101 protein-coding genes and 1 tRNA gene (2 of these 102 running past the window's edge) are annotated in these 115,343 nt (G+C 57.6%); 76 read left to right on the top strand and 26 right to left on the bottom strand.

Annotated features, from left to right (window positions below; genetic code table 11):
* Positions 1 to 240 carry the start of an FMN-binding glutamate synthase family protein gene (locus tag H0484_RS06285; RefSeq protein WP_226953678.1) on the bottom strand. It extends 1,434 nt beyond the left edge of the window, so the window shows 240 of its 1,674 coding nt (coding positions 1-240); the start codon lies at positions 238 to 240; the stop codon falls past the left edge of the window.
* 190 nt (positions 241 to 430) lie between these two features.
* Here H0484_RS06285 and H0484_RS06280 point away from each other — a divergent pair, with 190 nt between their 5' ends.
* The 9 genes from H0484_RS06280 to H0484_RS06240 all read left to right on the top strand — a co-directional run bounded on the left by H0484_RS06280 (position 431) and on the right by H0484_RS06240 (position 8,275).
* A complete protein-coding gene (locus H0484_RS06280) occupies positions 431 to 760 on the top strand; it encodes a DMT family transporter (RefSeq protein WP_226953677.1) in 330 nt (109 codons plus the stop codon).
* Positions 761 to 1,002: 242 nt separating this feature from the next.
* Positions 1,003 to 2,931, top strand: a complete 1,929-nt coding sequence (gene thrS / locus H0484_RS06275) for a threonine--tRNA ligase (RefSeq protein ID WP_226953676.1) — start codon at positions 1,003 to 1,005, stop codon at positions 2,929 to 2,931.
* A gap of 49 nt (positions 2,932 to 2,980) precedes the next feature.
* On the top strand, positions 2,981 to 3,538 hold the full coding sequence (infC, locus tag H0484_RS06270; RefSeq protein WP_226953727.1) for a translation initiation factor IF-3: 558 nt from the start codon (positions 2,981 to 2,983) through the stop codon (positions 3,536 to 3,538).
* 64 nt (positions 3,539 to 3,602) lie between these two features.
* Complete coding sequence (gene gshB, locus H0484_RS06265; RefSeq protein ID WP_226953675.1) at positions 3,603 to 4,559, top strand: glutathione synthase; 957 nt, start codon at positions 3,603 to 3,605, stop codon at positions 4,557 to 4,559.
* Between the two features lies 1 nt (position 4,560).
* Positions 4,561 to 5,007 carry a PTS sugar transporter subunit IIA gene (locus H0484_RS06260; RefSeq protein WP_226953674.1) on the top strand — a complete coding sequence of 149 codons (447 nt, stop codon included), beginning with the start codon at positions 4,561 to 4,563 and terminating at the stop codon, positions 5,005 to 5,007.
* Between the two features lie 17 nt (positions 5,008 to 5,024).
* Positions 5,025 to 5,300 (top strand): HPr family phosphocarrier protein, encoded by a 276-nt coding sequence (locus H0484_RS06255; RefSeq protein ID WP_226953673.1) that lies wholly within the window; start codon positions 5,025 to 5,027, stop codon positions 5,298 to 5,300.
* Between the two features lie 97 nt (positions 5,301 to 5,397).
* Positions 5,398 to 7,101, top strand: coding sequence for a phosphoenolpyruvate--protein phosphotransferase (gene ptsP / locus H0484_RS06250; RefSeq protein ID WP_226953726.1), 1,704 nt, complete (start codon positions 5,398 to 5,400; stop codon positions 7,099 to 7,101).
* A 433-nt stretch (positions 7,102 to 7,534) separates the two neighbouring features.
* Positions 7,535 to 7,957 carry a hypothetical protein gene (locus H0484_RS06245; RefSeq protein ID WP_226953672.1) on the top strand — a complete coding sequence of 141 codons (423 nt, stop codon included), beginning with the start codon at positions 7,535 to 7,537 and terminating at the stop codon, positions 7,955 to 7,957.
* 60 nt (positions 7,958 to 8,017) lie between these two features.
* On the top strand, positions 8,018 to 8,275 hold the full coding sequence (locus tag H0484_RS06240) for an accessory factor UbiK family protein (protein WP_226953671.1): 258 nt from the start codon (positions 8,018 to 8,020) through the stop codon (positions 8,273 to 8,275).
* 16 nt (positions 8,276 to 8,291) lie between these two features.
* On the opposite strand, the gene H0484_RS06235 is transcribed toward H0484_RS06240, so the two are convergent.
* Positions 8,292 to 9,191 (bottom strand): recombination-associated protein RdgC, encoded by a 900-nt coding sequence (locus H0484_RS06235; protein WP_226953670.1) that lies wholly within the window; start codon positions 9,189 to 9,191, stop codon positions 8,292 to 8,294.
* A gap of 504 nt (positions 9,192 to 9,695) precedes the next feature.
* Here H0484_RS06235 and recA point away from each other — a divergent pair.
* Positions 9,696 to 10,778, top strand: a complete 1,083-nt coding sequence (gene recA / locus H0484_RS06230) for a recombinase RecA (RefSeq protein ID WP_226953669.1) — start codon at positions 9,696 to 9,698, stop codon at positions 10,776 to 10,778.
* Complete coding sequence (gene recX / locus H0484_RS06225; RefSeq protein WP_226953668.1) at positions 10,765 to 11,307, top strand: recombination regulator RecX; 543 nt, start codon at positions 10,765 to 10,767, stop codon at positions 11,305 to 11,307. The genes recA and recX overlap by 14 nt, the downstream gene beginning before the upstream one ends.
* Positions 11,308 to 11,320: 13 nt before the next feature.
* Here recX and H0484_RS06220 read toward each other — a convergent pair whose 3' ends face one another.
* Entirely contained in the window at positions 11,321 to 12,247 is a 927-nt protein-coding gene (locus tag H0484_RS06220) for a LysR family transcriptional regulator (RefSeq protein WP_226953667.1), read from the bottom strand.
* 160 nt (positions 12,248 to 12,407) lie between these two features.
* Here H0484_RS06220 and metE point away from each other — a divergent pair, with 160 nt between their 5' ends.
* The 28 genes from metE (at position 12,408) to H0484_RS06085 (ending at position 43,729) form a co-directional block, all read left to right on the top strand.
* Entirely contained in the window at positions 12,408 to 14,705 is a 2,298-nt protein-coding gene (metE, locus tag H0484_RS06215; RefSeq protein ID WP_226953666.1) for a 5-methyltetrahydropteroyltriglutamate--homocysteine S-methyltransferase, read from the top strand.
* A gap of 95 nt (positions 14,706 to 14,800) precedes the next feature.
* Positions 14,801 to 15,397 carry a DUF2889 domain-containing protein gene (locus H0484_RS06210; protein ID WP_226953665.1) on the top strand — a complete coding sequence of 199 codons (597 nt, stop codon included), beginning with the start codon at positions 14,801 to 14,803 and terminating at the stop codon, positions 15,395 to 15,397.
* Between the two features lie 60 nt (positions 15,398 to 15,457).
* Entirely contained in the window at positions 15,458 to 16,618 is a 1,161-nt protein-coding gene (sucC, locus tag H0484_RS06205; RefSeq protein ID WP_226953664.1) for an ADP-forming succinate--CoA ligase subunit beta, read from the top strand.
* A 22-nt stretch (positions 16,619 to 16,640) separates the two neighbouring features.
* The gene (sucD, locus tag H0484_RS06200) at positions 16,641 to 17,534 is read left to right on the top strand and encodes a succinate--CoA ligase subunit alpha (protein WP_226953663.1); all 894 of its coding nucleotides are present in this window, start codon (positions 16,641 to 16,643) and stop codon (positions 17,532 to 17,534) included.
* Between the two features lie 135 nt (positions 17,535 to 17,669).
* Positions 17,670 to 18,371: a TerC family protein gene (locus H0484_RS06195; protein ID WP_226953662.1), complete on the top strand. Its 702-nt coding sequence runs from the start codon at positions 17,670 to 17,672 to the stop codon at positions 18,369 to 18,371.
* A gap of 5 nt (positions 18,372 to 18,376) precedes the next feature.
* Complete coding sequence (locus H0484_RS15150; RefSeq protein WP_255644552.1) at positions 18,377 to 18,508, top strand: hypothetical protein; 132 nt, start codon at positions 18,377 to 18,379, stop codon at positions 18,506 to 18,508.
* 42 nt (positions 18,509 to 18,550) lie between these two features.
* The gene (hemC, locus tag H0484_RS06190) at positions 18,551 to 19,498 is read left to right on the top strand and encodes a hydroxymethylbilane synthase (protein WP_226953661.1); all 948 of its coding nucleotides are present in this window, start codon (positions 18,551 to 18,553) and stop codon (positions 19,496 to 19,498) included.
* Between the two features lie 8 nt (positions 19,499 to 19,506).
* Positions 19,507 to 20,313, top strand: a complete 807-nt coding sequence (locus tag H0484_RS06185; protein ID WP_226953660.1) for a uroporphyrinogen-III synthase — start codon at positions 19,507 to 19,509, stop codon at positions 20,311 to 20,313.
* Positions 20,314 to 20,340: 27 nt separating this feature from the next.
* On the top strand, positions 20,341 to 21,657 hold the full coding sequence (locus H0484_RS06180; protein ID WP_226953659.1) for a uroporphyrinogen-III C-methyltransferase: 1,317 nt from the start codon (positions 20,341 to 20,343) through the stop codon (positions 21,655 to 21,657).
* The gene (locus tag H0484_RS06175; protein ID WP_226953658.1) at positions 21,654 to 23,189 is read left to right on the top strand and encodes a heme biosynthesis HemY N-terminal domain-containing protein; all 1,536 of its coding nucleotides are present in this window, start codon (positions 21,654 to 21,656) and stop codon (positions 23,187 to 23,189) included. Before H0484_RS06180 ends, H0484_RS06175 begins: the two co-directional genes overlap by 4 nt.
* A 33-nt stretch (positions 23,190 to 23,222) precedes the next feature.
* The gene (gene ppa / locus H0484_RS06170; RefSeq protein ID WP_226953657.1) at positions 23,223 to 23,759 is read left to right on the top strand and encodes an inorganic diphosphatase; all 537 of its coding nucleotides are present in this window, start codon (positions 23,223 to 23,225) and stop codon (positions 23,757 to 23,759) included.
* Positions 23,740 to 24,219, top strand: a complete 480-nt coding sequence (locus H0484_RS06165) for a hypothetical protein (protein WP_226953656.1) — start codon at positions 23,740 to 23,742, stop codon at positions 24,217 to 24,219. Before ppa ends, H0484_RS06165 begins: the two co-directional genes overlap by 20 nt.
* Before the next feature lie 199 nt (positions 24,220 to 24,418).
* Positions 24,419 to 25,942, top strand: coding sequence for a YifB family Mg chelatase-like AAA ATPase (locus tag H0484_RS06160; protein WP_226953655.1), 1,524 nt, complete (start codon positions 24,419 to 24,421; stop codon positions 25,940 to 25,942).
* Between the two features lie 69 nt (positions 25,943 to 26,011).
* On the top strand, positions 26,012 to 27,064 hold the full coding sequence (locus H0484_RS06155) for a hemin-degrading factor (RefSeq protein ID WP_226953654.1): 1,053 nt from the start codon (positions 26,012 to 26,014) through the stop codon (positions 27,062 to 27,064).
* 17 nt (positions 27,065 to 27,081) lie between these two features.
* The gene (locus H0484_RS06150; protein ID WP_226953653.1) at positions 27,082 to 27,939 is read left to right on the top strand and encodes a heme/hemin ABC transporter substrate-binding protein; all 858 of its coding nucleotides are present in this window, start codon (positions 27,082 to 27,084) and stop codon (positions 27,937 to 27,939) included.
* A gap of 92 nt (positions 27,940 to 28,031) precedes the next feature.
* Positions 28,032 to 28,970: a FecCD family ABC transporter permease gene (locus H0484_RS06145; RefSeq protein ID WP_226953725.1), complete on the top strand. Its 939-nt coding sequence runs from the start codon at positions 28,032 to 28,034 to the stop codon at positions 28,968 to 28,970.
* Positions 28,967 to 29,761, top strand: a complete 795-nt coding sequence (locus H0484_RS06140; RefSeq protein WP_226953652.1) for a heme ABC transporter ATP-binding protein — start codon at positions 28,967 to 28,969, stop codon at positions 29,759 to 29,761. Before H0484_RS06145 ends, H0484_RS06140 begins: the two co-directional genes overlap by 4 nt.
* A gap of 154 nt (positions 29,762 to 29,915) precedes the next feature.
* Positions 29,916 to 30,584 carry a response regulator transcription factor gene (locus tag H0484_RS06135; protein ID WP_226953651.1) on the top strand — a complete coding sequence of 223 codons (669 nt, stop codon included), beginning with the start codon at positions 29,916 to 29,918 and terminating at the stop codon, positions 30,582 to 30,584.
* A 37-nt stretch (positions 30,585 to 30,621) separates the two neighbouring features.
* Complete coding sequence (locus H0484_RS06130) at positions 30,622 to 32,031, top strand: sensor histidine kinase (protein ID WP_226953650.1); 1,410 nt, start codon at positions 30,622 to 30,624, stop codon at positions 32,029 to 32,031.
* Positions 32,032 to 32,214: 183 nt separating this feature from the next.
* Complete coding sequence (locus H0484_RS06125) at positions 32,215 to 34,314, top strand: TonB-dependent receptor plug domain-containing protein (RefSeq protein ID WP_226953649.1); 2,100 nt, start codon at positions 32,215 to 32,217, stop codon at positions 34,312 to 34,314.
* Positions 34,315 to 34,357: 43 nt separating this feature from the next.
* The gene (locus tag H0484_RS06120) at positions 34,358 to 35,611 is read left to right on the top strand and encodes an HmuY family protein (protein ID WP_226953648.1); all 1,254 of its coding nucleotides are present in this window, start codon (positions 34,358 to 34,360) and stop codon (positions 35,609 to 35,611) included.
* Positions 35,612 to 35,626: 15 nt separating this feature from the next.
* On the top strand, positions 35,627 to 36,436 hold the full coding sequence (locus H0484_RS06115) for a hypothetical protein (RefSeq protein WP_226953647.1): 810 nt from the start codon (positions 35,627 to 35,629) through the stop codon (positions 36,434 to 36,436).
* 26 nt (positions 36,437 to 36,462) lie between these two features.
* A tRNA-Leu gene (locus tag H0484_RS06110) sits at positions 36,463 to 36,547 on the top strand.
* A gap of 104 nt (positions 36,548 to 36,651) precedes the next feature.
* Positions 36,652 to 37,962: a trigger factor gene (tig, locus tag H0484_RS06105; protein WP_226953646.1), complete on the top strand. Its 1,311-nt coding sequence runs from the start codon at positions 36,652 to 36,654 to the stop codon at positions 37,960 to 37,962.
* Between the two features lie 2 nt (positions 37,963 to 37,964).
* Positions 37,965 to 38,621, top strand: coding sequence for an ATP-dependent Clp endopeptidase proteolytic subunit ClpP (gene clpP / locus H0484_RS06100; protein ID WP_226953724.1), 657 nt, complete (start codon positions 37,965 to 37,967; stop codon positions 38,619 to 38,621).
* Between the two features lie 69 nt (positions 38,622 to 38,690).
* Positions 38,691 to 40,007, top strand: coding sequence for an ATP-dependent Clp protease ATP-binding subunit ClpX (clpX, locus tag H0484_RS06095; RefSeq protein ID WP_226953645.1), 1,317 nt, complete (start codon positions 38,691 to 38,693; stop codon positions 40,005 to 40,007).
* Between the two features lie 265 nt (positions 40,008 to 40,272).
* Complete coding sequence (lon, locus tag H0484_RS06090; RefSeq protein WP_226953644.1) at positions 40,273 to 42,747, top strand: endopeptidase La; 2,475 nt, start codon at positions 40,273 to 40,275, stop codon at positions 42,745 to 42,747.
* Positions 42,748 to 42,925: 178 nt separating this feature from the next.
* Positions 42,926 to 43,729, top strand: coding sequence for a GntR family transcriptional regulator (locus tag H0484_RS06085; protein WP_226953643.1), 804 nt, complete (start codon positions 42,926 to 42,928; stop codon positions 43,727 to 43,729).
* 64 nt (positions 43,730 to 43,793) lie between these two features.
* Here the strand turns inward: H0484_RS06085 and H0484_RS06080 are convergent, their stop codons facing one another.
* Together H0484_RS06080 and H0484_RS06075 are read right to left on the bottom strand one after the other, a co-directional pair.
* The gene (locus H0484_RS06080) at positions 43,794 to 44,951 is read right to left on the bottom strand and encodes an ABC transporter substrate-binding protein (protein ID WP_226953642.1); all 1,158 of its coding nucleotides are present in this window, start codon (positions 44,949 to 44,951) and stop codon (positions 43,794 to 43,796) included.
* 37 nt (positions 44,952 to 44,988) lie between these two features.
* Positions 44,989 to 46,029: an aromatic ring-hydroxylating dioxygenase subunit alpha gene (locus H0484_RS06075; RefSeq protein ID WP_226953641.1), complete on the bottom strand. Its 1,041-nt coding sequence runs from the start codon at positions 46,027 to 46,029 to the stop codon at positions 44,989 to 44,991.
* 377 nt (positions 46,030 to 46,406) lie between these two features.
* Here H0484_RS06075 and H0484_RS06070 point away from each other — a divergent pair, with 377 nt between their 5' ends.
* The 4 genes from H0484_RS06070 to H0484_RS06055 are packed head-to-tail and all read left to right on the top strand — an operon-like array spanning position 46,407 to position 50,755.
* Positions 46,407 to 47,423 (top strand): TRAP transporter substrate-binding protein, encoded by a 1,017-nt coding sequence (locus H0484_RS06070; protein WP_226953640.1) that lies wholly within the window; start codon positions 46,407 to 46,409, stop codon positions 47,421 to 47,423.
* Positions 47,424 to 47,428: 5 nt separating this feature from the next.
* The gene (locus H0484_RS06065) at positions 47,429 to 47,959 is read left to right on the top strand and encodes a TRAP transporter small permease (protein ID WP_226953639.1); all 531 of its coding nucleotides are present in this window, start codon (positions 47,429 to 47,431) and stop codon (positions 47,957 to 47,959) included.
* Positions 47,956 to 49,260 carry a TRAP transporter large permease gene (locus H0484_RS06060; protein ID WP_226953638.1) on the top strand — a complete coding sequence of 435 codons (1,305 nt, stop codon included), beginning with the start codon at positions 47,956 to 47,958 and terminating at the stop codon, positions 49,258 to 49,260. The genes H0484_RS06065 and H0484_RS06060 overlap by 4 nt, the downstream gene beginning before the upstream one ends.
* Before the next feature lie 10 nt (positions 49,261 to 49,270).
* On the top strand, positions 49,271 to 50,755 hold the full coding sequence (locus tag H0484_RS06055; protein ID WP_226953637.1) for a 3-hydroxyacyl-CoA dehydrogenase: 1,485 nt from the start codon (positions 49,271 to 49,273) through the stop codon (positions 50,753 to 50,755).
* Positions 50,756 to 50,811: 56 nt separating this feature from the next.
* Here the strand turns inward: H0484_RS06055 and H0484_RS06050 are convergent, their stop codons facing one another.
* On the bottom strand, positions 50,812 to 51,654 hold the full coding sequence (locus tag H0484_RS06050; RefSeq protein ID WP_226953636.1) for an IclR family transcriptional regulator: 843 nt from the start codon (positions 51,652 to 51,654) through the stop codon (positions 50,812 to 50,814).
* 144 nt (positions 51,655 to 51,798) lie between these two features.
* Between H0484_RS06050 and H0484_RS06045 the strand changes: the two genes are divergently transcribed.
* The 3 genes from H0484_RS06045 to H0484_RS06035 are packed head-to-tail and all read left to right on the top strand — an operon-like array spanning position 51,799 to position 54,979.
* Positions 51,799 to 53,328, top strand: coding sequence for a class I adenylate-forming enzyme family protein (locus H0484_RS06045; RefSeq protein WP_226953635.1), 1,530 nt, complete (start codon positions 51,799 to 51,801; stop codon positions 53,326 to 53,328).
* Positions 53,325 to 54,134: an enoyl-CoA hydratase/isomerase family protein gene (locus H0484_RS06040; RefSeq protein ID WP_226953634.1), complete on the top strand. Its 810-nt coding sequence runs from the start codon at positions 53,325 to 53,327 to the stop codon at positions 54,132 to 54,134. Before H0484_RS06045 ends, H0484_RS06040 begins: the two co-directional genes overlap by 4 nt.
* 47 nt (positions 54,135 to 54,181) lie before the next feature.
* Positions 54,182 to 54,979, top strand: a complete 798-nt coding sequence (locus H0484_RS06035; protein WP_226953633.1) for an enoyl-CoA hydratase-related protein — start codon at positions 54,182 to 54,184, stop codon at positions 54,977 to 54,979.
* Positions 54,980 to 55,045: 66 nt separating this feature from the next.
* Here H0484_RS06035 and lexA read toward each other — a convergent pair whose 3' ends face one another.
* Positions 55,046 to 55,711: a transcriptional repressor LexA gene (lexA, locus tag H0484_RS06030; RefSeq protein WP_226953632.1), complete on the bottom strand. Its 666-nt coding sequence runs from the start codon at positions 55,709 to 55,711 to the stop codon at positions 55,046 to 55,048.
* A 164-nt stretch (positions 55,712 to 55,875) separates the two neighbouring features.
* On the opposite strand from lexA, the gene rplS reads away from it, so the two are divergent.
* The 3 genes from rplS (at position 55,876) to H0484_RS06015 (ending at position 58,967) form a co-directional block, all read left to right on the top strand.
* Positions 55,876 to 56,250 carry a 50S ribosomal protein L19 gene (gene rplS, locus H0484_RS06025; protein WP_226953631.1) on the top strand — a complete coding sequence of 125 codons (375 nt, stop codon included), beginning with the start codon at positions 55,876 to 55,878 and terminating at the stop codon, positions 56,248 to 56,250.
* An 84-nt stretch (positions 56,251 to 56,334) separates the two neighbouring features.
* Positions 56,335 to 57,072 carry an NUDIX hydrolase gene (locus H0484_RS06020; RefSeq protein ID WP_226953630.1) on the top strand — a complete coding sequence of 246 codons (738 nt, stop codon included), beginning with the start codon at positions 56,335 to 56,337 and terminating at the stop codon, positions 57,070 to 57,072.
* Between the two features lie 200 nt (positions 57,073 to 57,272).
* The gene (locus H0484_RS06015) at positions 57,273 to 58,967 is read left to right on the top strand and encodes a tannase/feruloyl esterase family alpha/beta hydrolase (protein WP_226953629.1); all 1,695 of its coding nucleotides are present in this window, start codon (positions 57,273 to 57,275) and stop codon (positions 58,965 to 58,967) included.
* Positions 58,968 to 59,041: 74 nt separating this feature from the next.
* Here H0484_RS06015 and rsgA read toward each other — a convergent pair whose 3' ends face one another.
* Together rsgA and H0484_RS06005 are read right to left on the bottom strand one after the other, a co-directional pair.
* The gene (gene rsgA, locus H0484_RS06010) at positions 59,042 to 59,992 is read right to left on the bottom strand and encodes a ribosome small subunit-dependent GTPase A (protein ID WP_226953628.1); all 951 of its coding nucleotides are present in this window, start codon (positions 59,990 to 59,992) and stop codon (positions 59,042 to 59,044) included.
* The gene (locus tag H0484_RS06005) at positions 59,982 to 61,244 is read right to left on the bottom strand and encodes a M48 family metallopeptidase (protein WP_226953627.1); all 1,263 of its coding nucleotides are present in this window, start codon (positions 61,242 to 61,244) and stop codon (positions 59,982 to 59,984) included. The genes rsgA and H0484_RS06005 overlap by 11 nt, the downstream gene beginning before the upstream one ends.
* A gap of 72 nt (positions 61,245 to 61,316) precedes the next feature.
* On the opposite strand from H0484_RS06005, the gene orn reads away from it, so the two are divergent.
* From orn to H0484_RS05920, 17 genes are all read left to right on the top strand, one after another.
* Positions 61,317 to 61,862, top strand: a complete 546-nt coding sequence (gene orn / locus H0484_RS06000) for an oligoribonuclease (RefSeq protein WP_226953626.1) — start codon at positions 61,317 to 61,319, stop codon at positions 61,860 to 61,862.
* A gap of 21 nt (positions 61,863 to 61,883) precedes the next feature.
* A complete protein-coding gene (gene paaG, locus H0484_RS05995; RefSeq protein WP_226953625.1) occupies positions 61,884 to 62,672 on the top strand; it encodes a 2-(1,2-epoxy-1,2-dihydrophenyl)acetyl-CoA isomerase PaaG in 789 nt (262 codons plus the stop codon).
* Positions 62,673 to 62,676: 4 nt separating this feature from the next.
* Complete coding sequence (acpS, locus tag H0484_RS05990; RefSeq protein ID WP_226953624.1) at positions 62,677 to 63,129, top strand: holo-ACP synthase; 453 nt, start codon at positions 62,677 to 62,679, stop codon at positions 63,127 to 63,129.
* 55 nt (positions 63,130 to 63,184) lie between these two features.
* Entirely contained in the window at positions 63,185 to 64,249 is a 1,065-nt protein-coding gene (gene nagZ, locus H0484_RS05985; RefSeq protein WP_226953623.1) for a beta-N-acetylhexosaminidase, read from the top strand.
* Positions 64,212 to 66,038, top strand: coding sequence for an excinuclease ABC subunit UvrC (gene uvrC / locus H0484_RS05980; protein WP_226953622.1), 1,827 nt, complete (start codon positions 64,212 to 64,214; stop codon positions 66,036 to 66,038). Before nagZ ends, uvrC begins: the two co-directional genes overlap by 38 nt.
* A gap of 10 nt (positions 66,039 to 66,048) precedes the next feature.
* The gene (gene pgsA, locus H0484_RS05975; protein ID WP_226953621.1) at positions 66,049 to 66,627 is read left to right on the top strand and encodes a CDP-diacylglycerol--glycerol-3-phosphate 3-phosphatidyltransferase; all 579 of its coding nucleotides are present in this window, start codon (positions 66,049 to 66,051) and stop codon (positions 66,625 to 66,627) included.
* A gap of 79 nt (positions 66,628 to 66,706) precedes the next feature.
* A complete protein-coding gene (locus H0484_RS05970; protein ID WP_226953620.1) occupies positions 66,707 to 67,990 on the top strand; it encodes an MFS transporter in 1,284 nt (427 codons plus the stop codon).
* A gap of 287 nt (positions 67,991 to 68,277) precedes the next feature.
* Complete coding sequence (gene aceA / locus H0484_RS05965; protein WP_226953619.1) at positions 68,278 to 69,579, top strand: isocitrate lyase; 1,302 nt, start codon at positions 68,278 to 68,280, stop codon at positions 69,577 to 69,579.
* A gap of 130 nt (positions 69,580 to 69,709) precedes the next feature.
* Positions 69,710 to 70,681, top strand: coding sequence for a P-type ATPase (locus H0484_RS05960; protein WP_226953618.1), 972 nt, complete (start codon positions 69,710 to 69,712; stop codon positions 70,679 to 70,681).
* A gap of 35 nt (positions 70,682 to 70,716) precedes the next feature.
* Entirely contained in the window at positions 70,717 to 70,941 is a 225-nt protein-coding gene (gene ccoS, locus H0484_RS05955) for a cbb3-type cytochrome oxidase assembly protein CcoS (RefSeq protein ID WP_226953617.1), read from the top strand.
* A 202-nt stretch (positions 70,942 to 71,143) separates the two neighbouring features.
* On the top strand, positions 71,144 to 72,643 hold the full coding sequence (gene ccoN / locus H0484_RS05950) for a cytochrome-c oxidase, cbb3-type subunit I (protein WP_226953616.1): 1,500 nt from the start codon (positions 71,144 to 71,146) through the stop codon (positions 72,641 to 72,643).
* 13 nt (positions 72,644 to 72,656) lie between these two features.
* On the top strand, positions 72,657 to 73,313 hold the full coding sequence (gene ccoO, locus H0484_RS05945; protein WP_226953615.1) for a cytochrome-c oxidase, cbb3-type subunit II: 657 nt from the start codon (positions 72,657 to 72,659) through the stop codon (positions 73,311 to 73,313).
* Positions 73,313 to 73,516 carry a cbb3-type cytochrome oxidase subunit 3 gene (locus H0484_RS05940; protein WP_226953614.1) on the top strand — a complete coding sequence of 68 codons (204 nt, stop codon included), beginning with the start codon at positions 73,313 to 73,315 and terminating at the stop codon, positions 73,514 to 73,516. Before ccoO ends, H0484_RS05940 begins: the two co-directional genes overlap by 1 nt.
* A complete protein-coding gene (gene ccoP / locus H0484_RS05935; RefSeq protein ID WP_226953609.1) occupies positions 73,509 to 74,438 on the top strand; it encodes a cytochrome-c oxidase, cbb3-type subunit III in 930 nt (309 codons plus the stop codon). Before H0484_RS05940 ends, ccoP begins: the two co-directional genes overlap by 8 nt.
* A 10-nt stretch (positions 74,439 to 74,448) precedes the next feature.
* Positions 74,449 to 75,942, top strand: a complete 1,494-nt coding sequence (gene ccoG, locus H0484_RS05930) for a cytochrome c oxidase accessory protein CcoG (RefSeq protein WP_226953608.1) — start codon at positions 74,449 to 74,451, stop codon at positions 75,940 to 75,942.
* A gap of 31 nt (positions 75,943 to 75,973) precedes the next feature.
* The gene (locus H0484_RS05925; protein ID WP_226953606.1) at positions 75,974 to 76,195 is read left to right on the top strand and encodes a FixH family protein; all 222 of its coding nucleotides are present in this window, start codon (positions 75,974 to 75,976) and stop codon (positions 76,193 to 76,195) included.
* Entirely contained in the window at positions 76,192 to 76,440 is a 249-nt protein-coding gene (locus H0484_RS05920) for a hypothetical protein (RefSeq protein ID WP_226953604.1), read from the top strand. Before H0484_RS05925 ends, H0484_RS05920 begins: the two co-directional genes overlap by 4 nt.
* Positions 76,441 to 76,493: 53 nt before the next feature.
* On the opposite strand, the gene H0484_RS05915 is transcribed toward H0484_RS05920, so the two are convergent.
* Both H0484_RS05915 and H0484_RS05910 read right to left on the bottom strand, forming a co-directional pair.
* Positions 76,494 to 77,222 (bottom strand): helix-turn-helix domain-containing protein, encoded by a 729-nt coding sequence (locus H0484_RS05915; protein ID WP_226953600.1) that lies wholly within the window; start codon positions 77,220 to 77,222, stop codon positions 76,494 to 76,496.
* 48 nt (positions 77,223 to 77,270) lie between these two features.
* Entirely contained in the window at positions 77,271 to 78,215 is a 945-nt protein-coding gene (locus H0484_RS05910; protein WP_226953599.1) for a LysR family transcriptional regulator, read from the bottom strand.
* A 79-nt stretch (positions 78,216 to 78,294) separates the two neighbouring features.
* Between H0484_RS05910 and clpB the strand changes: the two genes are divergently transcribed.
* On the top strand, positions 78,295 to 80,883 hold the full coding sequence (gene clpB / locus H0484_RS05905) for an ATP-dependent chaperone ClpB (protein WP_226953598.1): 2,589 nt from the start codon (positions 78,295 to 78,297) through the stop codon (positions 80,881 to 80,883).
* A 64-nt stretch (positions 80,884 to 80,947) separates the two neighbouring features.
* Here the strand turns inward: clpB and H0484_RS05900 are convergent, their stop codons facing one another.
* The 3 genes from H0484_RS05900 to glnE form a co-directional block, all read right to left on the bottom strand.
* A complete protein-coding gene (locus H0484_RS05900; protein WP_226953597.1) occupies positions 80,948 to 83,353 on the bottom strand; it encodes a hypothetical protein in 2,406 nt (801 codons plus the stop codon).
* A gap of 129 nt (positions 83,354 to 83,482) precedes the next feature.
* The gene (locus H0484_RS05895; RefSeq protein ID WP_226953596.1) at positions 83,483 to 84,148 is read right to left on the bottom strand and encodes an epoxyqueuosine reductase QueH; all 666 of its coding nucleotides are present in this window, start codon (positions 84,146 to 84,148) and stop codon (positions 83,483 to 83,485) included.
* 65 nt (positions 84,149 to 84,213) lie between these two features.
* The gene (gene glnE, locus H0484_RS05890; RefSeq protein ID WP_226953595.1) at positions 84,214 to 86,985 is read right to left on the bottom strand and encodes a bifunctional [glutamate--ammonia ligase]-adenylyl-L-tyrosine phosphorylase/[glutamate--ammonia-ligase] adenylyltransferase; all 2,772 of its coding nucleotides are present in this window, start codon (positions 86,983 to 86,985) and stop codon (positions 84,214 to 84,216) included.
* An 84-nt stretch (positions 86,986 to 87,069) separates the two neighbouring features.
* Between glnE and H0484_RS05885 the strand changes: the two genes are divergently transcribed.
* On the top strand, positions 87,070 to 90,699 hold the full coding sequence (locus H0484_RS05885) for a YhdP family protein (RefSeq protein WP_226953593.1): 3,630 nt from the start codon (positions 87,070 to 87,072) through the stop codon (positions 90,697 to 90,699).
* 10 nt (positions 90,700 to 90,709) lie between these two features.
* Here the strand turns inward: H0484_RS05885 and gdhA are convergent, their stop codons facing one another.
* The 11 genes from gdhA to H0484_RS05830 form a co-directional block, all read right to left on the bottom strand.
* Positions 90,710 to 92,053, bottom strand: coding sequence for an NADP-specific glutamate dehydrogenase (gene gdhA / locus H0484_RS05880; RefSeq protein ID WP_226953591.1), 1,344 nt, complete (start codon positions 92,051 to 92,053; stop codon positions 90,710 to 90,712).
* A 132-nt stretch (positions 92,054 to 92,185) separates the two neighbouring features.
* Positions 92,186 to 93,442: a transcription termination factor Rho gene (gene rho / locus H0484_RS05875; RefSeq protein WP_226953589.1), complete on the bottom strand. Its 1,257-nt coding sequence runs from the start codon at positions 93,440 to 93,442 to the stop codon at positions 92,186 to 92,188.
* 93 nt (positions 93,443 to 93,535) lie between these two features.
* On the bottom strand, positions 93,536 to 93,862 hold the full coding sequence (trxA, locus tag H0484_RS05870) for a thioredoxin TrxA (protein ID WP_226953587.1): 327 nt from the start codon (positions 93,860 to 93,862) through the stop codon (positions 93,536 to 93,538).
* Between the two features lie 172 nt (positions 93,863 to 94,034).
* Complete coding sequence (locus tag H0484_RS05865; protein ID WP_226953585.1) at positions 94,035 to 94,937, bottom strand: shikimate kinase; 903 nt, start codon at positions 94,935 to 94,937, stop codon at positions 94,035 to 94,037.
* Between the two features lie 47 nt (positions 94,938 to 94,984).
* Positions 94,985 to 95,410: a MaoC family dehydratase gene (locus H0484_RS05860; protein ID WP_226953584.1), complete on the bottom strand. Its 426-nt coding sequence runs from the start codon at positions 95,408 to 95,410 to the stop codon at positions 94,985 to 94,987.
* Between the two features lie 10 nt (positions 95,411 to 95,420).
* Positions 95,421 to 96,959, bottom strand: coding sequence for a class I adenylate-forming enzyme family protein (locus H0484_RS05855; protein WP_226953582.1), 1,539 nt, complete (start codon positions 96,957 to 96,959; stop codon positions 95,421 to 95,423).
* A gap of 22 nt (positions 96,960 to 96,981) precedes the next feature.
* Positions 96,982 to 97,689: an ABC transporter ATP-binding protein gene (locus H0484_RS05850; RefSeq protein ID WP_226953580.1), complete on the bottom strand. Its 708-nt coding sequence runs from the start codon at positions 97,687 to 97,689 to the stop codon at positions 96,982 to 96,984.
* On the bottom strand, positions 97,682 to 97,750 hold the full coding sequence (locus H0484_RS15240; protein WP_226953723.1) for an ABC transporter ATP-binding protein C-terminal domain-containing protein: 69 nt from the start codon (positions 97,748 to 97,750) through the stop codon (positions 97,682 to 97,684). The genes H0484_RS05850 and H0484_RS15240 overlap by 8 nt, the downstream gene beginning before the upstream one ends.
* Positions 97,740 to 98,138: an ABC transporter permease subunit gene (locus tag H0484_RS05840; RefSeq protein ID WP_226953578.1), complete on the bottom strand. Its 399-nt coding sequence runs from the start codon at positions 98,136 to 98,138 to the stop codon at positions 97,740 to 97,742. Before H0484_RS05840 ends, H0484_RS15240 begins: the two co-directional genes overlap by 11 nt.
* Entirely contained in the window at positions 98,138 to 99,022 is an 885-nt protein-coding gene (locus tag H0484_RS05835) for a branched-chain amino acid ABC transporter permease (protein ID WP_226953576.1), read from the bottom strand. The genes H0484_RS05840 and H0484_RS05835 overlap by 1 nt, the downstream gene beginning before the upstream one ends.
* 46 nt (positions 99,023 to 99,068) lie before the next feature.
* Positions 99,069 to 100,175 (bottom strand): ABC transporter substrate-binding protein, encoded by a 1,107-nt coding sequence (locus H0484_RS05830; RefSeq protein WP_226953574.1) that lies wholly within the window; start codon positions 100,173 to 100,175, stop codon positions 99,069 to 99,071.
* Between the two features lie 231 nt (positions 100,176 to 100,406).
* Here H0484_RS05830 and H0484_RS05825 point away from each other — a divergent pair, with 231 nt between their 5' ends.
* From H0484_RS05825 to H0484_RS05800, 6 genes are all read left to right on the top strand, one after another.
* Complete coding sequence (locus H0484_RS05825) at positions 100,407 to 102,368, top strand: DNA topoisomerase IV subunit B (protein ID WP_226953572.1); 1,962 nt, start codon at positions 100,407 to 100,409, stop codon at positions 102,366 to 102,368.
* A gap of 87 nt (positions 102,369 to 102,455) precedes the next feature.
* Positions 102,456 to 104,765: a DNA topoisomerase IV subunit A gene (gene parC, locus H0484_RS05820; protein ID WP_226953571.1), complete on the top strand. Its 2,310-nt coding sequence runs from the start codon at positions 102,456 to 102,458 to the stop codon at positions 104,763 to 104,765.
* A gap of 43 nt (positions 104,766 to 104,808) precedes the next feature.
* Positions 104,809 to 106,062, top strand: coding sequence for a D-amino acid dehydrogenase (locus tag H0484_RS05815; protein ID WP_226953569.1), 1,254 nt, complete (start codon positions 104,809 to 104,811; stop codon positions 106,060 to 106,062).
* A 6-nt stretch (positions 106,063 to 106,068) separates the two neighbouring features.
* Entirely contained in the window at positions 106,069 to 107,385 is a 1,317-nt protein-coding gene (locus H0484_RS05810; protein ID WP_226953568.1) for an extracellular solute-binding protein, read from the top strand.
* A gap of 2 nt (positions 107,386 to 107,387) precedes the next feature.
* A complete protein-coding gene (locus H0484_RS05805) occupies positions 107,388 to 108,125 on the top strand; it encodes a glutathione S-transferase N-terminal domain-containing protein (RefSeq protein ID WP_226953564.1) in 738 nt (245 codons plus the stop codon).
* 19 nt (positions 108,126 to 108,144) lie between these two features.
* Positions 108,145 to 109,029: an EcsC family protein gene (locus tag H0484_RS05800; protein WP_226953563.1), complete on the top strand. Its 885-nt coding sequence runs from the start codon at positions 108,145 to 108,147 to the stop codon at positions 109,027 to 109,029.
* A gap of 19 nt (positions 109,030 to 109,048) precedes the next feature.
* Here the strand turns inward: H0484_RS05800 and xerD are convergent, their stop codons facing one another.
* Positions 109,049 to 109,954, bottom strand: coding sequence for a site-specific tyrosine recombinase XerD (gene xerD, locus H0484_RS05795; protein ID WP_226953561.1), 906 nt, complete (start codon positions 109,952 to 109,954; stop codon positions 109,049 to 109,051).
* 97 nt (positions 109,955 to 110,051) lie between these two features.
* Between xerD and H0484_RS05790 the strand changes: the two genes are divergently transcribed.
* A complete protein-coding gene (locus H0484_RS05790) occupies positions 110,052 to 112,700 on the top strand; it encodes a PD-(D/E)XK nuclease family protein (RefSeq protein WP_226953560.1) in 2,649 nt (882 codons plus the stop codon).
* Positions 112,690 to 115,343, top strand: the 5' portion of a protein-coding gene (locus H0484_RS05785; RefSeq protein ID WP_226953559.1) for a UvrD-helicase domain-containing protein. It continues 661 nt past the right edge of the window; only the first 2,654 of its 3,315 coding nucleotides appear in the window; the start codon lies at positions 112,690 to 112,692; the stop codon falls past the right edge of the window. Before H0484_RS05790 ends, H0484_RS05785 begins: the two co-directional genes overlap by 11 nt.

The raw sequence follows: 115,343 nt of genomic DNA, 5'->3' as shown, positions 1-115,343 counted from the left end.
CTGGCGGATCTCGGGGCGGATGAACTCGAAAAAATAACGCAGGTTGCCGATGATAGGGTAGTTGCGGAGTACGGCGTGCCGAATCTGGTGCAGTTCGTACATGCCGCGCAGAGTCAGGGCCAAACATATCAAGGCCAACAGCCACCACCACCCACCTTGAGACAAAGCCAGGCCCAGAAAAACAAGGGTGCCCAAACAGGCCAGATAAAACGCAGTGTGGCGGGTGAGCAGATTATCCATGGGTTAAACCTGGTGGGAAAAAAGCAAAGGGCGAGTCAGACAGAACCATAACAGAACTTGATGTTCAGTTGACAACTGGCTGTATATGAACCGGTAGGTATAATTATGAGTGCACGAGTGGTGCCAGGGACGGCCCGGGCAACTTGCCATGTTTATTCCGGGGACGACCTCGGGTTTCCGGAGTCATCTCATGTCAACTACCACCGCTTGGGTTGTATTGTTTATTGCCGGTCTTTTCGAAACCGGCTGGGCCATAGGCTTGAAATACACCGAAGGGTTTACTCGCTTATGGCCGTCGCTTGCTACTGCCGCCTGCATGATCATTAGCATGGGCCTGCTGGGCTTGGCGCTTAAAGTGTTGCCTGTTGGTACCGGCTACGCCGTATGGGTGGGCATTGGGGCCGCGTTTACCGTGGCTCTGGGTATCGTGCTATTCAGTGAGCCCATGAATGCCGGGCGTTTGCTTAGTGCGGGCCTGATTGTTGCGGGTATCGTGGGGCTTAAACTAACTTCGGCTTAAGCACTTGCAAGGTAGGCGCGTATCCAGGTTCTGCCGTGTGATACGTTATTAGGTGTTACACTAACAGACTATAAAATATTTTTGCAAGCGGATGCGCGCCTTCAGTCTATTTGCCCCTACCGAGCGAACGTGCCTGCTGGTTTGACCGCAGTCGCGTTGCCCCTGGGCCTTGCTTTCATCAAGCTCGCATCAAAACAGTGTCAACGCGGCCCCGGCCGCGTTTTTGCATTTCAGGACAACACATGGTTCAGATCACCCTGCCCGATGGTTCCCAGCGTAGCTACCCAGCTCCGGTGTCAGTGCACGACATCGCGAGCTCCATTGCTACAAGTTTGGGCAAAGCTGCCTTGGCAGGGCGGGTAACAATTGCCGGCCAACAAGAGAGCCGTCTGGTGGATACCAGCTTCATCGTCGATCAAGACGCTCAGGTCGCCATCGTTACCGCAAAAGACCCAGACGGGCTCGACCTCATACGCCACTCTACCGCGCATTTGTTGGCTTACGCGGTCAAATCCTTGTTCCCCGAGGCCCAGGTCACGATAGGGCCGGTCATCGACAACGGCTTTTACTACGACTTTGCCTACAAGCGCCCGTTTACGCCTGAGGACCTGGAAGCCATAGAAAAGAAAATGGCCGAGCTCGCCCGTAAGGATGAGATTGTCGTGCGTGAAGAGTGGTTGCGGGATGATGCGGTTGCGTTCTTCAAGAGCATAGGCGAAACCTATAAGGCCGAGATCATCGCTTCAATTCCCAGCAACGAAGCTATCAGCCTCTACCGAGAGGGTGAGTTCATCGACTTGTGTCGTGGGCCCCACGTACCTTCTACTGGCAAGCTCAAGGTATTCAAGTTGATGAAGGTGGCCGGCGCATACTGGCGCGGCGACAGCAACAACGAGATGCTGCAGCGTATTTACGGCACGGCTTGGGCAACCAAAGAAGAGCAGGCCGCCTATCTGCACATGATAGAAGAGGCCGAGAAGCGTGATCACCGACGTTTGGGGCGCGAGCTGGATCTCTTCCATTTCCAAGAAGAAGCCCCAGGGCTGATTTTCTGGCATCCCAAAGGCTGGACGCTTTGGCAGCAGGTCGAGCAGTACATGCGCCGCGTCTACCAAGAGAATGGCTACCAAGAGATCAAGGCGCCACAGATTCTCGACTTGTCGCTTTGGAAAAAGACGGGGCACTGGGATAACTACGCGGAGAACATGTTCACGACCGAGTCCGAGAACCGCACTTACGGTCTTAAGCCCATGAACTGTCCGGGCCACGTGCAGATTTTCAATTCGAATCTGCATTCCTATCGCGAACTGCCCATACGCTATGGCGAGTTTGGCCAGTGCCATCGCAACGAGCCTTCGGGCGCTTTGCACGGCATGATGCGGGTGCGCGGCTTTACCCAAGACGACGGCCATATTTTCTGTACTGAAGAGCAACTGCAAGACGAATGCGCAGACTTCACTGCACTGTTGCAAAAAGTCTACGCCGATTTCGGCTTTACCGAGATTCTTTACAAAGTGGCGACTCGCCCTGAAAAGCGCATCGGGGCCGACGAAGTCTGGGACAAGGCCGAGCAAGCCTTGATGGACAGCCTCAAGCGCACAGGTTGTGAGTTTGAGATTTCCGAGGGTGACGGCGCCTTCTACGGACCTAAGATCGAATATACCCTTAAGGATGCCATTGGGCGCCATTGGCAGTGCGGCACGATACAAGTGGATTTCTCCATGCCCCAGCGTTTGGGCGCTGAATATGTAGATGCCCAAGACCAGCGCCGCACGCCGGTCATGCTGCACCGAGCCATATTGGGTTCGTTTGAGCGTTTCATCGGTATGCTGATCGAACATCATGCCGGCGCGATGCCTGCCTGGCTGGCCCCCGAGCATGTGGTTGTGTGCTGTATTTCAGAGCCTTCAGCCGATTATGCCGAGCAAATTGCGCGAAGCCTGAAAAAACAAGGGTTTAGGGCTAGCGCGGATTTGCGCGGTGAAAAAATCACCCGTAAAATCAGAGAGCACAGCATGCAGAAGGTGCCGTATATCCTCGTTGTCGGGGAAAAAGAGCGAGAAAGCTCAGCGGTGGCCGTGCGTGCCAGGGGAGGGCGCGACCTGGGGGTCATGTCCGAGCAAGCTTTCTCCCAATTATTGCAAGAAGAAATTAACGCCCGCCGCAGTTAGGCCTAGTGCTGTTCCCAAGCGGCGATTTATTTGTTTTCAGTAAGGAGTTCTGGATATCGCAACCGATAAAGCCCATCGCATCAACGGTGAAATTCGTGTCCCCGAGGTGCGTCTCATAGGTGTAGAGGGCGAGCAGCTTGGCATCGTCAAGCTTCCGCAAGCACTCGATTTGGCAGAAGAACACGATGTTGATCTGGTCGAAATCGCGCCGAATGCCGCGCCGCCTGTATGCAGGCTGATGGATTATGGCAAATTCAAATACCAGGAACAAAAACGTCAGGCCGAGGCGCGCTCCAAGCAAAAGGTCATTCAGGTCAAGGAAGTGAAATTCCGTCCTGGTACCGACGAGGGTGATTATCAAGTTAAGCTGCGTAACCTGCGACGCTTCATCGACGAAGGCGACAAAGCTAAAGTGACTTTGCGCTTCCGTGGTCGCGAAATGGCTCACCAAGAGCTGGGTATGCGAGTGCTCGAACGTGTCAAAGCCGACTTGGGCGAACTCGTTCAAGTAGAGGCTATGCCCAAGATGGAAGGCCGCCAGATGGTTATGGTATTGGCGCCCAAACGCAAGGCACCCACTGGTAAGCCAGGCGAAGCGGCTTCCTGATTTTCATTTTCCGTAAACGGGCCATCCTCAGGTGGGGTGGCCCGTTTGTCTACCGGCTGCTTGTATGCACGTACTTTTCATCGTGGACCCTCTGCCTTCTCTAAAGGCATATAAGGATTCTTCCGTCGCCATGATGCGGGCGTTGGTGGCTCGCGGGCATCGCATAAGTGTAGCGCTGCAGGCCGATCTCTTCATCGAGGCCGGTGCCGTTCGCGCACATGCTACGCCGATCTCCCTGGTAGAGAATGCCGATCTGCATGAACCTGGGTGGTGGGTTGAGTCGTCAGGCTTCGAGACCGACCTGCGGGATTTCGATGCGGTGATCATGCGCAAAGATCCTCCCTTCGACATGGAATACTTCTACTCCGCGCATTTGCTGGCTTATGCTCAGCAGCAGGGGGCCAGAGTCTTCAACGCGGGGCAGGCTATCTGTACGCATCCCGAGAAGCTGGCTATTACCGAGTTTGCGCAGTTCACCTCGCCTACGCTGGTATCTCGTGACATGGTGCGCCTGAGGACTTTTCATGCCCAGCATGGCGACGTCGTCGTCAAGCCGCTAGACGGCATGGGCGGCATGGGTATTTTTCGCTTGCAACCGACCGAGCCGAATCTGGGTGCGATTCTCGAAACCCTGACAGACAACGGTGCGCGTACCATTATGGCGCAGCGCTACATACCCGAGATCGTCAAGGGTGACAAACGCATTCTCATCATAGATGGGCAACCGGTCCCATATGCTTTGGCGCGTATCCCGCTTGCGGGTGAAACGCGGGGTAACCTGGCGGCGGGCGGTCGTGGTGTGGCGCAGCCTTTGTCGCCACGAGACCTGGAGATCGCCCAGGCTATAGGCCCTGTCTTGGCCGAGCGCGGGCTGCTGCTCGTAGGCTTGGATGTCATCGGCGACTATCTGACCGAGATCAACGTCACCAGCCCCACCTGCTTCGTCGAGATTACCGAGCAAACGGGCTTCGACGTAGCAGACACCTTTGTGCAGGCGCTGGAGCGCCGGGTGGCGCAGTAAGATGGGTACCCCCAGGGTGGTTCTGGTGGCGCACGAGCCGCTGGCTTCCGCCTGGCGGGATTGCGCCGAGCATGTGCTCGGCCACAAGCCCAATGTTGAATGCGTGGACGTGCCGGCTGACGTTGATACCGAAGCCATGTGCCAGCAACTGCTCGAGCGCTTTTCCAACATGAATGATCCCAATGCACACGAACATGGTTTTCTTTTGTTGTGTGATGTATTTGGGGCAACGCCGTTCAATATCGCCCGGCGCGTAGTGCGCCAGCTGAATCGCGAAGGTGAACGCGCCGCTTTGCTGACGGGTACCAATCTTTGTATGGTGCTCAAGTCGCTGACGACTACCGACATCGATCTGCGCTCTCTGGCCTCCCGAGTTGCGGAGGCAGGACGAAAAGGGGTGGTCGATGTATGCGAGGGTTTGGCAGTTATGGGCCCTTCTTCGTCTTGATTGCAGGAACAGTGTGTATGCAGAACACCATGGATATCGTCATCACCAACAAGCTGGGCTTGCATGCTCGCGCAGCAGCGAAGCTTACGCAGCTTGCCAGTCGCTACACCGATTGTGAAATCTTTATCACGCGGGGTACGCAACGCGTGAACGCCAAGAGCATTATGGGCGTCATGATGTTGGCGGCAGGTTTAGGTGTCACGGTAACAGTAGACACCAGCGGTCCGCAGGCTGAAGAGGTTTTGCAGGCCATACATCAATTGTTTGAAGATAAGTTCGGCGAACCCGAATAACGTAAAACCGTATTAGCTCAAGGTAGGCCCCAAGGGGAGCGGCACAATGAAGGCACAGGCAAACGAGAACCATGCCGGGACGCAGACGATGGTCTGTATGCGGGGCCAGGGTGTCGTCAAAGGCTATGCAATAGGTCGTGCGGTCGTCATGGGGGCCGCCGCGCTCGAAGTGGCGCATTATCGCATTCAGACGGATGATGTAGCCGGAGAGTGCCAGCGACTCCGTGAAGCCATGGCGTCAGCTCGCGACGAACTGCAGTGCATGGTGGCGTCTTTGCCCAGTGATGCGCCACGAGAAATGGCGGCCTTGCTGACGGTGCACAGCATGCTGCTGGATGACCCGATGCTCGCGCAGCAGACCGTCTCGCTGATCACCGAAAGGTTATACAACGCTGAATGGGCACTGACCACGCAAGGGCAGATCCTGGCCGAACAGTTCGACAGCATGGAAGACGACTACCTGCGAGAGCGGGGTGCGGATATCCGTCAGGTCATAGAGCGGATTTTGCGCGTGCTGGCAGGCGACGAGAGCGCTGCTTTACCCGATATGCCTGCGGTGCAAGATGAGGAAGGTCTGATCGTTGTCGCGCGCGACATTTCCCCGGCTGACATGTTAAGGCTGCGTGGTGCGCATTTTGGTGCCTTCTTGACGGATTTGGGTGGGCCAACTTCTCATACGGCCATCGTGGCGCGCAGCATGAACGTGCCGGCTGTAGTGGGTATGAACAACGTGCGTGGACTGGTGCGTGACGGTGACTTGCTGGTGGTCGACGGCATGACCGGAGCGGTCCTTATCAATCCGCCCGATTTCATCCTGCAAGAGTATCAACGCCGTCGTGCGGCTTACGAGGATGACCGGGCAGAATTGGGTCTGCTGCGTGATGCGGAGGCGGTCACCTTGGACGGCGTGGTGATCACCTTGGAAGCCAATATCGAGCTGCCCGAAGAGGCCGAGATAGCCGTGCGTGAAGGCGCTGACGGCATAGGGCTGTTTCGCAGCGAGTTTCTCTTCATGGGGCGCAGCCATTTACCCACCGAAGACGAGCAATATGCAGCTTATGCGCATGTCGTCAAAACCATGAATGGCCGGCCTGTCACCATACGCACCTTGGATATCGGTGCGGACAAGACCTTGGTTGGTGATGTCACGGTGGCGGCCAATCCCGCACTGGGTTTGCGTGCCATTCGGTACTGCTTGGCGCACCCCGAGATCTTTGGCGCTCAGTTGCGAGCCTTGCTTCGAGCGGCTCATCATGGGCGCGTGCGTGTGTTGATTCCCATGATTTCACATATGCACGAAGTGCATGCCGTGCGACAAGCATTGGCAGCAGCCGAGCGCGAACTGGATGTTCGCGGGTTGCCTTATGGACGGGTAGAGCTGGGCGCCATGGTCGAGATTCCCGCGATCGCCATCGCCATTGAGCCTTTTGCACGTGAGTTGGACTTCCTCTCCATTGGCACAAACGACCTCATTCAGTATACCTTGGCCATCGATCGCGGAGACAGTGAAGTCTCTGATTTATATGATCCCATGCATCCCGCTGTGCTCAGGTTGATATCGGGCACCATCAATGCGGGGGAGCGCTTTGGCAAGCCTGTTTCCATCTGTGGCGAAATGGGCGGAGACGCTCAGGTAACACGTATGCTGCTAGGCTTGGGCCTGAAGTGTTTTTCCATGCACCCGCAACAGTTGCTCGACGTCAAACGAGAAATTCGTCAGGCGCACTCTAATGCTTTGCGAGTCAAGGTGGCATCGGCGCTTAACCGAGCCGAGCGTATCGATCTGCAAACGCTGATCTGACTGGCTATCTCTTCAAACAATATGTAACCAAAGCGGTAGGCACAAAGGTAATTTGTGTCAGGGTGTTGTGTCGTCCGCTGCTGGAAGAAGGGTGTGGATGGGGCTTGCGAACCAACTCCGAATGCGGCGCGCCCAGACCCTGAATGGGCGGATGCAAGCTGAGAAAGCGTGATGTTACAGGGCTGAACGCAAGCTTTTGACAGCGAACAAGGTGGCCATGGGGTGAGCTTGCTCAAGCAGTTTCGGCGGCTAAATAGCAGCTAAGTCGCTCGCCTTCTCGGTAACTAGGGTTTACACTGATTGAATGGTGCCTGGTAGAGGCGCTGCTAGACTTTACTTGAGGTCGGCCCAGTGCCGGTTTATTTGAAACTGGTCGCCGCCGGAACCATACCCTCAAGAGGGTCCGCGGTGATTTTCCCTTAGAGAGGACGTCATGAATAAGAACCGTACTTATCTCGCCATTCTGGCTGTCGCTGCTTCCGCCACTGTCTTGGCCGCTTGCTCGAAAGAAAATGATGCCTCCGCGCCAGGCACTGAGCCTGCTCCCTCAGGCATGGTGGATCCCGCCCCTGCACCAGGCGCCATGGCGCCGGCTCCCACGCCGGCACCTGAGGCTACCCCTACGCCAGCACCTGAAGCAGCCCCGGCTCCCGACAGTGCCCCCACGCCCACGCCGGCCCCCGAGCAATCCTCTTCGAATGCCAACGGTGAGTCTCTAGGCGACATGGCGGCTAGCACCGCTGAGAAGGCTAGGGAAGCCGTTGCCGATGCCGCTGCCAGTGCCGACAAGGCCATTCAGGGCGCAATTGGCAATGGCACGCAAGCCGCCCAGGCGCCTACTGCCGAGCAGAAGTAAAATATGATGGCGGCTTCCGGTTCTTCGAGAGCCGGAAGCTGATTATCTCAGGAGGGCGATATGCTTAACAACAAGGCTTGGCTGGACGATGTTCAGCGCAATATCTCGGATCTTATTGCTAAAAGCCCTGCGGCTGATATAGAACGGAATGTTAAAGCTTTTATGGGGCAGGCCTTCTCGCGTATGGATCTAGTGACGCGCGAAGAGTTCGACATTCAGGCTGCGTTGTTGGAACGCGCTTTGGCCCGCATCAGTGACCTGGAAACGAAAGTGCAGTCCATGCAAATGGAATCGGCACGCCAGCGCCCAGAGAACTGAGCGCTAGCGATATGCTTTATAGCTTGTGAAAACCGCCCAGTGCGGTAACCATATTATCCAAGAGCTTAGACAGTTCGCCCGTCATTAAAGTGAAGTCAGCGTCAAACTGCTCTCGGGCATCGGGGGCGGCGGGTGGCGCGTTCTCTTGCAAGACATCTAAGGGGGCTACCCGCTTGATGTCTAAGGTATCTGTCATCACGAACGACACCTTGTCTGCCCAAGTGAGGGCCAAACGAGTGCATTGTTTGCCTGCTTGCACATGACGCTGAATTTCTTCAGGGTCTAGGCTTTGGCGTACATACCGCACAGCAGCACGGCTTTCGCCAGATGAGCGTAGTTCGGCCTCTTGGTCTACGGTAAATCCGGCGGGCGGGGCCTCTGATAGCACCCAGTCGGTCATGGCCGTAGACGGTGCCATCTGTGTTGCCAAGGGCAAAATGGGGAATGGGTCCATGGTTTTGGCCAATAGACCCAAGACTTCGTCGCTTTTTGCAGCCGAGGCGGCGTCAATGACCAGCCAGTGATTGCGCATGTCGAACCACACACGGGTGTCGCGACAAAGGCTGAAAGCACGCGGTAGCAACTCGTCGGCGACTTGCTCCTTGATTTCCTTCATCTGCTTGCGACCCGGCTTATAGCCTTGCTGCGCTTCGATTTCCTGAGCTTTTTCGCGAGCCACCTGATTAATGACGGTGGAAGGCAGCAGTTTTTTTTCGGTGCGCAGTGAAATTAGGCGTTGACCTTCTTGCACGTAAGCAAGCGTGCCGTCTTCGGTGGGCGAAACCCAGCCCAGGCTTTGCATGCTTTGCCGGCCAGCGGGTTGGAAGGGGTGTTTTTCCAGGGCGGATTCGAAAGCTTCGAGTGAGGGTTGCCATTCAGGCGCGAGACGAAACAGCTTGAGATTCTTGAACCACATGAGCGATGAGAGGACGTGTTGAGAAACGGTAAGGCTATCAGTGTAACGTGCCTGTGCGCTTAAACCATGTGACAAAAACCGCCGGCCACGCTGTGTTGGTGTTTGCCGGTTTGACGGCCCCCGAGGCGATGTCTTTTTAGCTAGAGGCGGCCAGGCAAAAAAAACCCGATGCCGGGGCATCGGGTCGTGAGCACACTGGCTTACGCATACTACAGTTCGCGGGGCGCGTTGCGCCAGTGTGATAGCCTTGCCTGCGCTCTCGCCAGATCAGGGAAGACGGCGTAAGAGCGCGGGTGCTATTAAGCGATTCTAAGCGCCACCTGCTGACAGATGCCTGAAAGCTTATTGAGGCATGTTTGGGTATAGCGTGATGCGAATGTCGCACTTCAGCTTATCTGTGTATTTATCCAGTATAATTTAGTGCATAATCGCCATCACAGAATTGGCTGGCCCTAGTAAAAAGCAACTTGGCCAGTTCCATACACTTTCTAAAAGGTATTGCTCATGGATGACAAGCAAAGCAAGGCTAACGCCGCCGAACGTGCTAAGGCATTGGCCGCAGCGTTGTCGCAAATCGACAAACAGTTCGGTAAAGGGTCCATCATGCGCTACGGCGACAACCAGGTAGAGCACGACATCAAAGTTGTCTCCACCGGGTCGCTGGGTTTGGACATCGCTTTGGGCGTCGGGGGCTTGCCGCGTGGTCGTGTCATCGAAATCTACGGCCCTGAATCTTCGGGCAAGACCACACTGACGCTGCAAGTGATTGCAGAAATGCAAAAGGTAGGGGGTACTTGTGCCTTTATCGATGCCGAACATGCGCTCGACGTCCAATATGCCTCCAGCCTGGGGGTCAAACTTACCGACCTGCTGATCTCTCAGCCTGACACCGGCGAGCAAGCCCTCGAAATCACCGATGCTCTGGTGCGCTCGGGCTCGGTAGATCTCATTGTCATCGACTCCGTGGCTGCGCTGGTGCCCAAGGCTGAAATCGAAGGCGACATGGGTGATTCCCTGCCTGGCCTTCAGGCTCGCCTCATGAGCCAGGCACTGCGTAAGCTTACGGCAAACATCAAGCGTGCCAATTGCATGGTCATCTTCATCAACCAGATCCGCATGAAGATCGGCGTTATGTTCGGCAATCCTGAAACCACCACAGGGGGCAATGCACTCAAGTTTTACTCTTCTGTGCGCCTCGATATCCGCCGTATCGGCAATATCAAAAAGGGCGATGAAATCGTTGGTAACGAAACCCGGGTTAAGGTTGTCAAGAACAAGGTGGCTCCGCCTTTCAAACAGGCCGAATTCGACATCCTCTACGGCGCAGGTATTTCGCGTGAAGGCGAAATCCTCGATCTTGGTGCTCAAGCTGGCATCGTAGATAAGTCAGGGGCTTGGTACAGCTATTCAGGGCAGCGTATAGGGCAAGGCAAAGACAATGCCCGCGAATACCTGAAAGAGCACCCAGAGATGGCACGCGAGATCGAGAACAAGGTGCGTGAGCACTTGGGCGTGGTAGGTATGCCCGATGCTGCCCGCGAGCCTGGCGACGATCTAGAGAACGCCGGTCCGGATGACGCGGAATAAGGCTTTCCCCCCCGACGACTTTGAAACCCTGGCGTCGCCCGATGATGCGGGCACGCCGGGCAAACAGCGGGCGCCCACGGGTATTTCACTCAAGGCCAGGGCTGTCAATTATCTTGCTAGGCGCGAACACTCCCGCCAAGAGCTTGCACGTAAATTGGCGCCCCATGTGCCGCCCGACGAACCCGAGGTGCTGCAAGCGCTGCTCGACGAGCTAGAGCGCGAAAACTGGCTCTCAAATCAGCGTTTTGCGCAGGGAATGGCACATCGACGTGGGGTGGGGCGGGGTACTGCGTTGGTAATGCAAGAGCTTCGCCAGCATGGTCTCGAAGCCGCCGACCTGGAAGTCATCCGCGACCAACTTCGTGATACCGAGTTTGAGCGTGCCCAAGAGGCTTGGCAGAAAAAATTCGCCCAGGCTCCCGAAGACGCCAAGTCGTACGCCAAACAGGCTCGTTTCATGGCTTCCCGGGGCTTTTCCAATGAAACCTTTCGGCGGGTACTCTCCGAGCATAGCCAAACTCAGGAATAGCGTGGCTTGGGTTTCAAGGCGCTGAATCTGCCACCTTGATGCCGCTTAAGGTCTTGAAGCACACTTTGCGGGCGGTTTGCATGAATGCCTGCAGGTAGTCGGCGTCAGCGTCTTCGCTACGCACAGCTGCGTACAAAGTGCGCCACACACCATTGATTCCCAAGCGGCATTTGTGCAACCAACCTTGGTGCATATATTCGGTCAGGGCCCAGTTTGGTAGGGCGGCTACCCCGCGTTGGCTGGCTACCAGCTGCGCAATAATCGGGGTCAGTTCGGCTTTTCGCACCGCGACCGGCTCCACGTCAGCCGGGTCCAGAAATGCCGTGAAGATATCCATGCGATGGCGATCCACAGGATAGGTAATCAACACTTGATCAGCCAAGTGTGCGGCTTCTACGTAACTTAAGTCTGCCAACGGGCTGGTTTTGGCTACCGCCAACACCAGTTCGTAACGAAACAACGGTAAGTAACTGATGGCCTCCAGGGGCTGTGGGTCCGAGGTAACGACCACGTCCAGGTCGCCGCGTACCAGTGCGGGTAGGGGAGCGAATGAAAAAGCTGCCGAAAGGTCTAGTGCCACCTCTGGCCAGTCGCGCCGGAAGGCGTCTAACGCAGGCATCAGCCACTGAAAGCAAGAGTGGCACTCGATGGCCAAGTGCAGGCGCCCGGTGCGACCGGCAGCCAGCTTTTGCAGTTCTCGTTCAGTGGCTCGTACTCGGGGAAGGACTTCTTCAGCCAGCGCCAAGACGCGCAGGCCTGCTGTTGTGAGTCGCGCCGGGCGGGTGCGCCGGTTCAGCAGCGGTGTTTTCAAGCGCACCTCTAAGTCGCGTATTTGATGCGATAGCGCGGACTGCGTCACATGCAGACGCTCTGCGGCTTCTTGCAGACTGCCGGCTTCTTGCAGAGCCGCAATCGTTTCCAGGTGTCGGATTTCCAGCATGGAGCTTGCCTCTATACAAATCTTTGACGAGCAGAAAACTAAATCCATCTATATTGTATGAGTAAGTCTCATATAAAGCTTGTTGTATTTGATTTTGATTCATTTAATGTTTGGCCCATACTCCATTTCATCAACAATTTTTGACTTGAGGATGATGGAAATGGTAACGACTCACAGCTTGGGCTTCCCCCGAATTGGCGCACAGCGCGAGCTGAAAAAGGCGCTGGAGGCATATTGGGCGGGAGATATTCAGGCGACCGAGCTGGAGCAGCTAGGACATGATTTGCGTCAGCGGCATTGGCAGATTCAACAACAAGCTGGAATAGACTTGATACCAGTAGGCGATTTTGCTTGGTATGATCAGATTTTGGAGTGGACGACTACGCTGGGCGTCGTGCCAGCGCGCTTTGGCCAATCTGCCAGCCTTCCTGTTTCCTTGGATACTTTGTTTCGTATGGCCCGTGGCAGAGCGCCAAGCGGCACCCCCGCAGCGGCTTGCGAGATGACCAAGTGGTTCGATACCAACTACCACTACATCGTTCCAGAAATCACGCCTGAGCAGCAGTTCCGGCTGGCGCGCGAAAGTCTATTCGAGCAAGTTAAAGAGGCGCAGGCCCAGGGTTTGAGCGTTAAGCCGGTCATTCCCGGACCATTGACTTGGTTGTGGCTGAGCAAGGGCGACGCTTACACCGAGGGTGCCGGCGATGTACGCAAGCTGGCGTTGCTAGAGCGTCTGCTGCCGGTCTATGCTCAGGTGCTAGAGCGCCTGAAGGCGCTGGGCGTGGAATGGGTGCAGATTGATGAGCCTGTGTTGGTGTTGGATATGCCCGACGCTTGGCTGAGCGCTTTGAAGCAATCCAGCCAAGTGCTGGCAGATTCGGGCCTGCACATTTTGTTGGCCACCTACTTCGGCAGTGTTCAGGAGCATGCCGTGCTGCTGGGCCAGTTGCCTATACATGGTGTGCACATAGATGGTGTACGTGCGCCGCAGCAGTTGGCGCCTGTGGCTGATGCCTTGCGTGCCGACCAGATACTGTCTGTAGGCTTAATCGATGGTCGTAACGTTTGGCGCACCGATCTGGATGCGGCTCACGAGCGCTTGCAGTCGCTGCATAAGCAGTTGGGCGAACGCCTGTGGCTGGCGCCATCGTGCTCGCTGCTGCATGTGCCAGTGGACTTGTCCTTTGAGACCGAGCTGGATGCCGAGTTACGCGGTTGGCTGTCTTTTGCCACGCAGAAACTAGATGAGTTGCGCTGGCTGGCCCTCTGGTTAGGTGGAAAGGATGACGAGCAAACGCGTCAGTTTCTGGCGCAGCAAAGGGCCGCTGTCCAAGGGCGTCGTGTTTCGGCACGCATCCATCGCGAAGAGGTGCGCCAGCGCCTGTTAGAAGCAGAGTCGATCTCGCTGGACCGCCCTCCCTTCACCCAACGCATTGCAAGCCAGCAGGCCAAGCTGAAACTGCCTGCTTATCCGACGACAACCATAGGCTCCTTCCCGCAAACAAGTGATATCCGCAAGGCGCGGCGCGACTGGCGCCAAGGTAGTCTGCCGGATGCCGCCTACGAGAAAGCCATGCGGGCGGAAATCGAGCAGGTGGTGCGTTTCCAGGAAGACATCGGTTTGGACGTGCTTGTGCATGGAGAAGCCGAGCGTAATGACATGGTGGAATACTTTGGAGAATTACTGGCAGGCTATGCCTTTACTCAGAACGGTTGGGTGCAAAGCTATGGGTCGCGCTGTGTCAAACCGCCTTTGATTTTTGGTGATGTGCTGCGTCCTGTGGCCATGACGGTAGGTTGGTCTGCTTATGCTCAGTCGTTGACTGCCAAGCCGGTCAAGGGCATGTTGACCGGCCCGGTGACCATGCTGCAATGGTCCTTTGTGCGTGACGATCAGCCGCGTGAAACCACTTGCCGACAGCTGGCGCTGGCCCTGCGCGACGAGGTCAACGATCTGGAAGCCGCCGGTATCAGTGTTATCCAGATTGACGAGCCCGCCATCCGTGAAGGCTTGCCTTTGCGCCGTGCCGACTGGAAGGCTTATCTGGATTGGGCGGTGGATTGCTTCCGCTTGAGCACTTCGGGCGTGCGCGATGACACGCAGATCCACACCCATATGTGTTATTCGGAATTCAACGACATCATGGAAGCCATTGCCGCCATGGATGCCGATGTGATCACCATCGAAACTTCGCGCTCCAATATGGAGTTGCTGAGCGCATTCGAGGATTTCCACTACCCTAACGACATCGGCCCGGGCGTCTACGATATCCATTCGCCCAATGTGCCCGACGTTGAATGGATGGTGGGGCTGATGCGCAAAGCCGCGCAGCGCCTGCCTGCCGAGCGCTTATGGGTAAACCCCGATTGCGGTTTGAAGACTCGGGCATGGCCGGAAACCCAAGCCGCATTGAAGGCTATGGTCGAAGCTGCGGCAAGCTTGCGGCAGGCGACTTAAGGGCTAATGACTGAATAAGGCTAAAAAGCTGTGCTGCGCTGCGCTATACTCTTAAGGTTTTGACTTGCAGCGCGGCTTGCTTGCGTAGCTTTTCCATGCCCTTGCCAGACTCCGACCTAGAGCGCGAACACCTGCACACGAGAACCTTTCGTGTGCATGCCTATGCTCGTCCAGACGGTTTGACAGATCTCGACGCCGAGATGATGGATGTCAAAGGCTATGATTTCCCCCGGTCCAGCGGAGAAATTCATAGGGCAGGGCGGCCGGTGCACCACATGCATCTGCGGGTCACCATAGACGATGCGTTCACCATTACCGCTGCTCAGGCGGCATACGATGCCGCGCCTTATGGGCAATGGTGCGCCTGTATTGCGCCCGATTATGCAGGGCTCGTGGGCATGAATCTGCTCAAGGGTTTCAGGCAGGCCGTCAAGGAAAAATTCGGTCGTACCCAAGGCTGTACGCATTTGTCCGAGTTGTCCTATGTGTTGCCGACGGTAGCGGTACAGTCCACTGCGGGCAAACGGCGCAAAGCCAAGCGATCTCCCGAATCTCCCGAGCGGCGGCCCTTCGAGCTTGAGGGCTGTCATGCGCTTAGCTTGGATGCGCCTGCCGTGGCCAAATTCTATCCTTTGTGGTATCGCCCGCAGGCTTCAAGCCCTGCGGGTGCCAAGCCGGCGAAAGACGGCTGACGAAGGCGGGCAACCAGAGTCGTTTCGTTTCTCTTCATCTCACGTTCAGACAGGTAACAAATGAAAATTCATGAATATCAAGGCAAGGAGCTGCTGAAGAAGTTTGGCGTAGCAGTGCCGCGCGGTATTCCCGCATTCTCGGTCGACGAAGCCGTGGCTGCAGCTGAAAAGCTAGGCGGCCCGGTCTGGGTCGTCAAGGCCCAGATTCACGCGGGCGGCCGTGGTAAAGGCGGCGGCGTCAAACTCGCTCGCTCGCTGGACGAAGTACGCAAGCTGTCCGGCGAGATCCTCGGCATGCAGCTTGTCACGCACCAAACCGGCCCCGAAGGCCAGAAAGTGCGTCGTCTGTATATCGAAGACGGAGCCGACATTCAGAAGGAATACTACGTGTCCGTGGTTACCGACCGCGCCACGCAGAAAATCGCCTTCATCGCTTCCAGCGAAGGCGGCATGGACATCGAAGAAGTTGCTGCTTCCACGCCTGAAAAGATCATCACCGAATACATTGATCCGCTGACCGGTTTCTCGAAAGAGCAAGCTACCAAGGTTGCCAATGCTATCGGCATGCCTGCTGACTCCACCGAGCAAGCCGTTGATATTTTCCAAAAGCTCTATCAGTGCTACATGGAAACCGACGCCTCGCTGGTCGAAATCAACCCGCTGAACCGTGATAGCAAGGGCAACGTGATTGCCCTGGACGCCAAGTTCAACTTCGACTCGAACGCGCTTTATCGTCACCCCGAGATCGTTGAGTTCCGCGATCTGGACGAAGAAGACCCTGCCGAAGTCGAAGCCAGCAAGTTCGATCTGGCTTACATTCAGCTGGACGGCAACATCGGCTGCTTGGTCAACGGTGCCGGTTTGGCAATGGCCACCATGGACACCATCAAGTTGTTCGGCGGCGAGCCAGCCAACTTCCTGGACGTTGGCGGTGGCGCCACTGCCGAGAAGGTTACTGAAGCCTTCAAGATCATGCTCAAGAACGACGGTGTGCAGGCCATTTTGGTCAACATCTTCGGTGGCATCATGCGCTGCGACATCATTGCCGAAGGCGTGATCGCTGCATGCAAGGCCGTGAACCTCAGCGTGCCTCTGGTGGTGCGTATGAAGGGCACCAACGAAGAACTGGGCAAGAAGATGCTGGCCGAGTCGGGCCTGCCTATCATCAGCGCCGACACCATGGCCGAAGCCGCGCAAAAAGTCGTGGCTGCCGCAAAATAAGCTCTACGAAGGACTACTCACAATGTCGATTCTGATCAACAAGGATACCAAGGTCATCACCCAAGGTATTACCGGTAAGACCGGCCAGTTCCACACGCATTACTGCCGCGAGTACGCCAACGGCAAAGAAGCTTTCGTTGCGGGAGTGAACCCCAAGAAGGCCGGTGAAAACTTCGAAGGCGTGCCCATTTACGCCACCGTCAAAGAAGCCAAGCAAGCCACTGGCGCCACCGTTTCGGTTATCTACGTGCCGCCCGCAGGTGCTGCTGCTGCCATCTGGGAAGCTGTTGAAGCCGACCTGGATCTGGCCATCTGCATTACTGAAGGCATTCCCGTTCGCGACATGCTGGAAGTGCGCAACAAGATGAAGGCAAAAGTGGCTGCCGGCGGCAAAGAAACCTTGCTGTTGGGCCCTAACTGCCCTGGTCTGATCACGCCCGACGAAATCAAGATCGGCATCATGCCTGGTCACATTTCGCGTAAAGGCCGCATCGGTGTCGTTAGCCGCTCCGGTACCCTCACTTACGAAGCGGTTGCTCAGCTTACCGAACTTGGCTTGGGTCAATCCTCGGCAGTCGGTATTGGTGGCGACCCCATCAATGGTTTGAAGCACATCGACGTGCTGCGCATGTTCAACGAAGATCCCGAGACCGACGCTGTTGTCATGATCGGCGAGATCGGTGGCCCCGACGAAGTCAATGCTGCTTTGTGGGCCAAAGACAACATGAGCAAGCCTATCGTTGGCTTCATCGCTGGCGTGACGGCCCCTCCCGGAAAACGCATGGGCCACGCCGGTGCGCTGATCTCCGGTGGTGCCGACACAGCTGATGCCAAGCTGGAAGTGATGGAAGCGTGCGGTATTCGTACCACGCGTGATCCTTCCGAAATGGGCCGTTTGCTGAAGTCCATTCTGTAAGCGTTAATACGCTTGCCGCCCGGGCGGGCCGGCACTGCCACATGGCAATGCCGGCCCGCTTGAGTTTTTTAGACCACGGTTTTGTGCGTTGTACGAAACTCCCGCGGCTTCGAAAGCCCCTTAGGAATCTTTACCATGCTCGATTTTTTTGCAACGTTGCACTGGGGCGCCTTGTTCCAGATCGTCATGATTGACATCCTGTTGGGGGGAGACAATGCTGTGGTCATAGCCTTGGCTTGCCGCAAGCTCACCCCACATCAGCGTGTTCGAGGTATCTTGTGGGGCACGGTCGGCGCCATTCTGATGCGCGTGGTTCTGATTTTCTTTGCCTTGCAATTGCTGGGCATACCCATGCTCAAGGTGGTGGGTGCCCTATTGCTGTTATGGATAGGCATCAAGCTGCTATTGCCAGACGAAGGACATCACGACGTCAGCGCTGGTAGCTCGGTTTGGGCAGCGGTCAAAACCATTCTGATTGCCGACTTTGTGATGAGTCTGGATAACGTCATTGCCATTGCCGGCGCTGCGCAAAACGCAGCCGAGCATCATCAGTTGGGCTATGTGATTTTTGGTTTGTTGCTAAGTGTGCCCATTATCATTTGGGGCAGCACACTGGTGCTTAAACTTATAGATCGTTTTCCGGTCGTTATTACGTTCGGCGCCGCCTTGCTGGGCTGGATAGCCGGCGGTATGCTGGTAACCGATGCGCTTGTCCTGGATCAATTCGGCGAGCCGACAAAAGTGGTCAAATATGCGGCAGAGGTCATCGGCGCTGTTGCCGTTGTGGCCGTGGGTAAATGGCTGGCCTCTCGCAGGCCGGCACAACAAGGACACTAATCAATATGGGCCTGTTCAAGCCTGCTTCCGACGCCAAAGACGCCGAAAAATCCAACATGACTCTGCTCAAAGGGCTGGCCATAGTAGGCCTCATAGGCATTTTGGCGTATGTCGTCTTGCAGCAGTTCATCAACTGACCACTAAAAGGTCAGCCGCTCACCGTTTCATCCCATTTTTTCATGTCTCAACCTTCCCGACTGGTCATCGCCACTCGCGCCAGCCGTTTGGCTTTGTGGCAAGCCCATCACGTCAAAGCGCAGTTGCTGGCGCTTTATCCCGACTGCCAAGTCGAACTGCTAGAGCTCACCACTAAGGGCGATCAAATACTGGATCGCACCTTGTCCAAAGTGGGCGGAAAAGGCTTGTTCGTTAAAGAGCTTGAAGCCGCACTTCTGGATGGCAGGGCCGACATGGCTGTGCATTCGCTCAAAGATGTGCCCGTCGAGTTGGGGCCGCCTTTCGCGCTACCCATCATCATGGAAAGGGCCGACCCGCGAGACGCCTTCGTTTCCAATCAATTTGGCAGCTTGGCCGAATTACCCGAAGGGGCCGTGGTCGGTACTTCCAGCTTGCGGCGTGAGTCTCAGATACGTGCTGCTTATCCTCAGCTTCACGTGCAGCCCTTGCGTGGCAACCTAGACACACGCTTGTCCAAACTCGATGCAGGCCAATATGCAGGTATTGTATTGGCCGCAGCCGGCCTGGAGCGTTTAGGCTTGGCCGACCGCATACGCAGCTATCTCTCTACCGACGAGAGTCTGCCGTCTGCGGGTCAAGGGGCTTTGGGCATAGAAATCATGGACGAGCGCGCCGATTTGCGAGCTTGGTTGGCGCCATTGGCTTGTGCGCGTACCACGGCTTGTGCGCTGGCCGAACGGGCCGTTTCCCGAGTGCTGGGCGGATCTTGCCAGGTGCCCTTGGCTGCTTATGCTCAGGCTGATGACAACCTCTTGCACGTCCAGGCCTTGGTAGGGCGTCCCGATGGCCGCCTGATCTTGCGTGCTCAGCAGTCTGGCCCCATCGATGCCGCAAAAAGCATAGGCACAGATGTCGCCCGCCAGTTGCAGGCGCAAGGCGCCCAAGCCATCGTCGACGCTTTGTCGGCGCCTGACCCAGATCAAGTTTAGGTGGCGCTATGCCGGTGCGATCAGCCCTGGCCGTCCTGACCCGTCCTGCTGGCCGCAATGAGGCGCTGGCATCTGCCCTGCAAGAGCAGAGCGTGGCGACGCTGAGCCTGCCTGCATTGACCGTGAGCTTAAGGCCGCAGGCCATGCAGCCCTGGGTCGCGCCTGACGCCTATGATCTGGTTATCTTTGTCAGTGGCTTTGCCGTCAAATGCTATTTGCAGGCTTGGCAGCAGGCGGAGGCAGAGCGTCAGTGGCCGCCGCAGACGCGTGCGGCGACCGTGGGGGCTGCCAGTGCTTTGCCGCTGTTCGAGGCCGGTTGGATTCCAAAGGCGCAGATTCTGCACCCCGAGCCTGATGTTCCGCAGGATTCGGAATCCTTGTGGCAGGTATTGCAGGAACATGCGGGCATTTCGCCGCGGGTGCTTATCGTGGGTGCACAGGAAGGGCGCAACTGGTTGCGCCAACGCCTGGAGGCTGAGGGGAGCCAGGTTGACCGTTACGCTGTCTATGAAAGGGTGAGCGCGCATTGGACTGCCCCTCAGTTGGCGCCGCTGGCTGAGGCGCTTGAGCGGGGGCATGCAATTTCCGCGCTTCTTACCAGCTCGCAGGGGGTGGATGCTTTTGCCTCTAACCTGCAAACGCATGGCTTGACTAAACTTTACGCCCGGGCCGGGTTTGTCGCCATCCACGAAAGAGTAGCAAGCCGTTTACAATGGCAGGCGCAGCGTGCCGGCTGCGGTGAACTCAACGTTGAACTCTGTATGCCCGACGACGCGGCTATTCTGGCCGCTGTGCTACAGTCGCTGAAGCACTGAATGGGCGCGAACGATTACAATTCCGTCATGACTGATTCCACACTCGAGACCTCTTCGTCCGCCGCATCCGGCGCCAAGGCCAATGGCCAGGCAGAAAAAAAAGCTGCAAGCTCCGGCAGGGGGCCTGGGCGTGGTTCCAGCTTGCTGGGTATTGCGTTTGTTTTGGTGCTGATTCTGGCGGTGGCTTTGGGGGCCGCTGCTTGGTACTTGTACCAGCATCAACAGGCTCAGCAAGAGCAGATGAATGCAGAACTTACATCCAGCGTCCTCGAAGTTCGCAAGGCCGCCAGCCAAGTGCAGGCGCTGCGAGCTCAGTCTGACATGGATCAGGCGCGCTTGCAGCATATGGAATCCCAGCTCGAAGCCTCACGCGAACAGCTTGACGGGCTTGAGCAAGCTTTGCAGATGTTGACTGCCAATGGCGGCGAATTGGCTTTGCTTAACGATATCGATCAATTACTTGAAATTGCTCAACAGCAACTGACTTTAGGGGGCAACGTCGCCAATGCCATTATTGGCCTCGAAACCGCCCAGGCCCGGCTGGCACGTGCCGCTTTGCCAGCGCTGGCGCCATTGCAGCAGGCAGTCAACGGTGACCTCGAACGTCTGCGTGCGGTGCCCACTACAGATACGACCAGGTTGCAAAGCCGTTTAAGCGAACTGAGTCAACTGGTGGCCTCTGCGCCTTTGCTGGTACGAGATCTGGGTGTTGTCCAGACACCAACTGAACAGGCTCAACGCCAAAATTTCGTACCGGCTCAGGCGGCGCCCGATGCCGGCTGGTGGGAGAAAACCTGGGTTTCTACTCAAAATGCGCTGGGGCAAGGCTGGCAGCTGGTCAGCCACGATTTGCGCCAGCTTGTCAGTGTGCGGCGCATCGATGACAGCAACGCTTTGTTGATTTCAGCCGAGCAAGCCGGCCAACTTCGCGACAACCTGCGTCTGCGCCTGATGACCGCTAGATTGGCCTTGATGATGCGGCAGAACGATATCTGGCATTCCGAACTTCAGGCAGTTCAAGGTCTGGTTGAGGCTCGCTTCGATTTGCAGACTGTAGACGGCAAACGCGCTTTGGCATTGGCCACGCAGTTGACCGATGCTGATGTTGCCGTTGCACTGCCCGAAAGCCTGAACAGCCGCCAAGCGGTGCAAGCCTTGCGGCTTGCCCGGGCCAGCGAAGCCCAGCCAGACTCCTCGAATGGCGGCTCTCCCGCACAGCCCCAAGCACCGGCATCGCCTGTACCCTCTGAAACCGAGCCAAGCACGGCACCGGTAGAGCCTTCGACAGCAGATCAGGCTCCAGCTGCATCCGAGTCGACGAACGCACAGCAGGTGGCTTCATGAGCTCCTGGATTCGTATCATCTTTTTACTGATTTTGGCGGTGCTGCTGGCGGTTGTGCTCAGAGAGCACAGCGGCAATGTCCTCATCATTGCTCAGCCATGGCGCATCGAGCTATCGCTGACCCTAGCGGTTTTATTGCTTATTGCGCTGTTCATTGTCTTGCATGTGCTGTTGCAATGGATAAGCTGGCTCTCCAGCAGCCCCACTCGCTTTCGCTCTTGGCGCGGCCAAAGGGCGCAGCGCAAAGATCGCAGCTCGCTAGAGCAAGGTTGGATAGGTGTTTTGGAGGGGCGCGATCAAGAAGCAGAACAGAAGCTTGCGCGTTTGCTGGCTCGTACCCGATCTTCCGACACCAAAGTGTTGGCGGCGTTGGCGTTGGCCAGGTCCCAGCACGATAATGGCCGCCATGCTCAACGCGACGAAACACTGGAGCAAGCACGGGTGGCTGCGGCTCCTCAGCCCAAACTGCAAGAGGCCGTTGCAGTGGTGCGTGCCGAGCTGTTGCTTGATCAGCAGCGTGCCGACGAAGCTTTGGCCTTGTTGCAGCCTGTTTACGACGCCAACCCCAAGGCATTCAATGCTTTGCGCTTGTTGTTGCAAGCGCATTGGCAACTGGGTAACCAAGCTCAGGTTTACGAGTGCGTGCGGCTATTGCAACGTAAGGGTGTGCTCTCTGCCCAAGAGGCTCGGCCCTATATCGAGCGTGCTGTGACAGAAAGGCTGGCCCAGGTGGACGAAGCCGGGTTTAAATCTACTTGGGGCGACCTCAAGAAAGAAGAGCGTCTGTGGCCTTCCATCGCGCTCGGCGCCGCTGCGTTTCACGAGCGTTTGGCTCAGCCCCGAGACGCTGCAAAAATACTAGAAGCCGCACTGAATCAAGAGCTGGACCCACAACTACTCAGTGCTTACAGCCAGTGCCCGCCTGACGACGTTGCTCGTCGTGTCGCCAAGGCCGAAACCTGGCTCAAGCAATCTCCCAATAATGCCGATTTGCTCACGGCCTTGGGTAATCTTTGCCTGAAAGGGCAGTTGTGGGGGGCCGGAGAACGCTATCTGCAACGCAGTATGGCCTTGCGCAATGATGTGCGCATTCACGCCTTGCTGGGAACCCTTTATGATCGTCTAGGACGCTCTCACGAGGCTATGTCGCACTGGCGTCTGGCAGCCCTGGCTGCCGGCACGCTGCCTGTCTTGCATTGGGATTCCGTTTTGCCCGCCGCCGATATGCGCTCTGACCCCGGGGCTCCCGATGCCTTACCAGACGATGCCCCACGCATGTCAGCCCCGGCTCAATCGTGGTCGGCGCCAGAAGCCGCCAGTGCGGTGGGATACCTGCCCGAGGAGTCTTCCTACGAGGAGGATGTACCTCGGAAGCCGACCAGCGGCTCACCTCTTGTCGATACGTCTGACGATGATCTATATTTCGACAGCGCGCCGATTCCCGGTATCGATTTGTCCCAGACGTCCGACCGTTCCGATTCAGCCACATCTGCTGCGGGAACCTCACAAGACGATATCTCGCGTACCGCCTGAGTTTTTCTTCCATCTTTCCAAGGTTAATCAAGCATGAGTTTAGATCGTGTGCCTGCCGGTGCAAATCTGCCCGAGGACTTCAACGTTATCGTCGAAATTCCCATGAATTCCGACCCGGTCAAGTACGAAGTTGATAAAGAAAGCGGCGCCGTATTCGTTGACCGTTTCATGCTGGCAGCCATGCACTATCCAGCCAACTACGGCTATATTCCCGAAACCATTGCCGACGACGGCGACCCCGTCGATGTGTTGGTCGTGGCGCCTTTTCCCATTCAGGTCGGTGCTGTGGTTCGTTGCCGCGCTGTTGGCGTGCTGCAAATGGACGATGAGGCAGGCGGTGATGCCAAGTTGTTGGCCGTGCCTGTTACCAAGCTCTACCCCCTGTATCGCGACATCAACAAACCCGAAGATTTCCCTGTCGAAGAGTTGAACCGCATCCAGCATTTCTTCGAGCACTATAAAGATCTCGAGAAAGGCAAGTGGGTCAAGGTTAAAGGTTGGGAAGGTGCTGAAGCCGCCAAGGCAGAAATCACTGCCAGCGCAGCGCGTTATGCAGCCCAATCCAAATAAGCTGAATATTTCAGCTGTTTCCGACGACTGGCGCGGAGTGGCGTTGTCCAACTTCGTGCTGTCGCCATTTACCTTTGATGGACGTTTGTTTGCGTCCATCGAAGGTTTTATTCAGGGTATCAAGTTCCCCGAATCCGACGCACGCCGAGAACGCGCATTCATATTAAGCGGTTGGGACGCCAAGAATTTGGGCGGTGAGGCCGATTTAAAGGGTGTGTATTGGAATGGGGATTGCCTAGCCTATGGTTCGGCTCAGCATCATCAGCTAATAGAGGCGGCCATCCGCACCCGTATTTTGCAGTCCGAGGGCTTACGTCAGGCTTTACTTTCTACCCAAGGCTTGCTGTTGGTCCACGAGACTGGATTCCCCGATTCTCCAAATACCTCGTTACCCACGCCGGTGTTCTGCCGAATCATGAACGAGATACGTCAGGAACTACAGCAGGGTGCGCTTTCTTAGCGACTTATCTCGTGTCGCATGAGGCTTTGCGCTGTCGAGCGACTTTTCGCCAGTCTTTGTAGAGGCGCGCTTGGCCTAGGCTAGGTATAAGCCGAGCCTGTCAATTTTGCGCTTCTACACTGCCTAAATGTGAGGCTATCGTCATACTGAGGCATTCCTTCAATGTCTCATGGTGGGTAATACCCTCCCGATTGCATCCATGTCGCTTGCCATTGTCAATAGCCAGGCCCTGCAAGGTGTCAGCGGCACGCCTGTGCGCGTCGAGGTTCATGTAGGGGCGGGCTTGCCCGCATTTCACATCGTTGGCCTGCCTGATGCGGGGGTGCGCGAAAGCCGGGAACGTGTGCGTGCCGCCATCGTGAGCAGTGGTTTCGAATTTCCCGCCGGGCGGGTGACGGTGAATCTTGCGCCAGCGGATTTGCCCAAAGAGTCGGGACGCTTTGATTTGGCGATAGCCTTGGGCGTGCTGCTTGCATCTGGTCAGGTTCAGGACGCGCAGGGTAAGCCGCCCAGGGTAGACCAACTTGTTTTTGTGGGTGAGCTATCCCTGACCGGGGCTATCGCGTCGGTGGCTGCTCCTTTGGCTATTGCACTGTCGGTGGCGCGAACCCAAGCAGGGGTCATGCTAGTCTTGCCTGAGCACGAAGCCGCGCAGGCCGCCTGGGTGCCAGGCCTGGACGTACGAGCTGTTGCGAGCTTGGCTCAGGCGGTCGCCCATCTGGCAGGTCAGCATTCATTATCACAAGCTGAACCCTTGCCCATGGCCGAGCGGGTCGTGCAAGTGCCTTGCTTATCTGAAGTACGAGGGCAGCAAATGGCGCGCCGTGTTCTGGAGATTGCTGCGGCAGGTGGACACAGCTTGCTCATGTGTGGGCCTCCAGGGGTGGGCAAAAGCATGTTGGCCCAACGTTTACCTGGTTTGTTGCCGCCCTTGAGTGCCGGCGAGGCGTTAGAGCATGCCGCCATCGCTGCCTTGAAAAGCGGTGAGGCAAGCGGTTTAAGCACGCAAGCGCCTTTTCGTGCCCCCCATCATTCAAGCTCTTTGCCAGCGCTGGTCGGAGGAGGGAGTTATCCGCGGCCAGGTGAGATCAGTTTGGCGCATCACGGTGTCTTATTCTTGGATGAATTGCCCCAGTTTCAGCCACGTGTGCTTGAAGCCTTGCGTGAGCCCTTGGAGACCCGCGAGGTCACGATTGCGAGAGCCCAACATACGCATCGCTTTCCTGCGGCGTTTCAACTGGTGGCGGCCATGAACCCTTGCCCCTGCGGTTGGCTAGGACATGGGCAGCAACCCTGCCGCTGTGCACCCGACCGTATTCAGGCTTATCGCGGCAGAATCTCGGGGCCCTTGTTAGACCGTATGGATTTGCATATTACCTTGCCTGCGCTGAAAGCGGAGTGGATGGAAGAGGCGCCCGGCGAAGGCTCGCAAATCGTGCGTCAGCGGGTACTGCTTTGTCGTGAGCGGCAATCTGCGCGCCAACAAACCATGAATGCACGTCTGGATGCCGGCACGATACGGCAGCACTGCCACTTGAATACGCAAGCACAAGAGTTGCTTCAGGCGGCAATGCAGCGCTGGCATTGGTCAGCCAGGGTAGTGCACAGGGTATTGCGTGTGGCGCGTACCGTGGCGGATTTGTCAGGCCGCGATGACATTATCCGTTCAGACGTGGCAGAGGCCATGCAATATCGGCAAGCATGGCCTGGCGATCATCATTAATCAAAATTAACCCACCTGAGCCGTCATTTTCCGCATAATAGCGATGTCTTTTCTATATGCGAATGAAAAATGACATCATTTACAAGGTTGACAGCTGAACAGCTAAGTGCGCAGGCAAATGCCGCGCAGCAAACAGGCCCGCAGCGCCGTACCCGAGAGTTGGCAATGCATCTGGGCGTTTCCGAGTGTGAGTTGGTTCACGCAGGCTACGAAGGGCTTTCTTCTCGTCCTTTAACAGGCTCCTTGCATGAGATGTTTGCGGCCTTGAGCGAACTGGGCCGCGTCATGGCATTGACGCGCAACGATTGGTGCGTACACGAGCGTCATGGGCATTATCAAGGTCATGTCCAGCAAGGCCCTGTGCACATGATGCTGGGCCCCGATATTGACCTGCGTGCCTTTGTTGGGCGCTGGCGCCATGCTTATGCGGTAGAACAAGGCGGGCGTCATAGCTTGCAATTTTTTGACGGCAACGGCTTGGCGGTGCACAAGGTGTACTGCACGCAGGAGTCGGATATGCCGGCTTATGAGGTTTATGTATCGCGTTTTGCGGCGCCTGCCGACGCAGCCATGCCTGTATTCGAGCAAGCATCACAAACTGCCACCTTGGCCGAGCCGCAATCTACCCCAGAGCAAATACGCGAAGCGTGGCTGAAACTGAAAGATACGCACGAGTTCCACCCCATGCTGGGTCGTCTGGGTGTCAGCCGCATGCAAGCGCTAGCCGGTGCGGGCACCGACCTGGCTCAGCAGGTGGGGCCGGAGGCCGTCGAACACGTACTGACACGGGCGGCGCAAAGCGGCTTGTCCATTATGTGCTTTGTGAGCAATCCCGGCATGGTGCAGATTCACACAGGGCCTATACAAAACCTGCGCAGAACCGGTGATTGGTACAACATCTTGGATGACAACTTCAACCTTCATTTGAATACCTCTGCCATCGCTTCCAGTTGGGTCGTTAATAAACCCACTACCGACGGTTGGGTACGTTCGCTTGAGCTCTACCATCAATCAGGGGATCAGATCGTCCAGTTCTTCGGAGAGCGCAAAGAGGGCAAGAAAGAGCTGGCAGCTTGGCGCGCCTTGCTTGATGAACTCTGCACCGAACCTTTGGCGGTCTAATCAGGAGTCGCAGAGTCATGCAGTGGCGTCGTAGAGGTTTGTTGATGGTGGCTTTGAGCCTGCCTTGGGGGTGGGCAAAAGCCAAGCAGGGGGACGCCAAAAATGTGGTGTCTGTAGGCGGCAGTGTCACCGAGATCGTATTTGCCTTGGGGCAAGGAGATCGCTTGATTGCGGTGGATCTCTCTAGCGTGTATCCACCCGAGGCGCGGGCTTTACCTAAGGTGGGCTACTACCGGGATTTGTCCGTCGAGGGCGTTGCCTCCCTGCATCCCGGTCTGGTGATTGCATCGGATCAATCCGGGCCGCCGCAGGCATTGCAGCGCCTTCGCGACTTGGGGGTGAACATCTTGGTAGTGCCCGATGCCCCAGAGGTGTCGGCGCTACGCGAGCGCATCCTGAAAATTGCACAGGCCTTGTCGGTGCCGCAGGCAGGTGAGCAGATGGTCGCCAATATGGATGAGGCCTTGGGCAAACTACCTGCTTTGCCCGATGGTGACCAGTGGCCCACGGCCTTGTCGGTCATGGCGCATGGCAACAGCGTGCTGGTTGCAGGCGCGGGTACAGCCGCAGACGCCATCATGCAGTTGTCTGGTGTGCGTAACGTGATACAGGGACAGAAAGGTTACAAGCCCATATCGGCAGAAGCTGCCGCGGCGTTGGCACCGGACTTCATCATTACCACGCCACTTAGTATTCAAGCTCAGGGGGGCGAAGAGCGCTTTCTTGCCTTGACCTCACTGGCTGGTACGCCAGCTGCCAAAGCCCGCCGTCTCGTTGTGATGGACGATTTGATGTATTTGTCCTTTGGTCCGCGTTTGGCCGAGGCTGTGACGAAATTGCGAGAACAATGTCATCGTTACGACCAAAGCTCGTGAGTTCCCCAGCCGTGGCAACTACAACGGTGTCCAAACGTAACACCCAGCCTCTCAAAGGCTTGCTGGTGTTATTGCTCCTGTTAGGTCTGGTGATGGCTCTGGCGTCTGCCAGTGGCGCATATCCCATCGCCCTGCAAGACTTGCCGCGAGTGCTGTGGTGGCCGACGGAGCAGGACACGCTTGCGCATCGGGTGTTGGTGGATGTGCGCTTGCCTCGTGTGGTGCTGAGCATGACGGTTGGTGCAGGTTTGGCCATTGCCGGCGCTTGCATGCAAGCTTTGTTTCGCAACCCCTTGGCCGACCCGGGTTTGATCGGGATCTCGTCGGGTGCCGCCGTAGGCGCTGTGGGGGCCATAGTGTTGGGTGTTGGCGGCTTCTTTTCTGCGGCAGGTGCCGCTTTCGCAGGTAGTTTGTTGGCGACCTGGTGTGCCTATGTGCTGGGTAGGCGTAGCGCGGGAATGGCCGGCTTGTTGCTGGCAGGTATTGCCATTAACGCAGCCTGCGGCAGTGCCATAGGCTTATTCAGCTATATGGCAGATGACTCGCAGCTGCGCAGTCTGACGTTCTGGAACCTGGGTAGCTTGGCGCATGGAAGCTGGTCTATTCTGGTTTGGCTGACGCCCTGGACCTTCCTGTTGTCCGTGCTGCTCTATCGGCATTGGCGTGCCTTGAACGCTTTGCTAATCGGCGAACGCGAAGCCTGGCATCTGGGTTTCTCGCTGACGCGAGTGCGGCGTGAATTGATCGGTTTGGTGGCGTTGCTGGTCGGGCCTTTGGTCGCCGCCACAGGCGTGATTGGTTTCGTCGGTCTGGTCATACCCCATGTGCTGCGCCTACTGATGGGGGCAGATCATCGTGCCTTGTTACCTGCCAGCGCCCTAGGGGGCGCCATCGCGCTCGTCGTGGCGGATTGGGGGGCTCGCATCATCATGGTGCCAGCCGAATTGCCGGTGGGTATCGTCACTAGCTTGATTGGTGCGCCCTTTTTCCTGTGGTTGATCAATCGTGTCGGACGCAGGAGGACGCCATGAGTTCGGGCTTGAGTGCCGAATCCATCAGTGTGGATCGCGCAGGGCGCAAGATTCTTTGTGGTGTTTCTTGCCGCGTGCAGCCTGGACGTGTAACGGCGGTATTGGGTGCCAACGGGGCTGGCAAGTCGACCTTGCTGGCTGCCATGTCGGGCGAGCTATCTTGTCAAAAGGGCGTGATTCATCTGGATGGGCTCAGCCTGGAGGCCAGAGGGGTGGCAGAGCAAGCGCGCCGGCGGGCGGTTTTGCCTCAACAAGTGGCCATGGGCTTTCCACTGGCGGTGAGCAAAGTGGTGGAAATGGGTTTGTATCCATTTCCTGAGCTGACGCCTGAGGAAGTGGCGCGGGATGTAGGCGAGGCATTGGGAATCGTCGGACTGAGAAATGCGGCGCAGCGACCTTATGACACCTTGTCAGGGGGGGAGCAACAACGGGTGCAGTTTGCTCGTGTGTGGGCGCAAGTGGCGGCAGCTGTGCGCTGCCAGGGCCAGGCTTATCTGCTGATGGATGAACCTGTTTCCAACCTTGATCCTCGGCACCAGCTGGCGCTGTTGCATTCGGCACGACGCGCAGCAGATACGAGTCAGGTGGGGGTGCTGGTCGTTCTGCACGACCTGAACTTGGCGGCCCAGTGGTGCGACGAGTTGCTGCTGCTTGCCGCGGGTCAAGTGTTGGTCGACGGTACGCCAGAGCAGGTGCTCACTCCCGAGGCGCTAGAGCAAGCCTATGGCTTACGACCCTCGGTCGTACCGCACCCGGTAAAGGAAAACGCCGTGCTGGTCTTGTTTCACTAGCATTCGGTACTCGATTTAGCATGATAATATAAAAATAAATGATAAACGTTATCATTTTAAGTATGGTCTCCGTGGATTACGGCAGCGATTGCTCAGTCAGTAAAGGCGGGTAGCGCCGTGGCCGGGGGGACTGCGAGATACTTGAGGAAAGGGCATGAGAATACTGATCGTCGAAGATGACAGCAGCGTAAGCTATTGGCTTACCAGCAAATTACAGGCTTGCGGACACCACTGCACCTTGGTGAATAACGGTCAGGATGCGCTTGACGCAGTCTCTCGCGAAGCATTCGACGTCATGGTGTTAGACCGCATGCTACCTATCGTGGATGGCATGCAGGTTCTGGAGCATCTTCAGCACCGACGACATCCCCCGATTCTTGTGTTGTCGGCTTTGGATCAGCCCGATGATAGGGTTGCCGGGCTTCGTGCCGGTGCTGACGACTACCTGGGTAAGCCATTTCATTTCAGTGAACTCTTGGCGCGCATTGATGTGCTGGGGCGGCGTGCCGGTCTGGCCGAGACGCACGCGCAAATGCTTAACCTTGAAGACCTGAGCATGGATGTCGTGAGTCGAGAGGTGCGTCGCAATGGGCAATTGCTGGATTTGACTGATAAAGAGTTCAAGCTGCTGCAAGTGCTGATGGAGCATAGTGGGCAGGTTGTAACACGCTCCATGTTGCTGCAAAGGGTGTGGGGCTACGAATTCGATCCTCAGACCAATCTGATCGATGTTCACATGTCCAAGCTGCGAGCCAAGCTGGACAAGCGCTTCGGGCTTCCGCTGCTGCGTACCATTCGATCGGTGGGATATGCCTTGGGCTAACGCTGCACGCGCGGCACCGGGAGCGCGGTGGCGGACCTTGCAGACACCGCTGATGGCGGGACACGTGCGTCAGGCTATCGCGACTGCCTATGTGTTTTTATTGGTGAGTTTGCTGACCATGGCCTGTGGGGCGGCTTTGATCGAAAGCGTAATGGTCAGCCATGTGCGGGAGCTCGTGCTGGGTGTTATGCAGTCGCAGGCGGCTGCCGGCGCGCAAAGCCTGGAAGAGGCAGAGGCTGCTTTGTGGCGCGATCGCCTTGCTCAGCGAACCGAGCGCGTGACGCTCTTGGTAGATGCGCAGGGCCAGGTGCATTACGGTCAGCCGGGTATATGGCAAGCGCTGGGCTGCGAGCCGGCAAGCTGCCATGGATGGCATCGAGTGCAATGGCGAGACGATCAGCTTGCTCATCACCGCATGGAGTTGCAAGGTTTGGCTGTGCCCTTGGCCGACGGCAGTGTGATTTTTGAAGCCTATGATGTATTGCCCATGCTGGAGCGGGTTCGAGTATTGCCCCTGATAGCGGGGGCGGGCTTGTTTGTGGTGGTGCTGCTTAGCATTGCGACCAGCATGCGATACGGTGCGCGCAGCTTGGCAAGAATAGAAGACATCCGCCAAGCTTTGCGTGCCTATGCCGCAGGGGACACTGCCAGTCGGGTGTTGATGCGCCACCGAGGCAGAGATGAACTGGAAAGCCTGGCGCTGAGCGTCAACCAAGCTTTGGAACGCATCAATGCGCTGATGGATGAGGTTAAAGATGTCAGTAGTTATATCGCTCACGAGCTTCGTACGCCGCTAACGCGCTTGCACCACCGTTTATGTGCAGTTCAGGATGCCAGCGGCGTATCGGAAGACGTGGGTGAGGAGGTGCGGCAGGCCATTGAAGAGGTCGAGCGCATACAGCGCATGTCTAGCGCAGTGCTTCGTATCGGCGCCATCGAATCCCGACGCTGTCCGCATCAATTCGAACCCGTTCAGGCACGGGCCTTGCTGGGGGATGTTGCGGATTATTTTCAGCCTTTGGCTGAGTTGAACAATGTGCTTCTATCGGTACGTGCGCCTGAGCCTTTAGCCGTTTACGCAGACAAAGCTTTGTTGATGCAAGCGTTATCGAATTTGGTCGATAACGCGCTCAAGTACGCCTGCGTAGGCGGGCAGGTTGAGTTGTTCGCAGAACCATCCGGTCAGGATTGGGTTTTGTTGGGGGTTGCTGACAGAGGGCCTGGAATCTCGCCTGCCTTGCACGATCACGTTCAGATGCGGTTTGTTCGTTTGGGCGCCCAATCAAATCGTGCATCTGGCTATGGCTTGGGGCTGTCGCTGGTGCAAGCCATAGCCAAATTGCACGGCTGCGAGCTCAAGCTAATGAGCAATCCCGGGCGCACCCAGAATGAGCAGAAAGACTTGCGTGGGCTTAAGGCGGTTTTGTCGTTAAAACGCGTCAACTGAAGGTTTCAATCCTCCTTCCTTAAGTATATTTAATGGAACAATTATTGAAATGATACAGAGAATCGTTCGTAATATAGCCTCTGAATAGGCAGCATCAATAATGCCAGTTGCGGTGGCTAAGAAGCTGCCGGTTTTGCTTGGCCCGGTAAGCGGGCGGGTAACGCACACGCGGGAAAACGATTCATGGAAGTATTTCAAATGGCCGGCCACAACCCACGCAAGTGGGTCAAGGTAATCCGTTGCGAAAGCGGAAAGTTAGCCGGGCTAGGAGCGCTCAGCGCCGCCGGCGCGCTGAGCCTGATTGCAGGGGTGGCCCAGGCCGCCGATGCACCCATTCAAAGCGGTCAATTGAGCACTGTCGTCGTGACCGCCACACGCACGGAAAAAGATCTGGCCGACGTACCAATACGTACAGAGGTGGTCACGCGTGAAGAGATAGAGCGCACGCATGCTCGAACGCTGACGCAAGCGCTGGAGAACGTGCCTGGCCTGCAAATACGGGAGATTCACGGAAAGTCGGGCTACGAGTTGTCTTTGCAGGGCCTGAGCAGCGATCAGGTGCTCGTGCTTATCGATGGCCTGCCTATTTCAGCAAGTACGGGCTCGACGGTCGATCTTAGCCAGTATTTGCTGGCCGACGTCGAGCGTATCGAAGTGGTCAAAGGCGCAGCGTCAGCGCAATACGGCAGTTCCGCGATGGGCGGTGTCGTTAATGTCATCACTCGCCCAATACGTAAAGGGTTTCATGCCGATCTGAGCGCTGATATTGGCAGCTACGGTAAACAGAATGATTCCGGGCGTGCCGCTGGAATAGGCAGTACGCATGGCAAGCTAGGTTTAGAAGGGGGCAGTGATACATGGAGGCTGAGGTTGTCAGCCGACGTGCTTGATGACAAAGGCTTTGGGATAGATCCCGATGCCTGGAGTCGTCAGGGGGACAAAATCAAACGCCAGCAATACGCTTTACGCAGCGATTGGATGCCCAGCGCCAGGCAGCGCTACTGGGCGGAGCTGAGCGCCTATCGCGAAGACGACACCCAACACTTTACCTATTATGTGCCGCCCAACTATGTGCCTAGGCTGAAAACCGAGAAAATCGAACGCGATAGAGTGGTGGGTGGCGGAGAGTGGACTTTTGCAAACCAGGCGCGTCTGCAGTTAAGCGGCGTTGCCGAACGGTACAACAGCGACTCGGATACTTTCTCCAATGATTGGTTGATGACTGCCCGTCAAGCAAAACAACGCATGGGGCATGTGACGACTCAGTTCGATTTGCCCACTTGGCGCAAGCAGAACTGGCAATTCGGGGCCGACTACCACTATGAAGATTTAAGTCAGTCCAATAACGGTGTTTCCGAGTTTGCTCAGGGGCGTGTAGATAGACGCACGGTCGAACTCTTTGCCCAGAACGACATCGTTTTCAATGACAACTGGGAATTGGTGCTGGGTTTGCGTTGGCAGGATGACTCCGATTTCGGCACGCATGTGGCGCCCAAGGCCAGCTTGAAGGCGCGCTTGCTGGATGGTCAAGACTGGCAGGGGGTCGTACGGGCTAGTCTGGGCAAAGGCTACCGCGTACCCAACCTGAAAGAGCGTTATTACGTCTTTGACCACAGCCACTTGGGTTACATGGTCAAAGGCAATCCTAATTTGACGCCAGAGTCTTCGGTAAGTGCGCAGTTGGGGTTCAGGCTGGACTGGCGCGAAGATCTGACGCTTGATGTCAACGGCTTCTACAACCGCATCAGCGACCTTATCCAGATAGACGAAGACAACGCCACGCCTGGCGGACCCGGCGTGGTGGTGTATTCGTATCGAAACATCGCGCGTGCGCGCACTCAAGGGGTAGAAACGGGATTGCGTTGGCAAGCGCTGCCGAGCGTGGCTTTCAACCTTGGCTACACCTATACCCAGACCCGCAACCTGGACACCGGCAGCGAGTTGACGCGCCGTCCTCAGCATATGGCGCGTGTGGGCGTGGATTGGTCATTCTTGCCAGACACCACGCTGACTGCTCGTTTGCGCTACCAGAGTCGCGAGTTGATCTCCAGCAGTGAGGCAAATGGCGCTGTTTCCGGGGCTCAAGCCGATGGGGTTTCGCCCGCGTGGACCACTCTGGATCTCGCGCTCAACCATAACTTCAACAAGAGCTGGACTGCGTTTGCGGGTGTGAACAACGTTTTCAACCGACAGCGTGATTTTGCCAATCAGTCTGATTTCGGACCGGTGCGAGGTCGGTTTGTTTACCTGGGTGTGCGTTATCGCTTCAGTGATGCCCCCTGATTTTTCTTGATATGTAGGCATCGTGATTTAAGGAGAACAAAAGATGGCGATGAAATTGAGCCCCTTCGTGGCGGCGTTGGGTGCGGCTTGCTTGCTGGCCGCTTGCGGTGGGGGTGGTGGCGGTGGAGATGACAGCAGCAGTGGCGGCGGTGACAATCCGCCGCCCGTGTCGGCGGATAAATTTACGTCCAAGGACAACAAGCTGGTGCTGCCGCTTGCCGGGGCTGAGGCTGCCGAGCATTGCTTTGACTTGAATAAACCAGGTAACGAGGCGGTGGCTTGCACGTCGGGTGCGTGGGATTTGAAGGTGTCCATGCCTGCAGCGGGCGGTCGCGGGCAGCCGCTGTTTTGGACCAATAGCGGCGACAGCGGCCCCGGCAAAGGCGGTGCCTTGGGCGGGCCATTCGACAGTTCCTGGGCCGACTTGAAGAAAATTGAAGATGCCACGATAGACCCCGAGAGCGGCCAAGCCGTGCCCGATCGTGCCTTCCTGACCGATGGTGTGAGCGGCGCCTTCACGGGAACCAATGCCATCGGTACGGCTGCTTTCGAGTACAACCTGACGGGTGACAATAAACTGCATCCGAATTTCCGCGTTTTCCAGATCACCTTGGATAAGGCTGCGCCGACGGCTGACAATACTTACGCCTTGCAGGTCTTGGGCTATTACGGCGGTCCTGGTGGTGCAACCTCGGGTTATGTCACCGTACGATTGGCCGGTATGGGCAATCTGACTCAATACCAGTCACAAGAAATCAATGCTTCTGCAGCGTGGCAGTATCTGGATTTGAGTACTGGCAACACAGTACCCGAGACGGGCAACTGGCATGTGGCTTTCAATCGCTACAACATCAAGTTGAATCCCGCCAACGCCGGCGTGGGTGCATTGGCGGGCGATGCGCCTGCGGGGCTGTACGACGCGAATGGTGATCCGGTCGTCAGCGCATTCACGGCAGCTAGACCGGATAGCACCAGCGTGCTTGCGCTGTTCACGGGTGCCACATTAAGCCCGGCCAATGCCTACAAAGCCGACTCCAAGGGATCGCCTCTGCAGCCAGCCAGCAAGAGCGAGGGCACTTATCCGAATCTGACGGTCGACTATGGGTGGTATGGCTACACTGCCACGACTCATTTGCTGGCGGCCAAAGATGATCGTGGTGTGTTGATTCGTTCGGGTGAAGGCGATAGCTATATGCGCTTCCGTCTGGAAAGCATAGTCTACGATCCCGTTGGTGATTACAACGGCAAGCAGACGTGGACGATAGAGTACGACCTTCAGCCTGCTTCCGGGTCGTAAGAGCGGTCTTTGTTCTTGAAGCCTTTGATAAGTTTGCTTCATGGTCTGCGCGAGGGGTGGCATAAACGCCGCCCCTCGCGCTTACGTATGCCCGGCGTGATGCGCCTGCGGCCAACGCTGGCGATGCTGGTGCCGGTGCTGTTGGTGGGGTGCATGATGTTGTTTGAGCTGGCTCACTTGGGTTTGACCATTTACTCGGCCGGTGCTGCGTTAGATAGGACCTTGGCTCGCTGGACGCTTGAGCCGCAGTTGATACCGGCACCCGAATCGTTGCCGCAGCAGTTAAGCGAGCAGGTTTCCCAGGCCTTGAGTGGGCGTTTGCCGGCTTCCTCCATTTTGGTTCAAGTGCGGGATTTCACCCCGCAGAAGGGGCAACGCGCAGCGAATAACCGAGCCCGCAGTCTGACGATGGATGTCTATCAGACTTACGTAACGCCTTTGAGCGGTTTGTTTGGCCTGGGAGATGCCTTTCGCTACCGTTATAAGCGCTTCATGGGTCACCCGGCTGCAAGCGCCGCCGCGAATGCCGATGCGTGGGTACCATGCTGTCTGTTGCCGAGCGGCCCGGAGCGTGAATTAAACTCACCTTACTTCTCGTCGGCGCTCTGGGGGGCTGGGGTGGCGCTGTTGGGTGTTTTGGCTTGGTACCTGGGCGTGGGTAGTGCGTCCGTGGCTTTTGTTTTTGTTTTACTGACGGTTTTAGCCGGCGCGCAGGCCGGTGCTTTTGTTGTTGTTACCACTGTTGCAGGCGGCTTTTTGGCTATTTTTCGACTGCCTTACGTCTGGGCTTTACTAATAAGTGTGCTTTGGTGGGTAGCACAGTGAACTGTCATGTTAAACTTTATCGTTTTGCGAACGTGGCGGAATTGGTAGACGCACCAGATTTAGGTTCTGGCGCCGCAAGGTGTGAGAGTTCGAGTCTCTCCGTTCGCACCAAATACTTGCTTGGCAAGCCCGTAAACGGCGGTTGCCAAGCTACATAAAATAGGCCGGTTTGTTCCGGCTTTCCGTTCATTACATTCATATCAGATAGGTTTCCAATGCAGCAGCCCGTGGTTGAAACGTTAACCGGCCTTGAGCGCCGCATCGACCTGGTCTTGTCGGTGGCAGACATCGAAAAAACCGTACAGGCAGAACTGAAGCGCGTGGCGCGCACGGCTAAAGTCCAGGGCTTTCGCCCAGGCAAGGCCCCGATGTCCATCATCGAACGCAGCCATGGCCCCAGCGTGCGCTACGAAGCCATCAACACCGAGTTGGGCAAGGCCTTTGAAAAAGCTGTGGCCGATGCCAAACTGCGTGTGGCAGGTATGCCTAGCATCGAACCCAAAGAAGAAGCTGCCGACAGCGAACTGTCGTTCAGCGCTACTTTCGAGGTTTACCCCGAAATCCAACTTCCCGACCTCGCTGCTCTGCAAGTCAAACGTGCAGAGGCGCAAGTGTCCGACGAAGATATCCAACGCACGCTCGAAATTCTGCGCAAGCAACGCGCCGTGTACGAAGCCAGCGAAGGCCGTGAAGCCCAAGACGGCGACCGTGTCACGCTGGATTTCGCCGGCACCATAGACGGCGTTGCTTTCGATGGCGGCAAAGCCGAAGACTTCCCCTTCCTGCTGGGCGAAGGCCGCATGTTGCCCGAGTTCGAAACAGCCGTGCGTGGCTTGAAAGCTGGCGACACTAACGTGTTCCCCCTGTCTTTCCCTGAAGATTACGCAGGCAAAGAAGTGGCCGGCAAAACAGCCGAGTTCACGATCACCATCAAAGAAGTGGCCGAAGCCCGCTTGCCTGAAGTCGACGCCGAATTTGCCAAGTCGCTCGGCCAAGCCGAAGGCGATGTCGAAAAACTGTTGGCCGACGTGCGCGCCAACATCGAACGTGAAGTTCGTGCACGTACGCGTGCCCGTACCAAAGGCAGCGTCATGGAAGCCCTGCTCGGCGTTGCTACCTTCGACGTGCCCAAGGCCTTGGTCGACAGCGAAGCAGAAGGCCGTGTGGCTGCCGCTCGCGAAGAGCTGAAACAGCGTGGCGTGCCTAATGCTGATACCATGCCCATCCCCGCTGAAGCCTTCACCGAAGAATCTCAACGCCGCGTGCGTCTGGGCTTGTTGGTCTCCGAGCTGATCAGCGACGCCAATCTGCAGGTCAAGCCCGAGCAGGTGCGCGAACGTATCGAAGAACTGGCCCAAAGCTACGAGCAGCCCGCTCAGGTGGTGGCGTATTATCTGTCCGATCGTCAGCGCCGTGCCGAAGTAGAAGCCGTCGTGCTCGAAGACAATGTCGTCGATCACGTGCTCTCTAAAGCACAGGTTGAAGACGAGAAAATCTCCTTCGAAGAAATCATGGGAACTGCCTAATGATGCATCGTTTTACCGACTACTACGCAGCAATGCATGGCGGCCAGTCCGTCACGCCCACCTCTTTGGGCTATGTGCCTATGGTGGTTGAGCAGTCCGGGCGCGGTGAACGCGCCTACGACATCTATTCGCGCCTACTGCGTGAACGCATCATTTTCTTCGTGGGGCCGGTAAACGATCAATCCGCCAATCTCGTGGTGGCGCAGTTGCTGTTCCTCGAATCCGAGAACCCTGACAAAGACATCTCGCTGTACATCAACTCGCCTGGCGGGTCGGTGTATGCCGGCATGGCCATCTACGACACCATGCAGTTCGTCAAACCCGATGTCTCCACTTTGTGCACGGGTTTGGCAGCCAGCATGGGGGCGTTCTTGCTGGCAGCCGGTACCAAGGGCAAACGCTATGCGCTGCCCAATTCGCGCATCATGATTCATCAACCCTCGGGTGGTGCCCAAGGGCAGGCTTCGGATATCCAAATTCAAGCCAAAGAAATTCTGAATCTGCGCGAACAACTCAATGCCATGCTTGCCGAGAACACCGGCCAGCCGGTCGAGCGTATCGCCCTGGACACCGAACGTGATAACTTCATGTCGGCGCGGGATGCGGTATCGTATGGCTTGATTGACAAAATGCTGGTGTCGCGCTCCGACGAGCCCTAAGGCGCTCCCCGGCGGGATACCAGCCTGACTGAACCCTGCCTCTGTGGCAGGTTCTGAAAAAAGAGTGATATGTCCGAAAATATTGGGTCGGCAGACGGCAAGGTACTGCGTTGCTCGTTCTGCAACAAAAACCAACAGGAAGTCCGCAAGCTCATTGCGGGCCCATCGGTATTCATTTGCGATGAGTGCATAGATCTATGTACCGACATCATCCACGAGGAAACCCAACAGGCTGCTCGTGATGCGGTACGCGACGAGCTTCCCACCCCGCACGAGATCAAAGAGTTTCTCGATGGCTATGTCATTGGCCAAGATTCTCCCAAGCGCAGTCTGGCGGTAGCGGTTTACAACCATTACAAGCGCATTCGCTACGGCGATATCAAGGGCGAAGAAGTCGAGCTTTCCAAGAGCAATATTTTGCTTATCGGCCCTACAGGGTCTGGTAAAACCTTGTTGGCTCAAACCTTGGCTCGCATGCTGGATGTGCCCTTCGTCATGGCAGACGCCACCACGCTAACCGAAGCGGGTTATGTGGGTGAGGACGTCGAAAACATCGTCCAGAAGTTGCTGCAAGGCTGCAACTACGATGTCGAAAAAGCCCAGCGAGCCATCATCTATATCGATGAAATCGACAAGATCTCGCGCAAATCCGACAATCCTTCAATTACCCGCGACGTCTCCGGTGAAGGCGTGCAGCAGGCGCTGCTCAAACTCATCGAAGGTACGGTAGCCTCTGTACCCCCGCAAGGTGGGCGCAAGCATCCCAATCAAGACTTTGTTCAGGTCGACACCACCAATATTTTGTTCATTGTTGGCGGCGCATTCGACGGCCTGGAAAAAGTCATTCGGGATCGTACCGAAAAGTCGGGCATAGGTTTCTCGGCCTCGGTCCGTGCAAAATCCGAACGCGGGGTCGGCGAACTCTTCGCAGAGGTCGAGCCCGAAGATCTCATCAAATTTGGGCTGATTCCCGAATTGGTGGGACGCCTACCCGTGGTCACCACCCTGGACGAACTCGACGAATCTGCGCTCGTGCGCATTCTTACCGAACCTAAAAACTCCCTCATCAAGCAGTTCCAGAAACTGTTTGAAATGGAAGGTGTCGAGCTGGAAATCACTGAAGGTGCTTTGCGCGCCATTGCTCAAAGAGCGCTTCAGCGTAGAACCGGGGCGCGTGGCTTGCGATCCATCGTCGAGCAATCCTTGCTGGGCACCATGTTTGATCTGCCCTCTACCACCAACGTCAAGAAGGTGGTGCTCGACGACGACGCAGTGCTTGGTCGTAGCGCGCCACGCCTGGAACGTGCCGAGACGCATGAAGAAGAGGGCGCCTCGGAAGACGAGGCAAGCGAAGCAAAGCCTTCTCGCATGCGAGGGGCGGCCTGAGATTCTCAGTCCCATTGACAGATCCGTTTTCTGGGCAGGTTGCGTATGACGCATCCTGCCCAGTTTCATTAAGCCGTAATTATCCCCACACCCAGAAGGGAAAACCGGCTTCAGCCGTCTGCTGAAAATGTGCGCCGGCTGGGGCATAATGGCTTGAAAAGCCCGTTTTCGCCTTCATATGCAGTCTCAGTACATTTGAACTGCCAAGGGTAATAGGAACGCGGGGTTCCGCTTTGCCCCAGCTGCACTCATCAAGGAAACGACTATGTCTGCGAGCCAGATTCTTTCTACAGCGCCCATGGATTTGCCGCTACTGCCTTTACGTGATGTGGTGGTATTTCCGCACATGGTCATTCCGCTCTTCGTGGGGCGTCCGCGTTCCATCAAGGCGCTTGAAATGGCCATGGAAGCGGGTAACCACGTTATGCTGGTCGCCCAAAAGTCCGCGGGCAAAGACGACCCCGCTGCCGAAGATCTTTACGAAATCGGCTGCGTGGCCAGCATATTGCAAATGCTTAAGCTGCCAGACGGCACGGTAAAGGTTCTAGTTGAAGGCGTGCAGCGTGCACGTATTCAGCAAATCTCCGAAGCTGATTCGCATTTTGTTGCCGTTGTCGAGCCTATCGAGCTCGACGCGGAAAGCAGTGCCGAAACCGAAGCGCTACGCCGCGCAGTGGTGGCGCAGTTCGAGCAATACGTCAAGCTCAACAAAAAAATTCCCCAAGAAATCCTTACCTCATTGGGCGGTATAGACGAAGCTGGTCGTCTGGCTGACACCATCGCGGCTCACCTGCCGCTCAAGCTCGAGAACAAGCAAAAAGTACTCGAGATGACGATCACCTTGCCGCGTCTTGAAAATCTGCTGTCCCAGCTCGAAGCCGAGATCGATATTCTTCAAGTCGAGAAGCGTATTCGTGGCCGAGTCAAAAAACAGATGGAGAAAAGCCAGCGCGACTACTACCTGAACGAACAGGTCAAGGCTATCCAGAAAGAACTGGGTGAGGGTGAAGAAGGCGCCGACATCGAAGAGCTCGAGAAAAAAATCGAAGCGGCTCAGATGCCGAAGGACGCGCGCAAGAAAGTAGATGCCGAGCTCAAGAAACTCAAGCTGATGTCGCCGATGTCGGCTGAAGCCACGGTGGTGCGCAACTATCTGGATACGCTTATTGCGCTGCCATGGCGCAAGAAAAGCCGTGTCAACAACGGTTTGGGCAATGCCGAAGCCGTGCTCGACGCCGACCACTATGGCCTTGAAAAGGTCAAAGAACGCATTGTTGAATATTTGGCGGTGCAGCAGCGCGTCGACAAGCTCAAAGCACCTATCCTGTGCCTTGTGGGCCCTCCCGGCGTGGGTAAAACCTCCTTGGGGCAGTCCATCGCCAAAGCCACGAATCGTAAGTTCGTGCGTATGGCGCTGGGCGGCGTCAGAGACGAAGCCGAGATCCGAGGCCATCGCCGTACCTACATCGGTTCCATGCCCGGCAAAATCCTGCAGAACATGTCCAAGGTGGGTGTGCGTAACCCCTTGTTCTTGCTCGATGAAATCGACAAAATGGGTGCGGATTTCCGCGGCGATCCCTCGTCGGCCTTGCTCGAGGTGCTGGATCCCGAACAAAACCACACTTTCCAAGACCACTACGTCGAGGTCGATTTCGACCTTTCCGACGTGATGTTCGTGGCCACCAGCAACACCCTGAACATCCCTCCGGCGCTTCTCGACCGTATGGAAGTCATCCGCTTGTCGGGTTATACCGAAGACGAAAAAGTTCATATCGCCTTCGACCACCTGATTCCCAAGCTGATGAAGAACAACGGCGTGCGCGAAGGCGAGATGGCCATCGAAGACTCCGCCGTGCGCGATATCGTGCGCTACTACACGCGCGAAGCCGGCGTGCGCTCGCTCGAACGCGAGATCAGCAAGATCTGCCGCAAGGTGATCAAACGCATACTCGAAGCCAATCCGGGGCAGGCGCGCAGGGGCAAGGCCGCCGCAAGCGCCGCGCCTATCGACACGGTGCGCGTCACCGCCGAGAACCTGCATGACTTCCTGGGCGTGCGCCGCTACAACTACGGCATCGCCGAGAAGGAAGACAAGGTCGGCCAGGTGACCGGCCTGGCCTGGACGGAGGTTGGCGGCGATCTGCTGACCATCGAAGTGGCCGACATGCCGGGCAAGGGGCTGGTGCAGCGCACCGGTTCGCTGGGCGACGTCATGAAAGAGTCCGTCGAGGCCGCCCGCACCGTGGTGCGCGCCCGCGCCCAGAAGTGGGGCATCGCCAACCAGGTCTTCGAAAAGCGCGACCTGCACGTGCACTTCCCCGAGGGCGCCACGCCCAAGGACGGCCCTTCGGCGGGTATCGCCATCACCACGGCCATGGTGTCCGCGCTGACCGGCATTCCGGTACGCGCCGACGTTGCCATGACGGGCGAGATCACGCTGCGTGGCGAAGTGCTGCCCATCGGCGGCCTGAAGGAAAAACTGCTGGCGGCGCAGCGCGGCGGCATCAAGACGGTGCTGATACCCGAGGAAAACGTCAAAGACCTGGCGGAGATCCCCGAGAACGTCAAGAACCATCTCGAGATCGTGCCGGTGCGCTGGATCGACCGGGTGCTGGAGATGGCCTTGCAGACCATGCCCGCGCCGCTGTCCGATGAAGAAGTCGCGCGCCTGGCCGCCGAAGCCGTAGCGGCAGCCAAGCCGGCCGAAGGCCAGGCAGGCGACGGCGTCCTCAAGCACTAAGCCAGCAGGCTGCAACTCTGGCAAGCCCCCGCCCTCAGGCGGGGGCTTTTTTTTGCCGCCGGGCCGCTCCCCAGGCAAAAAGCGCCCCCTCGGGGGCAGCAAGCCGCAGGCGCAGCGTGGGGGCCTTTGCGCCGCCGGGGAGTTCGCTACGGACAAGCCGGCAGGATGCGGACGCGCCGTGGGGTGGCTACGCTATCATATGATTTTGGCCAGCCCCAGGGTTCGCGGTATTCGTATGCATAGCGATCAGAATCTTTCCCAGACTGAAAAAGCCGTGCTCGGGCTCAGGGGCCTCATCGTCCAGGGGCAGCTCAAGCCGGGGCAGCGCGTGTTCGAGCAGACGCTGGTGGACTTGCTGGGCGTGTCGCGCACGCCTGCGCGCGCGGCGCTGCAGCGCATCTGCGAAGAAGGCTTCATTGCGCTGGTGCCCAAGCGGGGCTATGTGGTGTCCAGCTTCACCCGCCAGGATGTGTTCGATGCGATTGCCATACGAGGCACGCTGGAAGGCATGGCGGCCAGGCTGGCCGCCGAGAAAGGCCCGCCGCCGCACACCTTGGCGGCCATGCACGAATGCCTGCGCGCCCTGGACCTGGCGCTGGCGGAACCCGACATGGCGGTGCGGCAAAGCGAGTATGCGCGGCTGAACGACAGATTGCATGAGTTGCTGTGCGAGGCGGCGCAAAGCCCCATGATGGAGCGCGCCTTGCAGCGGCTGGCGGCCATCCCGTTTTCGCTCAACAATTCCTTCACCGATGTGCCGGCCTCGGCCGAGCAGCAGGTGGCGGCGATACTGCGCAGCGCGAACGAGCAGCACTACAACCTGGTGGAGGCCATCGAGCAGGGGGAGGGTGCGCGCGCCGAGGCCCTGGCCATCGAGCACTCGCGCTCGACCTGGAAATACCTGATGCTCATGCTGCAGGCCAGTGAGCCGGTGGAACTGCCCGGCGGCTTGCAGGCCGCCTTGCGCGGGCAGTGCGCCTAGGCCGGGAGCAGCGCATGTATGGCCGGGCGTGTTCCGGCCATATGCCATTCAGGGACGGCGGACGTCAGCGCATCGGGCAGGCGGCTGCATAGGCATCCTGGCTTTTCTCGAAAATGACGCCCTGGTTGGACAGCGCCGCTTCGCCCTGGGCATTCTTGATCACGTCGACGCGATAGAACGGCGAGATAGGGAACTGATTGGTGTTGAAGGCGAAGTAGCCTCTGACCGAATCGAAGTCGGCGGCCTTGAGCGCCTCGCGCAGCCTGTCCTTGTCCTGGACCTTGCCCTGGGTGCGCTTGAGCGCCGAAGCGATGAGCCGGGCTGCGTCGTAGGACTGCGCGGCATACAAAGAGGGTTCGCGGCCGTACTTGGCGCGAAAGGCCGGGGCGAAGGCCTGGTTGGCGGCATTGTCCAGGTCGGGCGCATAGGGCGAACTGGTGATGGCGCCCAGCGCGGCGTTCTTCAGCGCGGGCAGGGTGGAGCCATCGATGGACGAGGTAGACACCATGGGTATTTTCGTCATCATGCCGGCCTGCTGGTACTGCTTGGTGAAGTTGACGCCCATGCCGCCCGGATAGAAAGTGTAGATGGCCTCGGGCGCATGCGCCATGACGGTGGTGATCTCCGCGGAGTAATCGGTCTGGTTGATCTGGCTGAGTATCTCGCCCGCCACTTCGCCCTTGAAAGTGCGCTTGAAGCCTTCCAGCGCATCCTTGCCGGCCTGGTAGTTGGGCGCCAGCAGATAGACGCGCTTGATGCCCATGCGGTTCATCAGCTCGCCCGCGGCCTCATGCAACTGGTCGTTGTTCCAGGATGTGGAGAAAAAATAAGGCGAGCAGCCCGCCCCGGCGATGGGCGTGGGGCCGGCGTTGGCGCCGATCAGAAAGGTCTGTGCCGACGTGATGGGACGGTGGACGGCCATCATGACGTTGGAGAACACCACGCCGGTCACGATGTCGACCTGATCGCGCATCAGGAACTGCCGGGCGATCTGTATGCTTTTGTCCGGCTTCATTTCATCGTCCTCCTTGATGATGCTGACTTCGACGCCGCCCAGCCGGCCGTGCTCCTGGTCGACGGCCAGCATGAAGCCGTCGTACTGGTCTATGCCCAGCGCAGCGCCGGGGCCGGAGAAGGTGGAAAGAAACCCTATCTTCACGGGCGCGGCTTGCGCGGCGCCTGCGATCAGGGCGGCGAGAAACAGGTACTTGACGGGACGCATGGAAGGCTCCTGTGAGCGGTGAAAGAGGGGGGCGCGCCTACTGGCGGCTTTGCGTGTGCTCGGCTTCGGCCAGGCGCTTGACCGTGCGCCGCATATGGATGCGGGCGGCGTCGGAGACGATGTCCACCAGGCCCTGCTCGCCTTGCGTGCACAGGGAATGCTGCTGGGCCTCGACGATGGCCTTGTCTTCCTTGAAGGCGGTGTCGATTTCCTGGAACAGGTCGACGGTGGCCTGCGGGTCGTCTTGCCGGTAGCCGTTCGCGGCTGACCAGAAGTAAAAGCAGCTGGTATCGGTTTCGGGCGTCAGGCCATGGAAGATACGCAGCGAGAAGCCTGGCTGATCGCGGTTCTGCATGGCGTTGCGACCGCTTTCTATGCCGCCCGTCCATTGCAGGACAGTACCCGGCGCAATGTATTGGAACTCCATCCAGCGGTCTATGCGCTCGCCGATATCGACGGCCTTGCGATAAGTGGGCGGCGGCGTCGTGTCCATCAGCCAGCGGATGAAATGCAGGCCGTCTTCGCGCGGCGTGACCTTCATCTTGGCTTCGACGTGGGCTTTGGGGTTGCCGCCTATCGTGCTTCTGTGCACGAAAGCCAGGTGGGTGAGGTCCATGAGGTTGTCGACCAGCAGCATGTAGTTGGCCTGCACCCGGTAGACCTGATGCTTGTGCGGCCATCTGGCATGGTCGTTGTGATAGGGGTAGTCGACGATGAGGGCGGGGTCGGCCAGCTCGGGCTCGCCCATCCAGACCCAGACGATTTCGTCCTTGACCGCCACGGGGTAGGCGCGGACCTTGGCGCTGGCCGGGATGCGCTCCTGCCCCGGGATGCGTACACAGGCGCCCTGAGCGTCGAACACCATGCCGTGATAGCCGCATTCCAGGCCTTGCGGCACGACCTGCCCGAAGCGCAGGGGCGCGGCGCGGTGACAGCAGCGATCCAGCAGGGCCGAGACTTGGCCGCTGTCGGGGTGCGCGAAGAACACCAGCGGAGTGTTGCACAGGGTGCGTGCAAAGGGCTGCGCGCCGATTTCGTGGCGCCATGCGGCCATGTACCAGGCATTCTTGATGAACATGGGTTTTCCTGTTTCTAAGTGCGTTTTTGAATTTAATGTATACGTAAAAAGAATAAATTTAAAATTTATGCAGGAAAACTAGGGTTTTTCCCATTAAATGTATACATATTGAACTCTCATGTATACGTTTTTGATTGAAAAAGGGATGGGGATGGGGCGACGCAGGCGGGCCCCGCCGTCCGCTCGGCGAAGTGCGGGAACGGCCTCATGCAAATTTCCGACAGGCGGAATTCGAGGCGGCGTGGAAGCTTGCGCCGCGTAAGGCTTTCATCCATCCTAAGCCGCATGGCAGGCCATATCGAAAGAGGGCGCGGGTCTGTCGCCACAAACAGAGAATACGCTGGACCTAGCCCCGGGACGGCGATGGAGAGACAACGATGATCAAGTACCTGATGTCAGGCCTGCTGGCCGGTGTGTGTGCGCTCGCCGGTATGGCGCATGCCAAGGAGGTCCACGAACTGCGCTTGGCCCATTATTTGCCGCCCATGCACAATATGGCGGCCAATGTGCTGCCGGGTTGGGCTGACCGGCTGGAGAAAGCCTCGGACGGGCGACTCAAGGTCACCATCTATCCGGCCGGCCAACTGCTCGGCGTCACCGAGATCTTCGATGGCGTACGCGGCGGGGTGGCCGACATCGGCTGGAGCATGCCGGGCGCCACGCCAGGACGCTTTCCCGTGATGTCGCTGATGGAGCTGCCGTTCATCTTCACGCGCGCCGAAGATGCGTCGCGGGTGGTCATGGAGGCCTATGAGAAAGGCCACATGGACAAGGAGTTCCAGGGCGTCAAAGTGCTGTATCTGCACACGCACCATGCGGGCATCCTCAACACCAAAAGCGAGGTGCGCAACCTGGACGACCTGAAGGGCAAGCGTATACGTTTCCCCTCGCCACCCGTGCGTTCTCTGCTGCAGGCGCTGGGTGCCGATCCGGTTGGCGTGCCGGCGCCGCAGGCCTACGAGAGCCTGGATCGCGGCGTGCTGGACGGTGTGGCCTTTCCCTTCGACGCCATGCAGGGCCTACGACTGGGCGAGCTGGTCAAGTACCACCTCGATTTCCCCATGTACGTGCTGACCTTCTATCTGGTCATGAATCAGAACAAGTTCGATAGCCTGCCCGCCGACCTGCAGAAGATCATCATGGACCACTCCGGCATGAACGAAGCGCTGGCCGTGGGGCGCGCCTGGGACGAGTCCGAGGACAACAGCAAGGTGTTCGTGCAAAAGCACGGTAACGAGATCGTGGTCTTGTCGCCCGAACAGCAGCAGCTGTGGCGTGAGCGGGCGCAACCCGTCATCGCGACTGGCATTGCAGAAGCCGACAAGGCTGGCGTGCCTGGACGCGAGATCTACGAAACCGCCGTGAAGCGTGCAGCCGAGCTGCAGCGCAAATGATGCTCATGGGCGCAGCCGAGAAAGCCTGCGCCTGGGTCGGAGCAGCCGCACGGCTGCTCTGCCTGGCGGCAGGGCTGATACTGTTGCTGGCCATGGGGATGGCGACCTGCGTGGACATCGTATCGCGTTACTTTGCAGCCGGCATTCCCGGCATCTGGGAGGGCGTCACGTTGGCCATGCGCTGGATGATAGGCCTGGCACTGCCGTATGCCTTCTACAGCGGCAGCCACATTGCAGTGGAGCTGTTCACCGATGCCTGCCGCCCACGGGTGCGCCAGTTCTTCATTGTGCTGGCGATGACCGTCAGCCTGATGATCATGCTGCTGCTGGCCTGGAAGGTCACGGGCCGCTTGATGGACATCCGCAGCTATGGCGGCGTGACATCCGACCTCAGCCTGCCTACCTACTATGACTGGGTGCCGTTGGCGCTGGGGCCCGTTCTGTCCGTGCCCGTCCTGACGACCATGTTGTGGCGCGAGCTGGTGCGCTTGTTTCAGCATCAGGCGGGCTTGAGCCGGTCGGGAGAGTCGGCATGAACGCTAATCTGATCATCGGTGTGTGGTGCTCCCTGGGGCTGCTGGCGCTGATCGCCCTGAGAATTCCGGTAGCGATCTCCATGATCGCTGCGGCGGTCGCCGGCATCTATCTGGTGCAAGGGCCGTTTGCGGCCTGGTTCCAGCTGGCGGGGGCGTCGCTCAATGCAACGACATACGGCCTGTCGGTCATCCCGCTGTTCATCCTCATGGGCAATCTGGCGGCTCAGGCCGGCCTGAGCCGCGACCTGTTCCTGATGGCCAGCCGCTGGATGGCGCGCCTGCCGGGCGGGCTGGCCGTGGCGGCCATCTTTGCCAGCGCCGGGTTCTCGACCTTGTCGGGATCGTCGCTGGCGACTGCGGCGGCGGTAGGGCGCATCTCCATGGGCGAAATGCTCCAGCGCGGCTACAGCCCGGCGCTGGCTTCGGGCACGATTGCGGCGGGCGGTGCCATAGGCATTCTGATTCCGCCGTCGGTCATGCTGGTGGTCTATGGCCTGATGACCGAGCAGTCCATAGGGCGGCTGTTTGCCGCAGGCGTACTGCCCGGCATCCTGCTGACGCTGGTATTCATGGCGACGGTCATGATATGGGCCATGCTGCGCCCGCGCAGCGCGGGCAAGGCCGAACAGGCGGTGCAGTACGAGAAAGTCCCCATGGGCGGCATCGCCAGCTTGGCGGTGCTGGTCGTCATCGTGCTGGGCGGGCTGTACGGTGGCCTGTTCACCGCCACCGAGTCAGCGGCGGTCGGGGCCATCGGCACCCTGCTTATCGCCTGGTCGCGCGGTGGTCTGAGCTGGCAGGTATTATCCAAGGCGCTGATCGAAACCGCCAGCACTACGGCCATGATCTTCCTGATCATCATCGGCTCGGCCCTGTATGCCACCTTCCTGTCCGTTACAGGTATTTCCGGCTCGCTCAAGTCGTTCGTGCACAGCATGGGCGTGGCGCCCATCGTCGTACTGCTGCTCATCCTGCTCATCTATGTCGTGCTGGGCTGCTTCATGGACTCCATGGGCATGATGCTGCTGACGATACCGGTGTTCTATCCCGTCACCGTGCAGCTGGGCATAGACCCCATTCTGTTCGGCGTGCTGGTCGTCATGGTGGTTGAGGTCGGCCTGATTACGCCCCCCCTGGGCATGAATATCTTTGTCGTCCGCTCGGTGGCGCCGCAAGTGCCTCTACAGACGATCTTTGCCGGCGCCTTGCCTTTCGTACTGTCCTTCGCGGTGGCCATCGGCATCGTGATCGCCTGGCCAGCGCTGGCGCTATGGCTTCCCAGTTTGATGAAAGGCGGTTGAAAGGAAACACATGAAGCAGAATCAAACCTTCTCTTGTCTGGGCGTCGTCGGGGCCGGCGCCATGGGCGCGGGCATTGCGCAGGTGGCGACCGAAGCCGGGCTGGAGGTCAGGCTGTTCGATGCCCGGCCCGAGGCGGCGCAGCAGGCTTGCGCCGCCATACGCCAGCGCCAGCTCAAGCGTGTCGAGCAAGGCAAGATGGCGGTGGCCGACGCCCAGGCGGCAGGCCGCCTGCTACAGGCGGTGCCGGCGCTGGAAGCGCTGGCCGACTGCGATATCGTGATCGAGGCCATCGTCGAAGACATACAGATCAAGCAGACGCTGCTGCTGCAGCTGGAGGCCTGCCTGCGTCCCGACGCCGTCTTGGCCTCCAACACGTCCTCCATTCCCATAGGCGTGCTGGCCAGCGCCTGCGACAGGCGCGAGCGCGTAGCGGGGCTACATTTTTTCAACCCAGTGCCGGTCATGAAGCTGGTTGAGGTGATTCCCGGGCCGGACACCACGCCCGAGATTGTCCAAGGGCTGGTCGAGCTGGGGCGCCGCCTGGGCAAGACGCCGGTCGTGGCCCGCGACATGCCGGGCTTTCTCGTCAATTACGGCGGGCGCGCCTATCCCACCGAAGCCCTGGCCATCGTGCATGAGGGCGTGGCCACGCCCGCGCAGGTCGATGAAATCATGCGCGATGCCTACGGCTTTCGCATGGGACCGTTCGAACTGATGGACCTGACGGGTATGGACGTGAACTTCCCGGTCACGAACCTGATACACGAGCGCTTCTATGCCGAGCCCAGGTTGCGCTCCACGCCCTTGCACCGCTATATGTTGGAAACCGGCCAGCTGGGGCGCAAGACGGGCAGGGGTTTTTACTGTTACGAGCCGCCGCAGGCGCAGCAGCCCGCCGTGTTCGACGCCGAGCCGGTGCGCGTCGTGTGTCTGCATGGGGCAAGCTCATTGCAGGCACTGGTGGCGCAGGCCGGCGCCCAGGTGCTGGAGCGCGACGATGGCGTGGCGCCCATCCTGATCGAACCGATGGGGCTGGATTGTTCGACCTACGCCGCCACGCATGGCCTGGACCACCGCCGCCTAGTTGCCGTGGACACCTTGGGCGATGTCTCCCGCCGCATCACCCTGATGCGCGCACCAGCCGCCGACGAGCCGAACGTGCAGCGCGTGGCAGCCTTGTTTGCGCAGTCCCGGTCGGTCACGCTCATTCATGACTCGCCGGGCTTCGTCGGCCCGCGTATCGTGGCCATGGTGGCTAACCTGGGCTGCGAAATGGCCCAGACCGGGCTGGCCTCGGTCGAGGACATAGACCTGGCCATGCGACTGGGCCTGAACTATCCCCAAGGCCCGCTGGAAATGGCGGACAGCCTGGGCGTAGGCAGGCTGCATGGTCTGCTGGGCGAACTGCAGTCCATCACCGGCGACGACCGCTACCGCCCCAGCCTATGGCTGCGCAGACGTGCGCAACTGGGCCTGTCCGCAAGAGACCGCTAGGCTAGGCAGGCGGGGCGGCCTACGCAGCAGCTGTTTCCGCCGTACGAGGCTGTCATCTATTCGGGCGCGTTGATCGCCGCGCGCCCGATCGCATCCGCCGCCGCCAGCAAGGCTGGGGCCAGCTCATTGTGCATGCGCTGCGCGCTGACCTCGTTGGTCGCCACCGGCATGCTCAGCGTGGCCAGCGTGCCCTGCCAGAAGATGGGTACGGCGATGCCGCCTATTCCTTCCTGCCAGGCGTTCCTGACCATGGCATAGCCCAGCCGGTGGCAGGCCTCCAGCGCCTGCTCGAAGATCTGGGCGTTCTCTTCGCGTTGCAGAATGTCGCCGCGCAGGCGGTTCAAGGTCGACCAGCGCAGGCGCTCGCTCATGGCGGCCACCGTGGCGATGCCAGCGGCCGATACCGCCATGCGCAGCCGACCGCCGGTCGCCAGGCGGATGGCGCGCGGGGCGCTGCCCTGTGCCACGTCGACGAAGCACATGTGCAGGTCGTCGCGTATGGCAAGCGCCAGCGTCTGCCCGCTGCGTTCGCAGATGTCTTCCAGGTGGGGGCGCACGCGGTCGCGCAAGGCCATGCCGATCAGCAGCGGATAACCCAGCGTCAGATTCTTGGGCGTCAGCTCGTAGGTGCGTCCGTGTTCGGAGCGGCGCAGATAGCCCAGCTCGGTCAGGGTATGCGTCAGGCGGCTGACAGTGGAGGGGGCCAGCTCGACGTGGCGGGCGATGTCGCCGTTGCCCATGGCGCGTTCGGCGCGCGATAGGCATTCGAGTATGGCCAGCCCGCGCGCCAGCGCATCGACGAATTGGCGATCTTGTCGGTCTTGTGTCATGTCGTCCTTTTCGGCGGCCCGGCAGCGCCTCTGATTTTTGCCTGGCGGAATTGGTTTTTCCGCAATCATATTAAGATTGTTCGACGTATTCAAACATCGCGTGACGCAGCGACAAGACCCGCAGACGGGCATGAGGCGCGGCACGCGGATGTCACTGTCAGGAGAGGCCGGCGCAGTTTCCCGCATGTTAGAGGCATTCAAGGAGAGCAAGTGATGTTGGCAGGAGACATGTTGCGCCGCTCGGCGGCGCGTTTTCCCTCTAAACCCGCAGTGATCTGGCAAGACCAGTCGCTGACTTACCGCGAACTGGATGCCGCCGCCAACCGCTTGGCAAACGAGCTGCTGCGGGCGGGGGTCGCCAAGGGCGAAAAGGTCGGCATCGTATGCCGCAACCGCATCGAGTACGCCGTCGTGTTCTTTGGTGTGGCGCGCTCGGGTGCCGTGCTGGTTAATGTATCCACGCTGTATCAGCCTGACGAGCTGGCCTATGTGCTGGAGAAGGCCGATGTCGGTACTCTGTTCTACGAGGACGTATTCGCCGATAAGGTGGATGCGGTGCGCGGTCGACCGCCGTTGTTGCAGACTTTCATCCGCATTGGCGAAGGCGGAGAGGACGAGCGCTACGCCGACTTCGTGCAGCGTGGCGACGCCACGCCGCCCGAGGTAGCGCTCGCGCCGACCGACCCGTTCTGCATGACCTATACGGGCGGCACCACGGGACGACCCAAGGGGGTGTTGTGCAGCCATCTGAATCGCTACATCACGGCGCATACCGTGGCCATGGAAGAGGCCCTGGACGAGCGCGACGTGGTGGGTATCGTAACGCCACTGTTTCATGTGGCGGCGCTGAACATCATGTTCCAGCCGGCGATGCTGGTGGGGGCGACCACGGTCTTTCTCAACAAATGGAGCGTAGTGGATTTCGTCAAGTTGGCCAGCCGCACGCGCATGACGGCGGCCTTCATGGTGCCCACGCAAGTCGCCATGACGCTCAGTGACCCGGCTTTCGATCCGGCACCTTTTGCCAGCTGGCGTAAGCTGTCCTTTGCCGGCGCACCCATGCCCGACTGGGTGCAAAAGGAAATGCTGCGCCTGCTGCCCAACGTGGCGATGACGCAGATCTACGGCCAGTCCGAGATGGGCGTGCTGACCTCGCTGCGCTCATGGTATCTGCCGGACAAGCTGGGTTCGGTCGGACGTCAGGTTTACAACGTGGACGTGGCCCTGGTCGACCGCGAGGGGCGGCCGGTGCCCACGGGCGAGATCGGCGAGATCGCCTCGCGTGGCGATAATGTCATGCTCGAATACTATAAAGAGCCGGAGCAGACTGCGGCCATACGGCGCAATGGCTGGATGGTCACCGGAGACCTGGGCATCGCTGACGAGGATGGCTTCATCACGCTGGTGGATCGCGCCAAGGACATGATCATTTCCGGTGGCGAGAACGTCTATCCCAAAGAGATAGAAAACGCCTTGTACGAACTGGAGCAAGTGGCCGAATGCGCGGTGTTCGGCGTGCCCGACGACAAGTGGGGCGAAGTGCCTGCCGCCTATGTGCTGCTGCACCCTGGCGCCCAGTTGGATGAAGCGCGCATCGTCGCGCATTGCGAACAACGCCTGGCGCGTTTCAAGCGTCCGCGCCTGATTCGCTTCGTCCAGGATTTTCCTAAGACGCCCATAGGCAAGATACAGAAGAATCTGTTGCGCGAAGAGTATTGGGCAAACCGTGAGAAGAAGATATGAGCGACATCTACGATTCCTACGAGCGTCTGCGCTTCGACTGGCCTGCGGAAGGCGTCCTGCGGATCACCATGTCCAACCCGGGGCGACTCAACTCCGCCGATGCGCGCATGCATGGCGAGCTGGTGCGCGTATGGCGTGACATCGACGCCGATACGCGTGTCAGGGCTGCCATCGTGCGCGGCTCGGATGGTGCTTTCTCGTCAGGCGGCGACCTTGATCTGGTCCAGCAGATGACGGAAGACTTCGATGTGCTGACGCGCGTCTGGAAGGAAGCCCGCGATCTGGTCTACAACCTGGTCAATTGTTCCAAGCCGCTGGTGTCCGCCATGGAAGGGCCGGCGGTGGGCGCCGGCCTGGTGGCCGGCCTGCTGGCGGACATCTCCATCGCGGCCAAGGATGCGCGCATCATAGACGGCCACACGCGCCTGGGCGTGGCGGCGGGAGACCATGCCGCCATCGTCTGGCCGTTGCTGTGCGGCATGGCCAAGGCCAAGTATTACCTGATGCTGTGCGAGTCCGTCTCCGGCGAAGAGGCGGAACGCATCGGCCTGGTGTCGCTGTGCGTCGAGGCGGCGCAATTGCAGGACAAGGCCGTCGAGATCGCCACGCGCCTGGCGGCTGGCTCGCCCAGCGCCCTGCGTTGGACCAAGTACGCGCTGAACAACTGGCTGCGCATGGCCGGGCCGACTTTCGATACCTCGTTGGCCTTGGAGTTCATGGGCTTCAAGGGTCCCGACGTACAGGAGGGGCTGGCCTCGCTGCGCGAAAAACGCCGCCCCGCGTTCACCAAGGACTGCCCGCTGTAGGCGGGCTGCGTTTCGTGGATGACATTTCACACAGGAAGGCTGAGCCGATGACTGAATCGATAGAGACGCCCGCCTCGGACGAGGTGCTGCTGGAGCGCCTGTCGCCCGCCATCGCTGTGGTACGGCTGAACCGTCCGCAGGTGCGCAATGCGCTGGACCTGAGCATACGGCAAACCCTGGCCCGGGTATTTCGCAGCCTGTCCGAGGAGGCGGCGCTGCGCTGCGTAGTGCTTACCGGCGGCGACCAGTGCTTTGCATCGGGCGCCGATATTGCCGACATGGCGAGCATAGACGCCGTGCAGATGTACCATCGCCACACCGAGCGCCTCTGGGCGGCGGTGGCCGAGTGTCCGGTGCCCGTCATCTCGGCGGTCAGCGGCTATGCGCTGGGTGGCGGGCTGGAGCTGGCGATGAATACCGACATCATCGTTGCCGGCCGCAGTGCGCGTCTGGGGCAGCCGGAGGTTAAGGTGGGCATCATGCCCGGCGCGGGCGGCACGCAGCGCCTGATGCGGGCGGTGGGCAAGTTCCGCGCCATGTATCTGTGCATGACGGGCGAGTTGATAGGCGCGCAGGAGGCCATGGACATGGGCCTGGTCAGCCTGGTGGTAGAGGATGAGGAAGTGATGCCGCGCTGCCTGGCCCTGGCCGAGAAGCTGGCCGGCATGCCGCCCATGGCGCTGGCGCAGATCAAGGAGGTCGTATTGCATGGCGCGGACGCCTCTTTGGGGGCGGCCCTGGCGCTGGAGCGCAAGGCTGTGCAACTGTTGTTTGCGACGCATGACAAGCAGGAAGGCATGACCGCCTTTCTGGAAAAGCGGCGCCCGCAGTACAAAGGGATGTAAAGCCCAGACCGGCCCTAGGGCGGCCTGGCGCGCGGGGCAGAACGCCCCCCGCGCGCCGCAGACGCTTCAGTGCAAAGGCGTATTGCGTATAAGGCCGACGGCAATGCCTTCTAGTTCAAATGAATCGTTGCCAGTGACGCGTATGGGGGCGTACGAGGGATTTTCGGCTAGTAGCTCGAGTGTGCGGCCTTGGCGTGAAAATCGTTTGACGGTGACCTCGTCGCCAAGGCGAGCGACGACAATTTGGCCATTACGGGCTTCGGAGGCTTTCTTGACGGCAAGCAGGTCGCCATCGAAGATGCCGGCGTTGATCATGCTGTCGCCCCTGACGCGCAAAAGATAGTCGGGGGTTTGCTGAAACAGACTGGGTTCGACACTGATTTCGCGTTCGACGTGTTCGCTGGCTAGAATGGGGTGGCCTGCGGCGACGCGACCTACCAGCGGCAGCAGGAAGGCGCTGGCCTGTGTGGGCGTGACAAGACGGGCCGGGCTGGGTGTTGGGGCTGAGGCAGCGTCGGGTTGCGTGAGGCGTATGCCACGCGATGCGCCGGCGGTGAGTTCGATGACGCCTTTGCGTGCCAGTGCCTTGAGGTGGTCTTCTGCGGCATTGGGAGAGCGAAAGCCCAGTGTGCGTGCAATCTCTGCGCGCGTAGGGGGGAAGCCCACGCGAGCGATCTCGTGGCGGATAAGATCTAGAATCTGTTGTTGACGTTCTGTGAGCTTGAATGACATGGCGCACCGGACTGTATGTTCATACAGCATCATTGTGCGCGAACTACAACATAAATGCAATATGGCCATAAAAAGCTTATAATGGCAGGCTTTGTAACTCATCCTCTGGCGGCGCTTGAATACTGAATTAACCGCGCGCGTATGATGAACATTGGAGTCCTGTTATGGATTTGATCGCTAAACTTGAACAAGAAGAAATCACCCGCCTGACCGAAGGCAAAACTTTGCCTGAGTTTGGCCCTGGCGACACCGTTGTCGTCAATGTCAACGTCGTTGAAGGCACTCGTAAGCGTGTGCAGGCCTACGAAGGTGTGGTTATCGGTCGTCGCAGCCGTGGCCTGAATTCCTCCTTCATCGTTCGCAAAATCTCGTCTGGCGAGGCCGTCGAGCGTACGTTCCAACTGTATTCGCCCCAAATCGCTTCCATCGAAGTGAAGCGTCGTGGCGATGTGCGCCGTGCTAAACTGTATTACCTGCGTAGCCGTTCGGGCAAGTCTGCACGCATCAAGGAAAAACTGGTTCGCCGTACCGACAAGTAATTCGCTTCGCGCATTACGCCACGGTAGCAAACCAGGCATCACCAGCAAGGCACCCGAGGGGTGCCTTTGCTGTATTCAGGGTATATGCCGCAACAGATGGTTCCGCCAACACCAACAACACGCCAGGGCAATCCGGCGGGGTTTGACCCCGAGGTTCAGCCTGTCGTTGCGGTTTCTCAAGAGTTGTCGCCTTTGCGCAACGAATCTCTTCAGCTCGACTTCATCCGCGCGGCTTTTCGCCGGCCGGTTGCCTGGCAGGTCGAGCCCGTATTTACTGAGTCCTTTCAAGTCGATGCTCAGGCGCCGAGTGACGAAATCGTTCGTGCTGCGGTTTGTCTACCTTTGGTACAACGGCCCGAGGGACTGCACGTTATTCTCACGCGTCGCTCAATTCATCTTTCCGATCATGGGGGGCAAATTGCCTTTCCCGGAGGGCGTATTGAAACCTTCGATGGCACACCCGTAGAGGCGGCCTTGCGTGAAACCTGGGAAGAAATCGGCGTCTCGCGTGAGTTCATCCAGATCCTGGGTACTCAACCTGGCTTTTTGACTTCGACGCGCTTTTCCATGAAGCCCGTCATTGCTTATGTCATGCCTGGTTTTTCCGTGGCGCCGGATGCCTCAGAGGTGGCAGAGGTTTTCGAGGTGCCTTTGGCCTTCCTGATGAACCCTGCGAATCATGCTTTGCATAGCGCCAACTTACCTGGCGGTGGTCATCGCTTTTACTTCTCCATGCGCTGGCGCAACTATTTCATCTGGGGCGCAACGGCTGCGCTCTTGCGCAACTTCTATCACTATCTAGCCGCCGCCGAGCGCGTCTAGTCAATTGTCCTTCGGGGCATTCGGCTGTTTTTCCTCCTTGCATTGCTTGCAACCTTCCCTTTCAGTTTCTAGTGTTTACCCTATGTTTAGCAATGGGTGAGCTTGATATAGTTTGCATGTTGAACTTTTTAAACAGCGTTTAAGTTGCCGTTATAAAAGCAAGAAAATCAAGTTTTGTTCACAACAGAAGAGGTGGAGACATGCACAAGCATCAGGCACGTTATAGGCTGGCCAAATTGGTTGGGGCTGCGTTAAGCGCAGCTATTTTGGCAGCGTGCGGAGGAAGTAGCGGCGACGGAGATACCGACGGCGGGACGCCGAATCCGGATCCTGGCCCTGGTCCCGGGGAAGAAGTAGCGATTGCCCCGACTCTGGAGTGCACGATGGCGGGTGTTGGAGCGACAGCCTTGACTACGGATGACGATCCTTCGAAGGGGTTCAAAGCCAGTATTCTTGAAACCAGTCTTGAGACAGTAGCGCTTGATGGCGGTAGCAGCAAAGAGTTTTGCTTGGTTAAAGTACACGTAGACCCCGAAATCAATATCTGGGTTTCCATGCCTTCTGATGGCAGCTGGAATGGCCGGTTCCGCTCTGAAGGCGGAGGTGGCTACGCGGGTCAAGTGGGCGTGGCCTCGGACTCGGTTAAGCAAGGGTTCGTAGGTGTGCAGACCGATACCGGGCATGAGGCCAGCGTCGGAGGCGCGTTCGGCATGCTTGAGCCTGGTAAGCCCAATGTGCAGTTGCAAGAAGATTTTGCCTTCCGCAGCGAGCATCTCATGGCGGTGATAGGTAAGCAGTTAACCAAGGCCTACTACGATCAAGACCCATCGAAATCGTATTGGTATGGCTGCTCTACCGGTGGGCGGCAAGGGCTGATGATGGCCCAGCGCTATCCTGACGACTACGATGCGATTTTGGCCGGTGCCCCTGCCATTCACTGGGATCGCTTCCAGGCCTACCAGATTTGGCCTCAAGTGGTCATGCATCACGACGTGGGTGAACCTATAGCCAATGCCAAACTGCAGTTGGCCACGGCTCGCGCTATTGCGTCGTGCGATGCGCAAGATGGGGTCGAAGACGGTGTCATCGATGATCCGCGCAGTTGTGAGTTCCAGCCTTCCCGGATTCCTGACCTGACGTATGCGGGGTGCAGTGACGACACCTGCCTGACGCCTGCCGAAGCCGGTGCTATCGAGAAGATTTGGGATGGCGCACGCTCGGTCGACGGAACGTTGCTCTGGCCAGGCTTGGAGCGGGACGCTGTGTTGGGCGGCGGTTTTGCTTTGGCAGGTGCCACGCCTTTCAATATTGCTGTTGAGCAACCCAAATATTGGGTGTACTACGACCCGGACTGGGATTGGAAGACACTGACTTATGACAACTACGGGGCCTTCTTCGATGAAACCGTGGCTAAGGTCAACCCCGTCATCGGTACTGACAATCCTGACTTGAGCCGCTTCAAAGCACGTGGCGGCAAGCTGATCATGTACCACGGCTGGGCTGACCCGGTCATCATGCCGCGCGGCACCATACGCTATTACGATAACGTCGTTGAGCACATGGGCGGACGTTCCGAGGTAGACGACTTCGCCAAGCTGTATATGGTGCCTGGTTTGGCTCACTGCGGTGGTGGAGACGGACCTAACCACTTTGGCCAAGGCAGCAGTGGCGTTGTGCCGCAAGATGCCAAACAAGACATCTTCCGTGCATTGATGCAATGGGCGGAAGAAGGCGTCGAGCCGGCTGAAATCGTTGCCACCAAGTTTGTGGACAACAAACCCGCCGAAGGCGTAGAGCGTACCCGTCCTCTGTGCGTGTATCCCTTGGTGGCTCGCCACAACGGAAACGGAAGTACGGATGAAGCGGAAAACTTTAGCTGCGTAGCAGCGGAGTAAGGGTAAAACGATGGGCTGCTGATTTAGCAGCCCGTCGTGTGGCGGCGGTGCCGACTGGACAAACCAAATGCCACTCAATACCGCTGCGCCGCCTCGTTCTCTAGCAGGATGCGTTCGTAGAGCTTGTGCTGGGCTTCCGGCACAGTACCTTCAGCCAAGGCTGCCAAGACACCGCAGCCGGGTTCGTGTCGGTGCGTGCAGTTATAAAAGCGGCAATTGGCGATATGCGCCGTAAAGGCAGGGAAACCCTGCACCACTTGTTCTGCCGATAGATGTGCCAAGCCGAAGTTCTGGAAGCCAGGGGAATCTATGAGTTCTCCCCCGTTATCAGGTAAGTGATAAAGCCGCGTATGAGTAGTGGTGTGGCGACCGGCGTCAAGGGCGACAGAATGAGTTTGAGTGGCGGCACCTGCATCGGGTACCAAGGCATTGAGCAGCGTAGATTTACCCATACCGCTTTGGCCCAGCAAAAGGCTGCGGCGCCCAGCCAAAAGGGGGCCAAGGCGAGTGCGCAAGTCATCTGCGTCTTGCGCGCTGACTTCTAGTGTAAGAGGCGGCTCGGCGCCCGTTAAGGCCTGCAACTGGTTTTTGGCGCGTGCGGTACTCTCGGGTAAGTCAGCCTTATTCAGCAGAATGATGGGCGTGATGTCGACGCTATGGGCAGCCACCAAGGCGCGGCCTAGTAGCTCGCTGGAAAAAGGGGGCTCGCCCGCAATGACCAGCAATAGCTGGTCGAGGTTGGCCGCAAATAGTTTGCTGCGTTGCTCGTCGGATCGGTACAGCAGGTTGCGTCGGGGCTGGATAGCCTGGATGACGCCCTCAGCCTCCCCCTGAAACTGAATCTCTACACCGTCGCCTACAGCCACATCGCTTTTTTTTCCACGAGTAAAGCATTGTCTGGACGTGCCATCTGCCAACTCGACAATGTAATGCCGCCCGTGAGCGGCGGTGACCACGCCAGTGTTAAGCGTTGGCTGGGCTTGTGCGGTAGCGGCAAGCCGCCGGGAAGCGGGCTTAGCTGCCATGGACAGGCAACTGTTGCTGCAGGCGCGCTATGCGTATCATCGCGGGGGGGTGGCTATCGTGGTAGGCGGAATAAAGAGGGTCGGGAGTCAGCGTAGCCGCATTGTCGTCGTATAGCTTGACCAAGGCGGACACCAAGGCGGTGGCTGGCGCTTGCGATGCGGCATATTGATCGGCTTGGAATTCGTCTTTACGGGAAAACCAAGCGGCCAATGGGGAAACCCAAAAGGTGAAGACGGGGACGACCAAGAAAAACAGCACCAGCGCCATGCCGCTGTTAGAGCGACCCAATTGAGGCATGACGCCCAGGCCGGTGTAGAACCACGTTTGTTGCGACAGCCATGCCAGCACCTGTAGAAACACCAGCGCGCCCAAAAAAGTAGCAACCATGCGCTTAAGAATATGGCGATGCTTGAAGTGCCCTAATTCGTGCGCCAAAACGGCTTCGATCTCGTCAGCGTTCAGGCGATTAAGCAGGGTATCGAAAAACACGATGCGGCGAGCTTTGCCGAAACCTGTGAAATAAGCATTGCCATGCGCCGAGCGCTTGGAGCCGTCCATGACAAAAATGCCATTTAGGGCGAAGCCACAGCGTTGTGCCAGCTTCTGTACGCGTTCAGCGACAACCGAGTCTTCAAGCGGCGTGAACTTGTTGAACAAAGGCGCAATAACGGTAGGAAACAGCCACAGAATGAGCAGATTGAAGGCTACCCAGATGCCCCAGGCCCACCAAGCCCAAGCGGGGCCGGCGTTATCCATGACCCAAAGAATGAGCGCCAGTAGCGGTGCGCCCAGCACTATGGAAATCAACAGGCTTTTGAGGGCGTCTGATATGAATAGGGCGGGTGTCATGCGGTTGAAGCCAAAGCGCTCATCCAGTTTGAAGCGACGCCAGAGTGCAAAAGGCAGGCTGACCAAACTACTGATCACGGCGACAGACGCAACCAGTGCCATCTGACGCAGTAGCTCGTTATCAAAGATTTGGGCCATGCGTATGTCTAGCCATTGCAGCAGACCCAAAAGTGTAAAGACGATAAGCAGGGCGGCGCTTACAAAGGATTCCGCCAAGCTCAATTGCATTTTGGCGTGCGTGTAGTCTGCGGCGCGCTGGTGGCTGGCCAGGCGTATACGCTCGGCGAACACCGCAGGTACTTGATTGCGGTGCAGCGCTACGTGGCGAATCTGGCGTAGCGACAGCCAAGCGTGGGTAAGCAGGCTGGCAGCCAAGAAGACGATGAACCAGATAGTGAACATAGAGGGGGAGGCCCGGCGGTATGCGACAATCGCTGTTTTCCGTATTTCTGCATTATAGGCGGCTTGATACATATGTCAGCGAACGCACAGCGCCTGGTTTGGCTAGACCTCGAAATGACCGGGCTGGACCCGGAGAAAGAGCGCATCATCGAGGCGGCCGTGGTGATTACTGAACCCGACCTCACCGTGGTGGCTGAAGGGCCGGTCATGGTCATACATCAAAGCGACGAGCTTCTCGATGCCATGGATGCCTGGAACAAAGGCACCCATGGTAAAAGCGGCCTCATCGAAAAGGTAAAAGCTTCTACCTTGACGGAAGAGCAGGCCGAGACGGAACTGCTGGCCTTTTTGGCTCAGCACGTGCCCTCCGGCAAATCGCCGCTATGTGGCAATACCGTAGGCCAGGACCGTCGCTTCCTGGTTAAATACATGCCGCGCTTGGAAGCTTTCTTTCATTACCGCAACCTTGACGTCAGCACGCTCAAAGAGTTGGCCTTGCGTTGGAAGCCTGAGGTTTATCGCTCTTTTGCCAAGCAAAGCCGGCATGAGGCCTTGGCGGATATCTACGAATCCATAGACGAACTTAAGCATTACCGCGAACACTTCATCAAGCTGTAAAGCTGCCCCAAAGAGGACGACATGAACTACGAGAACATATTGTTCACCCTTGATGCAGGCATGGCTCGCATCAGTTTGCATAGGCCCGATAAGCTCAACGCTTTTACGCCCACCATGCATGAGGAATTAGCGCACGCTTTAGGGCGCGTGGAAAGCGAAGGCGCCCGGGTGCTGGTTCTGACCGGAAGCGGTAGGGCGTTTTGTGCGGGCCAAGATCTCTCTTTGCGGGTGGTAAAAGAAGGTGCCCCCCCGCCCGACCTGGGCGCAAGCCTCGAGAATTACTATATTCCCTTGGTAACCCGCCTGAAGGCCTTGCCCATGCCGGTGGTGGTGGGTGTGAACGGTGTGGCAGCCGGTGCCGGCGCCAACCTGGCCTTGGCCGGGGACATCGTCATTGCCAAAGCCAGCGCCAGCTTCATCCAGCCGTTTTGCCGGCTTGGCCTCTTGCCTGATACCGGCGGCACGTATGCTCTGCCGCGCCTGGTGGGTTCGGCCCGCGCCATGGGCTTGTCTTTATTGGGTGACAAACTCAGTGCCCAGAAAGCCGAGCAGTGGGGGTTGATCTGGGAGTGTGTGGCTGATGAAGCATTCGATGCGCGCCTTGATGAGTTAGCCGCACATTTTGCGCAGGCTCCCACCAAAGGCCTCGCTGCCATCAAGCAAGCCTTGAACAGCAGCCTCGACAACACCTTGGCGCAGCAGCTTGATCTTGAAAAGAACCTGATGCGCGAATTGGGCCACAGCGCCGATTATGGCGAGGGCGTGCGCGCTTTCATGGAAAAGCGCAATCCTTCGTTCCGCGGCGAGTAAGGCGATGAATCTGCCTGGCGGCTTGCCCGCCGCCATCGCCGGCATAGGTACCGATGTTGTTCGTGTCGAACGTATCGCACGCGCTTACGAACGGCAGGGTGAACGCTTTGCCCGGCGTATTCTGGGCGAGCAAGAGCTTGAGGTTTTTCATGGCCGATTGCAGCGTGATGCTTCGCGTGGCATGCGTTATCTAGCCACACGCTTTGCGGCGAAGGAAGCATTTTCCAAGGCCATCGGTTTAGGCATGCACAGCCCCATGAGCTGGCCTTTGATGCAAACCCTGAATCAGGCCGGGGGGCGTCCGCTGGTAAAGTTGTCCGACCCTTTGGCGCAATGGTGCGCCGAACGGTTTGGCGCCGCTCACGTATCGCTCACCGACGAATTCGACTTGGCCATGGCTTTTGTCGTTATCGAGCATAAGCCCGCTGTACGCGAAACCCCTTGGGCGCAAGCCTAGGCCATCAGCCTTAACCCATCTCCCATATTCATAAGACTACCCAGAGTTTCCCCGCATGACGAACCATTCCGCCAACGCTGCGCCTCTTCTTCCGCCTGGTCCCGTCATGGTTGACGTGCAGGCCACCCGCCTGACCGAGCACGAAATACAGCGTCTGCAACATCCGCTGGTGGGGGGCGTGATTTTGTTCGCACGAAACTTTGAAAGCCGCGAACAGTTGACGGCATTGTGCGCTGAGATACACGCTTGCCGTGCCGAGCCCCTACTGATCGCAGTGGATCACGAAGGCGGTCGTGTTCAGCGCTTCCGTACCGATGGCTTCACCCCTTTACCCGCCATGCGCCAATTGGGTGAGATCTGGATGGACGACTCGCTGGCCGCCATGAGATTGGCTACCGAAACCGGCTATGTTTTGGCCGCAGAGTTGCGTGCGTGTGGGGTCGACCTTAGCTTTACGCCAGTGCTTGATCTGGATTACGGTGTCAGCAGTGTCATTGGCGATCGTGCCTTTCACCGCGACCCGCAAATTGTTTCCATGTTGGCTCGTGCCTTGACTCAAGGTTTGCTGCTGGCAGGGATGGCCGCTTGCGGCAAGCATTTTCCCGGCCATGGCTTTGTGCAGGCCGATTCGCACCACGAAATCCCCGTGGATACGCGTTCGCTGGAAGAAATCATGGGAGAAGACGCGGCGCCTTATGGCTGGCTGGGCGACATGGTGTTGCCCTCCGTGATGCCGGCGCACGTCATTTATCCCGAAGTGGATGAGGCACCGGCGGGTTTTTCCCCCTTCTGGATCCAGTCCATTTTGCGCGGGCAACTGCGTTACGATGGTGTGGTGTTCTCGGACGACCTCACCATGGAAGGCGCTTCGGTTGCCGGCGATATTCTGGCTCGTGCACAGGCGGCCTTGGGCGCGGGCTGCGATATGGTGCTGGTGTGCAATCGTCCTGATCTGGCGGACGAACTATTAAGCCGCCTAAGCTTCGACATGCCGGAGATTTCACAAGATCGCATCCGCAGATTGCATCCACGTTTTGATGCGCCGGATTGGCAGTCGCTGCAGCGTCAGGAGCGTTATCGGTATGCCCGAGACCTTCAATCTCAAATCATTTCTGGCTGATCTTCCTCATTTGCCGGGTGTCTATCGACACCTGGATGAAAATGGAGAGGTGTTGTATGTAGGTAAGGCGCGCGATTTGAAGAAGCGCGTTTCTTCCTATTTTCAGAAAAATCTTAGCAGCCCACGCATTGCCCTAATGGTGGCTAAAGTTGCGCGTATCGAGGTAACCGTTACGCCCTCTGAGGCCGAGGCGCTGCTGCTAGAGAACAATCTGATCAAACGGCTTAAGCCGCGTTACAACATTCTGTTTCGCGACGATAAGTCTTATCCCTATTTGCATATCACCGGTCACGAGGCGCCTCGTATCGTTTATTACCGTGGCAGCACGGCGGGGGCAGGGCGTTACTTCGGGCCTTATCCCAATGCCTGGGCGGTGCGGGAAACCATACAGATACTCCAAAAGGTGTTTCGCTTGCGGACATGCGAAGACAGTGTCTACGCGAACCGCACGCGCCCTTGTCTATTGCACCAAATAGGGCGCTGCTCGGCCCCCTGTACCGGTGTCATCAGCTTGTCTGCTTATCAATCCGATGTGGACCGAGCCGTGCGTTTCCTGGATGGCAAGGCAAGGCAAGTCTTGGATGACATTGAAGAACGCATGCACCAAGCTGCGGAACAGTTGGAGTTCGAGCACGCAGCCTTGTTGCGCGATCAGATGGCGGCTTTATCCACGGTGTTGCAGCAACAATCGATGGAGCAGATAGGCGAGGACGATGTCGACGTGATTGCGCTGGCAGCCTCGGGAGGCAAGGTTTGTGTGAACCTGGCCATGGTGCGATCCGGCAGGCACCTGGGCGACCGTGCCTTCTTTCCCTCGCATGCCGACTCTGGTGCCTTGGAGGACGTGCTTGCAGCGTTCGTGGCTCAGCACTATCTGGATAGCGCCATGCCGGCTGTCATCGTCTGTGCGCAGCGTCTACCCGATCCGGCCTTGCTGGATCTATTGGCGGAGAGTGTAGGCAGGCGAGTGCGGTGGCTGCATAAGCCGCAAGGTGTCAGGCGCCAATGGCTGGAGCAAGCGCAGAAGAATGCCGAGCTGGCATTGGCACGGGTGCTCTCCGAAACCGGAGCCCGTATGGCGCGCACCGCGGCGTTGGCGCAAGAATTAGGGTTGGAGGACGATGAGGCGGCGCTAGAAGCCTTGCACATCGAGTGTTTCGACATCAGTCATACCGCTGGCGAGGCCACGCAGGCCTCATGTGTGGTGTATAAGCATCATGCCATGCAGACTTCCTTATATCGGCGCTACAACATTGTGGGTATTACCGGCGGAGACGATTACGCCGCGATGCGTCAAGTGCTGCAACGTCGTTTCGCCCGAGCTGCCGACGACCCAGAGCAACTGCCCGATATTGTGTTGATTGACGGGGGCAAAGGCCAAGTTGAAACCGCCCGCCAAGTGTTCACCGAATATGGGTTGGACATCAGTCGCTTGGTGGGGGTGGCCAAGGGTGAAGGACGTAAGGTCGGGTTGGAGACCTTGGTGTTTGCTGATGGACGACATCCGGTAGCACTGGGGCAAGAGTCAGCGGCCTTGCTGCTGGTCGCGCAAATACGCGACGAAGCTCATCGCTTTGCCATTACCGGCATGCGTGCCAAGCGAGGCAAAGCGCGCACAGTGTCGCGGCTTGAAGAGATCGAAGGAGTAGGCGCGCGCCGGCGTCAAAAGCTATTGGCGCGTTTTGGCGGCTTCTCGGGTGTGGCCTCGGCCAGCGAGGAAGAACTGGCGTCGGTCGAGGGTATTTCGCGCGAACTGGCCGAACGCATATACAATGCGCTTCGGTGTTAGGATAGTCGCTATGCCTCTGAATGTTCCCATCGTCCTGACTTGGCTGCGCATCGCGGTCATACCCTTTTTCGTCGCGCTGTTTTATCTGCCGTACGAATGGCTGCCTACCACCACTCGGGACACCATCGCCGCGCTGGCCTTTATTCTGGCCGCGCTGACCGACTGGTTCGACGGCTGGCTGGCACGCCGATGGAACCAGACTTCCAGCTTCGGGGCTTTTCTCGATCCAGTGGCCGACAAACTCATGGTCTGCACCGCGCTGCTGGTGCTGCTCGACTTGAACCGCGTGGATGTCCTGATCGCGCTGGTCATCATCGGCCGCGAGATCACCATTTCGGCCTTGCGCGAATGGATGGCCAATATAGGTGCCGGGCGCAGCGTGGCAGTGCATTGGCTGGGCAAATTCAAGACTGCTGCCCAGATGATCGCTATTCCTTGTTTGTTGTACTGGCAAGACTTGTTCGGCATTTCTACCCAATGGGTGGGCTTGGTACTGATTATTGTGGCGGCCATCCTCACGATCTGGTCTATGGCGTATTACCTGAAACGCGCGTGGCCGGCCATACGAGAACGCGGCGGCATCAACTAGGCGCTGCTCGCATATTTGACCGCGCTGCGCTCCAAAAGGGGCGCAAGCTGTCTGTATTTACCTGCATTGATTTTTTAAGATGACGACGACCACCGCAGACGCTCTTCCCGATACCCCGGCCATCATGAAAAGGGACTGGAAAGTTATCAGTCTCGTGGGTGTCGCGCACTCTTGCTCTCATTTCTTCCAACTGGTCTTTCCCACCCTGTTTTTGTCGCTCTCAGCCGCTTTCGGCTACGACTACGTGCAGCTAGGGTTTCTGGTTTCCGTCTTCTTTATCGCCTCTGGTGTGGGGCAGGCAGCTTCGGGGTTTATCGTAGACAGAATGGGCGGCGCGCCTGTCCTGCTTTTTGGCTTGGCCAGTTTTGTCGTCATGGGGGCGCTGATAGGCTTGGCACAGGGCTATCCCATGCTGATGCTGGCCGCCGTCATCGGGGGGGTGGGCAACGCCGTATTTCACCCCGCCGACTTTGCCATTCTGAATCATCGCGTCAGCCCCAGACGCCTAGGGCATGCTTTCAGTACCCATGGTTTTACCGGCAACTTGGGCTGGGCCTTGACGCCTATTTTCATGACCACGATTATTCACTGGGCCGACTGGCGCATAGCGGCCTTTGCCGCCAGTGGCTTGGTGGCGGCGGTATTGATTGTGGTTTGGTTCGGTCGCCACCTGCTGGAGAACGAACTGCAAGATAGGCGCAAGGCAGCCGCAGAAGAGGCGATAGACCCCAGTAGTCTTGCGCACCAATCCATAGGCCAAACCCTGGCAACCTTGGCTGTCCAGCCCGCCTTGTGGGGGGCATTTTTCTTTTTTGCTTTTGCTTCCATCTCTTTGTCCGCAGTGCAAAACTACACCATTCCCATGCTTTCGGGGGTGTATGGCATAGAGAAAGTCCTCGCGGGTACGGCGCTTTCCGTGTACATGGCGGCTTCGGCGCTTGGCATGATTGCCGGTGGGTTTTTGGTAGGGACGACAGTAGCAAGTGAACGCGTGGTGGCCTTGTCTTTAGTGTTGGCGGGTTTGCTGCTGGCCTTTTTGGCTTCGGGCATTCTGGCGCCCTGGATGGCCATCGCCTTTGTGATGCTAGGCGGATTTTGTGCCGGTGTGTCTACGCCCTCACGCGATATGTTGATTCGCCGCGCCACCCCCAAAGGCGCTACGGGCACAGTATACGGGCTGGTGTATTCCGGCATGGACGTCGGCGCGGCTGTGGGGCCGGTAGTGTTCGGCCTGATGCTGGACGCCGGCATGCGTTCGGGGCCGTGGTACGGCGCGGCGATTACTTTCATCGTGGCGGCATGGCTGGCCTGGCTGGTGGCGCGGTTCGTGTTGGCGAGCGAAGCACGTAAAGCAACCGCCTAAAATTTTCGCATGATGAAATCATGATTGCGCAGTATGAAAAACATCGGGACTCGCGCATTTTTTGATTTTTCATAGCGAAAAATGTTATTTCGCATTGCAAAATGAAAACTGTAAGTTGTTGTTTATTAACACTAATATTTATAGTCTTATATAAGATATAAGTGTGTTTTGCGGTGCAGCATCCGCGTAGAATTTTCTCCATCAGGTGAGGCGTAAACAAGTCGTCAATGTTCACGTCCTCCCACAGGTTTCCCAATCACTCATTTGGTTATCCTCAGGAGAACATCATGTCCACACGCGAAAACGAAATCCGCGCAATCGAGAAACGCTGGGCCGAAGACCCCCGCTGGCAAGGCATCAAGCGCGGCTATGGGGCCGACGAGGTCGTGCGTTTGCGCGGCTCGCTGGTGGTCGAGCACACGCTGGCGCGCCGGGGTTCCGAGAAGCTCTGGAAGCTGCTGAACAGCGAAGACTTCGTCAATTCGCTGGGCGCCATGAGCGGCAATCAAGCCATGCAGCAGGTGAAGGCCGGGCTTAAGGCCATCTACCTCTCGGGTTGGCAAGTCGCCGGTGATGCAAACGGCGCGGGCGAGATGTACCCCGATCAATCCCTGTATCCCGCCAACTCTGTGCCGCAAGTTGTGCGCCGCATCAACAATGCACTGACTCGTTGCGACCAGATTCAGTGGATGGAAGGCCTTAACCCTGGTGATCCTGGCTATATCGATTATTTCGCGCCCATCGTGGCGGATGCCGAAGCCGGCTTCGGCGGTGTGCTTAACGCTTTCGAATTGATGAAAGGCATGATAGAGGCGGGTGCCTCCGGCGTGCACTTCGAGGATCAGTTGGCTTCAGTGAAAAAATGCGGTCACATGGGCGGCAAAGTCTTGGTGCCCACCCGTGAGGCCGTGAGCAAGTTGGTGGCGGCGCGTCTGGCAGCCGACGTGTTGGATGTGCCCACGCTGTTGCTGGCCCGTACCGACGCCGATGCGGCCGATCTTATCACCAGCGATATTGATGAAAACGACCGTCCCTTCATCACCGGTGAACGCACGGCTGAAGGCTTCTTCCGCACCCGCGCCGGCATCGAGCAAGGCATCTCCCGCGGCCTGGCTTATGCGCCATATGCCGACCTGTTGTGGTGCGAAACCTCGACGCCCGACCTCGCTTATGCGCGCCAGTTTGCCGAGGCCATCCACAAGCAGTTCCCCGGCAAGCTGCTGGCTTACAACTGCTCGCCCTCGTTCAACTGGAAGAAAAATCTGGATGACGCCACCATTGCCAAGTTCCAGCGTGAGCTGGGTGCCATGGGCTACAAGTTCCAGTTCATCACCTTGGCAGGCTTCCATGCGCTGAATTACGGGATGTTCGATCTGGCTTACGGCTATGCGCGCAACCAGATGTCGGCATTCGTCGAGTTGCAGCAACGGGAGTTCGCCGCCGCTGAACGGGGCTTCACCGCCGTCAAGCACCAGCGCGAAGTGGGCACAGGCTACTTCGACGCGGTGACCCAGACGATCGAAGGGGGGCAATCTTCTACAACGGCACTGACCGGCTCTACCGAAGAAGAGCAGTTCCACCACGCCTAAATTTAGGCTTGCTTGACGCAAAACACCGGCCTAACAGCCGGTGTTTTGCATGGAGTGGGGCGCTTGTTAGTTGCTTGGCACTTGACCGGGATCAAGGCCACCAAAAGGCAATGGGGCTATAGTTCTCAACATGCGCGCATTTTCCATTTTTGCTATTCCCGCCAGTTTGGGGGCTGAGCCCCGGGCTTTACGTCGCCGAATGCTGGCGCGTCTAGGTTTGGCTTGGCTCATCATGATGCAAGTCATGATGCTGGCTTTCCCCGCTTATTTGCAGGGTGCCCCCATGACAGGCGCCGATCGCGGGTTCCTGGACGAAGCCATCATTTTCATGAACTGGCTGAGTCTGGTGTTAACCATACCTGTGGTTTGGTATTGCGCTGCGCCGGTCTGGAAGAATGCGGTGGCGCGGCTGAGCCAAGCACGTATAGGCATGGATGTGCCTGTCGCGCTAGGTATTGCTGCCGCGTTTATTCCTAGTGTGTATGCCACTTGGGCCGAACAGGGCGAGGTTTATTTCGAGTCCGTTTCCATGTTCGTGGCTTTTCTGCTTACGGCTCGCTATCTTGAGTTGTGCGCCCGTCAGGCCAGCGGAACCCTGACAAACGATTTGTTAAGCCGCTTTCGCGACACCTTGTCGCAGCGTGCGGATCGCATCGCGCTTTGGTTCACGATGTCCCAGATAGCCTTGGCGCTTATCGTGGGCGCTTATTGGGCGCTTACCGAGCCTACGCGTGCCGTTTCCGTCATGGTCGCCATGCTGGTCATAAGCTGCCCTTGTGCGCTGGCCATGGCCGTCCCTACGTCGATTGCCGCCGCTCAAGCTTGCTTGGCGATAAAGCCTGACCTCTCCGAGGCCGAAGTGAGCAGTTTGGTGCAAGGCACCGCCAAGGTGGCGCGCCAGAATTTGTACGGTGCTGTTATATGGCACCTGCTGATGATGCCTTTGGCGGCGGTAGGTTGGGTTCAACCCTGGTTGGCGGCAGTCACCATGCTTATTTCTTCCCTGACCGTCGCGCTGAACGCTTGGTTGTTGTTCCGGCGTCATGCTGCGGTTTCGTGCGCAGGCTCTTCCCAGAGTCCTCATGCCGACCCGGCTATCTGAATCTTGGGCTTAGGCCTTTTCTCGCAGGCACTCAAATGGAAACACTCTACCTGCTGTTGCCGTTGTCGCTGCTCTTCGTGCTGGCCATTGGCGTGGCATTTTGGTGGGCGGTGTCTTCGGGACAGTTCGAGAACAGTGATGAGGCGGCGCGATCCATCTTGCTGGATGACGACTCTACGGTAGCGCCGCAAGAACCTGTTGACGCCTCAGGCGCCCCCGATTTGTTGCAGCGCAAACAAGAATCTGATTCTAAAAAGTGAACGAAAACATCTAAGGTGGCCCGAGAGCGGGTAGACAGAATGCCGTGCCGCAGCATTAAGGGTGCCCCGATCTTCCCAGGCTGCTTGCCCCCTGGCGTGCATTCATGCCGCCTGAACATGCAACTTGATGTAGATCAACGCGCTGCGGCGCGCAATATGCCATGATCTAAGGTGCCAATTGTTTTAATGTTAGGGGAGTTGCATGGCCGCTACGGGGAATCCGGCGCTTTCTGCCGAGTCGTTCAATTACGACGTCGTCAGAAAGTTTGCCATCATGACAGTCTTTTGGGGGGTTGTCGGCATGGTCGTGGGGGTGTTAATCGCTGCCCAACTGATCTGGCCCGACCTCAATTTCAACACGCCATGGCTTAGTTATGGCCGACTGCGCCCTATACATACCAATGGCGTTATCTTCGGCTTCGGCGGTACGGCCTTGTTCGCCACGTCGTATTACGTCGTGCAACGAACCTGTCAGGTGCGCTTGTTTTGTACAAAACTGGCCGAATTCACCTTCTGGGGCTGGCAGCTGGTGCTGGTGGCAGGGGTTATCACCCTGGCCATGGGTTATACCAGCTCCAAAGAATACGCCGAACTCGAATGGCCCATTGATATCCTCATCACCTTGGTGTGGGTGTCTTACGCCATCGTGTTTTTTGGCACCATCGCCATACGCCGCGTCAAACATATTTACGTGGCCAACTGGTTCTATGGCTCCTTCATCGTCACCATCGCCGTTCTGCATATATTCAATAACCTAGAACTGCCAGTGTCCGCATGGAAGTCTTACTCCATCTACGCCGGTGTCCAAGACGCCATGGTGCAGTGGTGGTACGGCCATAACGCAGTGGGTTTTTTCCTGACCACCAGCTTCTTGGCCATGATGTATTACTTCGTGCCCAAGCAGGCCGAGCGCCCCATTTACTCTTACCGTTTATCCATTGTTCACTTCTGGGCCTTGGCATTTACCTATATGTGGGCCGGTCCTCACCACCTGCATTACACGTCGCTCCCCGACTGGACCCAAGCACTGGGCATGGTGTTCTCTTTGATTCTGCTGGCACCCTCCTGGGGGGGCATGATCAACGGCATCATGACTTTGTCTGGTGCCTGGCATAAGCTGCGCACCGATGCCATCCTGAAGTTCCTGGTAACGGGTCTGTCGTTCTACGGTATGGCCACGTTTGAAGGCTCCATGATGTCCATCCGCACAGTCAATGCCTTGTCGCATTACACCGACTGGACTATCGGCCACGTCCACGTAGGGGCGCTGGGCTGGGTGGCCATGACCATTTTCGGGTCTTTCTACTATATGCTGCCGCGCCTTTATGGCCGCACCACCATGGCTAATCCGCGCCAGGTAGAGCTGCACTTCTGGCTGGCCACCGTAGGCGTGGTGTTGTATATCGCTTCCATGTGGATTGCCGGCGTCATGCAAGGCATGATGTGGCGCGCTACTGGCGAAGATGGCATGCTCACCTACAGCTTCGTCGAGGGCGTGAAGGCTACCTATCCGTTCTATGCCATACGTTTGGCAGGCGGTGCCTTGTTCCTTGCCGGCATGTGCGTGATGGCCTGGAACACTTTCCGTACGGCTCAGGGTCAACCTCGCCCGAATCCCATGGTTTATCCCTACAACCCCGATGCCACCGAATCGAAGTGGGTGGGCGACGCTGCTCCTGCAGCGCGTGAAGCAGCGGTTTAAGGGAGAAATCATCATGGCAAGCAAAAACAAAAAGCTTTTCAGCCACGAGACCTTGGAAACCAATGTCGGGCTGTTGATCATATTCAGTATTTTGGTGATCTCGGTAGCGGGTCTGGTTCAGATCGTGCCGCTGTTTTACCAGCATTCCACCACACAGCCCACCGAGGGCGTTACCCCCTACGAGTCTCTCGAACTCATAGGGCGTGACGTCTACATACGTGAAGGGTGTGTGGGCTGCCACTCTCAGCAGATCCGCATGCTGCAGTCCGAAGTGCAGCGCTATGGTCCGTATTCTTTAGCAGGCGAGTTCGTCTACGACCATCCTTTCCTGTGGGGCTCAAAGCGTACCGGCCCAGACTTGGCTCGGGTTGGCGGGCGTTATTCCGACGATTGGCACCGGGTGCACCTGCGAGATCCACGCGCGCTGGTCCCCGAGTCCAATATGCCGGCCTATCCCTGGTTGCAAAAAAACTCTGTCGAGAACGTCAACGTTCAGACCCGAATGAAGGTATTGCGCACGCTAGGGGTGCCTTATACCGACGAGCAAATAGCTGAAGCGCCGTCCAAGCTGAAGGGCAAAACCGAAGAAGACGCCATCGTTGCTTATCTGCAAAGCCTGGGTGTGGCGGGGCGTGCGGCAGCAGCCAAAGCCGTGGCAGGAGAACCGTAATGGGTGTATTGAACGGCATTATCACGCTCATAGCGCTGCTTACCTTCATCGGCATTGTGTGGTGGGCATTCTCCAAGTTCAGGGCCAAAGACAACGAAGAAGCCTCACTGCTACCTTTCGCGCAACCCGATGAGTCGGTTGCCGAAACCGAGCAGGAAGTCGAGGCGGAAGAAAAGAAGCAAGAAGGGGATCGCAATGAGTGATTTCGTCAGTAGTTCCTGGGGTTACTACATCGCGGCGGTATCCATAGCCGGTATCATCTACTGTATATGGCTGCTGTTTACCCAACGCGCCTGGCTGGGTAAAAACCTGCCTAAGGGCGAAGAGATGGGTCATGTTTGGGACGGCAACCTTACCGAACTGAACAATCCGGTGCCTAGGTGGTGGACAGTCTTCTATTTAGGCCTGTGCATCTTTGGTTTTGGCTATCTGATTCTGTATCCCGGCTTGGGCGAATTCAAAGGTTTGTTGAATTACTCCAGCGCCGAAGCCGTACGCGAGGCACAAGCCGAGCAAGCGGCTCGTGTCGCGCCTTTGTATGCCCGGTTTGCCAGCATGGATATTGCTCAGGTGGCGGCAGACCCGGAAGCCCGCCAAATTGGCCAGCGGCTCTTTCTGAACAACTGCGCCCAATGTCATGGCTCCGACGCGCGCGGTGCCCCAAGTTTTCCTAACTTGGCAGATGGGGATTGGTTGCACGGCGGTGAGCCCGAGCAGATCATGCAGACCATTACCAATGGGCGTGTGGGTATCATGCCGCCCTGGGGGGCGGTGATCAAGCCCGCCGAGGCATCTGATATTGCACAGTACGTGCGTTCGTTGTCGGGTTTGGCAGCCGACCCGCTGCGTTTAGTGCCTGGCAAGCGCGGCTATGACAGTTATTGTGTGGCTTGCCATGGCGCAGAAGCTAAAGGCAATACGGCCTTGGGTGCACCCAACCTTACCGACGGTACTTGGCTGTATGGCAGTTCCGAAGCCACCATCGTCGATATCATTCTCAATGGCCGGCATAACGAGATGCCTGCCCAGGGCCATTTGTTGTCGCCAGAGCAAATCCGTATCCTGACGGCCTGGGTCTGGGGGCTGTCCAATTCTTCTGGCGCAACGGTAAGCGCCAACAAGTAGTTTCCTGCTCATGAACGAAGAACACGTTGCGCGTAACAGCGATACATCCAGTACTCCCCCCAGCTGGCAGCCACAAGCTGTTTCCAGACCAAGGGAGGACGGGAACCAGGTTGAACAAGCCCTGGCTGACGTGCGTAGCAAGATTTACCCGCGTTCCGTCTCGGGCATTTATGCCCGGTGGCGGATCGCCATGGTATTTATCACCCAAATCGTGTTCTACGGCTTGCCTTGGTTGCAATGGAACGGCAGGCAAGCCGTACTGTTCGACCTAGGGGCGCGTAAATTCTATCTATTTGGTGCTGTTCTCTGGCCCCAAGACGTTATCTACTTGGCGGTGTTGCTGGTGCTGTCCGCGCTGGCACTGTTTTTGTTCACTGCGGTAGCCGGCAGGCTGTTTTGCGGATATGCCTGTCCGCAAACGGTTTACACCGAAATTTTCATGTGGGTAGAGCGTCACATTGAAGGCGATCGTGGCGCTCGCATTCGTCTAGACGAGCAGCCCTGGAATGCCCGCAAGATTCGTCTGAAAGCAGCCAAGCATTTTGTGTGGGTAGTGCTGGCCCTCTGGACAGGTTTTACGTTCATCGGCTACTTCGCACCTATACGGGCGCTGGGCGCAGATCTGATCAGCTTGTCTTTGGGGCCGTGGCAGTGGTTCTGGATGCTGTTTTACGCCTTCGCGACTTGGGGTAATGCCGGATTCATGCGTGAATCGGTCTGTAAGTACATGTGCCCCTATGCTCGTTTTCAAAGTGTCATGGTGGATAACGATACCTTTGTTGTCACCTACGACGATGTGCGCGGAGAACCCAGGGGCGGGCGTTCTCGCCGTATTGATCATAAAGAAGCGGGTATGGGCGACTGCGTAGACTGTACGCTTTGTGTGCAGGTGTGCCCCACAGGCATCGATATACGCGAGGGCTTGCAATACATGTGCATAGGTTGCGGCGCTTGTGTCGATGCCTGCGACCAGGTCATGGATAAAATGGGCTACGAGCCCGGCCTTATACGTTACACCTCTGGCCGCGCCATCAAAGAAAGACTCAGCCAGGCGCAGGTGCGTAAACGCCTGTTGCGCCCCCGCATCATTATTTATACCGTTCTGTTGGCTGGTATTGCCATAGCGCTGTTGGTGTCTATGTTGACACGCACCACTTTGCGAGTAGATGTCATGCGTGATCGAGGAGCACTTGGGCGTGAGGTGGCGGGTGGTTTCATCGAGAACGTTTATCGCCTTCAGGTCATCAACACAGACGAAGCGCCGTTACAACTACGCATAGGTGCGGAAGGTTTGCCTGGCATGCAAATCATAGTGGCGGATCAACAGGGTGAAACTGTCCAAGTAGAGGGGTCCGCGAACCTGCTTGTCCCTATCGTGGTGCGAACACCCATGGCCGGCTTGTCGCCGGGGCTCTACGATATGGATCTGACTTTCATTGCGGAGTCTGCTTCGGGACGCAACACCGCCGTGACCGAGCAATCCTCGTTTTACGTGCCTCAATAATGTAATGGCTACAACCACGGAAAAACCACACATGGAAAATGAGCCGCTTAGCAAGCCTTGGTGGAAAGAGCCCTGGCCGTGGTTCCTGATGGCTGGGCCTGCTTTAGCCATGGTGGGTTGCATCATTACCATCGTGCTGGCGGTTAATGGTTTTCGTAATGAAGCCATTACCGAAGGTGGGGTCAAACGAGGTTTAGTAGTTGAAAAACACGAAGAACCCCAGAAGCACTCAACGGGAGACAAGCAACCGTGAAGTATCAGAATCTGATGTGGATATTGTGGCCGTCATTTTTGCTGGCAGGGGCCACCAGTGCAGCAGTCTTTGCCTTGGTAGACCCCTTGGATATCGTGGTGCTGAACACCTTGCAGTTTGATCGCAATGTGGTTTATGCCGCGGGTTTTTTCTTGTTTTGGATAATGGCCGCATTATCTAGTGCGCTGACTTTATATATGGCCCCACGCACGCCCATACAGTCCCCCTCTGACTCTTTATCGTAAAGCGTGCTTGTGCGGTTGGGGCTTATAAGCCGGCACTCAACTCGTCAAGGCGGCTATTCGCAATCGCTGCCGGTAAGTTGGTGCAGCATCTCCATATCCAGCAGCTGAACTTCGCGTTGGCGGATGCGAATAAGGTTGTCACGCGCAAAACGAGAAAACAGCCGGCTGACGGTTTCCAGGGTAAGGCCTAGATGGTTGCCGATTTCTTCTCGGCTCATGCGTAGGATGAACTCGCGGGGCGAGTAACCCAGTGCGCCCAGGCGCTGAGAAAGGTTCAGTAAAAAAGCAGCCAGCCTTTGTTCGGATCGCATGACGCCCAAAGACATGATCAGTTGTTGCGAACGCAGGATCTCTTGGCTGGTCAGTCGGCGCAATTGTCTACTGAGCGCGGGCAGCATGGTAGTGATGCGCTCGACGTCTTGGATAGGCACCACACAGAGTTCGGTGTCTTCCATGGCGATGGCGTGGGTCATGTGGCGCGCGCCAAGGTAGCCGTCTATGCCAACGACTTCACCAGGCAACAGAAAGCCTGTGACCTGCACTTGGCCGCTGGCATCTTCGAGTTGGGTCTTGACCGACCCCGAGCGTATGCCGTACAGCGCTGTGCCTTCGTCATCTTGATGATAGACGAAGCTTCCTTTACTAACGCGTAGCCTTTCCTTGACGATCTGGTCCAGCGTTTCGATATCGCCCGCAGGCATACCTACGGGGATACAAAGGCTGTTCAGCATACAAGTAGAGCAACGCGTGGCATCTGGCGTGAGCTGAATAGTTTTATGCATACTGATCCTGTAGTGCCGTGGCCCTCTGGCAAGGGCGGGGCGGCCCCTTCATTGTACCCGCTTTGGCGGGTTTGGCCCCTGCTGGGTTTTGCTGACCCAAGCATTGATCGGGGCAAAGGCTTCGCGCAACATCTCCAGGAAAACCCTGACGCGTAGCGGGAGGTGCTTACGTTCGGCCAAGAGGGCAAAGATACCGTTGGCGGGCGCCGCGTAGCTGTCGAGCACGCTGATCAGGCGACCGGCAGCCAAGTCGTCCCGTACCTCCCAAAGGGATCGCCATGACAAGCCATATCCGCCTAGCGTCCATTCGTGCAGGGCCGAGCCGTCGCTGCACGACATATTGCCACTCACCCGTAGGGCTCGTACTTGCCCGTTTATCAGCAATTGCCAGCCTCGCGACTGATTACTTTGATGACCAAAAGACAGGCAGTTATGCTGGGCCAGGTCGTCTGGAGTGCGCGGCGTACCATGCCGATCAAGGTAGGCGGGGGCGGCTACGATGACACGCCGGTTATCGGCCAAACGTATACCGATAACGTCCGAGTCACTGAGGTCACCGATACGTATGGCGCAGTCGTATCGCTCTTCAATCAAGTCGACCAGTCTGTCACTTAAGTCCAACGACAGCGTAACGTCGGGATAGCGTTCGAGAAAAGCGGGTATCAGGGGGGCGACGTGTTTGCGCCCAAAACCGGCCGGGGCGCTGATACGTAGATGGCCGTTGGGGTGATGGCTGCCTTGGGCGACACGTGTTTCTGTGTCATTAAGATCTTGTAGTATGCGTTGAGTTTCCCCTAGCAGCAGGGTACCCTCTTCGGTAAGCGATAAGCGCCGGGTAGAGCGCACCAGCAACTTGATGCCCAGACGAGCTTCCAGAGCGTTGATGCGTCTGGCCACCATGGCGGGAGCGACACCTTCGGCACGCGCAGCAGCCGAGAGGCTGCCCAGCGTTGCTACGGCGACAAAGCTTTCCAGTTGTTTGAGTTTATCCATGTGGCGAGCGGTAGTACTTCTTGAAATCAGGCCCTCAGGCCCCAGATAGGGTCTATCTGAAATATTAGCTGGACGATCTATGCGATTCGACAAACTTACCACCAAATTCCAGCAGGCTTTTGCCGATGCGCAAAGTCTGGCTGCCAGAAACGACAATCCTTATATTGAACCCCTACACGTGTTGGCTGCTTTGCTGTCCGATAACGACAGTGGCGCCGCCAGCTTGCTGGCGCGTTCGGGCGTCGCGGTTAATCGCGTCGTCTCCGACGTCAATACGGCTATTGCTGCTTTGCCTCAGGTGCAGGGCGGGCAAAGCAATTTGCAGCCCAGCCGCGAGTTGCAGCAGGTGCTGGTGCAGACCGACAAAGAAGCCTCTAAACGGGGTGACACCTACATTGCCAGCGAGCTTTTCCTGTTGGCTTTGGCCGATGATAAGGGCCCCGAAGGGCGTATCTTGCGCGACGCAGGTCTGCAACGCAAGCCGCTCGAGGCTGCCATCGAGGCCATGCGTGGTGGCGACACCGTAAACGACTCAGAGAGCGAATCCAACCGGGAAGCCTTGGCCAAGTACACCACCGACCTGACTCAGCGTGCCCGCGAAGGCAAGCTTGACCCGGTTATCGGCCGTGATGACGAAATCCGCCGCAGCATTCAAATACTTCAACGTCGCACCAAAAACAACCCTGTGTTGATCGGTGAGCCAGGCGTGGGTAAAACCGCCATAGTCGAAGGCTTGGCACAGCGCATCGTTAACAATGAAGTGCCTGAAACCTTGAAGGGTAAGCGGGTGTTGTCGCTAGACTTGGCGGCCTTGTTGGCGGGCGCCAAGTTCCGTGGCGAATTCGAAGAGCGCCTGAAGGCTGTTCTGAAAGAGCTTTCCCAAGATGCGGGGCGCAGCATAGTCTTTATCGATGAAATCCACACCATGGTGGGTGCGGGCAAGGCCGAAGGTGCCATGGACGCGGGCAATATGCTTAAGCCGGCGCTTTCGCGCGGCGAGCTGCATTGCATAGGCGCCACCACTTTAGACGAATACCGCAAGTACATCGAAAAAGATGCCGCGCTTGAGCGCCGTTTCCAGAAGGTGCTGGTGGGCGAGCCCGATGTCGAATCCACCATTGCCATCTTGCGGGGTTTGCAAGAGCGCTACGAGCTTCACCACGGCGTTGCCATTACCGACCCCGCCATTGTGGCGGCGGCAGAGCTGTCCAATCGCTATATTACCGACCGCTTCCTGCCCGATAAGGCCATCGACCTTATCGACGAAGCAGCGGCCCGTATACGCATGGAAATCGACTCCAAGCCCGAGGTCATGGATAGGCTGGACAGGCGCATCATTCAGTTGAAGATCGAGCGCGAAGCCGTCAAAAAAGAAAGTGACGATGCTTCGCTGCGGCGCCTGAAGGCCATCGAGGACGAGCTCGAACGCTTGCAGCGCGAATACAACGACTACGAAGAAGTCTGGAAGGCCGAGAAGGCGGCTGTGCAGGGTTCGCAATCCATCAAAGAGGAAATCGAGCGCCTGAGAGCCGAAATGGCCGATCTGCAACGCAAGGGGCAGTTCGACAAGCTGGCTGAATTGCAGTACGGCAAACTGCCCGAGCTGGAGAGCCGTTTGAAGGCTGCCGAAGCGGGTAAGGCCGAGGCTCAGGATCAGCCGCGTCTGTTGCGTACCGAAGTGGGGGCCGAAGAAATTGCCGAGGTCGTCTCGCGTGCGACAGGCATACCGGTTTCCAAGATGATGCAGGGCGAACGTGAAAAGCTGCTGCACATGGAGGGCTTCCTGCATAAGCGCGTGGTGGGACAAGACGAAGCGGTGCGCTTGGTCGCCGATGCCATCCGCCGTTCGCGTGCGGGCTTATCCGATCCTTCCAAGCCTTATGGTTCCTTCTTGTTCCTGGGCCCTACGGGTGTGGGTAAAACCGAGTTGACCAAAGCCTTGGCAGAGTTCTTGTTCGACGCGGAAGACCATCTCATTCGTATCGACATGAGCGAGTTCATGGAAAAGCACTCGGTGGCTCGTCTAATTGGTGCGCCTCCCGGCTACGTGGGCTACGAAGAAGGCGGTTATCTTACCGAGGCCGTGCGTCGCAAGCCTTATAGTGTTGTGCTGCTGGACGAAGTCGAAAAGGCCCACCCGGATGTCTTTAACGTGCTGTTGCAGGTGCTGGATGACGGGCGCCTGACGGACGGACAAGGTCGGACGGTTGATTTCCGTAATACGGTCATCATCATGACTTCCAACCTGGGCTCGCACCTGATTCAAAGCATGGCCAGCGAACCTTACGAAGCCGTGAAGGAAGCCGTTTGGGGCGAGGTTAAACAGGCTTTCCGTCCTGAGTTCCTTAACCGTATCGACGAAGTCGTGGTGTTTCATGGTCTGGACGCCGAGCATATCGAGTCTATTGCACGCATTCAGTTGCAGCGTTTGGGCAAGCGTTTGGCCGAGCGCGAAATGCAGTTTGAGATATCGGATGCCGCCGTAGCCGAAGTGGCTCGTGCAGGGTTTGACCCAGTGTTTGGTGCGCGACCGCTTAAGCGTGCCATTCAGCAGAACATCGAAAATCCAGTGGCCAGGTTGGTACTGGAGGGCAAGTTTGGCCCCAACGATGTGGTGCCGGTTGACTGGGACGGTGAGCAGTTCGTATTTGACCGCACTCAACAATAACGCCAAGCGTTAAACAGCAAAAAAGCCCAGCGGCCTAAATTTGGCTGCTGGGCTTTTTCTTGTTTTAGTTGAAGCCGTAACGCTTTTGCAGGGCGGTAATGTTAAAGCCTTCTGTGGCGTTGAACAGATTGGCATAGCGCTGCCAAGGGTAGTAACTTTTGACATCGCGCACAGCCTTGAGGGCAGGGTAATAAAAATTCTTATCCTCGCCGTAGTTGCCAAGATAGTACACACCGCGCTCAGCTGGGTTCTCCTTGTATTCGTCAATGTATCGGGAGAAAGCGGCTGCTCCCATAATGCAGAAGGTTTTGCTGAGTTCTTGGTTCGTTATCCTAAACGTGATCATCTTCGGTTTGACCTCGCCCGTGTGTAATTTGGCGTAATAGCGTCGATATTCGCCCCCCAAAGGGGTTTCGCGAGGTTCTTTGCAAAAAAATTGCAAGTAGCTTGCATTGGAGTTGCCAGGGCTTGTTACGGGGCTTAGGTCGTCGAGCCAGATGCAGAACTTGGGTTTGCCTTTTTCATTGAAGCCATAGAATCCGTTACCAGGGGCGCCAGCGCTGAGCATGAGGTCCTGCATCAACCTGCCGGTTCTACGCATGGGTTCCAGGATGGCCTGTTCGACCATGAACACAGAGGGAGGGCCCCAGCTTCCATCTTTGTCCGCCATGCTGATAATCTCGGGCGGCAACTGCAAATGAGCTTGCCGCAGATTGCCATAGCTGTCTCGGCTCGTCCATTCTTTATAGCTGACACCTTTTTCCCAGACAGTATTCCAGGGGTGCCAACCGCCATAGAAACCGATTTTTTCCCCGGTCAGCTCATATTTTGTGGGGTCGGCAAACCAGGCCGAATCGTCGGGAGTGTGCAAGAACACGCAAGGGTGAGGCAGTTGTTTAAAGGCTTTCAAGTCTTCAAAAAAAGCATTGAAAAGCAGCATCTTCTTTGCGTAGGCTTTTAGATTGGAAACGCGGTCTTGGTAGCTCATCCCTTCATGGTCTCGCTCGCCCGGGCGGTCGGCCAAAGCAGAGGCCATGCCAGACTCGTAAGTCATGACCCAGGCCATAGACTTGATATACAACAGCTGCAAATTAATCAGTGCCGACAAATACACGCCTTCGCTGTCTTTCGAATAGAAGGTTCTGCGTGTCAATGCGCCTTCGGGGGCCTCAAGCTGAAAGCCAATGCCTTCTTCACCAAAAGTTTGTTGAAGCGAGTTGTAGCGCTTAAACATATAAAGGTAGGTGGGCACGGCATTGTGAGAGTCGCTGCCAAAGCCGCCGAAGAAACCCAACACCTGCTCGGTAACCGCCAGATCATTATGCAGATTGAACTCCCGGAGCATCTGCAATAGCCGGGTGCGAATGGCTTCGTGGTCGTCCCCATACATCTGAATATCCAGATTCAGCTGTGCCAGGTTGATATCCAGTTTGGCCAAGCCGGCACGCTTGGACTCTTCGATAAAACCCTGAAGCTCCTTCAGGATGGCATCAAGGCCTTTCTGAACGTCGTCGATTTTTTTTGAAATCTCGTTCAGCTTGCGCATGACAGGGTCGTCTTTGGGCAAGAAATGGCCAATGATATCCAGTGTCAGGGCACCGAAGAAGGTGACTATGGTTTTGTCTAGAAAGTTGGCGTCGTTGACCAGCTTGGCATAACGTAAAACCTCTTCTAAAAACTCGGTGGAAGAGATGCCCAGGGTATCGGGCTCGGGCAGCGTAGGGTCGCCGAAATCGACAATATGGGCGTCATAGTCGTCAGCAGCGGCCAGTTCGGCCAGGCTGTCGATAAAGGCATCTTGCGTTAGCCCCGACTGGCTGCGCGCCTGGGCAAATTGCGCGTGATCCAGTTCGTGATGGTCGATGAAGGTAATGGATAAATCCACATTGCTGCGTATCGACAAGAAACGCTGTACGCGGGTTTCGGCTTGCGAGGGGAGCCACTGCCTAATTTGGCGGACGCGGTCGGCCAGCGTAGTGGCGACATTCAGTACAAGTGGCGCCAGAGACTGAGCAGGGTCTTGGACGGCGTAATGGGACAAGCGCCCTAAAGGCCCATGAGCGCTGATATGCAAGCCCAAGGTGCGTTCGCCTTCCCATGAAAACGCGCCGTCGTTGTCGGTAAACCCGCTAAAGCACAGGGCCCCATCGGCGCCGGTACCTTCTATGGGTACGCCTGCAAGAGGTAGGCCGTCTTGGATGACACGCACTTGTGTGACGCCCAGAGCCCGCTGCAAGGGATTGACGTGTAAATCCCACTCGCTAACAGGGGGGGTAAGCGTATCAGGCACGTCGACGTATTCAACGGGGGTGCGCTCGTCTTCCGAGGAGTAGTTGGGGTCTTCGTCGCTGCCTGAGCCTCCGCAGGCGGACAAGGCCGCTCCGGCTGCACCCAGCAGTGAGGTTTTCAGGAACAGTCTTTTGCCATTGCTGATTTCGCTAAATGGCGCAAATTTTGGGTTGGCAGTCACGAGTAGCCTCTTTTAGACGACAGATGACTGCATATGGTGCGACAAACGCGCAGAAGTGGGAATCGCCCGATTTAGGTATTTTGCCGTTGCAGCTTAAGCATAATGCCTGGCAACCTAGGTGTACGGGTGCTAGTTGGCTTCGTCTTGGCCGTAGTACTTGACGCCAATAACCACAGCTTCACGCCCGGTTTCCCGGCGCCAGCGGTTGGTATCGCGCAGTGAATAAATGCATCCGCAGTACTCTTGCTGATAAAAGTTTTCACGCTTGCTGATTTCTATCATGCGCTGAGAGCCGCCGCCCTTGCGCCAGTTGTAAGTCCAGTAAACCAGATCGGGGTAGCGCGCTGCAGCGCGTTCACCGCAGCCGTTGATCTGGTTCATATCCTTCCAGCGCGAAATGCCCAACGAACTGGTGATCGTGTCAAAACCATGTTCGTGGGCGTATAAGGCCGTGCGCTCAAAGCGCATGTCAAAGCAGGCGGTACAGCGTTCGCCGCGTTCGGGAGCGTCTTCCAGGCCCTTGACCCGTTCAAACCAGTTGTCTTTGTCGTAATCGGCATCGATGAAAGGAATGTTGTGCAGTTCGGCAAAACGAATGTTTTCTTCTTTGCGGATTTCGTATTCGCGGTCGGGGTGGATGTTTGGGTTGTAAAAATAGATGGCGTAATCGATGCCCGATGCCGTCATGGCCTCCATGACTTCTCCTGAGCAGGGGGCACAGCAGGAGTGCATGAGCACTCGCTTGCGGTTGTCGGGCAGGGTAAGAATGGGGCGGTTGAAGGTGGGGCTGGACATAATGATAAAGAATTAGGTGCCTGATACCTGCATTTTAGCCGACTATCGCCCCACGGCCCCAGGGTTCAACCCAGCACGTGCTCCCATAGCTGCCTGACTGCCGCACGTTCTTGCTCGAACTGGCTGGGTTCGGCGCGAGCCATGCTTGCGCCCTGCAAACGTAAAGCATGTTGAGCCTTGCGGTAGACACGGTAGACATCGGAGACGCGCTTTGCGAGATCTGTGGGAATCAAACCGTCTCCAGCCGCCAGCCTTAACAAAGCGATGTTCCCCAGGTTGTCTAACAGCACGGGATGGGCGGCAGCATGAGCCAGCACTAAAAACTGGGTGATGAACTCGACATCCACCATGCCGCCCGGGTCATGCTTGATGTCGAAAAGCTTGCTGCGATTCGGGTGTCCTGCTGCGATCTTGGCCCGCATCTGGATGACTTCGGCCCGCAAGGCAGAAAGATCACGCGGCAACAATAGGATTTCGCGGCGTAAAGTTTCAAAGCGTTCGCCCAGTGCGGCGTCACCGGCAACAAAGCGAGCGCGGGTCAGGGCTTGGTGCTCCCAGGGCCAGGCTTGGGTGCGTTGATATTGTTCGAAACCTTCAAGTGACACTGCCAAAAGGCCGGCATCACCATCGGGCCGCAATCGTAGGTCTATCTCGTAGAGGCGACCGGAAGAGGTAAGCGTGGTGAGCCAGGAGGTCGCGCGTCGGGCCAGTTTGGTGTAGTAGTCGGGCGCTTCAGGATTGGGGTCGTCGTAAACAAAAACCAAATCAAGATCGGAGGCGTAACCTAATTCCTTGCCGCCCAGCTTGCCGTAGGCAATGACGGCAAACTTGGGTTTTTCGGGGGCTTCGGGATGACGGGCGCGTATGGGGGGCCAAACACGCTCCAGCGTGGTTTCCAGAAACAGGTCGGCAAGTGCCGACAGCTGATCTGCCAGCGCCTCGACACTCAGGCTGCCATCAAGGTCTTGGGCCAATAACTGGAAACTGACTTGATGCTGTACGTCACGCATCAGGTTCATTTGCTGCTCGACGTCGGGTGAGCCGTCAGGCAAGACGCAGGCCTCGAGATCGGCGCGTAGTTGCTCGGCTTGAGCCGCGAGGTCTAGAGGTGCCATCAACGAGCGCCATTCGATAAGGCTGTCTAGTAGTAGAGGGTATTGCGTCAGGTACTGCGATGCCCAGGGACTGGCATCCATTAAACGGGCCATGCGGGCCAAGGTGTTAGGGTACTCGGTCAGCAAGGCCAGGTAAGCGCTGCGCTGCGCGATGCGCTCGATAAGCTCAAGCAGACGGCTTAAGGTTTGTGCTGGGTTGCCGGTGGCGGCGGCAGCCTCGACTGCGGCGGGAAGTAGAGCATCCAGGCGAGCGCGGCTGTTATTGGAAAGCTTGCGCACACGTTGACCGTCTAACATGACCTTTATACGTTCTGACATGGCGGCGGCCTGATCGCCCAGATGCTGGCGCAGCAGCTCCTCTAGTGGCGTGTCTGAGCCAAGGTCTGCTTCGGTTGAGCGGGACTGGGAACCCGATTCTTCGTCTTCCCCCATGCCGGCCAAACGAAAAGCATTGCGAAAAACCTGGTGAACGAATTGACGATGGCGGGCTAAGCTGTCTTCGAAGGTTTGACGCGACAGCCCCATCGCGCGGGCCAGAGCCTCCCATTGCTCAGATTGCGTAGGCAGCAGGTGTGTTTGCTGGTCTTCGCGATATTGCAACATGTGCTCAGTGCGGCGTAAGAAAAGATAGGCTTGCTCTAAGCCGTCGGCTACCTCGGCTGGCAAGACGCCAGCCGCTTTTTGCTTATGCAATGCCTTGAGTAAACCGCGTTGTTGCAAAGAGGGTTGCCGCCCGCCTCGGATAAGCTGATTGAGCTGAACAATGAACTCGATTTCCCGGATACCGCCGTCGCCCAGCTTGACGTTGTGGGTGGCTTCTATGCCGGTGCGAGTCAACACCTTGCGCTGCCAGTCTTCGCGTATGCGCTCACGCAGGGCGCGCAGCGCCGCCAGGGCGTCGAAGTCGAAGTACTTACGGTAGACAAATGGCCGACGCAGATTCTCAACGTCTTCCCATTGTTGAACAGGCTGGCTGTCTTCAAATGCCCGGCCCGGCAAATGGCGAGCCTTAAGCCAGGCGTAACGTTCCCATTCGCGACCTTGAGAAATGAGATAGTGTTCGAGAGCCTCAAGGCTCCAGGCCAGGGGGCCGCCGTCGCCGTCTGGGCGCAGTCTAAGGTCGGTACGGAAAACCTGCCCGTCTGCGTCGGGTTCGGACAGCAAAGGCATCATGCGTTGGGTCAGGCGCCCATAGAACTCATGATGGCTGATGCGCCGTCTGCCGGTGGTCTCGCCTTCGTTGCCATAGAGCATGATCAGATCGATGTCTGAGGAAACGTTCAGTTCTTTACCGCCTAGCTTACCCATGCCTAGCACCAGCATTTCTTGGGGCAGGCCGGTGTCGGGATCTATGGGCTTGCCATAAGTCTGCGATAAGTCTTCCATGGTGTGCCGATAGGCCAGGCCTACCGCAAGATCTGCCAGGTAAGTCGTGGCTTGAACTACCTCTGTGAAAGGCGCCATGCCGCCGATGTCACGCACCATGAGGGTGTAAAACACGCGTTGGCGCAGGCGGCGCAGCGTACGACGAATGGCGGCGTCGGCAGACAGTGTGGCGCAGGACTGCTGAAGCTCTTCTTGCCAGAGTGCTATGCGCTCCGGGGTGACGGGGTGTTCGACTGCGGCGATCAGCCATTGTGCGAAGGCTGGGTCTGTATTGGTTTTTCTTTGGAGCACGCCAGACCATTCGCAGGCGGCACTGAAGGCGGGGCAGTCAAACATGGTCAGGAAGTGCAGACGGTTACATGGTTTTCAGGTATAAGTCTTCAAAGATACTGCAATCATCAACGCACCGCCAGCCCATCCGTGCCCACACTCCGTCGACTTTTGCGTTTCCTGCTGTGGACCGGCCTCGTGGTCTATTTTGCGGCTGCGTTGGCTTATCTGGGCTTGCGCTATTGGGCGGCGCCTAGAATAGACGTTTGGCGGCCCTATATCGTCGAGCAGTTCTCGCAGCGTTTCGGTGTGGCGCTGGATGTGAAGCATGTGCAACTGAGCTGGTCCGGCAGCGGCCCGTCGTTTGTCATGCAAGAGGTGCAGCTGCGCGATGGCGATGGCGGGGGTGTGCTGGCGCTGCCTAAAGTGAAGGGCAGCTTGTCTTGGCGCGGCTTGTGGCGAGGCGAGTTGAGTTTTCGCTACCTGGAGTTCGATGGCTTGGAAATCGCCGTCCACCGCGATCAGAACCACACGCTTACGTTTTTCAGCGACTCCGAAGACGACGCGGATCAAGAGGACGAGGGCGTTGATCTCCGGCATCCCCTGGTGCAATGGCTAAGCCATCAAAAATATGTGGTCTTCCGCGACGCCAGTCTGATCTGGTCTGACGACACCCGTGACGGAACGCCTCTACGTTTGGCAGACGTAACGCTTGAGTGGCTGCGTGATGGCGAGACCTATCGGTTGGGTGCGTCAGCTCAACCACCCACAGGCATTGGCGAGCACTTCTCTATGAGTGGGGCTTTCACTTTATCGGGCACGCAGGCTGATATCGAAGATCCCAAAGCGTGGGATGCCCGTCTTTACATCAGGCTCGATGACATGGTGCCGCAGGCTTGGCGCACCTGGGTAGACATTCCTCAGCAGATAGAGTCGGGGCTGCTTAGTGCTCAGTGGTGGCTGGATATCGAGCAAGGCGAGCCCAAAGACATGGCCGTGCAGGCGCACATAGAGCAAGGACATGTGGCTTTAGCCGAAGGCGTGCGTATAGGCTTGGATTCCGCTAGAGCGGTGGTGCGGGGGGACTGGCAAGCCTATATGCAACTCTATCGGGAAAAGGATGCGTTGACGACTGCCGTTGCTACACCGCCACTTTCCCTGTCGCTAGCTTTTCAGGGGCTGGATCTGACCCTGCCCGAGGTCTTTGAAAGCAAGCTAAGGTTTGGCGAGGTAGCGCTGGCTGCTGATTTGCTCCGAGATCCCGCTGATAGCCTGGCTCTGCGTATCAAGGCTGCGCATGTGGTCAACGACGATATGGACGTCAGTTTATGGGGGCGTTGGCAAGAAGGAGCCGCCGGAACTGCTGGTTGGGCAGAGCTTCAGGGACGGTTTGAGCGGGCCAGCATGGCAGCCATACAGCGATATTTGCCGCTTACCGTTGAAGCGGAAGCGCGGGAGTGGATGCGGACCGCCTTGTTGGCAGGGCAGGTGCATCAAGCTGATTTTTTGGTGCGTGGCGAACTGGACGAGTTTCCCTTTGGCGATGAGCAAGCCCCTCAGGCAGCGGGGGCTTGGCGCCTGGATGGCCGTTTCTCGGACGCCATCATTGATTACGTGCCGCCAGAGGGTAAAGAAAAAGGCTGGCCCAGGCTGGAAGATGTGTCGGGCGTCGTTGCCATGCGCGGCAATGATCTACGCATTACGGCGCAGCACGCCCAGGCTTTTCCCGAACCAGGCAAAGCCATAAAGCTGAGTAATGTGCAGGCTCATATTCCCGACCTGTCACATCAGACAACTTTGCATTTGCAGGGTGACACCGAAGCACCAGCGCCGGCCTATCTTGCCCTGATGCGCACCACCCCCTTGGGGTCTTGGTTGGATAATCTGTTTGACGCCACCCGCGCTGAAGGTCTTTGGCGTCTGCCTTTACAGCTGAGTATCCCACTGTTGGATGCTGACGCTACGCGTGTGCGTGGCCAGCTGACACTCAATGACACCAAGTTATGGTTGTTCGATGGCTTACCTGTGTTTGAGAAAGTCAAAGGCGAGCTGGAGTTCTCTGAGTGGGGGGGTACCACCAAGGGGCTGGAGGCACGTTTTCTAGGCGGGCCTGTGACTTTAAAAGGCGGCTTGGGTAAAGGGCAAAAAGGCCTGGGAGCAGTGGGGCGGCTGACGGCAGCGGCCACCAAGCGGGCTTTCGGTCTTGAAGACATGAAGCAAATCACCGGCGAATTGAACTATCAAATGCGCCTGGAACTTAAGCCCGGTGGACGCTATGGTATTACGGCCTCTAGTGATCTGGTCGGCTTAACGCTAGCCTTGCCACATCCGCTGAGTAAGTCTGCAGCAGCAAGCTGGCCTATGGGGGTCAGCTGGATGCCTCAGCAAGGTCAAGGTTCCGCCATGAGTCTGCTGGTCGATGGCGGCAGGCGTATTAAAGCCCGCTTTCTGCGTGATCCCCGTCATAGAGAGAGTTACTTTCGCGCGGCGGCAATAGGTGTGGGGCGTGATATCGATTTACCTCAACAAGGGATGGTGCTAGAGGCGGTAAGCGACACGCTTGATGTGGCGGCCTGGGAGCGTATGCTCACCGAGGCCGAAGATGAAGAGCCCACTGCGTCCGGGAAGGGGCGTCCGACACTATGGCCAGCGCTGAAAAGTGCCCGCATACAAGCGCAGCAGGTGGCTTTGTGGGGCTTGAGCATGAGCGATGCCACGCTTACGGCCCGTCAAGAAGACAAAGGCCAATGGCGTGTTGATGTTTCCTCTCATGAGACCGCCGGCACGCTGTACTGGAGTCAGGCTGGAGATGCCGATGCGGGCAAAGTCCGTGCGCATTTCACCCGCTTGTCCCTGGATGCGGCAGAGGACAAGACGGAAGATGCCCTGGAGCAAGATGAGGAGTGGGGTCTGAGCGGAGAGCTGGATCTGCCCGGCGTGCAGCTGTTGGTTGATGATTTGGTTGTTGTTGGGCGCCATTTAGGGCGGCTAACGCTTGATGGCATCAATGTTGCGCGTGGCCGCTTATGGCGTCTGGATTCTTTGACGCTTGAAAGTGCGTCGGCCAGTTTGAGTGGCCAGGGTGAGTGGCGTTTGGATGGACCCGATCGCGGGCTTACGCTAGCTGCCGCAGCGCAACTCAAGGACGCGGGCGCCTATCTAAACCATATAGGTATGAACGACGTGCTGCAAGGGGGGCAGGGCACGCTCGATATCCAACTGAAGTGGCGAAATCTTCCTTGGCGTTTCAAGGTCGACGACCTAAGCGGTACCGTGCAGTTGGATTTACACGATGGTCGTTTCAGTGCTGTTCAGTCTCGAAGTGTGAAGTTACTCGAACTCCTTTCCATGCAGTCCTTGCAACGCATGTTCAGCCTCGACTTGCGTCCGGGAGCGATGTTTAGCAAAGGCTTTCCCTTCGACCATTGGTCGGGCACGCTGCATATGGATGATGGCGTCATCCAAACCAATGACTATCGAGTCGAAGGGGCTGCCGGCACCATCAGTCTGGCCGGATCGACACGGTGGGATACTGAAGCGCTGGATTTACAGGCCATGGTGGTACCCAAGCTGGATGTCAGTGGAGCCACTTTGGCGGCAGGCTTGGTAGTCAACCCGGTAGTGGGGATAGGTGCTTTCTTGACGCAGTGGATGCTCAAGGAGCCATTGGCACGGGCCATGACGGTGCACTATGAAGTCAAAGGCACTTGGAAAGACCCGCAGATGAAAGAGGTGTCGGTTTCTGAAGCCGCCTCGGACGACAAGGCGGCTTCAGAATAGGCGCTACTGCTTAGTAGACGCCTTGATGCAGCATGGCATCGGCTACCTTGACGAAGCCTGCGATGTTGGCGCCGTCCAGATAGTTAACGCCTTCTGGGCGAGTGCCATAGCGCACGCAATTTTCATGGATATCACGCATGATGTGGCGCAGACGGGCATCGACTTCGTCGCGAGACCAGCTCAAGCGCAGCGCATTCTGGCTCATTTCCAGGCCTGAAACCGCCACGCCGCCGGCGTTGCTGGCCTTGCCCGGTGCATAAAGCACGCCGGCGTGTATGAAGGCTTCAGCCGCATCCATTTGCGTCGGCATGTTGGCGCCTTCGGCGACGCATCGTACGCCGTTGGCAATAAGCGTTTTAGCGTCGTCCAGATCAAGCTCGTTCTGCGTGGCGCAAGGCAGCGCGACATCAACAGGCACGTGCCAGGGGCGCTTGCCTGCATCAAAGCGCAGATTGAGTTCGCGGGCATAAGTCTCAACGCGTTCACGACGGTTGTTCTTGATATCCATCAGGATAGCGAGCTTCTCGGGCGTGAAACCTTCTGGGTCGATCACGCAGCCATGAGAGTCGGAAACCGTGACGACTTGAGCCCCCATCTGCATGCATTTTTCGATGGCGTACTGAGCGACGTTACCGGAGCCCGAAACCGAAACTTTCAAGCCATCGAGAGACAGTTTGGCGTGTTTGAGCATTTCTTCTGCAAAGTACACGGTGCCGTACCCTGTGGCTTCAGGGCGAATGAGGCTGCCGCCGAAGGAAATGCCTTTGCCAGTGAATACGCTGGCGGCGGAATTGGACAACTTTTTCATCATGCCGGCCATGAAACCCACTTCTCGTGCGCCAACGCCGATATCGCCTGCGGGAACGTCGGTATCCGGCCCGAGGTGGCGGAACAGCTCTATCATCAGAGCTTGGCAAAAGCGCATGACTTCGCCGTCCGACTTGCCTTTAGGGTCGAAGTCGGAGCCGCCTTTGCCGCCGCCCATAGGCAGCGTGGTCAGCGCATTTTTGAAGGTTTGCTCGAATGCCAGGAACTTCAAAATCGACAGGTTGACCGAGGGGTGAAACCGCATGCCGCCTTTGAAAGGGCCAATGGCAGAGCTGTGCTGAATACGGAAGGCGCGGTTCACTTGGACCTGACCTGCGTCGTCTACCCATGACACGCGAAACTGAACCAGGCGCTCGGGTTCTACCAGCCGCTGCAGCAGGCCCATTTGGGCGTAGCGTGGGTTTTCTTTCAGGAACGGCCACAAACTACTCATCACTTCCCCGACGGCTTGCATGAACTCCGGCTGGTGCGGGTCACGGGCCTGTACTTGCAGAAGAAACTGATCGAGTGTTTGGAGTTGTGTCATCGAAGTGGCTCTTTAGAGGTTTCGGATATGAAGTCCGAAGGTTGAGAGGGAATGGAAATGTGCCGGTAGCGCCGACGCTGGTGGCCAAACGCAGCAAGCCTCTCGCAATGGAGAGGCTTGGCAGGTATGGGCTTACTTTTTCATCATGTCGAAGAACTCGGCATTGGTCTTGGTAGCACGGATTTTGTCGAGAATGAATTCCATTGCCTCGATCTCGTCCATGTCGTGGATGAACTTGCGTAGCACCCAGACCTTGTGCAGCAAATCCGGCTTGATAAGGAGTTCTTCGCGCCGGGTGCCTGATTTGTTCAGGTTGATGGCCGGGTAGACGCGTTTCTCTGCCAAGCGGCGTTCGAGGTGAACCTCGGAGTTGCCGGTGCCCTTGAACTCTTCGTAGATGACTTCGTCCATGCGGCTGCCGGTCTCGATAAGTGCCGTGCCGATAATGGTAAGAGAACCGCCTTCTTCGAGGTTGCGTGCGGCACCGAAAAAGCGCTTGGGGCGTTGCAGAGCGTTGGCATCGACACCCCCGGTGAGCACCTTGCCCGAAGCGGGTACGACCGTGTTGTAGGCGCGTGCCAAACGGGTAATGGAGTCGAGCAGGATGACGACGTCGCGCTTGAGCTCAACCAGCCGTTTGGCCTTCTCGATGACCATTTCGGCAACTTGCACGTGTCGAGTGGCGGGCTCGTCAAAGGTTGAAGCGACCACTTCGCCACGTACCGTACGTTGCATCTCGGTAACTTCTTCGGGGCGCTCGTCTACGAGCAGCACAATAAGAAAGGCATCGGGATAGTTGGTGGTAATGGCATGCGCCATATGCTGCATCATTACCGTTTTACCAGACTTTGGGCTGGCCACGATAAGGGCACGCTGGCCGTGTCCGATAGGAGCGAAGATGTCCAGTATGCGACCGGTGATGTTCTCTTCGCTCTTGATCTCGCGTTCGAGACGCATGGGACGGTTGGGATGCAGTGGCGTCAAGTTCTCGAACATGATGCGATGCTTGATGGCCTCGGGCTGCAGCCCGTTGACTTTGTCTACTTTGACCAAGGCGAAATAACGTTCGCCGTCTTTAGGTACCCGGACTTCTCCTTCGATGGAGTCGCCAGTATGCAAATTGAAACGGCGTATCTGCGAGGGCGAAATATAGATATCGTCGGTGCTGGCCAGATAGGAAGTATCTGGGGAGCGCAGAAAACCGAAGCCGTCAGGCAGCACTTCGAGAACGCCGTCGCCGAAGATCTGCTCGCCTTGCTTGGCGCGCTTTTTCATAATGGCGAACATGAGTTCCTGCTTGCGCAGACGACTGGCGTTGTCGATGTCCAGGCTGGACGCCATTTCGAGCAACTGCGAAACGTGCAGTGCTTTAAGTTCGGTGAGGTGCATGTGGAGGCAAAAAGGAGGGAGAGTCCGGCTGGGGCGGGTGGTAGGCCCGGAGAGGGCCCACGCGTACGACGGAAAGCCTTAGGCGAAACGGATTTAGACGGATTCGTCCAAGAAGCTGCTAAGTTGGGATTTGGAAAGGGCGCCTACCTTGGTAGAAACTGCCTGCCCGTTCTTGAAGAGCATCAAGGTCGGGATGCCGCGCACACCGTATTTGGCGGCAGTGTCGGGGTTCTCATCGACGTTGAGCTTAGCGATTTTAACACGCCCCTCGTAGAGCTTGGAGGCTTCGTCGAGCAAGGGTGCAATCATTTTACAGGGGCCGCACCAAGCAGCCCAATAATCGACGAGCACGGGCTCGTTGGCATTTAAGACTTCTGCCTCGAACGTGGCATCGCTGACGTTTCGAATCAATTCGCTCATTGTAGTGACTGGTATCTATGAAAGACAGGGAAATACGGCGACGCAGCGGCGGGCTCCCCGTGACACCGTGTGGTTTAATCGTTTGTGGTGCCGAATCATTGCCGCGCGGCGTGGATTTTTTCTAAGCATACCACTGTAGAGGCGAGGCTGCATAGCCGCGTTGTTGCAGTGATTATGCCGGACAGTCGGCATGCTTAAGATAGGGTTGGCATATCGGGGCGATTTCGTCGGCGCATTCTTGTGGGCTGCGGTCGGTCGTATCGATAACGTAATTTGACAGGCTGTAGTAGGGTTCGCGCTCTGCCAGAATTTGGCGCAAGTCTTCATAGGCCTCCGACGTCAGCTGAATCGGGCGCAGGTCACCCTGTGCCTTGACACGGCGCATATGCTCGTCGGTAGAAGCTTTGACCCATACGGTAAAGAACGCCGAACGCAGCAAGTTGAAGGTTTCCGCTTCTGAAACCACACTGCCACCGACTTCAAGCAGCACGCCGGGCATGTTTTCGATGACATGCTGAATCGCCTGTCGCTCGAAGCGCCTGTAGGCTTTTTGGCCTCCTAATGAGAAAGCCTCAGTCAGCGACATGCCGGCTTGTTCTTCGATGACGTCACGCAGGCGCACGTAGCGCACGCGCAACTGAGCGGCCAATAGTTGGCAGAGGGTGCTTTTTCCGGCCCCGCGCAGGCCCAACAAGACAGCGCCTTGATAATTTCGGTCTTTGCGCTCGAAGTGTTGCCGAATCACGGCGTAGACTGCGGCTTGCTCGGCCGGCGCCAGTTGTCGCAGAAAACCATAAAGCCCTTCGTGACTGACTTCTACGACGGGCCGGTCGGCGACGATTTCATGTAAGGGCAAATCGAGCGCATGGGCGATTCGACCCAGAATATCCATGGAGGGATTGGCCTCGCCGCCTTCTAGGCGGGCGAGGTAGCGGTCGGAGATGCCGGTAAGCCGTGCCAGGGTGCGACGGGAAATCCCGCGCCTGGCGCGCAGCCCTTTTACTCTTTGGCTAAGCGCCGCGAGCATGGGCTGGGTGTCAGGCTGGGAGTGGGGAGCATGGGTTTCCGTGGGCATGGCGGGGCGGCGGGTAAGGCTCGGCTTTTAAGCGGTTTTACGGAACATCATTCCAGCACTCTGGGGGTGGGTTTGACCAGGGCTTCGCCCATGGCGACGGTTTCCCGATGCTGGTTGGTGTAAAGAAGTTCAAGTTTAATGAATTTGCGCTTTTCATCCTTCTCTGCCACCCGGGCGCTGGCGCGTATGGTGTCGCCTATTTTTACAGGTTTGTGGAAGGAGCCGCTGATGCCCAGTAACACGCAGCCTTTACCAGGCAGTTGCATGCCGATAACCGGTGCAATTAAGCCCAGGGTAATCGTGCCATGGGCGATGCGGCCGCCGAAGGGTGTTTGGCGTGCGTATTCTTCATCCATGTGCATGGGGTTGAAATCAGCGGTTAAGCCCGCGTACATCACGATATCGGTTTCTGTCACGGTGCGAGATGTGCTTGCGCTGTCACCGATTTCAATCATTTCAAACGTCTTGCTCATCATTCATCCATCAAGTGTTTTTCATAGAGTCGGACAGCTGGCTGCGTAGGACCCGTTTTTGGATTTTTCCGACAGGGTCGCGCGGCAGCGCGTCGAGAAACCACACCCTGCGCGGCAGCTTGTAGCGTGCCAGCTCTGCTGAGCAGAACGAGATGAGCTCATCTTCGGTCATGGGCTCATAAGTACTGAGCGCGACACCTACGGCCTCACCCCACTGAGCGTCAGGGATTCCAAAAACGCTGCACTCCCTGATTTTCGGGTGACGAAAAATCACTTCTTCGACTTCGCGCGGCGAAATGTTCTCGCCACCGCTGATAATCAAGTCTTTCTTGCGGTCTATGACATAAAGGTAGCGCTCTTCGTCGTAGCGACCGATATCGCCGGTATGCAGCCAGCCATCACGCAAGGTATTGGCAGTTTCGTCGGGGCGTTGCCAATAGCCTCGCATTACGTTCGGGCCCCGCGCGATGATCTCGCCAAGCTCGCCCTGAGGGACGGCTTTGCCTTCATCGTCAACAATGCGGGTTTCAGTCAGGAAGAAGTCTTTGCCTACCGATTGCAATTTATGGCGCTGGGTGTCTGCGACGCGTACATCTTCTCTGGGCAGATAGGTCAATAGCGGGGCCGCTTCGGTTAGGCCGTACACCTGTATCAGGCGATCTTCGCCCAGTTGCTCGACAGCTTTGGCTAGCACTTCGGCCGGCACGGCCTGACCGCCCAAAGAGATAGTGTGTAACGAGGTGCCGCTGGAGCCCGAGGCCGCGGGTGGGTTCTCCAGCATGCCTATCAGCATGGTGAACACTGCGGTAACGTGGGTAATTCGATGTCGGTCGACCATAGGCCAGAACCCCGCAGCATCGAAATTTTGCACAATGACGTTATTGCCGCCTACGAAGAATTGGCAGAAAGCCAGGGAGGCTTCCATGGTGTGATAAAGCGGCATGACGTGCAGGCATACGTCTGCAGGCCCCAAGCCGTATCCCATCGTGTGGTTCAGTACGCCGGCCATCATATTGCCGTGCGTCAGCATGACGCCTTTAGGGTTGCCGGTGGTGCCGCTGGTGTAAAAAATGCCGAATAAGTCGTCACTTTTTATCAGAGGGGTGTGATCCAAGCCGTCTTCGGCTTGGGCGTTTAATGCCAGCGGCGCATCCAGGCTTTCCAACTGGTGTGGTGCCAGTTCAGCCAAATGGGCGGCTTCTTGGGCAATGGGTACGAAGAATTCATCCACCCAAAGCAAAGCGCTGCCGCTGTCCTTTAGGACAAAAGCCATTTCGCGTGCGGCCAAGCGGAAGTTGATGGGCACGACGACAATGCCATCCAGCGCGCAAGCAAACATGGCTTTGAGTACGCCGGGATGGTTGCGTGAGAGCACCGCGACTCTGTCGCCCGGGCGTATGCCTTTGTCGCGCATGGCGCGCCGATAGCGACAAACGTCTTGGCCAAATGCCTCGAAGCTTTGAGTTTGTTCTTGGAAGCAAACGGCGGTCTTGCCCGGATACAGGCGGCAGGCGCGCTGCAACAAGGCGCCTATGGTTAGATCCAGCATGAAGTTCTCCTGTACGACAGATCTAGAGTCCGAGGTAGTTGCGCCGCACGGTGTCGTCGGCCAGCAACTGGGCAGCGCTGGCATCAGCCACGACGCGCCCGTGTTCTATGACGTAACCGCGATCGGCTACCGCCAAGGCGGCAGTGGCGTTCTGCTCGACCAATAGAATAGGAACGCCCAATTGCTTGAGGCTGGCCACAACATCCAAGACCGTTTGAATCATCTTGGGGGCCAGTCCCAGAGAGGGCTCGTCCAGCAGCAGCATGGAGGGGCCGCTCATCAGGGCGCGCGCCATGGCGACCATTTGCTGTTCTCCGCCGCTAAGGGCGGATGCCTTGGACTGCAGTTTGCGTTCAACTACTGGAAAGTAGGCAAAGGCCTGTTCGCGGGCTTGTCGTATTTGACTTGAGTTAAGGCGACCACTGTAGGCGCCAAGCCGCAAGTTCTGGTCTACCGTTAGTCCACCGAAAATCTCGCGTCCTTCGGGAACATGGGCCAAGCCCATACGGACGATTTTCTCTGTGGAATGCTTCTCCAGGCTTTGCCCGTTGAAGTGGATCCGGCCGCTTTTCATGGGCAAGAGACCGGAAATGGTTCGTAATAGGGTGCTTTTCCCTGCCCCGTTGGCGCCTAGCAGGCAAACGACTTCGCCTGGGGCAACGTTCAAGCTCACGCCATGCAGAATTGTCATGGAGCCATAACCCGAATGTAGATTGCTGATTTCAAGCATGGGCGGGCTCCTGGGTTTCGGTGCCAAGATAAGCGTCTATGACGCGCGGATCAGCGCGCACCCATGAGCAAGGTGACCATTACTGCCGTCAGCCCCAAGGTGGCCATGGCAAGGTAATAGCCTTTCAGGTGCAGCACGGCACGACCGACGACCCAGGAAACCGCGGTGCTGGCTAACAGGCCAACCCCTAAAGCAAGGACAGGAGGCAGGCCATAACGGGTGGTGAGGATGGCGGAGCTATAGGCGCCGATAGCGAAGAAAGCGCCATGACCCAGTGTGATCAAACCCGCTAAGCCGACTACCAAGTCGGCGCTGACGGCGAGAATGACGAAAATAGCAATGCCAGTCATCACGTCGGCAACGAAATGCGATAGTTGGCCGAACGCCAGCGGCATAAGCGCCAGCAAGATGAAGACGAAGCTGTAGATAGCCAAACGACGCATAGTCATTACATGCCTCCTTTGTCGTCGGTGCCGAAAAGGCCGTTCGGGCGCCACAGCAAAAAGCCGATAAGGAACAAGAAGACGATGGCGTCGGCAAATTCCGAAGAGACGAAGCCCACGATATAGGCTTCCATCAGACCAATGGCAAAACCACCGACCAGCGCCCCCGCAGTGCTGCTCAGACCACCCACGGCCATGGCGATGAAGGCTTTGACCATGGGTAAGGTGCCAGCGCTATAGCTGACGAACAGCAGTGGCGCGATGACGGCCCCGGCCAAGGCGCCCAGCGCCACACCACTGGCCCACCCGAAGCGGGTGAGGCGGCTGACGCTGATGCCTACCAGGCGAGCGCCTATGGGCGCTTGTGCAGCGGCGCGCATGGCAATGCCCAGCAAGCTGTACTCAAAAAAGTACCAAAGCGCAGCAAATACCGCCAAAGCAATCAGTATTACGATGATGACTTGCGCAGAGAGGAAAGCCCCCAGGACTTCCAATGGCGGCAGCCCGGTGAAAGGGGGCACGACATGAGCCTCGCGCCCCCAGATGGGCAGCGCAATACCTTGCAAGCTGATAGAAAGTGCGATCGTCATGACGATGACGGTGCCCACCCCTTCGTGGCGTACCGGGCGGATGACGCCGCGTTCTATCACCATGCCTAACAGCGCTGCAATGGCGAGCGTAGCGGGTAATGCTTGCCATAGAGGCCAGCCGAGTTGATTGGTGAACGTGGCAAGCGTCAGGCCGCCTATGACGAAGAATTCGCCTTGCGCAAAGCAGACGATCTTCGAGACTTTGTAGACCATGACCAGGCTGACAGCGATCAGGGCATACACGGCGCCGAGGGTCAGACCGCTGAAGGCGGTCTGGAGCAATACAGTGATATCAGGCATGAGAAGGTTCTTGCAGAAACTGAGCCATCGGAAAGGCAGAGCAGACTTATTCGACGGTGATCCAGCCTTGAGCCGAAGGCTTGAGCAGAATCAGATCGTCGGCGGAGGTGCCGTGATGGTCTTGTGCGGACATGCGATACACGCCGCCGTAGCCAGGCATGTCTTGAATGGACTCTATCGCGTCGCGTAAAGCCTTGCCGTCTGTGGATTTCGACTTGCGCAAGCCTTCTGCTACCAGCAAGATGCTATCTGCCGCCATACCGGAAAAGTAATTGCCGGCTTCGTTGTATCGGGCTTGATGCGCTTTCTCGAACTCGGTGATAAGAGCATGGTTGGGGGCGGAGGCGGGGATGGCATCCGGGGCACCCAGCTGCCCTGAGGGCACAATGATGTCCGCATTCAAGGGGGCGACCATTTTCAGAAAGCCCGGGGTGGCGTTGCCATGGGAAACCAGCAAAGGCACGTCGAAACGGATTTGCTGCATATTGCGGGCCACCATGGCGGCAGACTCACCGGTAACGAACGAGAACACAGCGTCAGGCTTGCGGGTGCGCAGCGAGGCTAGCTGAGCGGTAAGGTCGGGCGACTGAGGGTTGAAACGTTCGCTGGCTACGATTTCCAGGCCATGTTTTGCGGCTGCGCTTTCGGCTGCCGTAATACCGATATCGCCCAGCGGGCCCACAGGCATCAGCAAGGCAATGTTTTTCTTGCCTGTGTTTGCAAAATATTTAAAGGGTCTTTCTACCGCATAGCCGGTTTGGTGCGCGGAGTTAAACACGAAAGGGTCTTTGGCAGGGTCAACGTGGTAGCCCGAACTGATAACGGCCGGTACCTGGTTTTCCCGGGCCACAGTGGCTACAGCGCCTGACATAGGAACGGATGCGGTGCCCACCAATGCGATGGCGCCATCACGGCTCAGGGCGCGTTGAGCGGCTCTGGCAGCCCCTTCTGGCGTGGACTGGTCGTCGTAGGCGACAAGGCGCAATTGGTGGCCATTGATGCCCCCTTGCTGATTAAGAAGGTCGACCTGAAGCTCCGCTGCTTTTTTATAGTATTCGCCCAGCCAGGAAAGGCCCCCAGTCAGCGGGTAAACGGCACCTATGGTGTAGGTATCGGCTGCGCTGGCCAGCAGCGGGGCCGCAGAAGCGACCAAGGTCTAAGTAAACGGGAAAAACGCTTGGGCGACATAGTTGTCTCCTGAAGATGCCATGGCGGGCATAAAAGGGCTGTGTAAGGCTATTTTGTGAACAATAGTTTTGTTTTTGTGGGATTCTATCGATAAAAATAGTTTTAAACAATACTTTAACCAAAAAAAGATGACATATAGTTCTTATCTTTTGAGGGACGTAAAATACTGGTTTTTCATCCACTGTCAGGAGCTGATTTGGCTACCGCTCGTTACGACGAATCCTCCGTCCAGGTACTTAAAGGTCTGGAACCCGTACGTCAGCGTCCGGGCATGTACACGCGCACCGAGAATCCGCTGCACATCGTCCAAGAGGTCATAGACAATGCTGCCGACGAAGCGCTGGCGGGGTATTGCTCGCATATAGAGGTCACCCTGCATAAAGATGGCAGCGTGTCGGTGCAGGATGATGGCCGGGGGATACCGGTGGGCTTGCATCCCGAAGAGCAGGTGCCGGTGGTTGAAATCGTGTTTTCCCGTTTGCACGCCGGCGGCAAGTTCGACAAGCAATCGGGCGGGGCTTACGCGTTCTCAGGGGGCTTGCACGGCGTAGGCGTGTCGGTGACCAATGCTTTGTCCAAGCGGCTGGAAATCACCGTCTGGCGTGACGGGCAAGCGCATGGCCTGGTCTTTGCCGATAGCCACGTGCTGGAACCCTTGACGGCGCAAGGGTCAGTGCCCAAGCGCAAAACAGGCACCCTGGTCAGAGTGTGGCCGGATCCCGTTTATTTTGATCATGCATCTATTCCCTTGAGCGAGCTTGTGCGGGTGCTGCGCAGCAAGGCGGTGCTGCTGGATGGCGTAAAAGTCACGCTACGAAACGAGAAAAACGGTGATGAGCAAGTCTGGCAATACGACAATGGCTTGCGTGGCTATCTAGAAGAAGCTTTGGGTGAAACCGATTTCATCGTGCCGGTTTTCGAGGGTAGTCAGTACGCAGGTAAGGACGACGAAAACTATGCTTTGGGGGAGGGGGCTCATTGGGTCGTGGCCTGGACGCCTGAAGGCGGTATCGTGCGCGAATCCTATGTCAACCTCATAGGAACACCGGCAGGTGGCACGCACGAAGCGGGTTTGCGCGATGGTTTGTTTCAGGCGGTAAAGTCCTTCAGCGAATTGCATAGTCTTTTGCCTAAGGGCGTTAAGTTATTGCCTGAAGACGTTTTTGCCCGTGCAAGCTTCATGCTGTCGGCCAAAGTGCTGGACCCTCAGTTTCAGGGGCAAACCAAAGAGCGCCTGAACAGCCGCGACGCAGTGCGCTTGGTGGGTACTTATGTGCGACACGCGCTTGAGCTCGCGTTGAACGCCGATGTCGAGACCGGTCGTAAACTGGCCGAGTACGCCATACGTCAGGCACAGGTGCGTGTGCGTTCGGCGCAAAAAGTAGAGAAACGCAAAAGCTCGGGGGTGGCGGTGTTGCCGGGCAAGCTCACGGATTGCGAGTCTTCCGACAACACCCGTACGGAAGTTTTCCTGGTCGAGGGGGACTCTGCCGGAGGCTCGGCCAAAATGGGGCGTGACAAGGCGTTTCAAGCGGTACTGCCGTTGCGTGGCAAGGTGCTTAACGCCTGGGAGGTCGAGCGTGATCGCTTGTTCGCCAACAACGAGATCCACGACATAGCCGTTGCCATCGGCGTTGATCCGCATGGGCTGACGGACGAGGTTGACCTTTCAGGTCTGCGCTACGGTCGGATATGCATATTGTCCGATGCCGACGTCGATGGTTCTCATATACAAGTCTTGCTGCTGACTCTTTTCTTCCGGCATTTTCCCAAGCTGGTCGAGGCGGGCCACGTGTATATTGCGCGCCCACCCTTGTTTCGTGTGGATGTCCCGGCTCAGGGTAAACGGCCTGCGCGCAAGTTGTACTGCCTGGATCAAGGTGAACTGGATGCTTCTTTAGACAAGTTGCGCACAGAAGGTGTGCGCGATAGCGCTTGGCGCATCAGCCGTTTCAAAGGCCTGGGTGAAATGAGCGCCGAGCAACTGTGGGAAACCACCATGAACCCCGATACGCGCCGATTGATGAGAGTGACCTGGGGTGAGCTCGGTCGCGACGCCACGGTGCGCATGTTCGACATGCTGATGGGCAAGGGCGAGTCGGGGCAGCGCCGCGTTTGGCTGGAAGAAAAAGGCAATCTGGCCGAAGTCGACGTCTGATCCGACGCCCTCGGACAAAATCATTTACGCGCTGCGCGACGGTGCAGCTGCTAGGGCAGCGACGAACACTTGAAGGAAGTGCAAAACATGGATGGAACGCAAACAGGTCTGTTCGAGGAAGGCGGCCAGGGCGATGATGAGGCCCTGAGCCTGGGCCTGTATGCCGAGCAGGCATACCTGGATTATGCGGTTTCGGTGGTGCGGGGCAGGGCATTGCCTGAAGTGGCGGATGGCCAGAAGCCTGTTCAGCGCCGTATCCTTTACGCCATGAATGCCATGGGCCTGGGGACGGGTGCCAAGCCGGTAAAGTCGGCCAGGGTGGTGGGTGATGTGCTGGGTAAGTATCACCCTCACGGCGATCAGGCGGCCTATGACGCCATGGTGCGTATGGCGCAGTCCTTTTCACTGCGCTATCCACTGATAGATGGGCAAGGTAACTTTGGCTCGCGTGACGGCGATAATGCCGCCGCCATGCGATACACCGAGGCCCGGCTGACGCCGTTTTCGCGCTTGCTGCTGGACGAACTCAACGAGGGTACGGTTGACTTCGTTCCCAACTATGACGGCAGCCAAGAAGAGCCCCAGCTTTTGCCTGCGCGTTTGCCTATGGTGCTGCTCAATGGTGCATCGGGCATTGCCGTGGGCATGGCCACCGAAATGCCGCCCCATAACTTGCGCGAAGTGGCCAAGGCCTGCGTAGCCTTGCTCAAACAACCCAATCTTACTGACCAGGCCATCGCAGACTTGGTGCCGGGGCCAGATTTCCCGGGCGGTGGGCAGATTATTTCCTCGCCCGAAGACATTGCCGCCATTTATGCTTCGGGGCGTGGCTCTATCAAGGTGCGTGCACGATGGCACTTCGAAGAAATGGCGCGTGGCCAGTGGCAGATGGTGGTAGACGAGTTGCCGCCCGGCACTTCCTCGCAACGTGTTCTTGAAGAAATCGAAGAGCGTACCAACCCCAAGGTCAAGGCCGGCAAGAAGGGGCTCTCTACCGAGCAGCAGAACACCAAGGCTTTGATGTTGGGTATGTTGGATGCCGTGCGCGACGAGTCTGGCAAAGATGATGCTGTGCGTCTGGTGTTTGAACCCAAGACCAGTCGGGTAGGAAGAGACGAATTCATCAATTTGCTGCTGACGCAAACCAGCCTGGAAAGCAACGCTTCGATCAACCTTGTGTGCCTGGGTACCGATGGCAGGCCAGGTCAGCGTTCATTGCGTAGCATTCTGAGCGAATGGCTGCAGTTCCGCACAGCCACTGTCACGCGACGCAGCCGCTTTCGTCTGGATAAAGTGCAAGACCGTATCCATGTGCTGGAAGGCCGCTTGGTCGTGCACCTGAATGTGGACGAGGTCATCGCCACCATTCGCGAGGCGGAGGAGCCCCGCGAGGCGCTGATGCAGCGCTTTAAGCTGACAGAGCGCCAGGCGGAAGACATTCTTGAAATGCGCCTGCGCCAATTGGCGCGTCTGGAAAGCATACGCATAGAGCAGGAACTAGCCGAACTGCGAGGCCAGCAGAGTACTTTGCAAGGTCTGCTGGATGACCCTGTTGCCTTGCGCAAGCTTATTGTCAAAGAGATCGAGGCCGATGCCAAACAGTTTGGGGACGATAGGCGCACATTGATCGAAACGGCCGAGCGCGCGGTGATGGAAACCAAGGTGGTGGATGAACCCGTTACCGTCGTCATGTCGAGCAATGGGTGGCTGCGTGCACGTCAAGGGCATGGGCACGATACCGCCCAGTTTTCTTTCAAGCCGGGTGACGGTCTTTATGACGCCCGGCCTTGCCGCAGCACCGATACCTTGCTGGCATTATCAGAAACAGGGCGTGCTTACTGCGTTCCTGTGGCCTCGCTGCCTTCGGCTCGGGGCGATGGTCAGCCTATAACGTCCATGATAGACCTTGAGGCAGGTACCCGGGTTGCACACGTGTTGGTGGGCGATGAAAGCCAACGCGTACTGCTTGGCACTGCACAGGGGCTGGGTTTTCTTACGCGTTTAAAAGACATGCACACTCGTCAGCGCGCCGGCAAGCAGTTCATCAATCTTGATGACAAGGCTGAACTGTTGCGTCCTCTGTATGTCCAAGAGGGTGACACGCATGTAGCGATGTTCACCAAGAGCGAACGCCTACTGGTGATCGCCCTTGACGAGGTTCGTGTGCTGGCCGCTGGTGGGCGCGGCACCACCCTCATGGGTTTGGACGACGGAGACCTGATTGATCAGTGGGTTACATTCGGCCCGGCGGGTTTAATGCTTGAAGGGGTCTACCGCAACCGTGAAACCCAGCGTGTCTTGACAGCAACCGAGCTACAGGCCTACCTTGGTAAACGTGCTCGCAAAGGCAAGGCGCTGGCGCTGAAATTCAAGCAGCTGGTCTTGCGTCGTGCCTGAAACGTAAAATGCAAAGCGGAATCACATTTTCTAAGGCGTCCCGATGAAAGTAGCGGTACTCGGCAGTGGCATCATTGGCACTTCCACAGCCTGGTGGCTGAGCCAAGCAGGTCACGAAGTTGTCGTGTTAGAGCGCCATGGCGGGCCCGCGCTGGAAACCAGCCGTGCCAACGGCGGCCAAATCTCAGTCTCTTACTCAGAGCCTTGGGCCAACCCCCATACTTTGCTCAAAGTGCTCAAGTGGCTGCTCAGAAATGACGCGCCCATGGCTTTTCGCCCCCGTTTGGATGTGCGCCAGTGGATGTGGTGCGCAGCTTTTTTGCGCGAATGCCTGCCCCAGCGTTTGCCGGCCAATATCCAGGCCATGGTGGCCATGTCCGAGTACAGTCTCGAAACCCTTAAGGCCATGCGTGCCGAACTGGACATAGAGTATGCGCATCAAGCGCGTGGCATACTTAATTTTTACCGTAGCGCAGGCGACTTCGAGGCCTCGCAAGAGGCCGCAGGCCTGATGCGTGATTACGGACTGGATCGCCGTATCGTCAACGTAGACGAAATGCTTGAAATCGAGCCCGCTTTGGCCCAGGCGCAGGATGCCTTGGTGGGGGGGGATTACACGCAAGGCGATGAGTCTGGTGACGTTTACTTGTTTACCACGGCCTTGGCTGCCAAGGCGCAGCAAGCCGGTGTGCAGTTTCGCTTTAACTGTGACATTACCCGTCTGGATTCCCAAGCTGGGCAGGTGCAGGCAGTAGAACTCATAGGCCCTGATGGGCGCTTCGAGCGTCTGACTGCGGATGCCTATGTGGTCGCCATGGGTAGCTGGACACCGCATTTGGTTCAACCCCTGGGGGTGGCTTGCCCGGTTTACCCTGCAAAAGGTTATTCAGCCACTTTCAAAGTGCTAGACACTGAAGGCGCGCCGTTTGTCAGCTTGACCGACAGCGCCAATAAAGTGGTGTACTCGCGGCTGGGGGAACGCCTGCGCATGGCTGGCATGGCAGAAATCGGTGGCTACTCACGTGGTCTGAATGCTGCACGCTGTAACCAGATGACGCGTTTGGCGCGCGAGCTGTTCCCAAATGTACTTGATTTTGATAATGTAGATTATTGGTCGGGTCTACGTCCCACCACGCCCTCCAACGTACCGCTTATTGGTCGTACGCGTGTTGGCAAGTTGTATCTAAACACAGGTCACGGCACATTGGGCTGGACTATGGGTGTTGGGTCTGGCAAGGCCCTGGCAGACATTATCTCCGGTAAAAGGCCGGAGCCTGACTTTCCCTTTCTAGGTTAGTTTTTCATGACGATATCCGGTTTCATGCTTCGTGCCCGCGATTTTCAGACTGCCGGCATGGTAGCCGCTTTGTGCGCGGCGTTTTCATTGGCGGATCCTGCATCGGCAGCTACCCGCATCGAAGTCTGGCATGCACTCAATACGCATAACGCCAAGGTTTTCGAAGACATCGTCAAACAGTACAACCGCAAGCAGGACGATGTCGAGGTTACCCTGCAACGATTTGCCTCCGCCAACGAAATCGAAGCCACTCTGGCTCAGCAAGCCAAGGGCAAAGCCAAAGATGTGCCCCATTTGGTGCAGCTTGATGACAATCGCTCGCCTGAAGAGTTGGCCGGACGACCCTATATTCAGCCCTTGTATACACTGCTTGCCAAGCATCCCCTGAAACAAGCGGATTGGTTCGTGGCCCCCGACAGCGGTTTGCTGCGCGATAGCAAAGGTCGCGTGCTGGCTTTCCCGTACATGCTGCGTGTGCCTGTCATGTACTACAACACCGATGCTTTCAAGAAGGCCGGCATCAGCCCGGCATCGCCCGATCGTTCCTGGTCCGGCTTGCAGGGGCAACTGGTCGACTTGGCCAACAAGGCGACTCGTTACTGTCCTGCGGCAAATGATCAGCCGGCCTCACTCAATCTGGAGAACCTGGCGGCTGTTAACAATCAGTTCTTCACCGGTAATAAAAGCTCCTCGCCGTCTTTCAGCTTCGACGTGGTTTACGTACGCCATTTGGCGCTCATGATCAGTTGGGTGCGCAGCGAACTGCTGATTAAGCCCGGCACCGAAGATCAGGCCGCTAATCGTTTTGCCAAGGGCGAATGCGCTGTTTTGCTGTCCGACTCCAGCAATCTGGGCTGGTTCAGCGATCAGCGCAACCTCTCGTTCGGGGTTTCCGGCCTACCTTATTATCCAGAGGTCACCCGCCAGCCTGGCAGTCCTTTTATCGATGGTTCCGCTTTGTGGGTAACGTCGAATCACGGTAAAACCGAAGAGGCTGCAACGGCTAGTTTCCTGGCGTGGCTGGCCGACCCTGCACAGGCTGCCAAGTGGTATCAAAATACCGGTTTTCTGCCGCTTACCAAGCAGGCCTTCAACGCTACCGATGCGGCTTACTACAAGAACCTTGGGCAATGGCGGCAGTTGGCCGGTATTTATAGCCAGCAGCATGCCGCTACGACCAAGGCTTTCAAAGTGCGCAACTATCCCAAGATTCGTGCCATGTTCCACGAAACCATGCGAACCGCTCTTGACGGCAATCTTCCCGCAATGACGGCCTTGTCCCAAGCCTCCAGCAATGCTAATCGTTTGATGAAAGAGAAATGAGCATGGATTTATCGCAGTTTCCCATCACCCAGAAATGGCCGGCGCAGCATCCCGATCGTATTCAGTTGTACTCGCTGCCCACCCCCAATGGCATCAAGGTTTCAATTGCACTTGAAGAGCTCGGCTTGCCCTACGAGGCGCATCGCGTGGGCTTCGAGAATAACGATCAGTTGACGCCAGAGTTTCTTTCGCTGAACCCTAATAACAAGATTCCCGCCATCATCGACCCTCAAGGGCCGGGGGGCAAACCTTTGCCCTTGTTCGAGTCGGGTGCCATCTTGTGGTATTTGGCGGAAAAAACAGGGCGCTTGATGGCTGCCGATGCAAATGGGGATGCCGCCGATGCGCAAGCAAAGAAATTTGAAACCCTGCAATGGCTGATGTTTCAGATGGGCGGGGTAGGGCCCATGTTCGGCCAACTGGGCTTCTTTCATAAGTTTGCTGGTAAAGAGATCGCCGATAAGCGGCCCCTTGAGCGCTATGTTGCCGAAAGTCGCCGTTTGTTAGGTGTGCTTGAAACCCGGCTGCAGGGTCGTCAGTGGATCATGGGCGATGATTACACGGTGGCTGACATTGCCATATTCCCGTGGGTGCGCACTATGGTGGGTTTCTACGAGGCCGCCGAACTGGTGGGCATGAAGAGCTTCCCCAATGCGCAGCGTGCGCTGGATGCCTTCCTTGCGCGGCCAGCCGTGCAGCGGGGGCTGGATATTCCGCCGCGGCAAGCACCGGGCAAGTAAAACGGCGCCTCATAAAGACATGGCGATTCCCGTCCCGTTCTCTGCATCGCCCAGCGCAGTCGCTGGCTCGTTGGGCCAGCAAGAGCGGGACGACTTGGCTCGGGCTGTGATGCTGCTCGAAAGCCCCTCGTTGACCATACAGTTGGCCAATCTGGTGGGCACGCCTATCGAGTGGGGCATGGCGCGTTTGCCCAAAGCGGCTCGCAATAAAGTTCAAGGCTTGGTTCAGATTGCCCTTACTAAAGCCGTATCAGCAGCCTTGCTGGGTTTCAAGGATGAGCCCTCTCGTCAGTCTTCGCCGCGCCTGCATGCATTGGCTACAGCGGCTTCGGGGGCGGTAGGCGGTTTTTTCGGTACTGCTTCTTTGGCCGTCGAGCTGCCGGTGACCACTACGCTGATGATGCGGGCCATCGCCGATATCGCACGTAGTGAGGGCTTTTCCCTTGCGGATCCGGCTGTGCAGGCCACTTGTGTCGAGGTTTTCGCTTTGGGCGGTAAAACCGCCGACGATGACGCCGCTGATTCGGGTTACTACGCTTCGCGTGGGGCTTTGTCCGAGGTGCTTAAGCATACCGCCCGTGAGTTGACTGGTTTGGCTGCCAAGCGAGCCGGGCAACAAGTGGCGCAGGCAGGCTCTTCGCTCCAGACCGGTATTTGGTTGGCGCGCATGATAGACGCCGTCGCAGCGCGATTCGGCGTGGTGGTTACCGAGAAGCTGGCGGCTCAAATTGTGCCAGTGGTCGGTGCAGCCTCGGGCGCGGCCATCAACACTTTGTTTACCCGTTATTACCAAAGCGTGGCAAAAGGCCATTTCATCGTCAGACGGCTTGAGCTTCAGTACGGCGAGGCTTTGGTTCAGCAAGAATACGAGGCGATATTGGTGCGCCGTCGCTTGGCTCGCTGACTTGTATCTGGGCTGGTTTTTACCCTCTGGGGTGATGCGCGGCATGCAGTGTTTTCAGGCGCTCGCGTGCAACGTGTGTGTAGATTTGCGTGGTGGAAATATCAGAATGACCCAACAGCATCTGCACCACGCGCAGGTCTGCCCCATGATTTAAAAGATGGGTGGCAAAGGCATGCCGTAATACATGCGGCGAAAGCGGTACGGTAATAGCGGCACGCAGGGCATACTTTTTTATCAGTAGCCAGAACGCCTGACGTGTCATGGCCTGAGCGCGTGCCGTGACGAATAAGGCATCGCTTCGACGCGCACCCACCAATTCGGGGCGCGCTTCGCGCAAATAAGTTTCTAGCCAGTGTGACGCCTCTTGGCCTATGGGCACTAATCGGTCTTTGCCGCCTTTACCCATATTCACTCGCAAAATGCCTTCATTCAAGCTCAAGTCGAGCAGATTCAGGCTCACGAGTTCGGAAACGCGCAAGCCTGTGGCGTATAAGGTTTCCAACATGGCTTTGTCGCGCTGGCCCAAGGCGGTGTTGGGGTCCGGGGCTTGCAACAGGGCATCCACTTGGGCTTCGGAGAGCGTCTTGGGGAATCGAGCGGATTGCTTTGCTGCTTTAAGCGCCAGGCAGGGATTTTCGGCAGTCAGGCCGTGTCGCAAGGCCCAAAGATAATAGCGCCGCAATGCGGCTAGTCGGCGGTTTGCCGTGCTGGCGCGTGTTTGGGCGTGATTGGCGGCAAACCACTCTTGAATATCGGCGGCTTGAGCCTTGGGCAAGCTAGTGCCTTGTTGTTGCTGCAACCATTCCGCAAAAGCTGTCAGATCACGCCGGTAAGCGGCGAGGGTGTTGGCGGCCAGACCGTCTTCGAGCCAAACGGCATCCAGAAAGTCAGCCAGAGTGTCAGGCAGGTTTTCGCTGGTTTTCATGATGGGTTGCAGAGATATGCCGGGCTTGCGCCGCCTAATAGCCTAAGGATTGTACCGGGCCTACGCAGCTTGGACGCCGCACAGTAAACTGCATGCCATGAAGGCCTCACTGATAGAAATTTCTCTTGATGATCTAGCCGACGCACGCCTGGGGCGCGTGTTGGTACTGACAGTCAATAATCGTCATGCGCGTCGATTGTTATCGCATTTGTCATCCACCTTGGGCGCCGAGCGTCCGGTGATGGCTGTGCCAGACATTTTGCCTTTCAAGGCCTGGGTCAGGCAGGCGACTGAGCAATTGGCTTTCGTAGACGGAGCCCTGCTCGCGGCACACCGTTTAGATGCGTTTGGTGCTCGATTGCTCTGGCAACAGGTGATACGCGAGTCCGAACCCGAGCACTACTTGCTTGACATCCCCCAGGCGGCCAAGCTGGCAAGTGAAGCCGATCAGTTGATGTCGTCATGGATGCTTTCTGTGCCCGACTCGGCATGTACGCCTGATTACGAAAGGTTTGCTGCATGGCGTGAAGCTTATCGACGTCGTTTGGACGAGGCCGATGCCGAGGACGATACGCTGGGGCTAGAACGGGTAAGCGAGGCAATGGCTCGCGGGCAACTGCAGCTGGATTTCGATACCGTGGTGCTGGCCGGATTCAATGAGCTCAGCCCCAGGTTGCACGATATGCTGGACACATGGGCGGCGTCCGGTACCCGACTCGGGCGCTTAACCGAGCACCTGGAACCGGCTTCGAGCATGGTGCGCGTGTGTGCACCTAGCCCAGAGAAAGAATGGCAATGGGCGGTGCAGTGGGCATATGATCAGTTACGGCAAGACGCTCAGGGGTGTTATGCGATTCTTGCGCCGCAGTTGGAAAGCCAGGTGCCTTTGGCACATAGGCTTTTGCACGGCAAACTGTCTGAGCACGGTTTTGCCTACAACATTGCCGTGGCCCGTCCGCTCGCTCAGTGGCCTATGGTAAGGGCAGCCGTCTTGTGGCTAGAGCTGATGGTGCAGAGTGCAGCGGGCTCATGTACGCCGGCGGCGGCTGGGCAGGCGCTGCTGGCAGGGCATTGCGCGGCGCACGAGGCCGAGGCTGGCGCACGTGGCATGTTGGATGCGCAATGGCGTCACGCGCGTGTCTTGACGCTTATGTCCCCAGACCTCTTGCACGCTTTGCATGAGGCAACGCCGCGTTTGGCTCAGGCATGGAGCTTGCTCCAAGAGCAGCTGCCCCACGAGCACGAAATCGCTAATATCAGTCAATGGGTAATACGCATCAAAGCGCTGTTGTCGACATTGGGCTTTCCGGGAGGGATGTCTTTGGACAGCGTGGCCCATCAGGTGCTGGAGGCTTTCGAGCAAGCATTGGATAACCTGGGGCGCCAACGCGTGGTGCTTCAAAACATAGGTTTTGCCCAAGCCGTACGCGCTTTGTCCACTTTGCTGCTACAAACCACATTTCAACCCCAAAGAGACTTAAGCGCCAGGCTGGACGTGTTGGGCTTGCTTGAAGCCGAGGGGGGCCGTTGGGATGGTGTTTGGGTACTGGGCTTGAACGACGAAGTCCTGCCAGCCGCTCCCAGTCCTAATCCTTTCATTCCTTTGGTGGTTCAGCGACATGCGGGCACGCCGCGCGCGACACCAGAGCGCGAGCTTGAGTGGGCGCGCGCCTCTTACGAGATGCTAAAGCGATCCGCGCCCATTTTGGTGGTCAGCAGTGCGGCATTCGAAGGCGAGCGAGAGCTTCGTCCTAGCCCATTCGTGGCGCGGCTGCCTTTGAGCGAGATAGAGATTCCCAACGACGAGCCAGCGGTAGCTGTCATGGAGCTGTTGATCGACGATCAGGGGCCGATACTCAGCCCTGGTTCAAGCACGCCGGGCGGAGTCGCGGTTTTGGAAACCCAGGCGCGTAATCCCCTGTGGGCATTTGTTCGCTTCCGTCTGGGTGCGCGGCAGCTTGCTGCGTATGCCGACCCTGCCCAGCAAGCGGTGCGCGGCATGTTTTTGCATAGCTGCGCCGAACTGTTTTGTACTGCGGTACGTAGCCATCAACAATTACTGGCTTTGCAGCAGGACGGCGGTCATGCCCTGAGCGAACTGCTGCAAGCGCAAATAGCGCGGGCTGCCCACGAGCACTTGGGCCATTATGCTCCGGTTGTGCGTGACTTGGAGTGCGCCCGTGCCTTGGGTGTGATGACAGCTTGGGCGCAGTTGGAAGCCAATCGCGAGCCCTACGAGATCGTGGCTTTGGAAGAGGCCAGTGTTTGGCAGCATGGCGCCCTTAATCTTAAGCTGCGGCTTGATCGAGTCGATAAGCTTGCTTCGGGCGAGCGCGTCGTGATCGACTATAAAACCGGAGGGGCGCGCTTGGACCCGCATGCTGACTGGGTCCGGCGTCCGCCACTGAGTCTGCAGCTGCCGTTCTATGCGGCAGTCTTGGGGGCCAGCCAGAATGATGTGTCGGCCTTGGTGCTGATGCGTTTACACGCGAAGCAAGTGGCCGTATCCGGCTTGACGGATAGGGAAATCGGCCTGGAGGGCTTGGCACAGTCTGACAGCTGGCAGGAGTTCGAAGGATTGGATTGGTCGGAAATCATGGCGCGCTGGCGGCAGGACATAGAGAGCTTGGCTCAGGCTTATGCCAATGGCTGGGCGGCAAACAACACGCGGCACGCCTCCGATTTAGAGTACTGCGATGTGTTGCCTATGCTGCGGCTTTATGAGGAGGCCGACGATGACATATAGGCCCCCCCGCGATGCTGCTGTTCGGCAACAGGCGCTCGACCCCACTCAGTCTTTTCTGGTCCAGGCCCCAGCCGGCTCCGGGAAAACAGAACTTCTTACCGACCGCATATTGGCTTTGCTTGCCATCGTCGACAAGCCCGAGCAAATTCTGGCCATCACTTTTACGCGCAAGGCTGCCTCCGAAATGCATGCTCGGGTGCTGTCGAAGCTGGAAGCCGGCTGTGGGCCTGAGCCCGAAGCGGAACATGCCCGTGCCAGTTGGCGCCTGGCGCGCTTGGTATTAGAGCGCGATCAAAAATTGGCATGGAACCTGCTGGATTATCCGGCGCGGCTCACCATACGCACCATAGATGCCTTTTGTGCCTGGCTGGTGCGTGGCATGCCGTGGTTAAGTGCCTTGGGCGGTCTGCCTGCCATGACGGATTCTGCCGAGGCGCATTACCAGGCCGCGGCAAAAGCCACCCTGGAAATGGCTGACGAAGTGCCTGCGGTCGCCAATCTGATCGCGCACCTGGACGTAGACATGCGTGCGACCTGCGATTTGATTGCACGCATGCTGGCTGGACGGGATCAATGGCTGCCATTGCTGGATGCCCACGATGCGCAGATGCTGATAGATAACCTGAACGGTGCGATTGCTCACGACTTAGAGGGTTTGGCGCAAGCTATGCCCATGGGCTGGGCGCAGCGCATAGGTAAGGCGCTGGCACATGCCGCGCAGGCTCTGCAAGGCAGCGGCGACGAGCGCTTATCCGCCTTGCTGGGTTGGGAGGGCAGCGCTTTAGGGACTGATGCGGCAAGCCTGCCCCAATGGCAGGCGCTTGCTCATGGCTTGCTGAATCAAAAAGGTGATTTGCGGGCGCGCCTTACCGTACGCGAAGGCTTCGATACCAAGTCGCCTTTCAAGCCTATCATGATGGAGTGGCTGCAAGAGCAAGGCAATGAGCTAAGGTGGGTCAAGGCTTTGGCTGCCATTCGCGAATTGCCCACGCATGGATACCAAGAAGACCAACTGGCGATGTTGGAAGACTTGGTGTTGGTATTGAGGCTGGCTGCGGCACAACTGATGCTGCGTTTTGCCGATGAAGGAGAGGTCGACTTCATCGAGGTGGCGCGCCGAGCACTGCAGGCTCTGGGTAGCGAAGAGTCCCCGACGGACTTGCTGTTGTCGCTGGATGCTTCCATACAACATGTGCTGGTGGATGAGTTTCAGGACACCAGCCAGTCCCAAATAGATTTATTGGTGCGCTTGACGGCTGGGTGGTCACAAGGAGATGGTCGCAGCTTGTTTTTGGTGGGTGACCCCATGCAATCCATTTACCGTTTCCGAAAGGCTGAAGTCGGTTGGTTTTTGCGCATAAAAGAAAACCGGGCTTTGGGGCGGGTTGCCTTGACCCCCTTGGTTTTGACGGATAATTTCCGTTCTCGGGCTGGGGTAGTGGAATGGGTGAACACCGTTTTCAAACCCTTGCTTCCACCGAAGAATGACCCCGACTTAGGCGCAATTTGCTACGCGCCTTCGGTTCCCTACCACGAGGCTTTGGGCGAACCCAGCATCCACATACGCCCCACATGGGCAGAGCCGGGAGAAGCGCCTGAAGCGGTACGAGCACGTACGGAAGCGTGCGTGGCCAGCTGTGTGCGAGAGGCTCTGCAGCGACACGAAGGGGCCGCCCATCCAGTAGCGATTCTGGTGCGTGCGCGCAGCCATTTAGGCGAGGTGGTTAGAGCATTGGCGCGCCACGGTATTGCCTGTCGTGCCGTAGAGCTCGTGCCGCTGGCTCAACGCCAAGCAGTGCAAGACGTGCTGCAGCTGGTAAGGGCTATGGTGCATGCCGGTGACCGCTTGGCATGGTTGGCGGTACTGCGCTCGCCTTTATGCGGGCTCAGTTTGGCCAGCCTGCATGCCTTGTTTGGTGAAGCCGCCATGCATGGGGCCGTGCCCGATATCATGCGTAAATGGCTCTCAAGCCCTGCAACGCAGCGCGTCTCCTTGCCCCCTGGCGAAGAGCGTCGCTTGTTGCATGCTGGCTCCGCGCTGCTGGATGATGCGAATGCGGCTGGTAGACTGCCGTTCGCGACTTGGCTGCAGCAGCTGTGGCGCAGGCTGGGGGGCGAAGCCGTTTATCCTGGCGAGGATGATCGCGCCGACGTTGAGCAGCTGTTTCGCTTGCTTGAAACCTTGGCTCCGTATGGTGGTGTAGACCTGGACGAACTGGAAACGCGCGTGGCGCGCTTGTTTGCCGCGTCCGAGAGCGCCGGTCCGGGGGTGGAGGTCATGACCATACACAAAGCCAAAGGCTTGCAGTTCGAAACCGTGATCTTGATGGGCTTGCATCGCAGGCCGGCCAACGATCATCCGCCCTTGCTGCGTTTCGAGCAAACCGGCAAGCGTTTGCTGATGGGGCCCATTGCACATCGCGCGTCGGACGAGCCTGATCCGGTGAGCCGATATCTCGGTAAACGCGAAAAGCAACGCGCAGCCTATGAAGCTGACCGCTTGTTGTATGTGGCCGTGACACGAGCCAGGCAGTTTCTGCACCTGATGGCAGAGGTGCCAATCACTGATACGGGCGCCATGAAAGCCCCGGCGCCCGGAAGCTTGCTGGGAAGTCTTTGGCCCTATGTACAAGAGCAGATGCC

Source organism: Mesopusillimonas faecipullorum, assembly GCF_020539505.1.
Taxonomy (GTDB): domain Bacteria; phylum Pseudomonadota; class Gammaproteobacteria; order Burkholderiales; family Burkholderiaceae_B; genus Mesopusillimonas; species Mesopusillimonas faecipullorum.
The sequence above is the reverse complement of the archived record's forward strand: the minus strand, read 5'-3'. Positions and strand labels throughout refer to the sequence as shown.

Excerpts from the sequence above, each read along its gene's own strand:
- H0484_RS06280 (WP_226953677.1), top strand. The coding sequence starts at position 431 with ATGTCAACTACCACCGCTTGGGTTGTATTGTTTATTGCCGGTCTTTTC.
- thrS (WP_226953676.1), top strand. The coding sequence starts at position 1,003 with ATGGTTCAGATCACCCTGCCCGATGGTTCCCAGCGTAGCTACCCAGCT.
- gshB (WP_226953675.1), top strand. The coding sequence starts at position 3,603 with ATGCACGTACTTTTCATCGTGGACCCTCTGCCTTCTCTAAAGGCATAT.
- H0484_RS06260 (WP_226953674.1), top strand. The coding sequence starts at position 4,561 with ATGGGTACCCCCAGGGTGGTTCTGGTGGCGCACGAGCCGCTGGCTTCC.
- H0484_RS06255 (WP_226953673.1), top strand. The coding sequence starts at position 5,025 with ATGCAGAACACCATGGATATCGTCATCACCAACAAGCTGGGCTTGCAT.
- ptsP (WP_226953726.1), top strand. The coding sequence starts at position 5,398 with ATGCGGGGCCAGGGTGTCGTCAAAGGCTATGCAATAGGTCGTGCGGTC.
- H0484_RS06245 (WP_226953672.1), top strand. The coding sequence starts at position 7,535 with ATGAATAAGAACCGTACTTATCTCGCCATTCTGGCTGTCGCTGCTTCC.
- H0484_RS06240 (WP_226953671.1), top strand. The coding sequence starts at position 8,018 with ATGCTTAACAACAAGGCTTGGCTGGACGATGTTCAGCGCAATATCTCG.
- H0484_RS06235 (WP_226953670.1), bottom strand. The coding sequence starts at position 9,191 with ATGTGGTTCAAGAATCTCAAGCTGTTTCGTCTCGCGCCTGAATGGCAA.
- recA (WP_226953669.1), top strand. The coding sequence starts at position 9,696 with ATGGATGACAAGCAAAGCAAGGCTAACGCCGCCGAACGTGCTAAGGCA.
- recX (WP_226953668.1), top strand. The coding sequence starts at position 10,765 with ATGACGCGGAATAAGGCTTTCCCCCCCGACGACTTTGAAACCCTGGCG.
- H0484_RS06220 (WP_226953667.1), bottom strand. The coding sequence starts at position 12,247 with ATGCTGGAAATCCGACACCTGGAAACGATTGCGGCTCTGCAAGAAGCC.
- metE (WP_226953666.1), top strand. The coding sequence starts at position 12,408 with ATGGTAACGACTCACAGCTTGGGCTTCCCCCGAATTGGCGCACAGCGC.
- H0484_RS06210 (WP_226953665.1), top strand. The coding sequence starts at position 14,801 with ATGCCCTTGCCAGACTCCGACCTAGAGCGCGAACACCTGCACACGAGA.
- sucC (WP_226953664.1), top strand. The coding sequence starts at position 15,458 with ATGAAAATTCATGAATATCAAGGCAAGGAGCTGCTGAAGAAGTTTGGC.
- sucD (WP_226953663.1), top strand. The coding sequence starts at position 16,641 with ATGTCGATTCTGATCAACAAGGATACCAAGGTCATCACCCAAGGTATT.
- H0484_RS06195 (WP_226953662.1), top strand. The coding sequence starts at position 17,670 with ATGCTCGATTTTTTTGCAACGTTGCACTGGGGCGCCTTGTTCCAGATC.
- H0484_RS15150 (WP_255644552.1), top strand. The coding sequence starts at position 18,377 with ATGGGCCTGTTCAAGCCTGCTTCCGACGCCAAAGACGCCGAAAAATCC.
- hemC (WP_226953661.1), top strand. The coding sequence starts at position 18,551 with ATGTCTCAACCTTCCCGACTGGTCATCGCCACTCGCGCCAGCCGTTTG.
- H0484_RS06185 (WP_226953660.1), top strand. The coding sequence starts at position 19,507 with ATGCCGGTGCGATCAGCCCTGGCCGTCCTGACCCGTCCTGCTGGCCGC.
- H0484_RS06180 (WP_226953659.1), top strand. The coding sequence starts at position 20,341 with ATGACTGATTCCACACTCGAGACCTCTTCGTCCGCCGCATCCGGCGCC.
- H0484_RS06175 (WP_226953658.1), top strand. The coding sequence starts at position 21,654 with ATGAGCTCCTGGATTCGTATCATCTTTTTACTGATTTTGGCGGTGCTG.
- ppa (WP_226953657.1), top strand. The coding sequence starts at position 23,223 with ATGAGTTTAGATCGTGTGCCTGCCGGTGCAAATCTGCCCGAGGACTTC.
- H0484_RS06165 (WP_226953656.1), top strand. The coding sequence starts at position 23,740 with ATGCAGCCCAATCCAAATAAGCTGAATATTTCAGCTGTTTCCGACGAC.
- H0484_RS06160 (WP_226953655.1), top strand. The coding sequence starts at position 24,419 with ATGTCGCTTGCCATTGTCAATAGCCAGGCCCTGCAAGGTGTCAGCGGC.
- H0484_RS06155 (WP_226953654.1), top strand. The coding sequence starts at position 26,012 with ATGACATCATTTACAAGGTTGACAGCTGAACAGCTAAGTGCGCAGGCA.
- H0484_RS06150 (WP_226953653.1), top strand. The coding sequence starts at position 27,082 with ATGCAGTGGCGTCGTAGAGGTTTGTTGATGGTGGCTTTGAGCCTGCCT.
- H0484_RS06145 (WP_226953725.1), top strand. The coding sequence starts at position 28,032 with ATGGCTCTGGCGTCTGCCAGTGGCGCATATCCCATCGCCCTGCAAGAC.
- H0484_RS06140 (WP_226953652.1), top strand. The coding sequence starts at position 28,967 with ATGAGTTCGGGCTTGAGTGCCGAATCCATCAGTGTGGATCGCGCAGGG.
- H0484_RS06135 (WP_226953651.1), top strand. The coding sequence starts at position 29,916 with ATGAGAATACTGATCGTCGAAGATGACAGCAGCGTAAGCTATTGGCTT.
- H0484_RS06125 (WP_226953649.1), top strand. The coding sequence starts at position 32,215 with ATGGAAGTATTTCAAATGGCCGGCCACAACCCACGCAAGTGGGTCAAG.
- H0484_RS06120 (WP_226953648.1), top strand. The coding sequence starts at position 34,358 with ATGGCGATGAAATTGAGCCCCTTCGTGGCGGCGTTGGGTGCGGCTTGC.
- tig (WP_226953646.1), top strand. The coding sequence starts at position 36,652 with ATGCAGCAGCCCGTGGTTGAAACGTTAACCGGCCTTGAGCGCCGCATC.
- clpP (WP_226953724.1), top strand. The coding sequence starts at position 37,965 with ATGCATCGTTTTACCGACTACTACGCAGCAATGCATGGCGGCCAGTCC.
- clpX (WP_226953645.1), top strand. The coding sequence starts at position 38,691 with ATGTCCGAAAATATTGGGTCGGCAGACGGCAAGGTACTGCGTTGCTCG.
- lon (WP_226953644.1), top strand. The coding sequence starts at position 40,273 with ATGTCTGCGAGCCAGATTCTTTCTACAGCGCCCATGGATTTGCCGCTA.
- H0484_RS06080 (WP_226953642.1), bottom strand. The coding sequence starts at position 44,951 with ATGCGTCCCGTCAAGTACCTGTTTCTCGCCGCCCTGATCGCAGGCGCC.
- H0484_RS06075 (WP_226953641.1), bottom strand. The coding sequence starts at position 46,029 with ATGTTCATCAAGAATGCCTGGTACATGGCCGCATGGCGCCACGAAATC.
- H0484_RS06070 (WP_226953640.1), top strand. The coding sequence starts at position 46,407 with ATGATCAAGTACCTGATGTCAGGCCTGCTGGCCGGTGTGTGTGCGCTC.
- H0484_RS06065 (WP_226953639.1), top strand. The coding sequence starts at position 47,429 with ATGGGCGCAGCCGAGAAAGCCTGCGCCTGGGTCGGAGCAGCCGCACGG.
- H0484_RS06060 (WP_226953638.1), top strand. The coding sequence starts at position 47,956 with ATGAACGCTAATCTGATCATCGGTGTGTGGTGCTCCCTGGGGCTGCTG.
- H0484_RS06055 (WP_226953637.1), top strand. The coding sequence starts at position 49,271 with ATGAAGCAGAATCAAACCTTCTCTTGTCTGGGCGTCGTCGGGGCCGGC.
- H0484_RS06050 (WP_226953636.1), bottom strand. The coding sequence starts at position 51,654 with ATGATTGCGGAAAAACCAATTCCGCCAGGCAAAAATCAGAGGCGCTGC.
- H0484_RS06045 (WP_226953635.1), top strand. The coding sequence starts at position 51,799 with ATGTTGGCAGGAGACATGTTGCGCCGCTCGGCGGCGCGTTTTCCCTCT.
- H0484_RS06040 (WP_226953634.1), top strand. The coding sequence starts at position 53,325 with ATGAGCGACATCTACGATTCCTACGAGCGTCTGCGCTTCGACTGGCCT.
- H0484_RS06035 (WP_226953633.1), top strand. The coding sequence starts at position 54,182 with ATGACTGAATCGATAGAGACGCCCGCCTCGGACGAGGTGCTGCTGGAG.
- lexA (WP_226953632.1), bottom strand. The coding sequence starts at position 55,711 with ATGTCATTCAAGCTCACAGAACGTCAACAACAGATTCTAGATCTTATC.
- rplS (WP_226953631.1), top strand. The coding sequence starts at position 55,876 with ATGGATTTGATCGCTAAACTTGAACAAGAAGAAATCACCCGCCTGACC.
- H0484_RS06020 (WP_226953630.1), top strand. The coding sequence starts at position 56,335 with ATGCCGCAACAGATGGTTCCGCCAACACCAACAACACGCCAGGGCAAT.
- H0484_RS06015 (WP_226953629.1), top strand. The coding sequence starts at position 57,273 with ATGCACAAGCATCAGGCACGTTATAGGCTGGCCAAATTGGTTGGGGCT.
- rsgA (WP_226953628.1), bottom strand. The coding sequence starts at position 59,992 with ATGGCAGCTAAGCCCGCTTCCCGGCGGCTTGCCGCTACCGCACAAGCC.
- H0484_RS06005 (WP_226953627.1), bottom strand. The coding sequence starts at position 61,244 with ATGTTCACTATCTGGTTCATCGTCTTCTTGGCTGCCAGCCTGCTTACC.
- orn (WP_226953626.1), top strand. The coding sequence starts at position 61,317 with ATGTCAGCGAACGCACAGCGCCTGGTTTGGCTAGACCTCGAAATGACC.
- paaG (WP_226953625.1), top strand. The coding sequence starts at position 61,884 with ATGAACTACGAGAACATATTGTTCACCCTTGATGCAGGCATGGCTCGC.
- acpS (WP_226953624.1), top strand. The coding sequence starts at position 62,677 with ATGAATCTGCCTGGCGGCTTGCCCGCCGCCATCGCCGGCATAGGTACC.
- nagZ (WP_226953623.1), top strand. The coding sequence starts at position 63,185 with ATGACGAACCATTCCGCCAACGCTGCGCCTCTTCTTCCGCCTGGTCCC.
- uvrC (WP_226953622.1), top strand. The coding sequence starts at position 64,212 with ATGCCCGAGACCTTCAATCTCAAATCATTTCTGGCTGATCTTCCTCAT.
- pgsA (WP_226953621.1), top strand. The coding sequence starts at position 66,049 with ATGCCTCTGAATGTTCCCATCGTCCTGACTTGGCTGCGCATCGCGGTC.
- H0484_RS05970 (WP_226953620.1), top strand. The coding sequence starts at position 66,707 with ATGACGACGACCACCGCAGACGCTCTTCCCGATACCCCGGCCATCATG.
- aceA (WP_226953619.1), top strand. The coding sequence starts at position 68,278 with ATGTCCACACGCGAAAACGAAATCCGCGCAATCGAGAAACGCTGGGCC.
- H0484_RS05960 (WP_226953618.1), top strand. The coding sequence starts at position 69,710 with ATGCGCGCATTTTCCATTTTTGCTATTCCCGCCAGTTTGGGGGCTGAG.
- ccoS (WP_226953617.1), top strand. The coding sequence starts at position 70,717 with ATGGAAACACTCTACCTGCTGTTGCCGTTGTCGCTGCTCTTCGTGCTG.
- ccoN (WP_226953616.1), top strand. The coding sequence starts at position 71,144 with ATGGCCGCTACGGGGAATCCGGCGCTTTCTGCCGAGTCGTTCAATTAC.
- ccoO (WP_226953615.1), top strand. The coding sequence starts at position 72,657 with ATGGCAAGCAAAAACAAAAAGCTTTTCAGCCACGAGACCTTGGAAACC.
- H0484_RS05940 (WP_226953614.1), top strand. The coding sequence starts at position 73,313 with ATGGGTGTATTGAACGGCATTATCACGCTCATAGCGCTGCTTACCTTC.
- ccoP (WP_226953609.1), top strand. The coding sequence starts at position 73,509 with ATGAGTGATTTCGTCAGTAGTTCCTGGGGTTACTACATCGCGGCGGTA.
- ccoG (WP_226953608.1), top strand. The coding sequence starts at position 74,449 with ATGAACGAAGAACACGTTGCGCGTAACAGCGATACATCCAGTACTCCC.
- H0484_RS05925 (WP_226953606.1), top strand. The coding sequence starts at position 75,974 with ATGGAAAATGAGCCGCTTAGCAAGCCTTGGTGGAAAGAGCCCTGGCCG.
- H0484_RS05915 (WP_226953600.1), bottom strand. The coding sequence starts at position 77,222 with ATGCATAAAACTATTCAGCTCACGCCAGATGCCACGCGTTGCTCTACT.
- H0484_RS05910 (WP_226953599.1), bottom strand. The coding sequence starts at position 78,215 with ATGGATAAACTCAAACAACTGGAAAGCTTTGTCGCCGTAGCAACGCTG.
- clpB (WP_226953598.1), top strand. The coding sequence starts at position 78,295 with ATGCGATTCGACAAACTTACCACCAAATTCCAGCAGGCTTTTGCCGAT.
- H0484_RS05895 (WP_226953596.1), bottom strand. The coding sequence starts at position 84,148 with ATGTCCAGCCCCACCTTCAACCGCCCCATTCTTACCCTGCCCGACAAC.
- glnE (WP_226953595.1), bottom strand. The coding sequence starts at position 86,985 with ATGTTTGACTGCCCCGCCTTCAGTGCCGCCTGCGAATGGTCTGGCGTG.
- gdhA (WP_226953591.1), bottom strand. The coding sequence starts at position 92,053 with ATGACACAACTCCAAACACTCGATCAGTTTCTTCTGCAAGTACAGGCC.
- rho (WP_226953589.1), bottom strand. The coding sequence starts at position 93,442 with ATGCACCTCACCGAACTTAAAGCACTGCACGTTTCGCAGTTGCTCGAA.
- trxA (WP_226953587.1), bottom strand. The coding sequence starts at position 93,862 with ATGAGCGAATTGATTCGAAACGTCAGCGATGCCACGTTCGAGGCAGAA.
- H0484_RS05865 (WP_226953585.1), bottom strand. The coding sequence starts at position 94,937 with ATGCCCACGGAAACCCATGCTCCCCACTCCCAGCCTGACACCCAGCCC.
- H0484_RS05860 (WP_226953584.1), bottom strand. The coding sequence starts at position 95,410 with ATGAGCAAGACGTTTGAAATGATTGAAATCGGTGACAGCGCAAGCACA.
- H0484_RS05855 (WP_226953582.1), bottom strand. The coding sequence starts at position 96,959 with ATGCTGGATCTAACCATAGGCGCCTTGTTGCAGCGCGCCTGCCGCCTG.
- H0484_RS05850 (WP_226953580.1), bottom strand. The coding sequence starts at position 97,689 with ATGCTTGAAATCAGCAATCTACATTCGGGTTATGGCTCCATGACAATT.
- H0484_RS05840 (WP_226953578.1), bottom strand. The coding sequence starts at position 98,138 with ATGACTATGCGTCGTTTGGCTATCTACAGCTTCGTCTTCATCTTGCTG.
- H0484_RS05835 (WP_226953576.1), bottom strand. The coding sequence starts at position 99,022 with ATGCCTGATATCACTGTATTGCTCCAGACCGCCTTCAGCGGTCTGACC.
- parC (WP_226953571.1), top strand. The coding sequence starts at position 102,456 with ATGGATGGAACGCAAACAGGTCTGTTCGAGGAAGGCGGCCAGGGCGAT.
- H0484_RS05815 (WP_226953569.1), top strand. The coding sequence starts at position 104,809 with ATGAAAGTAGCGGTACTCGGCAGTGGCATCATTGGCACTTCCACAGCC.
- H0484_RS05810 (WP_226953568.1), top strand. The coding sequence starts at position 106,069 with ATGACGATATCCGGTTTCATGCTTCGTGCCCGCGATTTTCAGACTGCC.
- H0484_RS05805 (WP_226953564.1), top strand. The coding sequence starts at position 107,388 with ATGGATTTATCGCAGTTTCCCATCACCCAGAAATGGCCGGCGCAGCAT.
- H0484_RS05800 (WP_226953563.1), top strand. The coding sequence starts at position 108,145 with ATGGCGATTCCCGTCCCGTTCTCTGCATCGCCCAGCGCAGTCGCTGGC.
- xerD (WP_226953561.1), bottom strand. The coding sequence starts at position 109,954 with ATGAAAACCAGCGAAAACCTGCCTGACACTCTGGCTGACTTTCTGGAT.
- H0484_RS05790 (WP_226953560.1), top strand. The coding sequence starts at position 110,052 with ATGAAGGCCTCACTGATAGAAATTTCTCTTGATGATCTAGCCGACGCA.